The sequence below is a fragment of the Paenibacillus shenyangensis genome, from assembly GCF_000346635.1.
Classification (GTDB): Bacteria; Bacillota; Bacilli; order Paenibacillales; family Paenibacillaceae; genus Saccharibacillus; species Saccharibacillus dauci.
This window is the reverse complement of sequence record NZ_AOIG01000002.1, coordinates 1-115,343: the sequence shown is the minus strand read 5'-3', so window position 1 is coordinate 115,343 and position 115,343 is coordinate 1. Positions and strand designations below refer to the sequence as shown.

Below are 115,343 nucleotides of genomic sequence, written 5' to 3'. Positions count from 1 at the left end.
GTGTAGAGATGACCGTTGTCTGGACAGACGAGCGCTAAATCGATCAGCAGCTGATAATAAATTATATCGGTGTACAGTAGAGTGGTTTATTAAAGCTGGAACCGAATAGCATATGACGCGGAGACTTGAAGCAAGTAGAGTCTTCGCGTTTTTATAATTTAACGCAGAAAATAAAATGGTTTATATGGAAAAAAATATAAATTAAATTTTATCTATAAAATGCGCTTAACAACATATATTGGAGTTTTTATAAAAGGATAATTCGTTATTTTAATGTAAAAAGAGAAGCCTTAACTGTTAAAAAAGTATAGACTGATTCGTATAATGTGATAATATACAATTAAGTACTGAAATTTGACTTGCTTTTAATGATTACACTACAATGTGTAGTGTGAGGTGGCGTAGATTAAGATGAAAATACAAAATTTCAAAGTAGGTGCTACAGGGATGGATCGCTTTTTTGGTCCGCTGGAAGCACAGGTGATGAATGTACTGTGGGATATGGATCACCCTATGACGATCAGAGAAGTGCAGACTGCACTGAAGCCGGTCAAGCCGCTCAGTTTTAACACGGTGATGACGGTGATGAATCGTCTGGTGGACAAAGGCGCTCTGCTCAAAAAGAGCGAAGGCAGAAGCTTTCATTACATTCCGTCGGAAAGTCGTGCAGAATTCTTGAATCATCAATCCAGGGAATTAACTCATGAATTAATGGAAGAGTTCGGATCACTCGCTGTAAACCACATGGTGGACATACTTGAAGAGGTGGATCCTCAACTTATTCAAGCCTTGGAGGAAAAGATCAAACAATGGAAAAACAACGCGTAGAATGGTGGCATCGTCGTTCCGAAAGACTGCTGAAGACAGGGCTGTTTATTACTTTGTTTACGATAGGTCTGATGGTGATGTACGCGCTGCATGTCTTGTTCGGTTGGAATATTCCGTTTGACCTGCTGCGTATCTGTAATCAGTGGATGAAATCACATGGCTGGTTGTCGGTGAGTCATCTGCTGGAGACACTGGTTCTGTGTACATTTGTGTTATATGTCGGTTACGGACTGGATCAGTGGTATGGTTCATTCCGTGCCATGCAGCATTTCCGTCAGCTGGAGAACCATCGGTTATCTGCTAAGTATAATGAGCGTTACCGTCCGGATGGACGGAACATCTTTATGATTGTCTCCTGTGAACAGCCGCTGGCCTTAACAATTGGTATTATCAATCGCCGTATTGTGCTGTCCGAGGGACTGCTGGCCTTGCTCAATGAAGATGAGCGTCAGGCTGTACTGTATCATGAGCTGTTCCATTATCATCAGCGCGATCCGTTGACGACATTCCTGCTGCGGCAGTCAGCATGTGCGCTTTGGTTTTTACCGGTTGTCCGTACGCTGGCACTGCATTACAAGATCTCGCGCGAGATCCTGGCGGACAATTATGCGATTGAGCATCTGGGTACGCCTGTAGGGATCGGCGGTGCGCTACTCAAACTGGTGAAGCGTTCCCGTTCACGGATGGAGATGCCTGCCCGTATGATCTATTCTTCATTTGCCGATACATCGCTCAACTACCGTATACAACGGATTATCGATCCACAAAGCGGAGTATCGCCCCGGTTGCCATGGTGGTCGATCCTCGTCTCGCTACCTGTGCTGATTCTACTGAGTATTTTGTTACTATGGTCGCTGATTGAGTAATCTGGTCACCGGCAAATGCTGTAAATACAGTGTTTGCCGGTAAAGCGACTTTATTTTATAGCAAAGCACTACATTGTGTAGTGTGAAAATGATCAAGGAGGCGTTCAAATGAATATGACCAAAAGGAATGTAGAAGTGGGGATTCTGATTACGAGAGTATTAACAGGGTTGATTTTCCTGCTGCATGGCCTGTCCAAGTTTCAGGGAGGTATTGGCGGTACAATGGGATTTTTTCAGAGCATGGGATTACCAACATGGCTGGCTCCTGTCGTAGCCGTACTGGAGATTGCCGGTGGAATTGCACTGATCGTAGGCTTGTTCACACGTATTGCCGGAGTCCTCACAGCTTGCATTATCGTGGGTACACTTGTCACTGCGCACAAAGGGGATGCTTTCCTAATGGGAACAGAGTTCAATTATCTGCTGCTGATTACCAGTCTGCAAATGGCGATTAGTGGTAGTGCATTGTTGTCCCTGGATGGCATGTTATGGCGCAAAGAGCGCAGTCAAAATCGTCGGCTGGCCGAAAACTAATTATTAGTAAATTAGAAGCTTATTGCGAGATAAGACAGTTACAATCGAATACAAATACAAGCAAACAAAGGGAGGACACATTCATTGTGTCCTCTTTTTTGATATATATACGTCGTATGACAATGGGCTATAGATATCGTATAGCGGATACAAATAACTAAGTGTCGGAATGGTGCCGAAGATTCAACAAATTTCGATTCGTTTCGATAATCGTCTAAATAATTAACCTCAATTGGGCGATATATACAATATTATGGGTTATTGTCAGTTCTTCATGGTCAAACAGCACGATATATTACTACAGGAAAGAGTGTGAAATACATGAGTAAGAATAAGAGTAAATCCCGGCTGCGTTGGTCGATCCGTAATCAACTGATTGTGGCATTCGCGATTGTATTGCTTGCCCCGAGTTTGGTGATCAGTATCAGTATGTATAATAATGCCAAAACTCAGGTGGCAGGTCAGCTAACTACCAGTGCCAATGAAACGGTGAAAGCAGCGAATGATTTTATCAGCAGCTCGCTGGACGCCAAGTTCCATGATGCAGAAGTATTGTCGGGCTTATTTAACCGCTCCATGATTGATGGTCGTCTAAGTCCGCAAATTGTTCCACGATTAACACAGTATATCAAGCTTCATCCGGAAGCGATCGATGTATTTGTAGGTACGCCTGATGGTCTGATGGTCCGCGGTGTGCCCAAGGAAAATGAGAACGGATATGATCCACGCGAACGCGATTGGTACAAGCAAGCAATTGCTGCACCGGGAACAACCGTAATGACCTCTGTCGTGATCAACTCCAGCAATAAGCCGGTCGTTGTTATCGCACGTACACTGCCGGATAACTCGGGTGTACTGGGAATCTCACTGAATCTGGAAAGTATCGCTAAACAGGTTGATATCCAGGTCGGCCATGAAGGCTATGTTATTGTACTTGATAAAGATCAGAATTACGTAGTCAGCCGCAACGGCAAGCCGGGTGACAAAGCAACCGGTGATTATTTGTCTACGATGTATAGCCAGGATCACGGTGATATCCATTATACTTTTCAAGATCGTCCCAAGCAGATGGTATTCCTGACCAATCCGACCACAGGCTGGAAAATTGCCGGTACTATGTATACAAGTGAAGTGGATACAGCAGTAGCACCTGTTCGTAATCAAGCCATGATTACTGTTATTGTATCTATTCTTGTAGCGGCTGTTATTGTATTCTTCTGTATCCGCATGATTATGAATCCGATTCAGCGTCTGCGTCAGACAACTACATTAATCAGTGCAGGCGATTTGACCGTCGAGATTGATCAAAGTAAAAATGACGAAATCGGTGATCTGGCACGGGACTTTGCCGGTATGGTAAACAGTCTGCGCGAGATGATCGAGAATGTGAAAGATACTACCGATAATGTATCCTCGGCTTCGGAAGAGCTGGCAGCGGGTGCGGAAGAAACCAGCCGTTCGGTAGAGCATGTTACGATGGCAATCCAGGAAGTATCTACTGGCAGCGAACGCCAGGTAACCAGTGTCAACCAGGGAGCCGCGTCTATCGAGCGTATGTCCGAGCGGGTGGCGGAGATTTCGAATCATGTAAATGAAGTCAGCCAAACTCTGCAGGATGCTGCCGAAGCTGCTGTCAAAGGTAATGAGTCTGTCGTTGATGTAGTACAGAAAATCTATGAGATTCAGACGACGGTTGACACACTGAGTGATATTATTACCCAGATGAATAATCAGTCTTCGGAAATTGATAGTATCGTTGACTTGATCCGAAATATTGCCAAACAGACCAATCTACTCGCTCTCAATGCTTCGATCGAGGCGGCACGTGCAGGTGAACATGGCAAAGGGTTTGCTGTAGTCGCCGAGGAAGTCCGCAAACTGGCTTCTGAATCGGGTGATTCCGCTCAGCGTATCAGCGAGCTGATTTCCGGTATGCAGGGTGTAGTTACCCAGTCTCTGGATGTTATGGCACAAGCCAAGCATAACGTCGAAGGCGGTATTGTTGCTGTCGATACGTCCGGCCGTTCCTTCTCCCAAATCAATAGTTCGATCAAAGCGGTCTCCAGCAAAATGGATGATGTATCCGGTGCAACAGATCAGCTGAACAGTGAAGCAGATGCTGTCGTAGCTTCCATTGAAGAAATTGCCAGTATCTCGGATCAGTCGGCGAGCAATACAGAGACAATTTCTGCAGCTGCCCAGGAGCAGCTTGCTTCCATGGAGGAAGTATCGAGTGCAGCAACCGATCTGACACGTCTGGCAGAACAGCTGCAGCAGGTGGTTTCACGCTTCAAGCTGTAAACGATCCTTTTGCCAGCTGGAATATATAGCGAAGTTATTGTGTAACAGCTATATTTCTGCCAAAAGTCAATGAACGGGAACGAATACGCTCCTGCTTAGATCAATCCATTTTCTTATAATGAAATAAAGTAGGTCTGTTTAATCTTGCAGCCGCTGCTCCATATATGTATAGGGGCAGCGGCTTTTTTTGATCGCACAGGAATACTGTTCTTCGCCCAATCCGTGCATTACAATAGAGAATAGATAACTCATACTCGGCGACAAAGAGCGGTCGATACATCCGGTTAGGCCGTATTGACGCTTAGGGTCTCAAGGAGGAACAGAGATGATCACATTCTATCCGGCAAGCGAACGATTTCATTTTGACCGGGAGTGGCTTCGGGGAAGTCACAGCTTTTCCTTTGGTGAATATCAGGACCCTGATAATACGGGATTTGGTGTACTGCGTGTATTCAATGATGATACGATCGCACCAGGATACGGCTTTGGCGCACATCCGCACAGTGATATGGAGATTGTATCGATCGTACTGCAGGGACAGCTTCGCCACGAGGATAATATCGGCAATGTGGCGGTGAGTTCCTTTGGTGGTATCCAGCGCATGTCTGCAGGTACCGGTGTTATTCATACCGAGCATAATGCCTCCAACGAGACGGATTGCAATTTGCTGCAGCTGTGGTTTGAACCGGAAGCGCGTGGACTGGAACCATCCTATATGACCTCCTCTTATAATCCGGCTTCACTCAGCGGACGTCTGCTTCCGGTAGTCAGCCGGCAGGGGGGAGAGCATCAGGCGACCATCCATCAGGATCTGACTATTTATCTGAGCCGTCTTGAAAAAGGACAGCAGATCGAGTTCTTGCAGAAATCCGAGCGGCGCACCTATGTATTCGTCATTCATGGGGCACTGCGTCTCAACCAGGCAGATGTGCTCAGCCGCAGGGATGCAGCCCGGCTGGAGCAGGAAAACCGTCTGCAGCTGGAAGCCGAAGAGGCTGTATTTTTTATGCTGATCGACTTGCCCTGAGGAGGATAACCATGAGAGAGACTGTGATGGTCAAACATGCCGTTACCGGCCGCGAATGGCTCAACAATAACAAGCAACCGCTGGAATATGCATTTACTGATCTGCCAGGAGGACGATATCGGTTCGTATTTCATCAGCCACCGGAAGAGGTGGTTACCGAGATCCTGCGTTTCCAGAAAGAACTGAATCTGTTCCGATTCGAGATTCCGGAAGATGGACCGCAGGTGAAGCACTGGTATTATGTGAGTACCGATGGTGTCCATTATGATACCGATCAACAGGATCTGATTATTGAAGCAGATACAGTAATCCGCTATCTGCCTACGGATTACTGGGCCTGAGCCAAACAAATGCTTTGACTTTCTTCGAACATATGTGCTCTAATTAAATAGATACACTTTAGAGTACTGCAGGGAAGTTTGTTTATTTTATCAAAATATGACCAAATCACCTGCATTTTGTATAGGTGCTGCCTATATCCTGTATCTGGAAGCAGACACCACGTTCCTTTTCGAGATCATATCTGGCGGTTATTGTTACTACTTTAGAATGCTGTTTTCAGCGGCTATCCCTTATTCCTGCATGTAGATGCTGCCGATGTGCGGATAGCCATTTTAGTATAGGTCCGAGCCGGGAAGGAAAGCCGTTATACGGCCCTTTGCGCATCGGAGACAGAATGATTAATCCAGGCAATCAGCTTCATCAATAGACCCGAGCAGCGGTCACAGGAGGCAAGCGTATGAATTTAAAGGATGAACAGGTAATGCATGAGCAGTTTGGTGTTGGACAGGTAGTGGAGAATGATAACGAACGGATTACGGTAATGTTCTCGGAGGAAGTGGGACGCAAATCGTTTATGTTCCCGGACGCTTTTGGCAACCATCTGAAGATGAGCAAATCGGATATACAGGATACACTCTACAAAGCTTATGAAGCCAAGCGCAAGCAGCAGGCGGCAGACAAGCTCCAGCTGGATCAGGATCGTGCGGAAGAAGCTATCCGTGTAGCTGCCGAACAGGAGAAAAACCGCAAACCTGCCCGCAAAAAACCGACGGTACGCAAATAATCGTCCGGATTATATCGTTCATTTATCAACGGCCCATCAGTGATCTGATGAGGCCGTGTTTTATTTTATGATCCTGATTTGCTGTATGTACAAAAGATAAAAATTTAAATATTCTGTACTATTCCAAGAAAATACGGGTAAGGACATATCAGGGAGAAATGCCGGATTGACGGTATATCCTTTTTTCAAAATTAAATGCCAAAGGAGACTTGCCCGTATCATGAGTATATTAAGTGATGACAAATTAAAGGCCAGGCAGGCGATCCTGATCGGAGATTATGGAGAAGACGCACCTTATCATCCGCTGGATCAGGTGGAAAATCATATCCGCGATCTGATGCCGGCCGGATGGGAACTGCATACTTCGGATGATTATGACATGCTGGAGATGGAACGCCTCGAAGCTTATGATCTGTGTATCGTCTATACAGACGCTTTTAATAAAAAGATCAATCCCAGACATGCGGCCGGCATTATTACATACGTAGTGAATGGGGGCGGACTGCTCATACTCCACTGCGGTGTATCGCTGCAGGAAACACGCTACGAGCTCAAGCAGTTGATGGGTGCGCAGTACGGTGGTCATGAAGAATATGGAGCGCTGGAGATGCATATCGCCTCGCCGGGACACCCGATTATGAAAGGTATACATTCCTTTGTCATGGAAGAAGAACCGTATGAATTCACGCTGCTGCCAGGAGCAGAACGGACCATTCTGATGGAATATACGATGAATGGCGATACCTGGCCGGCTGCCTGGTGTTCCCATTATGGTATGGGACGCACCGTGTATTTGATGCCCGGACACCATGCAGCTTCTTTTGATTATCCGGAATACCGGACGATGATTGCACAGAGCATCTGCTGGGTAGCCGGATGTGACGAAGAGGGATAGAAGATTCCTGCCCATTCGCTGTATACCGGATTAGGCATATGGCTACCGAACCGTTATACTAGAGAGAGATGGACCCTGCATGGACATGTTGCCATGCGCCGGTGAGGATTGTAACACCGGAATATGCCAATATGCAGATGAGTAGTTGAGCCTTGACCGTACTTTACTATATGTTCAGGAGGAATAGAGATGAGCGATTTGTTCAAAAGAGCGTTATCCCTGGGACTGGGTGCTACTGTAGTCAGCAAGGAAAAGGTAGAAAAAGCAGTAAATGATCTGGTCAAACGCGGAGAATTGGCCCCATCCGAATCCCGTGCACTGGTAGATCGCCTGATGGACCGTGGTGCGGAAGAACAGAATCAGATGAAAGATTGGGTACGCGGCCAGATCCAAAAAGCACTGACTGAACTGGATATTCCGACCAAGGAAACCGTAGAACAATTACAGCAGCGGATTACTGTTCTGGAAAAGCGTCTGGCTGAGCAGGAACAGCAGCAGCCGCCATTGTTATAAGATGTCTCTGCATATCCGGCACGCCGGAAGGTACAGGGAAATCGCCATGGCGCTGATGCGTCATGGCTTTGGTTATATGGTTGAAGAGATGGGACTTCACCGTATGCTGGCGATTCCGCTGAAGCTGGCACGCCGTGATGTCCACGGCATTCGTACACTGGCAGAACGGATTCGTCTGGTATTGGAAGAACTGGGACCTACTTTTGTCAAACTGGGACAGCTCGCCAGTACCCGCTCCGATCTGCTGCCGGAAAATGTAATTAACGAACTGGTGAAATTGCAGGATCAGGTGCCTCCTTTTCCAGGCGAAGAAGCCCGTCAGATTATCGAATTGGAGCTGGGCACCAGTCTGGACGAGATGCTGGAGAGCTTCCAGGAACAGCCGGTAGCCGCCGCCTCGATCGGACAGGTGCATCTGGGCAAGCTGCATACCGGTGAATTGGTCGCGATCAAAGTGCAGCGTCCCGGTGTATCACGCGTTGTACAGCGTGACCTGGAGATTCTGCAGGATCTGATCTCGCTCGCCAAGCGTCACCTGGAATGGGTGGCTCAATATAATGTAGAAGAAATTATCGAAGAGTTCTCCAAATCCATGCGCGAAGAACTTGATTACAATATTGAAGGCCGGAATATGGAACGGATCGGTCAGAATTTTGAAAAGGACCGCTGGATTCATATTCCGAAAACCTACTGGAATTATACATCTGCCCGTGTGCTGACGATGGAGTTTGTCGATGGTATTCATATGGGCCGGCCGAATGAGATTGTGGAGCAAGGGCTCCAACTGCCCGACGTGGCTCAGCGTCTGGTCGATTCCATGCTGCAGCAGATCTTTATCGACGGATTCTTCCATGCCGATCCTCATCCGGGTAATCTGCTCGCCCTGCGTGACGGACGAATCGCCTATCTGGACTTTGGCATGATGGGCCGATTGAGCAGTGATACCAAAAATGGCATGGCCGGATTCGTAATTGCTCTGCTGCGCAAAAATACGGACAGTATGGTACGGGCAGTTATGCGACTGGGATTTGTTCCTGAGGATATTAATATGTCTGCGCTGCGCAATGAGCTGGAGCGGCTGCGGGAGAAATATTATGATCTGCCTTTTTCCCAGATTGATCTGGGTGAAGCACTGAATGAGATGTTCGCAATTATCCGTCAGTACAAGATTGATATCCCGACCGATCTGGCACTGCTTGGCAAAGCGCTAATTACGCTGGAAGGTGTGATTGAACGACTGGACCCTTCACTCAGTATCCTGAACATGGCCGAGCCGTTCGGTCGTCGTCTACTCAGTGAGCGCTACAGTCCGAGCAAGATTCGTCAGCGGATTACGGACGGAGCCTTTCAGGCAGTCGAGATTCTGACCGATCTACCGCGTCAGGCATCCGAGCTATCACGGGTGATTCGCTCCGGCAAGCTCAAGGTGGAAGTCAGTGTACCGGAACTGGGAGAACTGCTCCACAAAATGGATCAGATCAGTAACCGGCTGGCATTCAGTATCGTATTGCTGGCATTCAGTATTATTATGGTCGGCCTGATCATTGGTTCCTCCCTGCGGGACAACACACCGATTCTGTGGGGACTGCCGGTAGTAGAGATTGGTTTTGCCATAGCGACACTGATGGTGGTCTGGCTGCTGGTCGTTATTTTCAGGTCAGGGCGGTTCTAGCCGAACGATCTGTAGAAGCAGCAAGAGCATTCTGACTGTCAAATGAAGGCTGGGCAAAGTGAGAAGGCGGCAGATCGCTAGCAGTCTATTGCCATTCCGTATGTAATCCAGCCTTTACATGATTACGCTTTGTCCGAACGAGCAGTGAGCAGTTTGCTGCCTTTTCGGACAAGGCGTTTTTATTTTGCAGAAATGATTACGTTTACATATTTATTTATCCGGTAATATAGCAATTAATAGTAGAGAGATTGCTTAAAATTGGTTATAATGAAAATCTATCTCTGCCACGGACCCGGCTACCCTGCGAGAGGGGAGCTATTACAAATCAAACAAGCACTGTGCTTCATCTGGTCAGTATTGTCCGGAATTGTACCTATTCAACCGGATGGTTGTCACATGTCTGAAAGAGGATAATCATGAATTACAAGCAGCAATGGTTTGGTAATATCCGTCCTGATGTACTGGCGGGGATTACTGTAGCCCTGGCCCTTATACCGGAAGCGATTGGCTTCTCGATTATTGCAGGTGTCGACCCGATGGTCGGTCTTTACGCTTCTATTTGTATCGCTATTGTTATTTCGTTTGCAGGGGGGCGTCCGGGTATGATCTCGGCGGCTACCGGAGCGATTGCTGTGCTGGTCGGTACGCTAGTTGCCAAGCATGGTGTGGAATACTTATTTGCCGCAACGATTCTGGCCGGGATTTTCCAGATCATACTCGGCTGGCTCAAAATTGGGCGGTTTATTACCTTTATTCCGCAGTCGGTCATGACGGGGTTCGTTAATGCGCTGGCGATTGTGATCTTCTCGGCACAGTTGCCGCAGTTTGTCGGAGCGAACTGGCTGATGTATGCACTGGTCGCCTTAACACTGGCCATTATCTATATCCTGCCGCTGTTCACCAAGGCAGTACCGGCACCGCTGGTAGCAATTATTATCGTTTCTCTGCTGACCTACTTCCTGCATCTGGATGTACGTACAGTGGGCGATATGGGTGAACTGAGCAATCAGCTGCCATTTTTCCATCTGCCGGTTGTACCGCTGGGCTGGGATCTGTTTATTACGGTACTGCCGTATTCGATCTCGATTGCCTTTGTGGGTCTGCTGGAATCGCTGCTGACAGCAACGATTGTTGATGAGATGACCGAGACACGCAGCAACAAAAATCGCGAAGCCCAAGGTCAGGGACTCGCGAATATTGTAAGTGGATTTTTCGGAGGAATGGCAGGTTGTGCCATGATCGGTCAATCGGTTATTAACGTCAAATCCGGTGGACGCGGCAGATTGTCGACGTTTATCGCTGGAGCTTTTCTGCTCGTTCTGCTCGTGGTACTAGGCACAATCGTACGTGAAGTGCCGATGGCGGCGCTGGTCGGCGTGATGATCATGGTCTCGATCGGTACGTTCAGCTGGAATTCCCTGCTGACGATCCACAAGATTCCACTTGCCGAGGCCGTTATTATGGTCACGGTTGTAGTTATTGTGGTATTGACCGACAATCTGTCGATCGGGGTAGGTGTCGGTGTGGTGATGAGTGCGCTGCGGTTTGGCTGGAGAATGTCACAGCTCCATATTACCGAAGCCGGGGATTCTACGTCTGCTCACCGGGTCTATCAAGTACGCGGCCAAATGTTCTTCGGTACGATGAGCCAGTTCGTGGATCACTTCGTACCGACAGAAGATCCAGAGCAGATTACGATTGATTTTGCCGGGTCTCATATCTGGGACCATTCTGCTGTCATCGGCATCGGCAAGCTCAAGGAAAAGTACGAGCAGCTGGGCAAGCAGGTGCATATTCGTGGTCTGAATGAAGAAAGCCGCCAATTGTACGAAAAACTCGGCAGTTCCGCCGCTTCCGGGCATTGACGCGGCGGGAAATAAACGTTATATTGACGCTATAGCTGTCGTTAGAATGGTCGGGAATCTCAGACTGCAGCCTGTGTCAGGCTGCGGATGATCATAAAGGTGTCTGTCACGAACAGATACAGAAGCATCGGTATCACGCCGGTGCTTCTTTTTACGAGTGCTGCAAGAATAATATTATGAATAAGACAGGTGAAATCATTGACAAACTTTAACTCATTTGGCATTTCGTCAGCAGCGATTGAACTGCTGGCCGTTAACGGAATCACTCAGCCGACCGAAGTTCAGGAAGCTTCTATTCCTGCACTGATGAACGGAGAAGACGCAATTGTACAGGCGAAGACAGGTACTGGTAAGACACTGGCCTTTTTGCTGCCTATTTTTGAAAAGTTAAACCTGAATGTAACCGGCGCACCACAGGCGCTCGTTGTTGCACCTACACGCGAACTGGCTCTGCAGATTGCGACAGAAGCGCGCAAGCTGGCAGATGCTTACGAAGGCGTACGTATTCTTGCTGCCTATGGCGGTCAGGATGTAGAGCGTCAGCTGCGCAAGCTGGAAGGCGGCTGTCATCTGGTCGTTGGTACACCGGGACGACTGCTCGACCATATGGGTCGCGGCACGCTGGATATGACCAAGATCCGTACACTGGTACTGGATGAAGCCGATCAGATGCTGCATATGGGTTTCCTCAAGGAAGTGGAGCAGATCATTATGGCGACATCTCCATCCCGTCAGACCATGCTGTTCTCTGCAACCATGCCAGAGGGTATCCGTCGTCTGTCCGCCCAGTATATGCGCAAACCGCGTGATTTCCGTGTAGGTACCGAAGAAACGGTACCCCTCAAGCTGATTCGTCAGCTGGTTGTGGAATGTACACCGCGCGGCAAGCTGGCTGCACTGCGTGAATATATTGAACGGGAGCGTCCGTATCTGGCCGTTATTTTCTGCCGGACCAAGCGCCGTGCCGCTGCACTGAATGCAGAACTGCAGGAAATGGGCTACGCCTCGGATGAACTGCATGGCGATCTGTCCCAGAACAAGCGGGAGCAGGTTATGAAAGCATTCCGTGATGCCAAGCTGCAGCTGCTCGTTGCTACCGATGTCGCTGCGCGTGGTATCGACGTTGAGGGTATTACCCATGTATTCAACTATGATATCCCGCAGGATGTGGAATATTATATCCACCGTATCGGACGTACAGGCCGTGCCGGGGAAAAAGGCCGTGCGATTACATTCGTAACGCCACATGATCGTCAGGAACTGGAGCAGATCGAGCGCCAGACCGCTCAAAAACTGCCGCGCGAGATTTCCCAGACGTCTGCACAATCCGAAGATTCCGGCGAACTGCTGTCCAATGTTCGTCCCAAAGCCGAGCGTACAGGCGGTCGTACCGGCAAAAACAAACGCAGTGAAAATGGACGCCGTGAAGCACGCGGCAGCTATCGTGATGAGCCATCCGGTCGCTCCGGCGGCAGACGCGGCAGCGGTGGTGGACGTTCATCCGATCGCCCAGCTTCCAGTGCCGGCAGTAGCGCAGGTACAGGTACACGTTCCGGTGGCAAGAACAAGCGCAGTGAGAGTTCAGCTCGTCCGGCCAAAGCTGTCGGCATGAGCGGAGCGATGGCACGCCGTACCGATGAATCCGGTTCTTTCCGTCGTGATTCTTCGAAAACAACCAAAGGTTCCGGTAGCAGTGCCAGCGCAGGCGGTCGTACGCGTGAGTATGGCAAAGCCGGAGGCAAAGGTGGCAGCAGCGCATCTTCCCGCCAAGGAAGCGGATCGTCCTCCCGTCAGGGAAGCAGCCGTTCCAGTCAGTCCAGCCGCAATTCCGACAACAGAGGTCGCGGTGGCAAACGTTAATAATCTTGGATTCTGCCTGCATATTTCTGCAGGATAGTAGACAGATTCGGATTTGAATAAATACCAGGCAGCCCCTTGTCGATATAAGGGGCTGTTTGGATTGCCGGAAAAGAAAATAGACCTATGCAAATCTAGTGATTTGCATATCGTATACGCCGGATAGATCGGTTCAGTAGACAATCGACAAGTCGATTGGGACATATGTCCTTTTCATGAGATAGCCTGCTGTTCTTATAATAGACAAGGCGTAATAGATTGATATTGTTGGAGTAGATTGATGTTGTTGAAATTTGCACTAACGTAAACCAAAGAATTAATCATAATGCGGTTATTATACAGACATACAGGAGGAATTATAACAGCATGAAAGGAATACTATTCGCCCTGCTGGGCGGTGCATGTATTACATTACAGGGAGTAGCCAACAACCGGATTAGCCAGGATATTGGAACTTGGCAGGCAGCGACGATTACGCAGTTGACCGGATTTATCCTGGCAGCGCTGGTTCTGCTGATTGTTCGCGACGGCAGCTGGCAGGGATTCAAGCAGGTCAAACCGCTGTACTTGTTCGGCGGTGCGCTGGCTTCCATTATTATTTATAGTGAAGTCATGGCGATCCAGTATGTAGGAGTGACACTGACTGTATCCGCGCTGCTGATCGCCCAGCTGTGTGTAACATTTCTGATTGATCTAAGAGGCTGGTTCGGTGTCGTGCGGAAGAAGATGACCATGCCCCAATTTATCGGCATCTTAATGATGATCGGCGGCGTAATTATTCTCAAGCTATAAGGTATAAGGTATAAGGTAAAGGAATAGATAACATAATGAGCTGTCCCGCTCATACAAAACACAAGAAAGTATATTGAATAAACAAGGAGTGTACACACATGCTTTTAGGTATTTTGCTGGCTGTGGTAGCCGGCTCTCTGGTCAGTCTGCAGACGGTCTTCAATAATCAGGTGAATGCCCGTGCAGGGTCCTGGGCAACTACAACACTGGTGCTGGGAATGGGATTTATCGCTTCGCTGACAGCCAGTCTGATTTTCGAAGGCAAAGGAACGTTTTCACTTCAGCATATGCAGCTGTGGTATTGGGTTAGCGGTGCGATTGGCGTAGGTGTTGTCTTCTGTCTGGTACAAGGGATTCGCCTGCTGGGTCCGACCTTTTCCACATCGATCGTATTGATTGCCCAGCTGGCAACAGCGCTGCTGTTCGATTCGGCAGGATGGCTTGGACTGGAACAGATTCCACTGACTCCCGGCAAAATTATCGGAGTACTGGTTGTGGTAGCCGGTATTCTCGTCTTTAAATTTGGCGGCAGACGCAAAACAGTCGTGGAAGAATCGGCCAATCCATCCGTTTAACCAATCAAGGCAGTCCATTCATTACTTATAGAACAAACTCTATTTGTAGCACCTACTATAATTAAAGTATCCCGATAGGAAAGCATGATTCATCATGTTTTTATCCTCTGGTAAAAGTCTCTCGATCCACTTCGGTGTCGGGAGGCTTTTGTATTCGTACAGGGAGAGGATTTCCCTAAGAATGATCTATTGATTGCTTGCAGAAGAGCAGGCCTATCACGATGGGCTGATTCATTTGGAGGCAAATGAAGTGAAAAGAGATTATGAAGTTGCACAAGACAATGCTAAGCTTAACCATAGATATCATCTGAAATAGACAGGAGAACTGCGAATGAGTATAGAGCATATGGAGAAAATGGAAACCCTGCTGCCGGAATGGCTGGAGACGAGCCGACTGCGTACGGGACAGGGAGAGGTGGCTTCGTATATTCCTGAGCTGGCCAAGGCTGCTCGCGATACGCTGGGGGTATTCGTGGCTGATTCCCAGGGCAAGACGATTGCCGCGGGAGATTATGGAATCCCGTTTACCATGCAGAGTATTTCCAAAGTATTTACTTTGATTCTGGCCCTGATGGATCATGGGGAGGAAGCAGTCTTTTATAATGTAGGCAAAGAGCCGACCGGAGATGATTTTAACTCCATGATCAAGCTGGAGCTGGTGGAGCCGGGTATCCCGTTCAATCCACTGATCAATGCTGGAGCCATCACGGTATCTTCGCTGATTGCCGGTGACAGTCCGGAAGATAAATCCCAGCGTATTCTGGAATTTTTCCGTAAGCTCGCCGGTAATGACGGACTGGATTACAATATGGATGTCTACCATTCAGAGCTGGAGACGGGTGACCTCAATCGTTCGCTGGCTTATTTCCTTAAGCAGAATGGCGTGCTCAAAGATCCGGTAGAGGATGTGCTGTCTGTCTATTTCAAGCACTGCTCAATCGAAGTCAACTGTGCAGACCTGTCACGTATGGCGCTGGTACTTGCTTTTGACGGGGTAGACCCGTGCAATGGAGAGAAGCTGATTCCGCGCCGTTATGTGCAGATCGCCAAGACATTTATGGTGACTTGCGGTATGTATAATGCTTCCGGCGAATTCGCCATCGATGTAGGTATTCCGGCAAAAAGTGGCGTGTCCGGTGGTATTCTGGCTCTGGTACCCGGACAATATGGCATTGGCGTCGTAGGCCCTTCGCTGAACAGTAAAGGCAATAGCACCGCAGGTGTTCATCTGCTGGAGCGATTATCGAAAGAATTCAGCTGGAGCCTGTTCTAAGCAAGCAGTCCTATTCCGTCTGCGAACGGTATCTGCACAGAACCAACTCGCTACCCCTGTAGTTGGTTCTGTCAGGTCCATGCAGAACCTGCATCTTCATCCTATAGATAAAGCCGATTGTAAAAACCAATCAATATATCAATCCCAAAAGCATCGACATACAGCAAAATCAGCGCTATGGATATGAAAATCACCTATATCTTTATGAAAAGATACAATTCGTCCAATATAGACCAAAATAAATATAACGCTGGAGGCACATATGAGAAAAATAACTGGAGTTCTGATTGCAATGGTATGCTGCATGGCGCTACTTCCACATTCTTCACAAGCAGCAAGTCCGGTCACACTTGATATCAACAACCAATCTGTATCAAGTCATATTCAGCCTATTATTCAGAACAATACTACATATATCCCTATGCGTGCACTGGAACAAATCGATGGACTGCATATCCAGACCTGGTACAATAATACCAAAATCCTGACGATTCAAGATCGGGTGAGTCATAGCACACTAACGCTGCAGGTGAACCAGAAAACGGCTACCCGGAACCAGACGACGCTGACACTTGAACAGCCGGTGATCCTGGTGAATAATAGTCTGCTGGTTCCGATGCGCTTTGTTGCCGAGGCTTTCAGCTGTGATGTAGCATGGAACGCGAGTACACGTACCGTATATGTCGCCAGAGCAAGCTCTACCCAGCACAGTCAGCTTCAAAGTTCCAATCTCACCGAGGCACGAATTGCTGCACTTCATCTACCCATCATCTCTACCTTGCCGGATATCCAGGGTACAGAGAACAGTGTCGGTTCTATCAGTCTGTATTTCCCCAAGAATATGTCAAATGCATTTTTCATTGAAGGTGACGGCGTAATCAGCTATTACCGGATCACGGATAATTCAGCACAGCTTCAATGGCAAGCAGCCGTCAGTAAGAAAGCAACTGCCAATGCCCCTTTTTATATCAAAGGCATCATCAAGGAGAACGGTAAACGCCCGGTTATTCAGACAAACCTTATGTATTACTATTTGTCTACGCATGCAGGTCTCGCACAATATGGAGAAATCAGTACAAGCGGCAAGACCACAATATATGGAGAAAAAGACATGAAAAGTCTGGATGAGCTTTTCCCTATCGAACAGGAAACCAAATAAGTATAACCACGCTTCGATCTCCTACTTTATATTCCGCAAATGATGAGAATCTGCAGCACATGATATCTTTATCCATCTAAGCTAATTAAAGCAGCAAACGAACCTTACTACGTTCTATATCGCATCATCCCATATGGAATATTTCACTTCCACCGCCAAATTCCCTGAATTTCATGAGAATTTAGGCGGCTTTTTTTTGATATCGGTTGACAAGTGATAATGATTATCAGTATCTTTAAATAGATGAAATTATCATGAAGAATCTATACTTTTTCACAATCTAGCAGACAATCCACCATTTTTTATAATATAAAATCCATTACTGATGCAGAAAGAGGCTTGCTTATGACTCGCAGTACGTTTGTGAAAGGCCGGCAGACCTCGCCGAAAGAAGAAATCTGGTCGCGTCCTTATGCAGCGCTGCTGATTATCATTGGCGGGCTTGTGCTTTTATTGGCCGGACTGGCATTTTCAGTGGCAAAAGGCAGCAGACAGATTCCGCTGGATGTGGTCTGGCAGGCTATTGTAGCTTTTAACCCGGCCAATCAGGATCACCAGGTGATCTGGGAGCTTCGGCTTCCGCGGGCGATCGCTGGCGCACTGGTTGGTGCTGCTTTTGCAGTGGCCGGTGCGTTGATGCAGGGGATGACTCGCAATCCGCTGGCAGATCCGGGACTGCTCGGAGTCAATGCCGGTGCAGGCTTTATGCTGGCGCTGTGCTTTGCCTTTTTCCCGGGGATGAGCTTTAATCAGCTCATCATGTTTTCCTTTATCGGTGCTGCTGTCAGCGTAGTAATCGTCTACGGAATCGGTTCAATCGCCAAAGGCGGTCTGACACCGGTACGGCTCGCACTGGCCGGCTCTGCCGTAGCGGCGATGCTGGTTGCATTATCCGAAGGAATTGCACTGTATTTTCGGATATCGCAAGATCTGGCATTCTGGTATGCAGGCGGTGTGGCAGGAGTAACCTGGTCTCAGGTTGATATTTTGTGGCCATGGATCGCTGGTGCACTCATTGGGGCATTGTTGTTGTCCCGATCGATAACGATTCTCAGTCTGGGAGACGATGTTGCCTCTGGACTGGGACAGCGAACCGGTCTGGTACGTCTCGGTGCGGTACTGGTTGTCATGGTGCTTGCAGGCGCTTCGGTCTCCACCGTGGGCGCGATTGGATTCATCGGTCTGATGATTCCTCATGCAGCCCGTGCACTGGTCGGTGTTGATTACAAATGGGTTATTCCAACCTCTGCTATTCTGGGAGCGCTGCTGCTTGTTTTCGCCGATACTTTCGGACGGTTGCTGAATCCGCCGACCGAACAACCGGTGAGTGCGCTGATTGCCCTGATCGGGGTTCCTTACTTCTTCTATGTCATTCGGAAGAAAGTGGGGGATAACTTTTGAGTCCAGTTATTTTTAATCGTAAACGTACGGTGCGAACGACGATTACAATCGTTGCACTGCTCATTATTGCTTTTATTGTATTGCTACTCAGCATGAATACAGGTTTTACCAAAATGTCACCCACGGAAGTACTGCGTACGTTGTTTGGTGGTGGTACGCCGCGGGAGAATCTGATTCTGTTTGAATTCCGACTGCCACGTATTGTGATTGCACTGCTTGTTGGCACAGGGTTGGCGATTGCCGGTGCGATTCTGCAGGGGGTGTCCCGCAATGCACTGGCCGATCCCGGTATACTCGGCATTAACTCCGGTGCGGGACTGGCTGTCGTACTGTTCGTAGTTACGAATCCGATGCGTGAATCCGCATCGCCAATGTTTATGCCTTTGCTGGCACTGGTAGGCGGCTTTGCGGCTGCAGCGATTATTTATCTGATGGCTTACAAAAAGGATAAAGGCATCTCGTCTTCACGACTCGTCTTGTCCGGTATCGCGCTGGCGGCGGGGATCAATGCACTGATGATTGTGCTTACCCTGCAGATGGACCCGAATGAGTTTAACTTTATCGCGACCTGGCAGGCGGGCAGTATCTGGGGCAGCAGCTGGAAGTTCGTGATTGCACTGCTTCCATGGATTATCGTCCTGCTGCCGGCAGCTTTGTGGAAAGCAAGACAACTAAATGTATTTTCACTGGGCGACGATACAGCGACAGGGCTGGGCTCTTATCTGAACAAGCAGCGTCTGCTGCTGTTGATTATCGCGGTAGCACTGAGCGCTTCGTGTGTGGCAGTGAGTGGCGGGATCGGATTCATTGGCTTGCTGGGTCCGCATATTGCCCGTCGTCTGGTTGGTCCGCGATATGAACATGTGATTCCGGTATCGGCATTGATCGGCGCAGTATTGCTGCTGATCGCGGATATGGTCGGCCGGACACTGATGGAGAATGCCGAGATCCCGGCAGGCGTTATGGTTGCAATTATCGGTGGCCCTTATTTCCTTTATCTGCTGGCCCGTTCGAGAGCCTGAAATACGGTTCAAGCGAATTACGTCTTTTTTTGGAGAGTAAAAATCCATTGGATATATACCTCTGTCGTTGATAGCCGTCAATAAATGAATGATTATGCAATTCGTAAATGATGTCTGCCAGACAGAGTCATTGGCAGCAGCAATACGATTGCCGGGATTTGCCACTATTATATAAAGCAGCGCAGAATACGAATCTGCAGCTGACTGAAAGGGATGGATGAACTATGGTGCGTTTGATGACGTCGAAGCTGGACATTGCCTATGAGGACCGTCTGATTGTTGAGGATTTGAATATCCAGATTCCACAAGGCCAGATTACTGCGCTGGTCGGTGCGAATGGATCGGGGAAATCCACGATCCTGAAGACGATGGCACGTATTATGCAGCCCAAATCCGGTGCCGTGCTGCTCGACGGCAAATCAATCCATAAGCAGTCTACCCGTGAAGTCGCCAAGCAACTCGCTATTCTACCTCAGACGCCAACCGCTCCCGAAGGATTGACAGTAACGGAACTGGTCTCCTACGGCCGCTTCCCATACCAAAAAGGATTTGGCTCGATGAAAGCCGAAGACAAGGAAAAAATCGCCTGGGCGATAGAAGCAACGGGTATGATGGATTTCCATGATCGTCCGATTGACCAGCTCTCCGGTGGTCAGCGCCAGCGTGCATGGATTGCCATGTCCCTGGCACAGGATACGGAGATTCTGTTCCTCGATGAGCCAACGACCTATCTAGATATGGCGCATCAGCTGGAAGTACTGCAGCTACTGGAGAAGCTCAATGCGACATCCGGCCGCAGCATTATTATGGTTGTGCACGATCTGAATCATGCATCCCGTTATGCCCATCATATGATTGCTATCAAAAAGGGCAAAGCGATCGCTGAAGGTACGCCGGTTGAAGTCATGAACTGCGATGTGCTGCGTGATGTATTCGGGATTGAAGCCGATATTGTGGTTGATCCGCGCAGCGGCGTACCACTCTGTCTGCCATATGCGCTGGCAGGTAATGTACATGCCGCGGTTGCTGCCGAGCAGCAGGTACAGGAAGTACGTCAACACAGTCAGCTGCGTACCGCTGCTCAGAACTAATTCCTATATCCTATCTATCTGCAGCATGAAGTTCTTCCTTTCTTCATAACAAGAACACTCGAAAGCCGCCTCTACCGGAATCAGCCGGAGAAGCGGCTTTTTGTTATATATGAGACTATCGGGATATCGCTATAGTCATACATTCCTAGCGTCTTGCATTGAAATGCCTCTTGCCAAAAGTTAGTTACCAACAACCATTAATTACATTTACTTACAGCACATTCTACGAATAGGGTCAATATATCCCCTCACGAATAAAATGTGAAAAATTGAACAAAGTATGAACATTACCAAAACCTATTGTAATGTGATAAAAATCACAATATAATAAGACTACAAGGTGAAATGATTCACAAGCGGAAAAAATTCGTTGTCCACTTGGACAGATGGCCTGTGAATACATCATCTGATGTTGACCTTATCGTTTGATTTTCAGTTCACTTACTACCATGACATGACAGACACAAGCTTCATCAAATACAGATTTACTCAGGAGGAAACAATCATGAAAGTAGCTGTTATTGGATGTACTCACGCCGGAACTTCCGCTATTGTAAACACTGCTAAATTATACCCGGATGCACAGATTACCGTATACGAACGTAACGACAATATCTCGTTCCTGTCTTGCGGTATTGCACTCTATGTTGGTGGCGTAGTAGAGGATGCACAGGGATTGTTCTACTCTTCGCCACAGCAGCTGGCCGAGCTGGGTGTCACTACCAAGATGCTGCATGAAGTGACCTCCGTAAATACCGATGCCAAGACGCTGACTGCACGTGACCTGACTACAGGTATTGAATTGACTGACACCTATGACAAACTGATCGTGACTACAGGCTCTTGGCCGATCATTCCGAAGTTCGAAGGTATCGAACTGGATAATATCGTATTGTCCAAAAATTTTAACCATTCCAACACGATTATCGAAAAAGCCAAATCCGCCCGTAATATTGTAGTCGTTGGTGCCGGTTATATCGGTGTCGAGCTGGTCGAAGCATTCGAGATGAACGGCAAACAGGTGACCCTGATCGATGCCGAAGATCGCATTCTCAGCAAATACCTGGATCCTGAGTTTACTGCCCGTACCGAAGATCTGCTGACCAGCAAAGGAATCCAGCTGGCACTGGGTGAGAAAGTCGTGAAGTTCAATGGTGAAAATGGCAAAGTAAGCACCGTTGTTACTGATAAAGGCGAACACGCTGCCGATATGGTTATTCTCTGCATCGGCTTCCGTCCGCAAACTGAACTGCTGACCGGTCAGGTCGATATGCTGCCCAATGGTGCCATTATCGTCGACAAATACATGCAGACCAGCAAAAAAGACGTATTTGCCGCTGGTGACAGCTGTGCCGTCTTCTACAACCCGACCCGTCAACATGCCTATATCCCGCTGGCAACCAATGCCGTACGTATGGGTACGCTTGTAGCACGTAACCTGGTGACCCCAACCAATGAATATATGGGTACACAGGGTACATCGGGTATCAAGATTTATGAGCAGAATATTGCCGGTACCGGTATGACCGAGACTTCTGCCCGTCTGGCGGGTCTGGATGTGGAGACTTCCACCTTCCAGGATCACTATCGTCCAGAGTTCATGCCAACCCATGAGACAGTTACTCTAAAAGTAGTATATGAAAAAGACAGCCGTCGTATTCTGGGCGCACAGATTATGTCCGAAGCCGATCTGACCCAGTCGATCAATACCATCTCGGTATGTATCCAGACCGGTATGACCGTAGATCAGTTGGCATTCGTGGACTTCTTCTTCCAGCCGCATTACAACAAACCGTGGAACTACCTGAACAGTGTAGGTCTGCAGGCGCTGGCTCCGGTAGAAGCCAGACAGCCGGTTACGATCTAAGTCTGAAGGAACAGTATTCGGAATCTTCTTTAACTGATTATGTGAAATGCAACACAATCTTTCCCGGGTTATTCCGGCAGTATAGCAGAGCCTGTCAAACAGGGTTTCGAACTTTGAACATCCGGCTGCCAATCGGTATTTTATCGGGATGCAGTAGGTTCTGCTCTCTGCCGTTAACATATATTCATGGTCAAGCGTAACGGTTTATCACAAATGTCTTCCTTCTATTTGCCCGTATGGTTTTTATGCATACGGGCTTTTTTTATGGGTATCGTGACATTTGTTACTTTTTTCACAAAGTATATCCATTAAAATTGAAATATGAGAAATACACATAGAGGAGAGATCATATCATGGCTTATTACAAACCGCAGCAAATTGCTATGAATACGATAGAGACCGGTGTGACCAAAGCACGTTCCAGCTGGACCCAGATGCTGGTACTCGGATTTCTGGCAGGAGCATTTATTGCGATCGGATTTCTGCTGGATATTAGAGTTATTGCCAATACGCCGGAATCCTGGGGCAGTTTTGCCAACTTTATCGGGGCCTCGCTGTTCCCGGTTGGCCTGATACTGGTACTGGTTGCCGGAGGGGAACTGCTGACCGGTAATATGATGGCGGTACCGCTGGCTCGTATGGCCAAACGAATCTCCAGCATGGAGATGGTACGGAACCTGTTTGCGATCACGATCGCCAATCTGATGGGAGCGCTGTTTGTCGCTTATTTCTTCGGGCATATTGTGGGCATGACGGAGACCGGACCTTATTTAACCAAGACGGTAGAGATGGCCGGTCACAAGCTGGAAGGGGATTTCCTGCAAATGTTCCTGTCCGGTATTGGTTGTAACTGGCTCGTCGCTCTGGCCGTCTGGCTGTCTTACAGTGCAGATAGTATCAGTGGCAAAATTCTGGGTATCTGGTTCCCAACGATGGCTTTTGTTGCGATCGGCTTCCAGCACGTTGTTGCCAATATGTTCTTGATTCCGGCTGCGATTTTCGCAGGTTATTATTCCTGGGGACAATATCTGATGAACTTTGTGCCGGTCTGGCTCGGTAATTTGACAGGAGGGGCTCTATTCGTCGCTTGTGCCTATTTTGTAGCCTATGTACACAAGCCGCAGTCTCCGTCTTCAGTGCCTGCAGCAGGAACAGGTCCAGCAGTCGGTGGATATCAGTCATCCAGTGCTACAGCCAGTGCAGGGACGCCTGCAGCGATGGCTTTGCAGCATAGCGATCGGGTGTAAGACAACACTTGCTTCATGTTACCTCGTCAAATCGGTGATTATAATAAATATAAATCGCGGTAAGCATCATCTGAAGAGATGAATGCTTACCGCGATTTTATATTGTTAGATAGAGGTATACTTTCTAGTATTATAAGCTCCAATCAGACTGATCAACTGACTAGATTGATTGAAAAGCCGACCATTGGGTAATAGATACACTACATACGCCATTGAGGCTCAAGAGGTGTAATCATGAAAAATGTAGAAAAATTAGTAGAGCGACAGCAAGAGTTGGAGATGGAATTACAGCAGCTTCGCCTTGAACTGGGTGAATGTCAGCAAGCCAGAGCCGATGCGCAAAAGGTAGCTGAAGATAAATCCAATTTTATTGCCATGCTCAGTCATGAGATCCGGACACCGATGAATGGTATTCTGTCAATGGCTGAACTGTTGTACAAAACCGAACTGGATGAAGAGCAGAACAGCTATGTACAGATTCTGCAGACCAGCAGTAATTCTCTGATGGCTTTGGTAAATAACCTGCTCGATATCGGCAAGATGGAAGCCGGCAAAATGAAACTGAATAAAGATCCGTTTGACGTGATTAATACAATAGAGGATCTGACCTATGCACTCGCTCCCCGTGCTTTTGAAAAAGGAGTCGGTGTGCATCTGAATGTGCATTCGGATATCCCGTTGTTCGTGATTGGCGATGTGCTCAAGGTAAGGCAGATCATTATGAATTTACTGCAAAATGCTATTAAATTTACGAATACGGGGGATATTAAAGTCTCTCTTTTTATGCTGCCACCTATGGTAAAAGGCAAGCTTACTGTGAAAATTGCGATTGAAGATACCGGTATCGGGATGTCGACAGAGCAGCTGAAGCATATTTTCGAAGTATACAGCCAGCTTCACTCCGATCAGGAACATGTCTATGGAGGAACCGGTCTGGGCTTGTCGATCAGCAAGCATCTGGTAGAGCTGATGGGCGGCGAGATCCGGCTAGAAAGCATGCACGGCGTTGGGACAGAAGTCAGTGTTATTCTGGATTTTGAGGAGTATACGGATCTGCCATCGATTCCTTTTCAAGAGGATATTCTGCAGGGAATTCGTATTTTGCTGTTGGACAGCAATGCGGAAAGTGTTGGGATCATCTCTGATATGTTGACCGAATGGGGCGCCAAAGTCACTACTTCTTCCAGTATGGATGAACGCTTTTTTGACGAAATGTACCATCATGCCTATGATCTGACACTTGTGGATCTTACCATGATCGATCGGGAGCGCTGGCTTCAGGATCGGGCGAAGATTCAGAATCAATGCGTATTTCTGCTTGCCCCGCTTGGTGAGAAAGTCGAGGGTGACTTCCGGGATACTTTTGATACGATTATTACCAAGCCTGTCCGCAAAATTCATATTCTCAATAGCATACTGGCGTTGCAGCAAAGCCAGCGTTAGCGTATATACCAGGATGTCTTGTCGATATCCTGCAGCCAAAGCCGGATCCGATTATATTCGGCGATGCACAAAAAGGACTTTTCCTTATGGAAAGGTCCTTTTTGCGTACGCATTTATTCTGCTCTGAATCTGGCGATCGGTCTGCTTGTGAACAGTCTGTCTCCAGTCATACGTGAAGACGGATTAGACTTTGAAGCGCTCAATAGACGATTGCAGTTCAACCGCCAGACTGCTCAGATAGGCGGCAGAGCTGGTTACTTCCTGAACGGATGCCAGCTGCTCCTCGGTAGCTGCAGCGACGCTTTGGGACATGTCTTTGGAGTGGAGAGCGATTTCGGCAGATGTACCAACCGAAGCAAGCACTTCTTCCGAGCTGGCAGACATTTCTTCGGTGACTGCGGACACTTCATGCAGCTGAACCGACAGGTTACGGATGCTTTGCATTACACTGTCAAACACGGAGGAAACTTCGGCGATCGCTTCTTTGCCTTCCTGTGCCTGGGATTGGCTGACTTCGACATTTTGCAGAACATTCTGGGTCTCGGCCTGAATCTCGCTGATCAGTGAAGAGACATTTTGCGAGGACACCTGGGTTTGCACAGCAAGCTTTTTCACTTCAGCTGCGACTACAGCGAACCCTTTGCCTTCTTCGCCGGCACGAGCGGCTTCGATCGCTGCATTCAGGGAGAGCAGGCTGGTCTGATCGGCGATGTTTTTGATAGTGTTGGTAATTTCACCGATACTGGCTGACTTTTTGTTGAGAGATTGTACTACTACAGCGAGAGCGCCAATCGACTGATAGATTTGTTCCATTTGCTGATTGGATTTTTCCAGCTGCTTGTATCCACGGGTTACTTTTTCTTCGGAATCCTGTGACTCGGCAGCCAGCTCTGTTGCGGATTCGGCGATCCGCTGGATACCTGTATTCATTTCTTCCATGGTACGGTTCATCTCAATAGCACCCTGAGCCTGCTTTTCGGTGCCGTCACTAATATCCTGTACCTGGTTGGAGATATGCTCGGTGGCAGTGGCACTCTGTTCTGAACTGGCCAGCAGCTGCTCCGAACTGGCAGCCAGGGTGACCGCATTCCCACTGATTTGCTTCACCAGATCATTTAATGAACTGACCATACTGTCAAAGGATTGGGTCAGCTGACCAGTCTCATCGCGGTACGGATAATTGCCTTTGACCGTAAAATCGCCTTCAGCCGCTTTTTCCATCATCTGCTGCAGGGAACGAATCGGTACGGTGATCATGCGTGTGATGATATAGGAGAGCAGCAGCAGGATAATAGCAGCGGCGACAGCGCATACGATAGTTACAGTCTGGGCGAGCTGGCGAGCCTGCTCATTTTCTTCATTTTTCACTTTGGCTTCTGCTGTAGCGATATCGGCGAGCTGCGTATAATAATCTTCCAGTGTTTTCTTGAGCGGTTCGATTCGCTCTACATACATATTGTAAGCCTGGGCATTTTGATTTTGTGAAGTGAGATTTGTAATTTCGCCGAGTGTGCTGCGGATCTGCTTGCGAGTCTCGGTAATACCTACGAAGATTTGTTTTTCTTCAGCACTGAGAGGAAGCTCGGTATAACGGGTAAGAGAAGCACTGATCGTGGCGAACGTCTCTTCGTAATGCTTCTGCAAAGAGGTGTTGCGTGCAGGATCTTCATTCAGCATGAGCTGCAGTACATCACCCATATATCGGTTAAAGTTGGTCAGAATCTGATTGATGGAACTTACTTTATGGAGACTGTTGGTATACATACTGGCCGAGTTGGCAGCCATATTCTGTACCTGTATATAACCGACAGAACCAATAACAACGAGGAAAGCAAGTGCAGCTATATTGAGGACTAGCAGTTTGGAACGAAATTTGAGGTTACGAAGAATATTCATTGGGTACACTCCTTTGAGCGAGGGAGAATGGGGCAAAACGATAAGCAATGGCAGGGCGGCCAAACGACGTATTAAGCAAATCAAATGGTATGGTGATTCGTTTATATATAAGGAGAAAGAATAAAATGAATACTTGATAATACTATGTATCGGATCACGATATGAATTCGTTTAGATGATTTAATTACCGGAGATGTAATGGGGGATATACTATTTAGCGAGGCGTAGGAACCCATACCTGAAGAAGAGCGGGCGCTATAGTCAATCTGTATGATTACGCACCAAAAAGCAGCCCTCCGGCATCAAGACAGAAGGCTGCTTTTCGAAATAACAAGGAAGATAATTTGCTTTATGTATATCGGATGACAAATGAAATCCGCCATAGCGCGGTTCGGGGGAACGAAACCGTGATATGGCGGATTCCGGGAGTGGTCCATGATATGACAGAGGGTGAGAATGAAGGGGACATCACTCTCGCCAAATGCCGTTACTTATTGTTAAACGGGTCCACAGAACTTGAAACACCCGGCGAATAAATTTTTCGAAAAAATAATAAAAGCCTCTTTAGCCCTTGCAGCCCGGGAACATTCCGGTCGAAATAGCAATCCGGTTCCAGCTATTAATAATGTTGATTGCCATAATGATATCCATGTACTCTTTCTCGCTAAAATGCTTCAGCATACGGTCATGGACATCCTGCGGAACTCCCTTACGGGCTACCTCTGTCACAACTTCGGTCAGATGCAGTACTGCTTTCTCGGCTTCGGTGTAATAGGGAGTTTCTCTCCATACACTGAGCAGCGCGATTCGTTCCTCGGACTCGCCCATTTTGCGCAGATCGCGGGTATGCATATCCAGACAAAAGGCGCAGCCGTTAATTTGGGAAGCGCGAATTTTGATCAGCTCATAAAGGACAGGGTCAAGCTCCTGTTCTTTGATAAAAGTCTCCAATTGCATCATTTGTTTGTAGACGGCAGGGTGAACTTGATAATGATTTATACGGGTTTGCATAGTATTGCCTCCTTGGGGAATATGATTTGGAATGCCATAGACTGTTTTCTCCGTGAAAAGCAGCCTTCATCATATAAGACAAGACAGACAATCGATCTGTGACAAAAGAATGCAATAACCAGGGAAAATGAATTTAATAATTAAAAAAATCCGGGCTTATAATATTCTTCAGATTATTCCCCGGATTTTGTCAGGGTTCGATATCATATAAATATTCTGAATCTGTCCGCTGCTGTCCCACAGCAGGGCGCACAGATAAATGGTACGTCCATCACGCTGCAGTCTTAGCCCGGGTTCTCCATTGATTCGTACCAGTGACCACTCTCCATCCAGAGATCCCTTGCTGGCGATCCCATTGAAAAAGGCTGTGACACGGCTGCGAGTGAAGATTGGACGCAGTGCTGCACGTACTTTGCCGCCTCCATCAGTATACAGTCGTACATCCTCCTGAAGTCTATCCAGCAGAGGCTCCAGACGGCCTTCCCTGGCTGCAGCCAGAAAAGCACGCACAAAGGTCTCGCCCTGCTCACTGGCAATGGTAGAAGAGACGGAAGCTGGCTTCAGGCGGGCATGAATCCGGCTCAGGATTTTGCGGCAGGCCGCTTCGGATTTGTCTACATATTCGGATATTTCGCGATAATCATAACCAAGCGATTCACGAAGAACAAAGATAGCCCGCTCGACCGGAGACAGCTGCTCCAGCAGTACCATCACCGCATAGCTGAGTTCTTCCTGGCGCAGCAGAAGCTGTTCCGCACCGGAATTAGCAGCAGTAGACTGTGATGGATCAGCAGTAGGGAATACAGACGAGGTGCCAGAAGATACAGGCTCGAATGCCGCTTCAGCAGCACCGGAGCGCCGGGGAGAAGCGCTTTGTACCACAGGCTCCGGCAGCCAGGGGCCGGTATAGACTTCACGTTTTTTGCGTGCGGATTGCATTAGGTTGATGCTGCGATTGGTTACGGACCGAATCAGATAGGATTGCATATGATCGATATGTATCATTTCCTCCTGCCGTTGACTCCAATAGGCAAACAGATCATGGACGATATCTTCGGCATCAGTGATAGTTCCAGTCATCCGGTAAGCAACAGCCAACAGCTTGGAGTAATACGTGTTATAGATCTGATCCAACGAATACACGTTATTCGGTTGGGATGAATCCTGCGAAGGAGACTCGGATGTTTTCAAAAGGGAATTAGGTGAATCTTCGCCCTGTGAAGCGGCAGCGAATTGCGATAGAGATGATGCAGTACGGTTAGTGCGTAAGGGATCATACATAAGTCAGGACTCCTTTGTTAAGTGAGAATACTGCAACTGTTAGCAGAGTAAAGCATCAAAGGGATGGCTTGCCTACCAGCACAGAGTACAGCATACTAGGATGGAATGTCCAAAGTGGATAGACGGGTTATGGCTATGCTTGGAAGCATGAATCTATCACCGGCATTTCATACATATACCAGTCATACATCAGGGGTGAACTAGAACTATGCTGTCAGAAAAAGTAATCCATCACTGCAAGCAGCAGGGATGGTGGTTTGATGAGGTTACACAGGAATATACAGACGCGCTGCAGCAGATCGGAGTCGATCCGGAATCCGATTTTGCAAAGTTTTATTTGCATGCGGAAGATGGGCCGACATTTATGGGCAGAGATCATCTGCAGCTGTATCAGATCTGCTGGTTTGTCTTGAACAGTAACAGCTATACGATGAGTATACAGGGAATACACGACAGGTTAAAACTCCCTGAGGACTATATTCCACTGGACAGCTTTGAAGGGGAATACGGTTATTTCTACAATCGCAATACCGGGCAGGTACTGGGTCTTGGATTGGGTGAAGAATGGCAGCGTTTTATGGACGGTATCCTGCAACCGCAGTGGCCGGATTTTAATACGTTTATGGAGTGGTTCTGGGAACTGGAAGACAAGAAGAGTGGGGAAAGAAAGGAAATCTAATTATGCGCTGGCTTAAAACCTACCCGCGTGAAATACAGGTGTTCCTGTTTGCGAGTCTGATCCAGTCCGCAGGCGGGTCACTGATGTGGCCGCTGGTAACTTTGTTTGTGTATCAGGAGCTGGACCGCCCGATGCGGGATGCCGGCTTCGTTGTGCTGCTGCAATCGCTTGGAGGGATTGTCGGGCAGCTGCTCGGCGGAACGCTGTATCACCGTCTGGGTGTCAAAAAACTGATCGTCGGCTCGGTGCTCCTGAACGGACTGCTGCTGTTTATGCTGCCTTTGGTCAGCGATAACTGGCATTTATTTATGGGCACTATGGTACTGATTGGTTTGTTCAATTCCATGTCGATGCCGGCGATTCAGGCTTTTATCGGCTTCCGCTTTGCCGACCGCCGCGGAGAACTGTTTAATATCGTCTATGTAGCCAACAATATCGGGGTCGCTCTCGGCACCGCCCTTTGCGGTATATTGGCGGATATTTCATTTTATTTATCGTTTATCTTAAATGGTGTCAGCTGTGTGCTGTTTGCCGGATTCTTTTATGTATATCTGAACCGTATTGGTGAAGGGACAGAGGCTGGAGCACCTATCGATGAGAACAATCCGGGCCGTCCCAAAGCGGAAAAAGGCGAGAGTACAATCTGGCTGCTCGGGCAGGTGCGGGTGTATCTGTTCATGGGGATCGGTACGTTGTTCCTCTGGCTCGCCAATTCCATCTGGAACACCGGCGTATCCCCCTTTATCGTTAGCTCGGGGATGCTGATCAGCTATTACAGTCTGCTGTGGACGCTAAACGGAGTGCTGATCTTCGTCGGGCAGCCGGTAGTCAATCTGGTACGACGATTGGTGGCACAGACTTCCCAGGCGCAGCTAACGGCGAGTGCGGTCTTTTATCTGCTCGGGTATATGGTTATTCTCGGATTCCATAATTATCCGGCCTTTATCGCAGCGATGATACTGATTACATTTGGCGAGATGCTGATGTCACCGGCGATTCCTTCCTTTGTCTCGGAACGAACCGGAGCCTATGCCCCGTTTTATCTGGGGGTTGCTGGAGGTATCGGAGCGGTTGGCAGGGTCATTGGCCCTTATGTCATGGGAATCTTCTATGACCAGGGCGGACTGATTCCGGTGGGCTGGGTCGCTGTTATAGCTGGTGTATTATCGCTTGTGTTCTATATGGTGCACAGTGTTGCGCAGCGCGGTGTTATGCTGCGTCCGCGTGATCAGGCCTGATCGGATAAAATAAAAAATACTCCCGGGTAGGTAGTTGCATATTTCGCGTGGGGCGGATGCTATAATGAAGCAGAATAGACGCTGTCAGCATTATAACTTTTTTCGAAAAAAGGAGTATGCCGGATGAACATGCAATCTGCTGTTCCATTAACGATTCGTCTGTCCACCATGAAAGATGCCAGAGAGCTGATGATGCTCGACCAGCTCGTCTGGAATGAGCGGAATACGCCTTCGATTCTCTGCTGTTCTTCCCGCAGACAATATCTTCAATCCTCGCCGCCAGGCAGTCAACTGCTGGCTATTCAGCAGAATCAGATATGCGGTTATGTAGGCTTCGGGCATCCTCATCCGCTGGAAATCAGCCGTCATGTCTACGATATTCATATTGCAGTACACCCGCATTATCAGCGGCGAAATATCGGCACACAGCTGATGGATGCCCTGTGCATGCATGCTCATACCCAGCAGGTTCGCAAGCTTACGCTGCGTGTACTGTCCACCAATACAGAAGCCGTCCATTTCTACGACAAATACGGATTCGTCGAGAATGGACGGCTTCAGGAACAGTTTTATATGAATGGACAATATGTGGATGACATCTTTATGACTTACTGGTTATAGGGATGCTGGCCATAGACACTCTGGGTGATGATATCGGTCAGTTCCTCTTTTTGTGCCCGGTATGTATCCGGTGAAAGAGTTCCGTCAATCAGCCGCTGTGTAAGCAACTCGTTCATCTGTGCAACCTGCAGGTCAATAATGGCCTGTGGGTTTTTGTTATTCCGGCGGGCAGTCTCGGCCAGTGTACGGCCTTCATACAGTTCATCATAGACATCCTCATCTGAAGCAGCGCCAAGCGCACCGAGGAAAGGGTCCTGCTGTTCACGGGTTACGGAAGAAGAGGATGTTGTGGCAATCGCCTGCGCATTGGCTTGTTCCCCGAGTAACAGACTGCTGATCGCGATGCCGAGCAGCAGTGTGCTGATCATCGCTTTCCCTTTGCGGATACGGCGATAGGTGTTCGTGCTTTTCATATGGATACCTCACTTTTTTTCATGCTGTCTTGCTAATGTTACCTCCTCATCTTAACCTCCCCGGCTTAAAGGAAACTTAAAAGCATGTAAAGAATACCTAAAACCTGTTTATTCCGAGCAGCAGCAAGATGGATGATGCCGCAAATTAAGAATACTATTCCGAAATAGCTGATTGATGACAGATGATCCTGTTTCAAAGGGCAAGGTAACTATTAAGTAATACATACAAGCAATCTACCAAAAAATTCTAATTATAACTATAATAAAAGGAAGTCAGGCGTCTCTATTCGTTCCCATCCCCAAGCGAAATATCCGTACAGAAGTATCCAACCTTGATGTCACCGATTCTGATGAAATGAAATGGAGGCCATGATATGGAGCGTATGCGCAAATATCAGCTGTTATTCAAACGGCAGGTACAGGAACAGCTTCAGAAAATGCTGGCTCCGGATGCCCGGACACCGGAGAGTGAAGTGTACCGCATGATTCATTCGATTAAAGGTACGGCAGGAACAATCGGTCTGCCTGGATGGTATGCAGAGGCTATTCGTTTGTTGATGGGATTTGAAGAGGAAGGAGAACGCCTTTTTACGAGCAGGCAGCTGGCAGGTATGCTGGAACCATTGATGGAGCTTTCCCGGATGACCGAGCAGGAGCTGGCTGCAGCCAGTCTGCCAGAAGCGATGGAAGAGGATAGTGTATTACAGCGTAATGTAGCTGCTTCAGGCACGGTGCTGGTGCTGGATGATGATATTGGACTGCTGACCCTGCTCAAGGATGAGCTGGAAACACAGGGATTGATGGTACTGGCAACTCCCTATCCGGATAAGGCACTGCGATGGTTCTATGATATGCAGCCTGATTGTCTGGTGCTGGATCTGGTTCTTCCGGATTCGCATGGATTTCGCTTTTTGAATCAGATTCATGAATTGTGTGAACTGCATCTGATTCCGGTGATCATTATTAGTGCTCGCAGTGACAAGGCAACGCGGATGCGCGCTTATGAAGCGGGTGCAGATGAATTTATGGCCAAGCCGCTGGAACTGGATGAATTCTCACTGCGCGTCCGTAAGCTGGTCGCCCGCAAAAGGAGGTTAAACCGACTGCTGATGCTGGATGAGAATACAGGCGCTTATACAATGAACATTCTCAATCAGCAGCTACCCAGGTTTGCCGGGCAGCGGACCGGAGCCAATCTGATTGCCGTTCATTTGCAGGGACTCCGCGGTTATAATGAGCAGATGGGGTATGAAGCCGGAGATCGGCAGCTGCGCCGGTTCTCCGATTATATCCGGATGCAGCTCCGGGTAGAGGATATATGGGTACACGAGCGCTCCGGGCATTTCTATCTGCTGCAGCCGGAGTTTACGCGGGAACAGAGCTTTGCCTTTATGGATAACCTGCTGCATATCAGTGATATGAAAAGTATGCTGGAGGAATCGAAGCTGGAGATAAGATATGCTATTTTACCAGTACAGGGTGATCCCAATGATCCGGGACTTGTCAGCGAAGCACTGACCCGGATCACCCGGATGCTGACTATGACCGAAGAGTACAGTGCTGGTGAGAGTAGTATGACTGAATCATTAATAGCAGCCCAGCCAAGCAGTAGCCAGCTGCCTATACGGCTTGTAATTGTGGATGATGATCCATTAATTCGCAGCATTCTGGAACGTCAGCTGCGCGATATTGGCGGAGATCAGCCGCTTGAGCTGCGGACATATCCGGATGGTCTTGCTTTTATGGATGATCCATGGAACGAAGAGCCGGGGCGTTACCTGCTGATTCTGGATCGGATGATGCCGCGGATGAATGGAATGGAAGTGCTGGCACGGATTCGCTCCATGGCGCATTCCTCTTCGGTCTATACGGTGCTGATGCTGACGAGTATCGATAACGAACATGGAATAGCCGAAGCCATTCGGGTAGGAGCAGATGATTATATGACCAAGCCATTCAGTATAGTGGAGCTCGAAGCACGGGTTCGCCGTCTATTGAACAAGGTATACATGAACAAGTGAAATCTGTGTTGGCATGCCCTATGGATGTGCGCCAGAAATAGGAGCGGTTACCCAAATACCAAAACAGGCAGCAAAAATAGACCGGAGCGAAAGCCCGGTCTATTGGAGTTGATACCGAAAGATAACAGATATTTGAGAGATATTATATCAAAGGACAGCTGTCTAGCGCTTCAGCTTCCATTCCTGCTGCAGCATGCCATAGACGGCATGATCCACATAACCCGATGGCAGCAGTTCGGTCTCGCGTATAATGCCTTCGAGAATAAAGCCCAGACGTTCCGGGACAGCGCGGCTCCGCTTGTTGGCGGTGGCGCAGCGTACTTCGACCCGGTGCAGGTTCAGCTCCAGCAGTGCATAGTCAACCATTACACGCAGCGCGGAGGTCACCAGACCATGTCCCTGATAATTCTCGCCCAGCCAGTAGCCGATGCCGACTGTGCGGTGATTCCAGTTAATCTCGTGGAAGCCGATAATGCCAGCCAGCTGATCCTTGTACCAGATGCCAGCAGTGAAGCCGCCATTTTCCATCGATTGGGTCAGTGCAGCGCGAACGTAGTCTTCGCTCGCCTGAACCGATGTCGTCGCATCGACCCATGAGAGCCACTGGCGTAGATAGGAACGCGATTGGTCGATCAGCTGGTAAATATGTCGGGCATGGGCAGGCTCCAGCGGCCTCAGCTCCGTGTCATCATCCAATATATATGTAAACATGCGGGAAATTCCTCTCTTTCCTGAATAAAATATCGGCAGCATTCGCATCTAGCGTGGCCGGAGTGGAGAACGCTGTTCCAGCGCGTAGATGTCTTCTTCCAGTCCTGCCATACGCTCATTGACGAGTGTGCGGCAGTCCGATAAGGCCTGATTATACACATGGGGACCGGCAGATTTCAAAAAGAAATCCAGGACCGCATCAGCAGCGAGTTCACCGATACGTTCTCCCCGTTCCATTTCAAAAAACTGTTGGATATCTGCGATCAGCAGTTCGCGGGTGTCCCGTGGTAGTTTTAAAGGTTGCATAAACATCCTCCTACAGGCGATTTAACTTATATGCTACCGTATTCACTGCGTTCCGTCAAAGTCATTTAGCCGCAATTATAGCGTTTGCAGGCAGGACTGGAGTCGCTCCATGAAGGCGCTATCCTTGCCTAAGTTTTCAGAACCGTTATAATAGATTTATTCGCAACAGAAACTGAACGACGAAAGGTTGATAGGCGTGGAGAACCATAATTTGACTCCTTCTAATTTTATTAAGACCATCATTAACGAAGACCTGAAGTCCGGCAAGGTGAACAAAGTGGTCACCCGCTTCCCGCCGGAACCGAACGGTTATCTTCATATCGGACATGCCAAAGCGATCTGGGTCAACTTTGCATTGGCGGATGAATTCGGCGGCAAGACGCATCTGCGCTTTGACGATACGAACCCTGCCAAAGAAGACGAAGAATATGTACATTCTATTGAAGAAGACGTCAAATGGCTGGGTTATGAATGGGAAGGCAAGTACTTTGCTTCCGACTATTTTGACTTTATGTATGAAAAAGCAGAGCTGCTGATCAATAAAGAGCTCGCTTATGTAGATGATCAGTCTGCCGACGAGATTCGTGTGTCACGTGGAACATTGACTGAACCAGGTAAAGACAGTCCGTACCGTAACCGCAGTGTGGAAGAGAACCTGGAGCTGTTCCGCCAGATGCGTGACGGCAAGTTCGCCAACGGCGAAAAAGTGCTGCGTGCCAAGATCGATATGACATCGCCCAACATCAATATGCGGGATCCGGTTATCTACCGTATCGCTCATCTGGAGCATCACAACACAGGCGGCAAATGGTGCATCTATCCGATGTATACTTTTGCCCATCCACTGGAAGATGCGTACGAGAATATTACGCACTCCCTCTGTACAGTGGAGTTCGAGGATCAGCGTCCATTCTATGACTGGATTATTCGTGAATGTGAAGTGAATGCCGAGCCGCATCAATATGAATACGGCCGCCTGAATCTCGCTCAGACGCTGACCAGCAAGCGCAAGCTCAAGCTGCTCGTGGATGAGAAGATCGTCGATGGCTGGGATGATCCGCGTATGCCGACGATCTCTGGTATGCGTCGCCGCGGCTTTACACCGGAAGCTCTGCGCTCCTTTGTATACGAGACCGGCATTTCCAAAAGCCAGGGGATTGTAGATCTGCAAATGCTGGATCATTTTGTCCGTGAAGATCTCAAGCTGCGTGTGCCGCGTACGATGGGTGTACTGCGTCCGCTCAAAGTAGTAATCACCAACTATCCGGAAGGACAAGTGGAGATGCTGGATGCAGAGAATAACCCCGAGAACGAAGAGATGGGTATCCGTCAGATTCCATTTTCCCGTGAGATTTATATCGAGCAGGACGACTTTATGGAAGAGCCGCCAAGCAAATACCATCGTCTGTTCCCTGGTAATGAAGTGCGCCTGAAGCATGCGTACTTTATCAAATGTAACGACTTTATCAAAGACGAAGATGGCAATGTGGTAGAGATTCACTGTACCTACGATCCAGAGACCAAGAGCGGTACCGGTTTTACCGGCCGAAAAGTCAAAGGAACGATTCACTGGGTGGAGGCGACTCAGGCTGTACCTGCCGAATTCCGTCTGTATGAGCCGCTGATCAAAGCAGAAGAGGAAGAACTGGTAGAAGAAACAAGCGGCGGCAATGACGATATCCCGGAGAAAACATTCCTGGATTCGATCAATCCGAACTCGCTGGAAGTGGTACACGGATTCGTGGAGCCTGGACTCAAAAACTCCGAAGCGTATGACCGTTATCAATTTTTCCGCCATGGCTATTTCAGTGCCGATCCGAAATACACCATGCCTGGAGACCCGGTATTTAACCTGGTCGTATCCATGAAGAGCTCGTTCAAAATGCCAAAAGCCTGATCCAGGCAGAGCCTTTTATAAATGAATAAAGTAACATCAACGCAAAAAGCCGGACTGTACAAACAGTTCCGGCTTTTTTTGCTTGGGTTCGAGTATCCATAAGAAATATGAAGACGATCAATTCTATTTATACTCATCAATTCGATTCATCTGGTGGAAGATACAAGTTTGCGATTAGTGAGGAATTATAGAAATAGTCAATGAAAACGAATGTCTGCACACGAATTATCGAATTGGCTCGTATTAATCTTCATTCGGCAATTCGTATCCGGTACGGCGTACATTTATCCACATTATAATAAATCCTACCGCTCCGCTAAATGACAGCAGCATGCCTACCAGATACATTTGCTCGGAGCCAAAGTTCTGGAACAGCCATCCGCCGAGGAATCCGGCGATCACTCCGGCAAGTCCGCTCCAGGTCATCGTATAAATGGCCTGTCCGGAGCTGCGAAAACGATTGGGTACAAACATCATCGTCAGCTGGGTACCGACATAGAAGTAACCGCCAAACGTAACAGCATGCAGTAGCTGGATAAATACGACCTGCATTGGACTGACGGCTTCGGCCATCAGCAGCCAGCGCAGCGTGAACAGAATACTCACAATCGCCAGCCAGCCCAGCATAAAGGAAATGCGGCGCTTCAGAAACCGGTCAAACAGCAAAAACAATACCGCTTCAAAAATCGATGATGCGAACACGGCCCAGCCGACCATGCCTTTGCTGCCTCCCAGTTCAATCACATAGAGCGAGAGAAACGTACTATTCATCATATTGGGAATAGAGACGAGTACTCCGAGTACGATAAAGCCGACAAAGTAGCCGTTACCGCTGAACTGCCGCAGTGCACTCCAGCTCAGGGAAGCAGCTCCACCAGGCGAACGGGTCTGCGGAGGCATAATTAGCATCAATCCAATAGCCACAAGGAGCAGTACGGTAAACACAATGCCGATTTTGGACACACCAAGATGATCGATCACCGGGCCGGCAACTACAGCAGTGAGCGCCCAACCCAGTGAGCCGTACAACCGAAAACCGCCGAACTTATGCGGCGTACCATCGATATAATTGAGGATCAGCGTGCTGGTCTGTGCAAACATCGGTGTCTGGAAAAAGAAAAAACAGGCCATAACGATATATATCAGCGTGTAATTATGTACATGAAATACCATCTGTACAAGCAGCAGCGTACCGGTCATCATAATCAGCAGAATCAATCTTGTATTTTGCAGCCGATCGCTGTAGTATCCCCAGAATGGATTGGCAAACAGCGAAATAAAAGGACCAATCGCCATCAGCGCGCCAATCTGGCTCTGGCTCATACCTATATCCTGCAAATACAGCTGGAAGAAGCTTGTGAAAATAACCATCGTTCCATATATGAAAAAAGTATACCAACGAAGGGAGAAGAATGCAGGCGAAGACGAATGTGAACGCATGGAAGGCCAATCCTTTCCGAGAACTTTTAGTTCACTGTATCATTTGTTGAAAGGGGATACAAACCATTTTGGGTGAATTTCGGCTAACGATGGATTCGTGATTACTCTGCTGTCACCTTTTTGCAATAATCAACTTGGTACTATCGGATGTGAAAGGGTTGAATAGTGTGTTAACAGTATCAAAGTAAGAATGAAGTATACTGTTAGCAGGAAGACAACAAGGCAAATCAAGTTCAATCCAGAACCATCTATCAAGCTGAACAAGAGGAAGTGCGAACATGAACCGAAAAGAAAAAAAGTACAGCGATACCGCTGGCATTATTCTGGCTGGTGGACAGTCACGGCGTATGGGTACAGACAAAGCCCTGCTGAAGATCGGCAATAGCAGTGTAATCGAGCGGGTTGTATCGGCACTTCAGCCCTGTGTATCACAGCTCTGTCTGGCAGCAGCGACTGATCGCAGCTATGATTTTTTGCAGCTGCCGATCGCCGAGGATTCATTTCCCGGTCAGGGGCCATTATCCGGATTGTATGCAGGTATGAGCAGTCTGGATGCACAGTGGTATGTGCTCAGCGCCTGCGATCTGCCTTTTGCCAGTACACGGTTGCTGGAGATCATGCTGGAGCGTGTACACATAAGGGCTCAGGAGGACGAGCCGATACAGGCAATCCTACCGACGCATGAAGGCCGCCATCATCCCCTGTATGCAGTCTATCATCGCAGTGTCTATGCCTCGCTAGAGATTGCACTGCGCAGCGGACAGCTCAGAGTAATGGACTGGCTGCATCAACATACCGTCGCCGAACTGCCGCTTGCAGAGCTGCTGACAGAACGCAGTGAATCTCATGATGATCTGTCTCCCTGGTGTCTGCATAATATGAATGACCCTGCAGCCTATCAACTGGCACTGCAGCATATAGATAGCAATCATAATGTTCATTAATTGGTAAAGCATAGACAGATGAAAAGGCATGGTATGAACAGATGGAGCGGATCCGCCGATAAACATGACTATTTTATGAACGTATGGCGATTCGCCCCCTATTTATACCAAATTCGGGTACAATAAAAATAAGAAATACAATATTCAATTTTGACAGAATCTTATATATAAATGTAGACAGATGACGCTGACAAGTCGCTTATTACCGTAATTGGTTGCTCTGTTGCAAGCGCTGACATATCATAAGTGAATAATATCACAAGGAGTGTATTCTCATGACAGTAAAGATGGAAACATGCATGAAGACAGATTGGTTGTACAGCCGGGTCATGACCTACCGTTTGCTGAGCGAAATGCTGCAGCGGCGCCCTACGCTATCCAAGCTGATTGAATGGCGCAAGGAAGCCGGACGTATCCGGATTCTGTCCGGACAGAGCAATCCGCTGATTAGTATGCTTGAGAATATACCTCTGACCAATATTATTCAATATGCCTATGATGAGTGTGTGCAGTATGATCAACTGTTCACCGAACAGCGGCTACCGCATCATCCGCGCGCATCGGAATATCTGCTCAGTGCGCAGGAGCGCTGGAGCTATGAAGCTACGCTGAATTCCATTTATGCACGGGCAGGCATTGCTTTTAAAAAGATGGATCAGGAGACCGATGATCATATCGGCATTGAATTGGAATTTATGTCACTGCTCGCAGAACGCATGGCCGAGAACGAGGGCAATATACTGGAACAGCATACAGCGATTAAGGCACAGGCTGATTTCCTCGAAAATTATATGCTGCCCTGGGTACCGGCATTTTGCCACGAACTGGATGCCGCCGCAGATCATACACTGTACCAGACCTGGGCAGAGACCGTATCTGCTTATCTGAATGAAGATCTGCATAATCTGCGTGTATATGCTGCCGAGCAGCAGCTGTTCCGCTAATCGCTGTTATACCGATCGGACAGTCAATTCTTTTCATTTTATTCATAAAGCAGCCGAGTTATGCAGTACAAGACGGATAGACGCTTACAATATGATCTATTCTCTGTTATCTGAATATTTATATTTGCCAAAATCATCTTAAAAAGGCGTCAAACCGACAGGTACTGTCCAATGATAACTAAAGGGGGATACCGCCTTGCATACGTACCGATGCTTGAAGTCAAAAATTGTCGTCAAGTCACTCGAGCAGGTCAGGGAATTTCCATCGCTGGACTGGGCCCGGCAGTATGCACTTCGGGAACTGGTCCCTGATGAGATCAACTTTGTTATCCGGGATAATGATACCGGTGAGATTTTTATGGATGTCCGATTTGGTTCACATACAAATGTCCCCTGAGCCTCAGGCTTCAGGGGTTATTTGTATCCGTGTGCCGATGTGCTGCACATCATCCAGATCAATCATGCCGGCAGCAGGCTGCAGAGCGCAAGCACTGCCGCAGGAAGAACCAAGACGCAGCATATCGACAAAGGAACCGCCGCGGCTGGCAGCAGTCACCATTCCGGCAGCCATGGCATCTCCGCTGCCCAGTGCACTGATAATCTGCAATTCTGGAACCCGAATGCGGTAAAAACGACCGCTTTCCCGTTCGGCAGCCACAGCGCCATCTGCTCCCAGAGAGATCGTCGCCATCGAGCTGCCTTGATCCAGCATCGCGGTTAACGCCTGCCGTAGCTGTTCCGGCGAAGGAGGCAGTCCGCCTGTGACAATACCCGCCCAGTCGCAGGCTTCCTGAGCATTAGGCTTAATCAGATCGGGTGCTGCTGCAATACCATGGTGCAGAGCTGCACCGCTGCTGTCGAGAGCGGTACGTGCTCCGGAGTCACGGGCAATACCGATCAGCCGGGCATACAGATCCTCCGGACATCCCTGCGGGAGACTGCCGGAGAACAGTACCCAGTCCGATTGGGAGGCCAGTGTCTCGAGCGTACGTGACAGCTGCTCGATCTGTACGGAAGTTACCAGTGGGCCGGGCTCGATCAGCTCGGTCTGAGTCTGCTGCTGCTGTTCCAGAATCGTAATGGCCAGCCTTGTCTCGCCATCGGCTTCGGTGAACTGGCAGTCCACCTGTGCTCTTGCCAGCAGATGCTGCATTTTCTGCCCATTATAACCGGCAGTGAAACCGGCCGCAGTTACCGGCTCTCCGAGCTGGCGAATGACCCGGGCGGCATTGACGCCTTTGCCTCCCGGCAGTGTCAGTCCCGGTACGCGGTGTACGTGGTTCATTTGCAAAGAAGGGATCTGGTAAATGATATCCAGTGCTGCATTAAGAGTTACAGTCGTAATCATGAAGCCACCGCCTTTTACCGGAAATTCGCAGACCGGTCGCCGTGTCTGCTCAGGAGATCAGCTTCAGCCCTACAGCCGAGGTGATGATCATCGCGATAAACAGAATGCGCCAGCCGCTTTTGGCTTCATTATACATAAGCATGCCGACAATTGCTCCCCCGACCGTACCAATGCCTGTCCATACAGCATAAGCAGTACCCATGGCGATCCCGTTCATTGCATAGGTCAGGCAAGAAAAGCTGCCTGCAAATGCCAGTATCATCATCAGTACATTCAATACCGATTTCTGGCGTACCAGCCGGTTCATCGTAATAACACCGACGACTTCGAATCCTCCTGCAATCACAAGTGCGAGCCAGTACATTACGCTTCACCTGCCTTTGCCGGAGTCTTGCCTTCGTTATCGGTAACCAGCTTCAGCCCGATCACGCCTGCCATCAGCAGCAGAATCAGCAGCAGCTTGGTCCACTGGAACGGTTCCCCGAAGATCAGCATCTCGGCGGCTACCGTTCCTCCAGTGCCTATTCCGGTAAACACCGCATAGACCGTACCGACCGGCAGCCGGTTGGAAGCTTTGATAATCAGATAAAAGCTGAGTGCAATGCCTGCTGCTGTCAGCACCCATTCACCCGTTGTCTCGGCATGCTTGAGCCCGGATACCCATACCACTTCAATCAATCCGCCAATAAATACATATAACCAGTTGCGATTCATGGTGTTTCTCATCCCCTTTGTATTGCACATTCCATGTGTCTTTGTTATTTCCCATCCTGTTATTGCACTACTGCCTGAATACCGCGCCAGTACACTGGCCATGTAGAATTCAGCCGCTGCACCGAGCGATAGGACTGTCCATACAGCATTTCAATAATGATACCGTCTGTACAGGTCATATAAGCCTGTGCTGCCGTCTCTGCCGAAATACACAGCGACATTTCGCCCTGTTCGATACTATGACGAATCATCCGGGTCAGCCGGGATTCCAGTACATCGAGCAGATTATAGATCAGCGGAATCACAGCTTCCCGCAGATTCTCGGGAGAAAAATAAGCCATGCGAATAACGAATTTTACCGTATCATCGCTGCTGTACAATTCCTGCAAAAACGTAAGCGTACCACGAAGCTTTTGCTCCGGCGGCTGATCACGATGGGCGATCATATAACGCATCAGCTGGTGCTTCAGCGCTCGGGCGGCCCGGCTCAGCACCTGAAGGAACAGATCTTCCTTACTTTTGAAATGCGCGTAGATCGATGGCTTTTTGATACCAACCTCGGATGCCAACTTGGACAGGGAGGCACCTTCATACCCATCTCTTGCAAAATGGGACAATCCGGTATGCAGCAGCTGTGCCTTTACACTCACAAAATCACCTTCCTAACGGTCGTTAGTCAAAAGTATTTTGTCACATTATCAGCGGCATGTCAAATACGCCTGCTCCGGATAGGAACAGGCGTATTTGGCAATAATTTAAGTAGAAAGAAAGGAAAGAAATAGTCCTTATACTGTCTTGCGCGATATACAGCGTCTACACTTTTACAAATGAAATAGTAGAGTGAAGAATGAAAAGGTTTTATATTATCAGAACGTAACTATTAGAACGTAGTGAAGCCCAGAATCAGCTGCAGTCGGTAGGCGATATCCTTGATCCAGGTGCTGTCTTCCTGATAAGCGCTCATTGGCAGAGTATACTGTTCTCCTTTATTGGTCCAAAGCATGGTAAAGTAGTCATTTACTTCTTTCATCAGTGCGTTATCACCCGGAGCAGAGATCCACAGATCATTTTCCAGATTATAATCCTTGAGATTACGTGGGGTGAAATTGGATGACCCGCCGATAATCAGATCATTGCCTGAACCGCTGTCGATATACATCAGCTTGGTATGATATTGCTCTTCGGTCGTATTGTACCAGCGGACGCCGATTTTGCCACCGGTCTCGCTGTTAAGTTCGGCAGCGACCGGGCGATTGGGAATGCCGATTTTATCCTGGCCAAAAGCATTCTGGTTCGGATCGAGTACCAGCTGGATCTTCACGCCTCGTTTGGAGGCGTTCACTAGTTCGCTCGTTACCTGCTTGTCTGCCAGATAGAACATGCCCATCCACAGGGTATCTCCTTCACGGGTAGTCTGAATCGCTTCGAGCAGGCGATCATATACTTTGCCCTCGGTAATATAGCGGAGCTGAATATCTCCTTTGCCGGTTGTGGCGGGTGTGGAGGCATCCGGTCCGGTATTGCTGGCGGCATTGCTACTGGCAGCAGTTGGCTGCGCCTTATCTTCATATTCCGGCAATTTTACATCGCTGCCCGACAGATCGATGACTGCCTGCTCTGCCCGCAGCAGATCGGTTGTAATCGGACCCTGTACTTCAAAGGCAACATTGGAATGATATGCACTCGCATCATGAATATTACCGGTGGAGACAAGTGCACTATTCTCGGTAATAACCGCTTTGCGGTGATTGGCTTTGACGTTCATCAATTTGAGATACGAACGGAACGTCACATCAGGACCGGACGTTGCCATCGCATTGGGAATATGACCATTGCCTTCCTGACCAAACCACTGGAAAAAGGTGCGCCATACCGCCGAGTAGACTGGCGTGGAATCACGCAGCGGGTCCACATCGGTCATAATGACATCGATGCCGTTTTTCTTCATTTTTTCCAATAATGGATTGGGGCTGGAGTTATAATCCGTATTCACTTCGTCCGTAATAAATACAATTTGCAGATCGGGTACCTGCTGCTTGCGCTGAATCAGCTTGTTGGTGAGCTGTTCGCTGATCTGGGGATACTGTTGCCCTTTATGTACGTAATTGTTGAACAGAAACATATCGATTACGATGTAGCTTTTGGCTTCACCGATCATTTTGACGATACGGTCGTAGATTTGCCTTTTCTGGGTAAAGCTGTTTTTGGTACCAGGGGCAGCATAGGTCAGATCATAGTAGAGATTCACATGATCCACATTATAAAGCGGGCTTTCATAAGATACACCTGGGGGAAGCGGTTTTTGGGTCTGGTAGATCATGACTACGATCAGCCAGAGAATTAGCAATCCGAGCAAGGAGCGCAGGGAAATGACACGCCAGCTGGATCGAAGTTTGCCTCGTCCGGAAGAGTGGATCGGCGGAGTATGTTTGGAAAATGCTTTCATGCGCTATTAGAAGCTCCTTTCAGGATAGAAAACGGTCGAAAAATGAGTCGTGTCACGTATGTATCCATATAACAACAAAACATGCTTTTTGACGCATGGTAAATATATGCAAATCAACAGGTAATTAAAAAGAATAAAATTTAATTTTGTAAAATCTGTGACGTACGGTTGCAAACGGGGTATCGCACGTTTATATATAGGTAATAGGTATCTATTGTTGTTACACGTAATACCTGAATAACGCTATCACAGAGGAAAAAGGGGATGTAATGAAAGCAGTTCAATCTACCCGCAAAGCAGTTATTGTCGGAGCAGGTCCCGGAGGACTCGCAGCAGGTATGCTGCTGGCCAGTCACGGGTATGAGGTAGATGTGTATGAGAAGCAGGCTGTTGTAGGCGGGCGCTCTTCACGTTTGCACCTGGGGGAATACCAGTTTGACCGCGGGGCTACATTTTTGATGATGCCTCATCTGATCGAAGAATTATTTGAGATGTCCGGCCGTTCGCTGGATAACTATGTAGATATGCAGGAACTGACACCGCTATATAGCCTGCATTTTGGCGATATGGTATTCAAGCCTTCCCGGGATCGTGAGGACACGGCAGCACAGATTGCCCGTCTGTTCCCCGGTGATGAGCAGGGATATTACCGCTATCTGGAAGAAGAAGATGTAAAACTGGACAAAGTGATGCCTTTGCTGCGCCGTCCTTTTGCCGGTTTGGCTGATTATATGCGTGCAGATGTGATTCGTGCGCTGCCCAAGCTGCATTTGAATGACACGGTCTATGGACGTCTATCCCGCTATTTCAAGGATGAGCGGCTCAAGCAGGCATTTACCTTCCAATCCAAATATCTGGGAATGTCCGCATGGGAATGTCCGGGTACATTTACCATTCTGTCTTATCTGGAGCATCGTTATGGTCTTTTTCATCCCAAAGGCGGTTTGAACTCCGTATTTGAAGCGATGGCAAAGGTAATCTCTGAACATGGTGGACGCGTACATACTTCCAGAGGGGTACAACGTGTAATTACACAGGGACGCAAGGCTACCGGAGTAGTGCTGGATAATGAAGAGCAGGTGAATGCCGATCATGTAGTGATCAATGCCGATTTTGCTACAGCGATGAATCAGCTGTTCGAACCCGGTGTACTGCGTAAATATGCACCTGAGCAGCTCGCACAGAAAAAATATTCCTGTTCGGCTGCCATGCTCTATCTGGGTATCGATGGTGCAGTGGATCTGGAACACCATTCTGTACATTTCTCTGCCGATTATCATAAAAATGTCGACGAGATCACCAAGTTCAAAACGTTATCCGAAGATCCATCGATCTATGTACACAATCCTTCGGTACTGGATGATACACTGGCTCCGGCAGGCAAGTCGGCATTATACATTCTGATGCCTACTCCGAATCTGACCGGCGAGACCGACTGGGAAGCGAAGCGTGAGCAGGTCAAGGAACAGATGCTGAACCGTGCCGAACAGATTCCGCAGCTGCAGGGACTACGCGACCGGATCGAGGAGATGAGTTTCTTCACTCCGCTGGATTGGGAGCAGCAGCTGGATGTGTATCAGGGGGCTACTTTTAACCTGACTCATAATCTGGGACAAATGATGGCTTTCCGTCCGCATAACCAGTTTGAAGAAGTGGATGGTGTATGGCTGGTTGGCGGAGGCACACATCCGGGCAGTGGACTACCGACGATTTTTGAATCGGCGCGAATCAGCACATCGCTGATCTTCAAGCAGGATGGGGTTACACGTTCTACCAAAATGGATGCCGGATCGGTGCTGGCCGGGGCGGAACATTCATGAGCCGCCGCAAGAAAATCGCCATCGTCGGTGGTGGTATCGGCGGATTGACAGCAGCACTGTTACTCAGCCACCGCGATGTGGATGTAACGATATTTGAGCGAAGCGATCGACTCGGCGGACGAATTGCCTTTGAAGAAGAGGGTGATCAGCGTATCGATCAGGGACCTACAATTGTACTGCTACCGGAGATGCTATACAGCATTCTAGAAGAAGCAGGCATCAGCCGCGAACGGTTACCGCTAATCGAATGTGATCCGCTGTATCGGATTCATTATCCGGATGGCAAAGTGTTGACCAAGCATCGTCAGCCGGAACGTCAGGCAGAGGAAGTAGAGCGGGTATTTCCCGGAGAAGGCAAGAATTTTGAGCGGTTTATCCGTGAAATGAGTCCCCTTTTCCCGCGTGGACAGGCTTCTTTTTTGGAAAGGGACTTTCCAGCCTGGCAGCAATTTTTTAGCGGAAGCAATCTGTCGCTGATGCGCAGTCTGCGCGCTTATCGCAATCTGAGCAGTGCAGCCGGTATGTATTTTCGGCACCAACAGCTGCGTGAAGCGTATTCCCTACAGAGTCTGTATATTGGCGGGATTCCCGAGAAGACGCCGGGTTTGTATACGATGCTGCCTTATGCGGAACATGCTTTTGGCGTCTGGATGCTGAAGGGTGGATATGGCAGACTGCCGCAGATTCTCGGTGAAGAGTTGGCAGAGCGTGGTGTAACGGTCCACCTGAATTGCCCGGTAGACGAAATCGAAGTGCGCCATGGTGTCTGTCTGGGTGTACAGGCTAATGGAGAGAAGCAGGCATTTGATGCCGTGTTGTATAATGGAGACTTCCCTTATATTACTTCGCTGCTATCTAATAGCGAGCCGCCCATCAAGCCGCGACGTACACCCTATCAGCCGTCGACCGGATGTGTGCTGATCTATGCAGGTGCAAAGCGTCAATGGCCGGAGATGCTGACACATCAATTTTTCCTGCCGGATAGTCTGAACAATAGTCTACGTGAGACATTCCGGAAGCGCCAGCTGCCGCGTGATCCGTCCTTTTATGTATTCAATCCGGTAGCACTGGATAGCGAAGCGGCTCCTGCAGGTGAGAGTGTATTGTACTTTTTGATACCGGTGACGGATGAAGCGGGGATTGATTGGGAAAAGGATACCGACCGGCTTGTTCAGCAAGTGCTTGATTCTGCTGAAGAGAGAGGATTTACCGGACTGCGCGATTCCCTCAGATGGATGCGGGTACGCACACCTGCCGATGCACTGCGCAGCGGATTATATGGAGGCGGCAGTTTTGGTATTGCACCGATTCTTCGACAGTCCGGAGTATATCGTCCTCAGCCACGGCCGTTTCCCGGAATACGCCGATTATATGCAGCCGGAGCTTCTGTGCATCCTGGCGGCGGTGTACCGATTGTGATGCAGGGCGCAAGAATGGCTGTACAGCAAATTGTAAAGGAGTTGGGAATTTGAAATATGCAAGTGAAGCAGATCTGCAGAGCTGCGAGGAAATGATCCGTCATGGCTCGTCGTCGTTTTATTACGCTTTTAGCTGGCTGACCAGTCCCCAGAAGGAAGCGGTTCATGTCATCTATGCCTTTTGCCGGATGATTGATGACAGTGTGGATGAACCGGAACAATCCCTTTATACGATTCAGGAGCTGCAATCCCTGTTTGCCAATCTGGAACAGGCGGAAGGACACTTTATTTGGCCTTCTTTACGCTGGCTGTTTGAGGCATTTCCGTCTTTGTCACGGGCACCGTTTCAGCGGCAGATGGATGGGCAGACGTATGATCTGACGTTTACACGATATTCCACGATGCGCGAGCTGGAACATTATTGTTATCTGGTAGCGGGTACGGTGGGCGAGATGCTGCTGCCTGTACTAAAAGGAGAGCACAGCGAAGAGATTCGTCATTCCGGCATTGCGCTGGGCAAAGCGATGCAGATTGTAAATATTATGCGTGATATTGGCGAAGACGGCCGCAGAGGTCGCCGTTATATACCGCTGGAGCTACTAAGCAAGCATGGATATACCGAAGAGGAGCTGGAGAACGGTGTGATCGATGATCGTTTTCGTGCCCTGATGGATGAGCTGCGTCTGCTGGCGGAACAGTGGTTTGCGACAGGTCTTGGCGATTTGCAAGCCTATCCGGAACGAAGTGCCTTTACTGTAGAACTGGCAGCGATATTCTATGCAGGTATTATGGATGTGATTGTCGAGAATGAATATGATGTGTTTTCCCGGCGTGCCTATGTGGATGACACACGCAAGCGTGAGCTGCTGATCCAGGTGGCTATACGGCATGGCGTCGATCTGGAAATGCTGGAACGGCCTGCCGTCTCCTGATGGGCTGGCTATTCTGGATCTGGTATGCGATCGGCGCTACCCTGCTGTTAACGATTGATGTACCCAAGGCGCTGGACTTTTCCAATGGACTCTTTTTGGTGTTTTATGCGCTGTATGCTCTGTATCTGATGAAGCGCCAAGAGGTCTATTGGCAACTGTCCGACCAGTCAGTCAGTGGAGGCGTACATAAAAAATGGCTGCGTCTGCTGCTGCTGGCTCTTCTGATTTGGCTGGGGGGTATGTCTCTGGAATGGATCGGTGTACATACTGGCTGGCCGTTTGGAGAGTACGAATATACGCCGCTACTCGGCAGTCTGATTTTCGGAGTGCCATGGACTCTGGGTTTTGCCTGGATTGGTGTAGTAGCAGGCGGTGCATTGCTTAGCAGCGCAAGGATCGAGAGAGAGGGACAGGCACCTGCTGCAGTACGTACCTGGTCTGTACGTCTGCTGCGTGCAGTGAAAATCGGCGTCTGGATTATTATTCTGGATCTGGTGCTGGACCCGGTTGCCCATGCGCGAGGATTCTGGCACTGGGGCGGAACAGGTGGATTTTACGGAGTGCCATGGAGCAATTTTGTCGCGTGGTTTGTAGTAGGAGGGGTGCTTTCATTTACGCTGCCGACCTTATTTATCACTCGCAAGGTACACCGGCATGCGACATTCCTGTACCAGGGCATGCTGCTGCTGTTTGGCTTGCTGGCCTGGAAAGCAGGCATCGAGGGCTCCATGTTGGCGGCTGTCCTTGGGATTCTGCTCGCAGAAGGGAGCTACCGATATGATAACCGCTCATAAATCGCTCTGGTTTGACCGGATTTTTATCCGGTATAACGAATGGTATCTGCTGCGCCGGAATTTTCATTCCTTTACCTTATCCGGAGAGCTGGACAGTATACCTGCGAATCAGCCGGCCGTATACATTATGAATCATAGCTCCTGGTGGGATGGACTGCTGATCTATCATGCATTTCGCCATGCGTCGGCAGGTGATCATTATGTCATGATGGAGGAGCGTCAGCTGAGACGATATACTTTTTTTGGTAAGCTGGGTGCTTTTTCTATTGATAAAAGCAGTCCAGGGGATATCCGGTTGTCCCTGCGTTATGCCGCAGAGCTGTTGAATCAGGGCAAACGGGTATGGATGTTTCCGCAGGGAGAGATGCGTCATCTGGAAGAGCGGCCGCTGACTTTTCGGCCGGGAATTGGACTTCTACTACGGCAGACTGCTGGTTCCGTGCCGGTGATTCCGGTGACATTATATTACGGGTTGTACCAGCATGCCCGGCTGCAGGCTTCGCTACATATCGGTGCTCCTGTCTACGAGGACTGGAGCAGATTATCTGCCCGCGCCTGTGCCAGCCAGCTGGAGGCACTAATCACCAGCCAGCTGGATCAGCAGCGTGCCATATCGCTGACGAACGATGGAGAACTGCCCGGAGCCAGAGATCTGATCCGGCGCAGAAGCTCTACGGATGACAAGTACGACCACTATCGCAGAATCAGGAAAAGGTGAACCTATGGAGCTTATGCTGCAGGCAATAACGCTCTGGCTGATAATACAGCTGCTGTTCACCATCTGGAATCTTCGGCAGATGCCGAAACTGGGCAGCGGATTGCATTCATACGGATGGGAAAAGCAGTATGATTACAGCCAGCAGAACAGTAATATCGCTCACACTCATACATACAGCGATACCGGTACAGATTCTTCTCGTGCGGCATCTTCTTCCGCGAAGAGCATTAACTCTTCATCCGAAGAAAAGCCACTGCTGTCTGTACTCATACCTGTGCGCAACGAAGAGGTTAATATACGCGAATGCCTGGAATCGGTGCTGGCGTGCCGGACGGATAGCATCGAACTAGAAGTGCTCGTGATCAACGATCATTCCGAGGATGGAACCGCTGAAGAAGTGCGCCATGTGATAGAGCAGGATTCTCGTGTGCAGCTGTACGAAGGACAGCCGTTGCCGAAAGGGTGGATGGGCAAGTCTTATGCCTGTCACCAGCTGTCTCAGAAGGCGCAGGGAGAATGGTGGCTGTTTGTCGATGCGGACGTAAGGCTGGGACTGGAAGCGCTGGAGGTGGCAATGATTACTGCACGCTCCCAGCAGACCGGTATGATTAGCGGCTTTCCGCGAATGGAGACAGGTACCTGGCTGGAGCGTCTGGTTGTGCCCATGATGGCTTTTGTTATAGGGTATCATCTGCCGATCATGATGGTGCGGCGCAGCCCCCGTCCTTTTTATCTGGCGGTGACCGGAGCCTGGATGATGATTCACCGGAACAGCTATATACGCTGCGGGGGTCACAAACATATTTTCAATCATATTGTCGAAGACATGGAATTGGCCAAAGCTGTCAAAAAAGCCGGTGATCCGGTGACACTGGCTGATGTGCAGCGGCATACATCGGCGCGGATGTATCGTAATGCCGCCCAGGTATGGGAAGGCTACAAAAAGAACATGTTTGCCGGTACCGGCCGCAATCCGCTGCTTGTACTGTGCATTACGGTGCTGTATACATTGCTGTTTCTCTGGCCGGTCATCATGCTGGTCTATGGTCTGGTTACGATACAGCCGGATGTGATCGGTTGGTCAGCTGCAGCTATCGTTATCGGTATGCTGAGCAAAGGAATTATTGATCATCACAGCGGCAAGCCATTCTGGATGGGAGTGCTGCTGCCAGCCAGTGCGCTCTGTATGATCCTTATTTTGCTGGATTCGTGGCTTGCCGGGATCAGAGGCAAAGGTTACAGCTGGAAAGGCAGGACGTACGGATGAATAGTAATTCACATTCTGGCAGCCGCAAAATAATTATTATCGGCGCCGGCTTTGGCGGATTGTCATGTGCGATTACACTGGCAGCCAGAGGATATGAAGTAACGATACTGGAGAAGCAGTCTGTCGTAGGCGGCAAGCTGCAGCCGGTAGAGCGGTCAGGATATCATTTTGACCGCGGGCCGAGCACGATTACGATGCCGCATGTATTTCGCAGTGTGTTCGAATATGCGGGACGATCGATGGAAGATTATGTAGAACTGTATGAGCTGGAGCCGCGTACACGTAATATTTTTGAAGATGGTTCTATAGTGGATCTGAGCCGGGATGCATCGTATACCACCCAGCAGATTGCTGCCTACAGTCCAGAAGATGCGATGAACTATCCACGTTTTCTGCAGGAATCCGAAGCGCTGTATAGAGAAGCGGATGCACAGTTTTTGAATACGCTGCTGCTGTCATGGAAAGACAAGATCAAGCCTTCCATGGGCAAAAGTCTGCTGCGTGTTCGTCCGCTTACCACCTTGCAAACCCTGCTGCGCAAGTATTTTCGTCATCCCAATACGCTGTTGCTGCTGGGACGATATGCGACATATGTAGGGGCTTCACCGTATCAGGCACCTTCTATTTTTGCGATGCTCGCTCATGTAGAAGCGAATCAGGGAGTATACGGGGTACGCGGTGGAACCCACCAGATTATCCGCGGGATGGAGAAGCTGGCGTTGGAGCTTGGCGTACAGATCGTTACCGGTACAGAGGTCAATCGCATCATTACGGCTTCCGGCCGGGTAACCGGAGTAGACACGAACCACGGTACCTGGCAGGCACCGCTGGTGATTGTAAATGGAGATGTGCTCAGTGCCAGCCAGATGCTGCTGTCTGAACAGCAGCGTCCTTCTCTTGGGAATCGGCGGATTGATGCGTATGAGCCTTCCCTATCGGGATTTGTGACACTGGCAGGCGTACAGCAGCAGTATGATCAGTTGCTGCATCATACCGTATTTTTCCCCGAGCAGTATGAACCGGAATTTCAATCGATTTTTGGACAAAAGCAGCCGCCCCGGCAGCCTACGCTCTATATTTGCCATTCGGGCTACTCCGAGCCGGAGCTTGCGCCCAAGGGAGGCAGTAATTTGTTCATTCTGGCAAACGCGCCCTATGTATCGAAGGAGTGGAACTGGCAGGAGCAGAGTCAGCAGTATGGTCAGCAGATCGGCAGTATGCTCGAAGGCTACGGGTTAAAGGGAATTCGCCAGGGACCCGTCTGGGAACATTATACGCCCGAGGATATCCAGCGGGATACTTACGCCCATCGTGGTGCGATATACGGTATATCCTCCAATGGTCCGCGACAGACCTTTTTCCGACCGGGTAACCGAAGCCCGGATGTGCAGGGATTATGGTACGTAGGCGGTACCACGCATCCTGGCGGAGGCACACCGATAGTAACATTATCCGGGCAGCTGGTAGGACGGCATATTGCGGATATGTTATAGCCGATGAGTTATTAATCGGGGAGAGGCGACAGGCTGTGGCTGACAGGCGGGAGTAGAGATATTGATTTTCTACCTAGTTTCTATGTTGCTTGTGCGAGGTATCTTTTATATTGTACATCGGTCGCGTTCGATATGCTGCTTATCGGGTATAGCCGATATACTGCTCATCGGTTGTACCCGATATACTACTCATCGGTCGTACCCGATATACTACTCATCGGACATACCCGATATACTACTCATCGGACATACCCGATATACTACTCATCGGACATACCCGATATACTACTCATCGGGTATAAACAATCTTGTTTGGATTACTTTGGATTGCTGGTATATTTAAGTAACGGGCTTGCAGGATAAGCCAAATGAATACAAGGAAGTGACCGGCAATGTGCAGACAGCCTGTAAGTATAGGGTTGTAGCAAAGCCGGTTTCAGGGAGGAGGGGCTCATGAATCAGGAGAACCCTATAGCAGGAAATATTTCGGATCGAAAAAGTGCGCATGTGCGGCTCTGTCTGGAGGAAGATGTTGCAGGAGCAGGAATTACTTCGGGAATGGAGCAGTATCGGTTTCGGCATCAGGCACTGCCGGAGATCGATTTTGGCAGTATCGATCTTGGTACATCATTTTTGAATATTCCGATGTCTGCGCCGCTGTTGATCAGCTCTATGACAGGCGGTAGTGAGGCGACCGGACAGATTAACCGGCGTCTGGCCCAGGCTGCAGAGAGTCGCGGCTGGGCGATGGGACTCGGCTCGGTACGGGCAGCCATTGAACAGGATGAGCTGGCCAGTACATTCAACGTACGTCAGGAAGCGCCGACGATACCGGTAATTGCCAATCTGGGAGCTGTGCAGTTGAATTACGGATTCGGTATCGAGCAATGCAGACGTGCTGTGGAACTGGCAGAAGCGAGTGCGCTGGTACTGCATCTGAACAGTCTGCAGGAGGTTTTTCAACCGGAGGGTAATGTGAACTTTGCGGGGCTGTTATCCCGGATCGAACAGGTAGCCCGGCAGCTGGAAGTTCCGGTTGGTATCAAGGAAGTTGGCTGGGGCATTGATGGCAGTACGGCACGCCGTCTGACGGATGCTGGCGCAGCCTTTATCGATGTGGCAGGTGCAGGCGGAACGTCATGGAGCCAGGTGGAGAAATTCCGCAGCAGTGATGCGGTACGCCGCGATGCAGCGGAAGCTTTTGCCGGATGGGGTACACCAACGGCTGAATGTATACGCGATGTACGTGCAGAGCTGCCGAAGATTCCGCTGATCGGTAGCGGAGGACTTAGTCACGGCGTCGATGCTGCCAAAGCGATTGCGCTGGGTGCGGATCTGGCAGGATTTGGCCGCTCTCTGCTGGGCGCAGCAGTAGAATCGGTCGAAGCACTGGAGCTGGTATTACAGCGTGTAGAATTCGAATTGTCGGCTGCCATGTTTGGCGTAGGGGCTGCCAGTATAGATGAATTGCAGCAGACAGATCGTCTGTATCGACGCGAATAGCATCTTCCTATAATCGTGTAAGCCCGGAATCCTATCCGGGCTTTTTGCTATGCGCTATTGGTTGGTATGCAGTCTGTAGTTAGACGAAGTCTGTTATGAATAATGTTTTGAAATTAAGAAAGTTTCTGAAACACTCTACAAAAGTCGCACTCTGCGGACGATATTAAATAGGTAATTCGTACTATTATATCATGTTCATAAATGCAGGGAGGAAAGAGAAATTGAAGAAGCTTCAGCAAATCAGACTGGGTTTGCGTCCCAAATTATATCTTATTATTCTGCTGCCACTATTTATTATTGGATCGCTGACCATGTGGACAACGCAGCGTCTGATACAGGAGTCCGCGCTATCTACACTTCAGCACAGCAATGAGACGCTGGCGACTCATACAGCAGCACAGCTGAATACGGAGGATATCCGTAAATTATATACGTACAGTGAACCCGAACAAAGCCAGGAATACAAAGACTTGAGGACCCAGATCAATAATCTGCGTCTGCAGTCCGGCGCGCTCTATGTTTATCTGTTCAATTATGCCGATAATAAATGGTTTTATACGGTGGATGGAGCGAGTTGGGACGACGAAGGCTACAGTGCCTACAATGATGACATGAGTTTTAACACAGATGCGAGTGCCAGACTGACTGCAGGTCAGAGTGTAACGACTGATGTAGTATCCGATCCGGAATGGGGAGATTTATTCTCTACTTTTACTCCAATCAAGGACAAGAGCGGTCAGATCGTAGGCTATCTGGGTATCGATATCTCTGCCAAAACAGTCAATACGGTGTATGAACAAACGCTAACTCAGGCTTACAAACTGGTTATTCCGATTTTTGCCGGAGTGGTACTTCTTGCAGCTCTATGCGCCATGCTGTTTATCCGTCGTACGTTGAATCAGGTAGGCGAGATCAAGCATAGTATGGAGAAAGTGACTGCAGGAGATTTGACGGTAGGCTCACAACGTATTACCGGTGACCAGCTGGGCGAGATCAGTGATCTGAACAATGCCATGATCCAACATATTACCGAGATGATTACCAGTATTCAGTCGGGTTCCGGTACGCTGCAGGATTCCTCGCAGTATATTGCCGAAGTCGCCCAAGGCACGCTTCGCCAGACGGAGGAATTGTCACGGGCTATTCAGGAGATTGCGCTTGGTTCTACACAGCAGTCGGAGCAGACTGAACAATCGGTACAGCAGTCGACCCAGCTGGGGCGTATTATCGATGAGATTGGCAGCTATGTCAGCCAGTTCAGTACGACAGCCGAACAGCTGTCCAGCGTAAGCAGCAAAGTCAGACATGAACATGAACAATTGCTGGAACAGGGAAAAGAAAACGTAGAGCGTGTACGTCAGATCCAGCAGCAGTCTGAAATATTGGCAGAACAGTCGCGCGAAGCTTCCAGCATCAGTGGACAGGTGCAGAGTATCGTCAAGCAGACACAGATTCTGGCTCTTAACGCCTCAATAGAAGCTTCCCGCGCCGGTGAAGCAGGCAAAGGATTCTCGGTTGTAGCCAGCGAGATGCGTAATCTGGCACAGCAGTCCGAACAGTCGATCGGAGAGATCGATAACATGCTGCGTCAGTTTGTTGAGCAGATCGGCCGGATCAACGTACAGTTTGAAGCCAATATGGAATCGGCGAACCGCCAGGAAGTGCAGATTGAAGAATGTATGGAATCCTTTGAACAGGTGAGTCAGGTATCCGGTGAGGTGCATCAGCTGGCGCTGGATCTGTCGCAAAAAACCGACAGTATGCAGCACATCCGCCATGAAGTGGAAGAGCATCTGGGCTATATTGCTTCCGCAACCGAAGAGACCTCTGCCATGACCGAGGAAGTGGCTGCCAGCGCCCTGGAACAGCAAAAGTCCGTTTCGGAACTGTCCGAGATATCCGGCAGCCTGAAGACCCTTGCTCACGAACTCAAAGGGCAATCGGATAAATTTATCGTATAGTTCGTTTGCCACGCCTTGGGTTCTCATATATAATAGTGTGGAAATTCAGATCGAACGCTTACCAATTCAACTAATAGGAGTTGTCATATAAATGGCTTTGAAAGCTGGTATTGTTGGGCTTCCTAACGTCGGGAAATCCACACTTTTTAATGCAATCACCCAGGCGGGTGCCGAATCCGCCAACTATCCGTTCTGTACCATTGATCCTAACGTCGGTATCGTCGAAGTACCGGATGAGCGTCTGGACAAACTGACCGAACTGGTTGAACCGAAAAAAACCGTCCCTACTGCATTCGAATTTGTTGATATCGCCGGTCTGGTACGCGGCGCGAGCAAAGGCGAAGGACTGGGTAACAAATTCCTCGCCCATATCCGTGAAGTCGATGCAATCGTACACGTGGTACGTTGTTTTGAAGATGAGAACATCACCCACGTAGATGGCAAAATCGATCCGATCAGCGATATCCAGACCATTAATCTGGAGCTGGTACTGGCCGATCTGGACAGTGTCGAGAAGCGTATTGACCGTTCCAAAAAGAACATGAAGGGCGGCAACAAACAATACGCCCAGGAAGTCGAAGTACTGGAACGCATCAAAGAAGCCCTGTATAACGATATGCCTGTCCGCAGTGTAGAGCTGAGTGATGAAGAGCGTCTGATCGTTCGCGATCTGCATCTGCTGACCATGAAGCCTGTACTGTATGCAGCGAATGTGAGTGAAGACGGCGTAACCGAAGCCGATACCAACCCGTACGTGCTGAAAGTCAAAGAATTCGCCGAAGCCGAAAATGCGGTTGTCGTGCCAATCAGTGCCAAGATCGAAGCGGATATTTCCGAAATGGAAGAAGAAGACAAAGCGATGTTCCTCGAAGAACTGGGTCTGTCCGAATCCGGCCTGAACCGTCTGATCAAAGCAGCGTATCGTCTGCTTGGTCTGTATACGTACTTTACAGCCGGCGTACAGGAAGTACGCGCCTGGACAATCCGCAAAGGCACCAAAGCTCCTGGAGCAGCCGGTGTGATTCATACCGACTTTGAGCGTGGATTTATCCGTGCCGAAGTGGTTAGCTACGAGGATCTGGTGAATGCCGGTTCCATGAACGGCGCCAAAGAGCGCGGTCAGCTGCGCCTGGAAGGTAAAGAGTATGTCGTGCAGGATGGCGACGTAATGCACTTCCGTTTCAACGTATAAAATAACGAAGATCCACAGGATCTTGCCTGTACACAAGCCTTATTCCATCAGCTCGATCGTATACACATCGTATACGGTCTGCGGATCGGAATAAGGCTTTTTTGCATTCTTTTTCATAACAATATAGATAAAATAAAACAGGTAAGAAAAGAGTATATAGAGCCAATCGTACCGTCATTCGTAACCAGATTCGTAATCAGAAAGCCACTTTTAACTGATTAACAGCAGGCAATCGGCATAACCGTGTATGTGTCAGCAAAAAAAGAACGATCTGCCATTTGACAGACCGTTCGCGGATTATTGATTACTGCTTTAGCGATCAGACCAAGCAGTATACAAGATTATACTTAACGATTAACGTTGACCATGCCGGCTTCCGGATAACGCTCACCAACAGCTGCCCCTTTGGGTGCGATAGCATCAATCCGCTGCAGTTCTTCCTGGGTAAAGGAAATATCCAGTGCGCCTACATTTTCCAGCAGGTATTTGGTCTTTTTGGTACCTGGGATAGGAGCGATATCTTCTCCTTGGGCTAGCAGCCAGGCCAGTGCCAGCTGGGAAGGCGGGCAGTTTTTCTCTGCAGCAATCTCGCGAATCCGGGCGACCAGATCGAGGTTTTTCTGGAAATTCTCGCCCTGGAAGCGTGGCGAATAACGGCGATAGTCACCTTCTTCCAGATCGTCAAAAGACTTTATCTGACCGGTCAGGAACCCGCGGCCGAGTGGACTGTAAGGTACAAATCCGATACCAAGCTCACGGCACAGCGGTAATATCTCATCCTCTACATCCCGGCTCCATAGAGAATATTCAGTCTGCAGAGCCGAGATCGGGAATACATCATGCGCCCGGCGCATCGTGGCAGCCGATGCTTCGGACAGTCCCAGATAGCGCACTTTGCCCTCGCGTACCAGTTCAGCCATCGCACCAACCGTTTCCTCGATCGGCGCATCGGGATCGACCCGGTGCTGATAATACAAATCAATCGTATCGACACCCAGCCGCTTCAGACTTTTCTCGCATGCTTCGCGTACATATTCAGGGCGTCCGCTAATTCCCAGATAAGAGCCGTCTTCGCCGCGCACATTACCGAACTTCGTGGCGATAATCACATCCTGGCGATGCTGACGGATAAAAGGGCCAATAAACTCTTCATTATGCCCATTCCCGTACATATCAGCCGTATCATAAAAAGTAATACCATTCTCAAAAGCCACTTCCAGGGTGCGCAGTGATTCCTGCTCATCCCTTCCTGAATAAAATTCGGACATTCCCATACAGCCCAGACCGAGTGCCGATACAACAAGTCCCTGCTTGCCAATGTGTCGTTGAGTCATGGTCATGATTTGCCTCCTTGAGATTCAGATGATTGGGTATTACGATTAATCTTTTTTTGTTCAATCGGCCGTAATCATTGTATTTCATGACAAGCTGCATCAGAGGTGTTTATGCCGATATGTTCATTATAGATACTCTGCGCCGCAATAGCCAAATTCAGACATATATGTACTGGAATTTGTATTTAAAAAAATGGATAAAACGGGATATTAAAGATAGGAAAGTGGATATTTCTATGCTATAATCAAGAGTCGTAACCCTGTATTTGACGCATACTAACAGCTGTATCCCGTACATCTGTGATGCGGTTGGAAGCAGGGTATTCCTTTTATAGTCATGTCATTTTGATCTGAAGCACTGCTGTAATGACTGTTTCAATAGATCCAGTGAACGCCATACAGCATGTTTTTTTGAATGTTATAAATAACTATTGAATATATGAAGAGGTGGTTTTCCGTGTTAGATCGTTTACAGGCATTAGCGGACCGCTATGAGAAATTGAGCGAGTTGTTGTGTGATCCGGACGTGGCAAGTGATTCCAAGCGTCTGCGTGATTATTCCAAGGAACAGTCGGATCTGCAGCCGACATTTGAAGCATATACCGAATATCGCCGGGTAACGGAAGAGCTGGATGCAGCCAAGCAGCTGCAAAGCGAGAAGCTCGACGACGAGATGCGTGAGATGGTCAAGATGGAGATTGATGAATTGTCTGCCCGCAAGGACGAACTGGAAGAGCAGATTCATATTCTATTAATGCCCAAAGATCCAAATGACGACAAAAATGTTATTGTGGAGATTCGTGGTGCGGCAGGTGGAGACGAGGCGGCTTTGTTCGCAGCGGATCTGTACCGCATGTATACCCGCTTTGCAGATACACAGGGCTGGCGCGTAGAAGTACTCGATACCAACGTCAGCGATCTGGGCGGTTTCAAGGAAGTGACTTTCTTAATCAATGGACGCGGTGCCTACAGCAAACTCAAATTTGAGAGCGGTGCACACCGTGTACAGCGTATTCCTTCGACGGAATCAGGCGGCCGTATTCATACCTCTACCTCGACGGTAGCCGTTATGCCTGAAGCGGAAGAACTGGATATTGCGATCCATGACCGTGATATCCGTGTCGATACATTCTGTTCCAGCGGCGCGGGCGGTCAGTCCGTTAATACGACCAAATCGGCTGTACGGGTTACCCACATGCCGACCGGTATCGTAGCGACCTGTCAGGATGGTAAATCCCAGAACTCCAACAAGGAAAAGGCACTTCAGGTTCTGCGCGCCCGTATCTCCGATATGATGCGTCAGGAAGAAGAAGCCAAATACGCCGGCGAACGTAAAAGCAAAGTAGGTACGGGAGATCGCAGTGAACGTATCCGTACGTATAATTTTCCACAAAGTCGTGTAACCGACCACCGGATCGGATTGACACTTCACAAGCTGGATCAGGTCATGAACGGCGAGATTGAAGAAATCGTATCTGCGCTGACACTGGCTGAACAAGCTGATCTGATGGCCAAAGAGGCGTAATCGATTGACACAGGATCAACAGCTGTTCGTAATGCAGTCGCAGCAAAGTATAAGAGAAGCCTATGTTGAGGCTTCTTCTTTTTTAAGACAGCAGCAGGTGATGGAGCCGGAATCCAATACCAAGCTGCTGCTGGAATGGGTGCTGGATCTGTCGGGAGCTGCTTATTATATGGCACTGCCCGATCCGTTTCCGTCAGACAAGCGCGAAGCCTGGGAGAGTGTGGTTAATCGCAAAGCCCAGGGAGAGCCGGCGCAGTATATTATCGGTGAACAGGAATTTTACGGAGAATTGTTCCACGTGAATCCTTCGGTATTGATACCAAGGCCGGAAACAGAGCTGCTGGTGGAAGCCGTAGTGAAGTATGGTCAGAGCCTTCCTGCACGCGAGGATGGACTTCCGCGAATCTGCGTGGATATCGGTACAGGCAGCGGAGCAATCGCGCTGACGATTGCCCGTCTTTGTCCGCAGTGGCAGGTAGTAGCCAGCGATATTTCGCCGGATGCCCTGCAGGTGGCCCAGCATAACAGCAGACAGCAGGGGATAGAGATTGGCTGGCAGCAGGGTAATCTGCTGGAGCCATTTACCGGCAGTCGTGTAGATATTCTGGTCTCCAATCCTCCCTATATTCCGGATGAAGATATCGTCGGGCTGCAGCCGGAGGTACGGGAGCATGAGCCGCTGACTGCACTGGCAGGCGGACCGGATGGTCTCGGTCCTTACCGGATCATGATCGACCAGCTGAATCTGCTCGCGAGTATGCCGGAGCTGATTGCTTTTGAGCTTGGACAGGGACAGGCTCCGGATGTTGCGGAGATGGTTCGCGCAGCAGGCTACGGACAAATTCATATTATCAAGGACCTTGCCGGTATTGAACGTCATGTAATTGGAATCCTAATCTGAAGCAGTACAGGTTGAATGCGAAAAGGAGACAGGCATGATCACAAAGCTGAAGCGGATCGATTGGACATTGTTTACGATTTTACTGATCATGATGGCGATAAGTCTGGTGGTCATTTACAGCGCAACCCATAGCAGCTCACGTTTTGGAGGCTCCACTTCCAAAATGGCTTTTTACTATCTGGCTGGATTTATGGTCTTTTTTGTAGCGGCATTTGTGGATTATCGCTTGTGGATCAAGTATGCCAAGTATATTTACATTGGTGGTATTGCCCTACTGCTGCTCGTTATGATTATTGGACAGACGCTGAATAATGCACAGGGATGGCTAAGTATAGGTGGATTGAGTTTGCAGCCGGCCGAGTTATTCAAATTGGTACTGATTATTTCTCTTTCGACGATGCTCGCAGCCAAGAAAAAGATCAAACTGTTATTCTGGCGGGACATAACACCGCTGCTTGCCGTGACCTTTGTTCCTTTTGCCCTTGTTATGGTGCAGAATGATCTGGGGAATGCGCTGAGTTATTTGATTATTATGGTAGCTCTATTATGGATCGGTAATATCAAATATACACAGGCGATTATTTTTACAACGATTGCTGTTGCGATGGTAGTAGTGGGTATTCGCAGCTATGTAGCTTACCATGATCAGATCAAGACGTATCTGAATGATATCAAGCGTGACCACTGGATGGAGCGGATCGATCCATGGCTGATGCCGGATGAAGCTACGGCCAAGGCGATTTATCATACCCGTAATGCCAAGCTCGCGATCGCATCGGGAGGACTCAGTGGCGAAGGCTTTATGAAAGGCAGCTCGGTGCAGGCAGAACGTGTACCTTTGACGTATTCGGATTCCATCTTTGTGGTAGTAGCCGAAGAGTTCGGATTTGTCGGGGCAGCTGTACTACTTTTGCTGTATTTTACCCTGATTCATCGGTTGGTGCTGGTGTCTCTGGAATGCCGGGAACGAGCCGGGCCTTATCTTATTATTGGTATAGTGGCGATGCTGCTCTATCAGATATTTGAAAATATCGGCATGTTTATCGGTCTGATGCCACTGACCGGGATTACGCTGCCGTTTATCAGCTTTGGCGGTACTTCACTGGTTATGAATATGGCCTGTATGGGCCTGGTCATGAGTATTCGTATTCATAATCAGCTGGATACGGAAGAGGTTTCAATGGAAGCAGGAAGTCGTTATACACTGAATTAAATGGAGTACATAGAGTACTCACAGACAGTGCAGCATATGAATAGGTTTGGGACATGCAGATGCCCCGGATTTAGGAATGCTCACCAGAATGTCAGCACTTCATCGCAGATGACGTCAGGTCATAGGAGGAGAACCGGGAGTTTGTCATCGGGTCTCCTTTTCTGCATGAATCGGGAGAATATACAGGATAGATATGGAATGGTATAGAAGACAGGGAGGCAGTACATGATGAACGATTGGACGGAAAAAGGGTATTCTCCATCTTCTGCAGATCAGCCGGTGCAAATCTGGGATGCGCAGCAGATAGAGAAGGCTGAACATGATATTGCAGAGGCTGGCGAGATTCTGAGACAAGGCGGAATTGTCGCTTTTCCTACAGAAACAGTATATGGATTGGGTGCAGATGCAGGGAATTCAGCAGCAGTAGAAGCTGTATTCGCTGCCAAAGGAAGACCTTCCGACAATCCGCTCATCGTGCATATTTCGCAGCTGGAACAGCTGGAGCATCTGGTTACGGATATCCAACCGGTGGAGCGCAGGTTGATGGAGCATTTCTGGCCGGGACCGTTAACCCTTGTGATGCCGGTGAAGCCGGGAGCGGTATCTCCCTATGTAACAGCCGGGCTGGATACGGTAGGAGTACGGATGCCGGATCATCCAGTGGCACTGCGTCTGATTACAGCGGCAGGCTGCCCGCTGGCTGCTCCAAGTGCCAACCGTTCGGGCCGTCCCAGCCCCACGACTGCAGAACATGTAGCAGAAGATCTGTCTTCCCGTATTCAGGGAATTGTCGATGGAGGCAGTGCCGGAGTAGGGGTCGAATCTACTGTTATTCAGGTGCAGGAGGATGGAACAGTTATGATTCTGAGACCGGGCGGCATTACGGAAGATCAGCTGCTTACGGTAGCACCAGCTGTCATGATCGATCCGGGTCTGTCCGGTGTATCGGCCGATACAACGCCACGCGCGCCGGGTATGAAGTATGCGCATTATGCCCCGCGCGGCAGTATGACTATCGTACATGGGGAAGATTCTGCAGCTGTGCGTCATTATATCAATGAGCAACTGTATCAGGCAGAGCAACGAGGGGAACGGACAGGTGTTTTGCTGTTCGATGAAGACCATGTTGATTATGGATCGGCGCTTCACTTATCGCTGGGCAGCCGGTCTACACCAGAGGTGGCGGCCAATCGGCTCTATGCCTGTTTGCGTACACTGGATGCTCACGGAATCACCTTTATTCTGGCTACAGGCTGTAGTGAGAACGGTGTGGGCATGGCAGTGATGAATCGTCTGTCCAAAGCAGCCGGCGGCCGGATTATATATATTTGATTGGTTTTTACAGCATAACCTGCCGGTTCGGATGAATGATGGAATGTCTTTTGCTATAATAAAAGTTAAGCATTACAATGATCTGAATCCATTGAACGGAGGTGCATGGTATGCATCGTATTTTATTTGTATGTACAGGCAATACCTGCCGCAGTCCCATGGCAGAGGCATTTATGCGAAAGCTGGCACAGCAGCGCGGAATACCGGTTGAGGTACGTTCGGCAGGCGTAGCGGCGGTGGATGGCATGTCCGTATCCCATCATGCCGAAGCTGTACTGAAAGATCACCAAATTCATGATCGTCTGACTTCATCTTCTCTGACCCGTGATACGATCGCATGGGCAGATCTTGTACTGACGCTGACCGGCAGTCATAAAAAACATGTGCTGAGTCGTTTTCCAATGGCGGCAGGCAAAGTATATACACTCAAAGAATATGTGGAAAATGATACTCGTGTACTGTCTGATCTGGAAGAACTGGATAGTCTTCATGCTTCACTGGAAATACGCCGTGCGCTGGGAGAAGAAGTGGATTCTGCCGAGTACGAGCGTCTGATCGAGATTCAGCAGCGTATTCCCGGATTTGATATTGTAGATCCATTTGGTGGCAGCAGAGATGATTACGAAGTAGCGGCAGCTGATATCCGTGCTGCACTCGACAAGCTGCTGGACAAGCTGGAAGCTTATCGACCACGGGAATCCTGATAATTTAATTTTATCGCAGGAACGTGTTGATTTTATAAAAAACATGTCTTATGATGTAAGCACAAGACAGACCCGGTGTAACTGGCGACAAGAGTGGAACCTGACCACGATGGAGCACTGGGATATACGGCCGGTCGCCTGGGCAAAGAGCAGATACAGCATGCATACGCATGTGTATCATGCTCTTTTTTTGGTCTTAAGGAGTCTGACCGTGATATTCATACATAAAAGAACGGCTGGACAGCCTATAGCAAGGAGCATACAATTGTCCGGTTGTGCCTATTTTGTAAGGAATGTCGCCGCAGCTCTCCTGCCTGCGCTATAATAATGATGCAAAGTGCAGCTGAATCATGTCGGTGCTGACGAACATTGTGATAATGGCACAAAGGAGGCAGGAGAACACTAATGGCTGATCAGGAAAAGATAGCATCTATTCGCCAGGATGCTGCAGCGATTACCCGTGAATTAGCGGAAGCAGCAAATCTGGGACCCCACCATCTGCTGGTAATTGGCGCAAGCACAAGCGAGATTGCCGGACAGCATATCGGTACATCCGGAACACTGGATATCGCAGAAGCACTGGTGGAAGGTATAAGGGAAGTACAGGCGGAAATAGGATTTCAATTGGCTTTTCAGTGCTGTGAGCATCTGAATCGTGCACTGGTGGTTGAGCGTTCCACGCTGGAACGATACAACTGGACAGAGGTGGCGGCTGTACCTATTCCAAGAGCCGGCGGCTCGATGGCGGCTTATGTGTATCAGACGATGACAGACCCGTGCCTGGCCGAGACAGTAGAAGCCCATGCAGGAATAGATATTGGCGAGACGCTGATTGGCATGCATATGCGGCGTGTAGCGGTTCCTTACCGCCCGGCAATCCGTTATATCGGTGAAGCCCGCGTCAATGCAGCCCGCAGTCGTCCCAAACTGATCGGTGGAGAACGTGCTGTATATGCTCCTCTCCCACAGGCAGATGGCGGGACATGCGACTGATTAACAGAAGATTAACAACAATAGTGTTTACACGCAGCCTGTCTGCGATTAGCTTGAATAAATAATGACCTACAGGGGGAAATGACGAATGATGGAGCAATTGAGAAACAGTGATCCGGCAGTACTTGAGGCAATGGGATTGGAACTGAAGCGTCAGCGCACCAATATCGAACTGATCGCCTCCGAGAATATCGTAAGTGAAGCGGTTATGGAAGCGATGGGATCCGTACTGACTAACAAGTACGCCGAAGGTTATCCGGGCAAACGCTACTATGGTGGCTGTGAGCATGTGGATATCGTCGAGAATATTGCCCGCGACCGTGCCAAGGAACTGTTTGGTGCCGAGCATGTCAACGTACAGCCGCACTCCGGTGCACAGGCCAATATGGCGGTATATCTGGCAGCACTGAAGCCCGGTGATACTGTTCTGGGCATGAATCTCGCTCATGGCGGACATCTGACACACGGCAGTCCTGTCAATGCATCCGGATTGCTGTATAATTTCGTCGCTTACGGCGTACGCGAAGACAACTTTCTGATCGATTATGATGAAGTGCGCAAAACAGCATTCAAGCATCGTCCCCGTCTGATTGTGGCTGGTGCAAGTGCCTATCCGCGTACGATCGATTTTGAAGCACTCGCTTCTATCGCCAATGATGTAGGTGCATTGTTCATGGTCGATATGGCTCATATTGCCGGTCTCGTGGCAGCAGGTGAACACCCAAGTCCGGTGCCGCATGCCCATTTCGTAACAACAACCACCCACAAAACACTGCGCGGACCACGCGGCGGTATGATCATCTGTCGTCAGCCATGGGCAGCAGCGATAGACAAAGCGGTATTCCCGGGTTCCCAGGGCGGTCCGCTGATGCATGTCATTGCTTCCAAAGCGGTAGCTTTTGGCGAAGCACTCCAGCCTTCGTTCAAAACCTATGCACAGAATGTAGTCAAAAATGCCAAAGTACTCGCGCAGACGCTGGTGGATGAAGGATTGACGATCGTATCCGGCGGTACGGACAACCATCTGATGCTAGTGGATACACGCAATATCAACATCACCGGTAAAGAAGCGGAGCATGTACTCGATGCAGTAGGTATCACTACCAACAAAAATGCAATTCCTTTCGATCCAACCAGCCCGTTTGTAACAAGCGGTATTCGTCTGGGCACACCTGCAGCAACATCACGTGGTATGGACGAAGCGGCCATGGAACAGATAGGCAAAATCATCGCCATGACTCTCAAGGCTCCAAAAGACGAAGCAGTACTGGCGCAGGCAAGCAAGCTGGTCGCCGAATTGACAGATCGCTTCCCACTGTATGAGCAGGTTAAATACTAAGAATACTTTTTAAATTCAACAGAATTAGTACCTTTCTTAGAGATATCTTTATCATAATAAAAGTGTTTAATCATTGTTGATATGTAATTATATTCTTATAAAAAAATAAACGAATGCAGGATATGAACCAAGCCTGTTATTCGGCAGAATGATGCAAACCGGCGAGGGAGGTTCCCTTTGCCGGTTTTTGCATACTTTTCCAGTAAATTTTTTTGAAAAAATTAAAATAATTTACCCCATTCAAGCCATTTACCTTTATAATAATAAGGACTGGGTGAAAACAGGATGATTCCGCTTATATTTGGAAATTGTAAGCGTTATACTACAGGATTCGAGAATTGCGTGAAATCAGTAGAGTTGCGGATGAAATTGCCCGGAGGTAATGATATAATAGACAAGATTTACGGGAAAAAGCATTTTTCCCCGTCCTTACCCTTATGACAGGTCATGTGACTACATATGGATACGCAGGACTTACTTATTGTTATTATTGAACATACCGGAGGGACAAACCATGGCAAAACTGGTGATATGCGATCACCCTTTAATTCAACACAAACTCACGTTCATTCGTGACGTTAACACCAATACCAAAGAATTCCGCGAACTCGTTGATGAAGTGGCTACCTTGATGGCTTACGAGATTACACGTGATATTCCGCTGGAATCCATTCCTGTGGAGACGCCTGTTGTTAAGACAGAAGGCAAAGTAATCTCCGGACGTATGCTCGGATTGATTCCGATTCTGCGTGCAGGTCTGGGTATGCTCGATGGCGTCCTGAAGCTGCTTCCTGCAGCCAAGGTAGGTCATGTCGGATTGTTCCGTGATCCGGATACCATGCAGCCAGTAGAATATTATGTAAAGCTTCCGACAGATGTACAGGAGCGCGAACTGATCGTAATCGATCCGATGCTGGCTACAGGCGGTTCGGCGATTGCAGCGATTGATGTACTCAAAAAACGCGGCTGCACCCAGATCAAAATGATGAATCTGATTGCTGCTCCTGAGGGTGTAAAAGCTGTACACGATGTGCATCCCGACGTTGATATTTATGTCGCGGCACTGGATGATCATCTGAATGATCACGGCTATATTGTCCCTGGTCTCGGCGATGCCGGTGACCGTCTGTACGGAACTAAGTAAAGCGAGGTATGACCACAATTATGAAAAAGATCAAAGTAATGACTATTTTTGGCGTGCGTCCGGAAGCGATCAAAATGGCTCCACTCATCCTGGAGCTTCAGCAGCATCCTGAACATATCGAATCCGTTGTCTGCGTTACCGCCCAGCATCGTCAAATGCTGGATCAGGTTCTGGAAGTATTCAATATTACTCCGGATTATGATCTGGACGTAATGAAAGACCGCCAGACGCTGAATGAGATTTCGATTCGCGTTCTGGGAGGACTGGAGCCTGTACTGCGTGAAGCCAAGCCCGATATCGTGCTGGTACACGGTGACACACTGACTACATTCCTCGCGAGCTATGCCGCATTCATGCAGCAGATCAGTGTAGGGCATGTAGAAGCAGGTCTTCGTACATGGAACAAAATGTCTCCATATCCAGAAGAGATGAACCGTCAGCTGACCGGCGTTCTGGCCGATCTTCATTTTTCGCCGACGGAATGGTCTGCAGGCAATCTGTACAAAGAAAATAAGCTTGCGTCAAGCGTGTATATCACAGGCAATACCGTTACGGATGTGTTTCAATATACAGTACAGCCTGATTATCACCATCCCGTTCTGGAATGGGCAGCAGGCAAGCGGCTTATATTGATGACTGCACACCGCCGTGAATCCCAGGGCGAGCCGCATCGCAATATTTTCCGGGCAGTCAAGCGCATTGCTGACGAGTTCGAAGATATCGCGATCGTTTATCCGGTTCACCCGAGTCCGGCCGTCAAGGAACCGGCTCACGAGATTCTGGGCAATCATCCCCGTATTCAGCTGATCGACCCGCTGGATGTAGTGGATCTGCACAATTTCTATCCGCATACCCACCTGATTCTGACAGATTCCGGCGGTTTGCAGGAAGAAGCTCCTTCATTCGGAGTACCTGTTCTCGTACTGCGTGATACAACAGAGCGTCCGGAAGGAATCGAAGCCGGCACACTGGAACTGGTAGGTACGGATGAAGAGAAGATCTACGAACGTGCACAGGCGCTGCTGACGGATCAGGAACTGTATGATTCCATGAGCAAAGCAGCTAATCCGTACGGAGATGGTCAGGCATCCAAGCGGATTGTCAACGCAATTTTGCATCATTACGGCGTTTTGGAAGAGCGTCCTGAAGAATTTCACACAACGTTCAAAAAAGGGCCTACAGCAGTCTTGTGAAATGACGGATTACAGTATACAGTTGTACTGTAAGGTAGGTGTGATAAACCGCACAGCTATGAGGTTCTTTTGTTAGAACTTCGCGTTAATGCGATGAAGCGGATGGTTTGACAAAGACTTTGCCAATTCAGTACAATGAACTGGGATTCTGAGGGTGAACATACTATGACACAGGAACCGCAAAGCAATAAACCTGATTCATCGCCGTGGAAGGCTGTCGGTCTTGTCAGTGCAATCGGGGTAGATCTTGCCCTGTGTACGCTAGCCGGATTCTGGTTTGGTTCCTGGTTGGATGGAATGTGGAATCATTCGGGACTTGGCATCGGTCTGGGAGTGCTGGCGGGGCTGGTTGCAGGTATGGTCAGTATCGTCATCATTATCCGGAAAATAACGGGGGAAAGAAATGATTGAAATACCAGGTTACATATATTGGCTGACCCGGACCACCTTTATTTTTTGGGCCATTTGTCTGCTCGTAGTTGCGCTTTTACCGGATTATCGTCCTATTGCCTTTGGATTGATTGCAGGTTCTGCAGTCAGTTACGTGAACACCAAGTATCTGGCTCGCAAAGTACGTCTGATTACGGATGCAGCAGCAAACGGAGAAAAGAAAAAGAGGGGACTTGGGTTCTCTCAACGTGCAGCCGTGTCGGTGGCGGCTGTGATCCTTGCTGTGAAATTTCCACAATGGTTTGAAATGTACGCTCTGGCAGGAAGCCTCGTATTTGCGCCGTTCGCGCTAATCGTTATCGGTTTTATTCTTTCTCGCCATGAAGAGCGTAACTCCGCTAATGAAAGGGGTGAGAAAAATGCATGAATCACCGATTATAAACGTGGGGTTTGACATCGATTTATCGGTTGTGATTATGCTGATTGTAACTTGTGCCATCGTCTTCATTTTGGCCAAACTGTCAATCCGTAATCTCTCCGTCGACAATCCAAGCAAGCTGCAGAACTTTATGGAATGGGTCGTTGAATTCGTTCAGGGACTGATTACCAGCACGATGGATTACAAAAAAGGAAGACCTTTCCTTTCACTCGGTATTACGCTGATTATGTTTATCTTCGTCGGCAATATGCTGGGACTGCCATTCGGTCTGGTATTCGATTATACCAATGCAGCAAGTGCGACATTCTTTGGACATCCTTTGACTCCGGTTGTAGAAGGTCTGGCGAATGGAAGCCATGGTGTGGAAATCGCTTGGTGGAAATCACCAACTGCTGATGCGGCTGCGGCAATGGGACTGGCGCTGATCGTGTTCGTACTCGTTCACTATCTGGGTATCGTCAGAAATCCGAAGCACTATTTTGCTCATTATTTCAAACCGTTCTTCTTCTTCTTCCCTATCAATGTCATCGAGCAGTTGTCCAAACTGCTGACGCATGGTATGCGTCTATTCGGTAACATTTTTGCGGGTGAGGTACTGATTGCTGTCCTGCTCAAAATGTCTGCTGTCTGGTACGGCGCTATCGCGTCGGTTATTGGTCTGGTTGTATGGCAGGGTTTCAGTATATTCGTTGGTACGATCCAAGCCTTTGTATTTACAATTCTGGCTATGGTGTACATATCACAGTCGCTTGAGACGGATGAAGATCATTAAATCTTTATCGGCAACAACAGGCTGATTTGAATAGCCTGCGTTCTGTTCGGAGGCAATCGGTTTCAAGGTTCGGAAGTAGGTTACCCTTCATACCGGGCTCAATATACATTCAATTACTTATATATCTCTAAGGAGGATTTTTTCACATGGGAGCATTAGCATTTATCGCAGCGGCAATCGCTGTAGGTTTGGGCGCATTGGGCGCAGGTATTGGTAACGGTCTGATCGTAAGTAAAACAGTTGAGGGTGTTGCTCGCCAACCGGAAGCAAAATCCACACTGCAAACGCTTATGTTTATCGGTGTAGGTCTGGTAGAGGCACTGCCTATCATCGGTGTCGTACTGGCATTCATTTTCTACTCTCAAGCATAAGAAATATACAAATCACTTGGCGGGGAAGGCCACAGCCATCCGCGCCTTCTTTTTAGCGTACAGGATGTAACGGATGATTATTGAAGCAGAAGTTAGGGAAGGAGTGAGCTGAATTGCATTTCGTATGGAGCAGTTTTGTATTTACTATTATTGCGTTTTTGATCCTATACTGGTTGTTGAACCGCTACGCGTTCGGTCCGTTGTTTTCGATCATGGAAAAACGTCGTGAGCTGATCAAGCAGCAAATGGATGAAGCAGCTCAGACACGCCAGCAGGCGACTCAATATGTAGAAGAACAAAAAGCAGCTTTGCAACAGGCTCGTAAAGATGCTCAGGATATTATCGAGCAGGCTCGCCAGACGAGCAACAGCCAGACAGAACAGCTGCTTAATCAAGCCAAAGAAGAATCCATGCGTCTCAAAGATGAGGCTGCACGTGATATCGAGAACGAGAAGAACAAAGCCGTGGCTGCACTACGCAGTGAAATCGGTGCTGTCTCTGTACAAATTGCTTCTAAAGTGCTGCAAAAAGAAGTCGATGCCAATGCGCAGGAACAACTGGTGGATAACTACCTGAAAGACGTAGGGATCAGACAATGAGCCGGGACTCGGTAGTATCTTCCCGCTACGCCAGAGCACTTTTTGAAGCAGCGTCCGATCAGGGACGAGTAGAAGAGACAGGACAGGAACTGAAAGCGGTCGTTGAGGCTTTTGAAATGGACAGCGAGATGCGCAACTTTATCGCTACGCCGAATATATCGCTGACGGATAAGGAAAATGTACTGAAAAATGTACTTTCCGGCAAAGTATCCGACATCTTGCTAAGCACTATTCTGCTGCTGATTGAACGGGGCAGACAGGACGTATTCAGCGAATTGCTGACCAGCTACACAGCAATTGTCAGCCGTACATTGAATGTAGCGGATGCTGTAGTCTATACTCCTTATCCGCTGAATGAACAGGAACAGGCCGAAGTGGCTGCCACTTTTGGACAGATATCAGGCAAGCGCCTGAAGGTTGTGAATGTTATTGACGAGAAGCTGATCGGCGGACTCAAAGTCGTGATCGGTGATACTCTGTATGACGGAAGCATTTCGGGCAAGCTTGAACGTTTGGAAAAGTCTTTTCAAAGACAAGCATAAGAGACAGGAGGGACTGACTTGAGTATCAGACCTGAAGAAATCAGTACATTGATTAAAAGTCAAATCGAGCAATACAAAAACGATATTGAAGTCGTTGAAGTCGGTACCGTTATTCAGGTAAGCGACGGTATTGCCCGTATATATGGTTTGCAAAACGTTATGGCCGGCGAATTGCTTGAGTTCTCCAATGGGGTAATGGGTATGGCTCAGAACCTGGAAGCCAACAATGTCGGTGCAATTATCCTGGGTGAATACACGAATATTCGTGAAGGCGATCAGGTAAAACGTACTGGCCGCATCATGCAGGTTCCTGTAGGTGAAGCGATGCTGGGTCGCGTTGTTAATGCACTGGGTCAACCGGTGGATGGCAAAGGACCAATCGCTGCTACAGAATACCGTCCAATCGAAAGTGCTGCACCTGGTGTTATCGACCGTAAATCGGTTCATGAGCCAATGCAGACAGGTATCAAAGCGATCGACGCTATGGTTCCAATCGGTCGTGGACAACGGGAATTGATCATCGGTGACCGCCAGACTGGTAAAACAGCTATCGCAATCGATGCCATCATTAACCAAAAAGGTCAAGGCGTAAAATGTATTTATGTAGCAATCGGACAAAAGCAATCCACAGTAGCACAGGTTGTTGAGACACTGCGTCGTCATGGTGCACTGGATTACACGATTGTTGTTACAGCATCTGCTTCCGAGCCTTCTCCGCTGCTGTATATCGCTCCATACGCAGGTTGCGCAATGGGCGAATACTTTATGTACAAAGGCGAACATGCTCTGATCATCTATGATGATCTGTCCAAACAGGCTGCAGCATATCGCGAACTTTCCTTGCTGCTTCGCCGTCCACCGGGTCGTGAGGCATTCCCTGGTGACGTCTTCTACCTGCATTCCCGTTTGCTGGAACGTGCAGCCAAACTGAGTGATGCAAGAGGCGGCGGTTCCCTGACAGCTCTGCCATTTATCGAGACTCAGGCATCCGACGTATCCGCTTATATCCCAACCAACGTAATTTCGATTACTGACGGTCAGATCTTCCTGGAGTCCGAACTGTTCTATGCAGGTCAGCGTCCAGCGATCAACGTTGGTATCTCGGTATCCCGTGTAGGTGGTTCCGCACAGATCAAAGCGATGAAAAAAGTAGCAGGTACACTGCGTCTGGATCTGGCTCAATATCGTGAGCTCCAGGCATTTGCCCAGTTCGGTTCCGATCTGGATAAATCGACTCTTTCCCGTCTGAACCGTGGTGCGCGCATGATGGAAATCCTGAAACAGGGTGTTAACCAGCCGCTGCTTGTTGAACAACAGGTAGTGAGTCTGTATACTGCTGTCAAAGGTCATCTGGATGATATTCCGGTCAACGATGTACGTCGTTTTGAATCGGAATTCCTCGCATTCATGGCCAGCAACCACAATGCTGTTCTGCAGTCGATCCGTGACACCAAGGATATTACGGCAGATAACGAAAAAGCACTGGTTGATGCGATCAATGCATTCAAAAAAGGCTTCGCTACGAGCTAAGTTTTGACCGTTAATACGGACATATAAATAATTGTTTTCCTCTATAAGATCGATTGCTGTTCAGGAGGACGCCACACGGCACGATTCATGAACAGTGATGGAATCTGCAGGTCCGGTGGATATTCGTATTCACCGGTTGTCCTGCTCCAAATCTCATACTTTGAAGTGGATTCAAGGTCAAGGTGGTGAAATCATATGGCTAAAGGTATGCGTGAGATTAAACGACAGATCAAGAGTGTACAGAACACCCGTCAGATTACTAAAGCGATGGAGATGGTTGCTGCCTCCAAGCTGCGCAAAGCCCAGGAGAAAGCCCAGGCGGCGCGTCCGTATTCCGACAAGCTGCGTGAAGTGGTAGCGAGTATCGCTTCCGGCACCAAAGGGATACATCATCCGATGTTGGACACTCGTCCTGTCAAAAGAGTGGCGTATCTGGTCGTTACTTCCGACCGTGGACTCGCTGGCGGTTACAATGCCAACGTACTTCGTCACGTTTCTGCTGAAATACGCAAACGTCATACGTCGGCAGACCAGTATGAATTATTTGTAATTGGTCGTAAAGGACGCGACTACTTCCGTCGTCGCAGCATGCCAATCACAGAAGTGGTAGCTGAACTGTCCGATTTCCCGACCTATGCGGATATCAAGACACTCGCACAGGCTGCTGTACAGGGATATGAAGAAGGACGCTATGATGAGCTTCACTTATGTTATAACCAGTTCGTGAACCCGTTAACTCAGATTCCGACGCTGACACGTCTGCTGCCAATGGACGCTTTGGAGACTGCCGATCAGGATAGTGTCAAAGCCAGCTATGAATACGAGCCTTCCGCTGAGGATGTACTCGCCGTTCTGCTGCCAAGATATGCACAGACGCTCATCTACAATGCTCTTCTTGAGGGCAAGGCAAGTGAGCAGGGCGCACGGATGACAGCAATGGGTAGTGCGACCAAAAACGCTTCCCAGCTTATTGGTGATCTCAAACTGGTCTACAACCGTGCACGTCAGGCTGCCATTACGCAGGAAATTACGGAAATCGTAGCCGGCGCCAGCGCACAAAACTGATCGGTCTACACATAAAGAACGGTTATGAACGGCAAGATGGCAATCACATAAACCAATTGTTTTATACAGCAAGTCAGTAGGAGGGAAAACGATAATGAACAAAGGACGTGTAGTAAGTATCACGGGTCCGGTTGTAGACGTTGAGTTTGAACGTGGTCAACTTCCGGAAATTCTGCATGCGCTCAAAGTCGAGAGTACACTGGATAATGGTACGGTTATCGACCTGACGCTTGAAGTATCCAATCACCTGGGCGATAATCTGGTCCGTTGTATTGCGATGTCTTCCACAGATGGTCTGGTTCGCGGTCTGGATGTAATCAATCTGGGCGGTCCAATCTCTGTACCTGTAGGTAATGTTACTTTGGGTCGTGTATTTAACGTACTCGGTAACCCAATCGACGAAGCGGGCGATGTTGTCGCTGAAGTCAAAAACCCGATTCACCGTGAAGCGCCTAAATTTGACGAATTGTCCACACAGGCAGAAATGCTGGAAACCGGGATCAAGGTTATCGACCTTCTCGCTCCTTATGCCAAAGGTGGTAAAATCGGTCTGTTCGGTGGTGCCGGTGTAGGTAAAACCGTAACAATCCAGGAATTGATCAATAACATCGCCCAGGAGCATGGCGGTATCTCCGTATTCTCCGGTGTTGGCGAGCGTACTCGTGAAGGTAATGACCTGTATCACGAGATGAGAGATTCCGGCGTTATCAACAAAACAGCTATGGTATTCGGACAAATGAATGAACCACCGGGCGCACGTCTGCGTGTTGCACTGACAGGTTTGACAATGGCCGAGTATTTCCGTGATGTAGAAGGTAAAGACGTACTTCTGTTCATCGATAATATCTTCCGCTTTACTCAAGCGGGTTCTGAAGTATCCGCGCTGCTCGGACGTATGCCGTCTGCGGTAGGTTACCAGCCAACCCTGGCTACCGAGATGGGTCAGCTGCAGGAACGTATTACTTCCACCAAAAAAGGATCGGTTACATCCATCCAGGCGATTTATGTACCTGCGGATGACTATACGGATCCAGCGCCAGCAACGACGTTTGCCCACTTGGATGCAACGACGAACCTGGAGCGTAAAATCTCCGAGATGGGTATCTTCCCTGCGGTAGATCCACTGGCTTCAAGCTCCCGTATCCTGAGTCCTGAAGTTGTAGGCGAAGAGCATTACAACGTAGCACAGGGCGTACAGCGCATTCTGGCTCGTTATCAGGAACTGCAGGATATCATCGCCATCCTGGGTATGGACGAGCTGAGCGAGGAAGACAAGCTGACAGTATCACGTGCACGTAAGATCCAGCGCTTCCTGTCCCAGCCTTTCCACGTTGCAGAGCAATTTACCGGTATCAAAGGATGTTATGTACCTGTAAAAGAAACAGTGCGCAGCTTTAAAGAAATTCTGGATGGTAAGCATGATGATCTTCCGGAAGCAGCATTCCTCTTTGTAGGCACAATTGAAGAGGCAGTGGAAAAAGCGAAAACACTGTAAGCAGATGCCTGCAAAACGTGAGGAGGGATGAAAGTGAGCACGTTTTTACTGGAGATCGTTACACCTGAACGTCTGGTGTTTTCCGAACAGGTCGACCGACTGAAAGCGACCGGAATTGATGGAGAGCTGGGTATTCTGGCTGGTCATATTCCGATGGTTACACCTCTCAAAGTCGCTCCATTGGCTTTCCAGGCTGGCAAGCAGCGTACAACATATGCTATCCAGGGCGGATTCCTCGAAGTTCGCGCGGATAAAGTTGTTGTACTGGCAGACAGTGCCGAGAAAGCAAGCGATATTGACGTGGACCGTGCACGCGCTGCCAAAGAGCGTGCCGAGCGTCGCCTGAACAACCGTTCACAGGATCACACTGATTTCCGCCGTGCAGAGCTTGCTCTGCAGCGGGCGATGAACCGGATCAAGGTATCATCATCAGGTGAAAATAGATAAACGTATGCAGCCGGTCCGTGCAAAACGGTCCGGCTCTTTGCGTTATACCACTTATTCCGATTGACTAACCATGACTACCAGCGAAACCTGAATGTTGTACCCAGAAAGGGATAACAGATACGAAAAACAATAAAAATAATTGCTTTTCGAGAGGCATGTCAGGTATTTCGACCTATATAAATAGATCGCCTAATGCTGTAAATTTATGCATGTTATGAGAAAAAAACGGCCTCAATGCTGGTTATTTTCTGTAAATACACGATTATGTCAATAAAACGGTGATTTTTGTAAATTTGGGACTAGATTCTTTGGGTAAGGGCAAGTATTATAGAATAGTCCGTATTAAGGCTGATTGCTAAGTAATTTTTGTAAGGAGGGCAAGAGCTGAAATGAATACAGTAGATGCGGGAGCCGCTGTCGGCGCAAACGGTTTGCTATCCATCTTCATCTCGCTTCTTTGCATCGGTCTTTCATTTTGGGCACTGCAAAATCTAAAGCTAGACCTGCTGATTCGTTATCCCAAGAGTGCTGCCGGTAAGTTGCTTCAATTACTGCTGGCCATTGTGCTTGGGCATTTCGTATCTGCCTTTTTGCTCGATTATATCCAGTGGACACAGTCTCTGCGATTTATGTTTTGAATGTAAAGAGGATGGTTATAAGTGTTTTAGACTTATTTCATGGTTTACGCATTGGATGATGCGACTTCAACAGCGCAACATTGTACCTCTCTATGTTGAGACGACCGCAGGATAATCAACTATTATACCAAATATTAAAAATCAAAATTTATGCAATAGGGCATTATAATACCGAGCGAATAGATAATATACGAATGGCATTGCATCAAGACAGACTTGTCTCCGCCAGCCAGTTATACTATTGATTCCTCCTTTATTATGCCGGATAAGCAAAATGACGCGCGGAGGGAACCCTAATGAGCAAATTTATCGTCCGCGGTGGCAAGCGATTGACAGGAAATGTCAAAGTTAGCGGAGCAAAAAATTCTGTTCTTCCAATTATTGCTGCCTCACTACTGGGAGAAAACGGTGTAAGTATTATTCATGACGCACCTTCCCTAGACGATGTAATGACGATTAACAAAGTATTGGAATCGCTTGGAGCGGTGGTTACATACCAGGATGAGACGATTCATGTGAACGCACAGGAATTGTCCTCATGCGAAGCGCCTTATGAATGGGTAAGCAAAATGCGTGCCTCTTTTCTGGTGATGGGTCCACTTTTGACTCGTATGGGTCATACCCGCATTTCTCTGCCTGGCGGCTGCGCAATTGGCACACGTCCAATTGATCAGCATCTCAAAGGTTTTGAAGCGATGGGAGCAGAGATTAATCTTGGACAAGGCTACATTGAAGCCAAATGCGAAGGTAGACTTCGTGGTACCAAGATTTATCTGGACGTAGCGAGTGTTGGCGCAACCGAGAATATCATGATGGCTGCGACACTTGCAGAAGGTATTACTACAATTGAAAATGCCGCAAAAGAGCCTGAGATTGTGGATCTGGCGAACTTCCTGAATGGAATGGGAGCCAAAGTCCGCGGTGCCGGTACTGGTGTTATTCGCATTGAAGGTGTAGAGAAGCTTCAGGGAACCGAGCACACCGTTATTCCGGACCGTATTGAAGCAGGTACGTATATGGTAGCAGCTGCTATTACTGGCGGTAATGTATACGTTGAAGGTGCGATTGCTGATCACCTGGGTCCTGTTATTGCGAAAATGGAAGAAATGGGCGTAGAGATTATTCCTGATGAGAATGGGGTTCAGGTCATTGCCGACCGTCCTCTGCGCGCAGTAGACGTCAAAACATTGCCTTATCCGGGCTTCCCAACGGATATGCAAGCTCAGATGATGGCATTGATGCTTGCTTCTGAAGGTACAAGCATTATTACTGAAACGGTATTTGAAAACCGCTTCATGCATGTAGACGAGTTCAATCTGATGAACGCTGGTATTCGTATCGAAGGCAGAACATCGATCGTAACCGGAGATGCAAGTCTCGTAGGCGCCAAAGTGTGTGCTACCGACCTGCGTGCCGGTGCAGCGTTAATCTGTGCAGGTCTTATTGCTGACGGTACGACCGAAGTAGGCGGTACTCATCATATCGATCGTGGTTATGTGAATCTGGCGGAGAAATTGTCCGGTCTGGGCGCTAATATCTGGCGTCTGGAAGATACGGATACCCAAACGGCTGCTGCCGAGCAGGAACAGACCGTATCTTTTGGTGACAAAGCCAAACAAGCGGATGCTGCTATGCTGAATGTACAGCCTACAGGCGTTTAATTGATCTGAAAATCAACCTGCACAGCCGCTTATTCAGGCTGGTTGTACAGGTTAAATACAATAGACAAAGAGCCAGGCCTTCCGAGGTCTGGCTTTTTGTTTGGTTACATGACTGTCATATTCGCCAAATAACGAACAATAGCGTTGAATACACCCCGTAAGTATGCTAATTTTAATAAAGATTGACCGTGATAAGAGTTTGACGATCTGAGCATTTGGACGAAATGCGAATTCTACTATAGATAGTAACGTTCCCGGGATGCAGACAGCTGTATTGGTGAATTCGCCCAGACGGTGTGGTGATAAGAGACTCTTTTACCGGAAATACAACTTTTGGAGGCTCTTGACATGTTTAGCAAGGATATCGGAATTGATCTGGGTACGGCGAACGTACTGATTCATGTAAAAGGAAGAGGTGTCGTGCTCAACGAACCTTCCGTAGTAACACTTGAGACAGATACCAAGCGCGTTCTCGCGGTTGGTGAAGAAGCACGTCGTATGATTGGACGTACCCCTGAGAATATTGTGGCCATTCGTCCACTGCGTGATGGAGTTATTGCCGATTTTGAAGTGACCGAGCTAATGCTCAAATATTTTATAAACAAAGTAGGCGTGCGTAACTGGTACAGCCATCCGCGCATTCTGATTTGTGCCCCAACCAATATTACGTCCGTCGAACAAAAATCAATCCGTGAAGCTGCTGAGCGCAGTGGAGCCAAAGAGGTATTTTTGGAAGCAGAGCCCAAGGCAGCCGCAATCGGCGCCGGCATGAATATCTATGAGCCAAGTGGTAACATGGTTATTGATATTGGTGGCGGTACCAGTGATATTGCTGTACTGTCTCTTGGTGATATTGTAACTTCCTCTTCTCTGAAAGTAGCGGGAGACAAATTCGATGACGCGATTATGCGCCATATCAAAAATGAATATAAATTGCTGATCGGTGAACGTACGGCAGAAGATATCAAAATTAATATTGCAACGGTACGTCCGGGTGGTATACAGCGTGAGATGGACATTCGCGGCCGGGATATGGTGACAGGTCTGCCGAAGACCGTTACGATTACAGCAAATGAAGTACAGGCTGCTCTGTCCGATACGATTCTCTCGATCGTAGCATCCGCCAAAGTTGTTCTGGAACAGACTCCACCGGAATTGTCTGCCGATATTATCGATCGCGGCGTTATTTTGACAGGCGGCGGTGCACTGCTGGATGGTCTGGAAGAACTGCTGTCCCAGGAACTTCATGTTCCTGTACTCGTAGCTGAAGATCCTATGCACTGTGTAGTCAAAGGAACTGGAATTATGTTAAATAATTTGGATAAAGTCTCTAAAAAAAAGTTCTGACCAAGCCGATATAAAACATATAATGCATAAATGACGGTGTTTTTATCCATAGAGTTAGACTTTGGCTAGATTCAGAACGTGAGAGGAGTATCCGGAAATGTTAAGAGGTCTTTATACTGCTGCTTCTGGTATGATTACTCAACAGCGTCGCCATGATACGGTGACTCAGAATATCGCAAATATCAATACCCCCGGCTACAAACAGGTAGAAAGCATAGAGCGATCTTTCCCGGAAATGCTGATTTCCTTGACCGACGGGGACCAGGGCGCAACGAATCGTAACATTGGCCGTCTAAATACAGGCGTGCTGGCCGAAGAGAGTATCTCCATGAACGTACAGGGTGATGTTCGCCAGACCAATTCACTGGACGACTTTGCTCTGGTATCGGAGATTAATCTGGCAGATCCGGCCACCGGACAAAATATTCCTTTCGATGCTTCCGGTAAATATGTAGCAGACAATGGTACAGTAACCTATCGTCCACAGGCGTTCTTTGCAGTTACCGGCAAGGACGGCGAGACAGGCTACACGCGTGACGGTAACTTCCAACTGAACGGCGCAGGCAATCTGCTCACTTCTACAGGCAATCAGGTGTTGGGAGCCAATGGTAACCCGGTTACACTACAGGGTTCCATGGAAGACTACAATGTGGATTCCCGCGGTGTTATTACAGCGAGAGACACAGGCGGTGAAGTAGGACGTATCGGTATTACAGTCGTTACACAGCCGGGTCAGATGTCCCGCAGCGGAGATGGATTGTTCCGTATTGCTAATGCCAATACAGCAGGAGCAAGAGCGCTCGAAGCAGGCGACAATGTGGAATTGCGTCAAGGTTATCTGGAAGGTTCCACAGTAGATGCGGCAGCTTCCATGGTAGATCTGACTGCAGCAATGCGCGCTTATGAAGCCAACCAAAAAGTAGTACAATTCTACGACAAGAGTCTTGAGAAAACCGTCAACGAAATCGGACGTGTATAATAGAGCAAAACAGATGGCAAGCAAAGGAGGCAAATAATGAATAACTCCATGATCAGCGCAATGGTGGCAATGAGCGGTATCCAGCAAAAGTTGGGTGTAGTATCGGATAATATCGCAAATGCCGATACAGTAGGCTACAAAGGCAAGCAGGCGACGTTTGAGGATGTATTTACTACAGTCAAACAGCAGCCGGGTGCTGCCTCACAGCTGCCGGGTCGTGTGACCGCTCCGGGTTATAATGTTGGATTCGGTGCCCGTATGGGTGACGTAACCATGGATATGACCCAGGGTGCGCTGAAGAATACCCAGAATCCGACAGACCTGGCTATCCAGGGAGACGGTATGTTTGCAGTAAGCGTAGACGGACAACAGGGCTGGACACGTGAAGGATCATTTCATTATGTTCCTGTAGCCAATGATCCCAAAAGTGCTTATATGGCAACAGAGCAGGGATATCTGCTGCTGGGAGACAATGGACAGCCGGTAAAAGTACCTGCCAAAACCCAGATTGATATCGATGCCAAAGGGGTTATCCGTTCTACTGACGGTACAGGCAAAGTGACTGTTGTAGGTAGTCGTACCGTTGATCCTGCAACCGGCAAAGAGACAATTAAACCACAACGTATTCAGGTTGACCGGATTACCCATCCTGAAGGTCTGCAACAGATGGATGGCAACTTGTTCGTATTGCCTGCCAACCAGAATCGTGCCAGTGTAATCGGCCCGATGTCTGCAGCTACCGAAGTTCGTCAGGGCTTTCTGGAAGCATCCAATGTGGATTTGAGTACAGAAATGACTGAAATGATGACAGTACAGCGCGCTTATCAGCTGGCAGCGCGTGCCCTTTCGTCCAGTGACCAAATGATGAACCTGACCAATACGCTCCGTGGCTAGTCGTCGCTCCGCTATTCAGGAAGCAGCTAAGACTCAAAAAGCAGCTCCAAACAAGAAGCTAACCCGAAGACCGGCTGCTCCTGAACCAAAAGAACGGGAGAAGAAGCCAGCCCCTTCTTCCCGTTCAGCGGGAACCCAGACTATGCGTGTTATGCTGACAATTGTCGGCTTTGTTGTAGCGATCCTGCTGGGCATGATCGTAGGCTATGCTGTTCTGGGGCATAAAAGTATTGCGGATATATTGTATCCGGAGACCTGGGCCCATATTTTCCAGCTTGTCTTTGCACCCTAAAAGAATAATCGATGTTTTACACAACCAACTCCTGCTTCGGCAGGAGTTTTATTTTTTATGCCGAAACCGTTATAATGATGTGGATGCTTAAAATGGCTGAAAATTGCTTACATATGATATGAGAGTATAAATGGATATATCATACTGACGGCAAATGAAATATGCCCAAAGATATATTCCATTATATGGATTGAGAATCTATAATGATGGAAAATGAGAGGAGACTGTCTATGTACAATGTACAAGAAATTCAGGAAATCATTCCGCACCGCCCTCCGTTTCTGCTGGTAGATCGCCTTTTGGAACTGGAAGAAGGCAAGCGGGCTGTAGGAATCAAGAACGTTACAATCAACGAGCCTTTCTTTGTTGGTCATTTTCCGGGATATCCGGTAATGCCTGGAGTACTGATCGTTGAAGCACTGGCTCAGGTAGGTGCAGCTGCTATTCTCAAAGTAGAGGCAAATCGCAGCAAACTGGCGATGTTTGCCGGTATCGACAATGTACGCTTCCGGGGTCAGGTAGTTCCTGGAGATACACTTCGATTGGAAGTGGAGATCACCCGTATGAAGGCTTCAATTGGCAAGGGACGTGCCGTAGCTACCGTAGACGGTAATGTAGTCGTTGAAGGCGAGATTATGTTTGCCCTCACTGCGCGGGATAATGCCTGAACAGTGGAATAAATAAAAGAATATTGGATTTGGGAAAATACATTCGAGTGGAGAAAGGAAGGATATAATGACAAACCTTAGTGAACAGGCACAACGCAATTTGGATCAATGGCTGAATGATACGACAATCGATGCGAAAACCAAAGAGGAACTGCAAAGCTTAGATGGACAGGTACAGGAACTGGAAGATCGTTTTTACCGTGATCTGGAATTCGGTACAGGTGGTCTGCGCGGCGTGATCGGAGCAGGCAGCAACCGTATGAACTCCTACACTGTAGGCAGAGCGACGCAGGGACTGGCGGAATACATTCTGTCTGTACATAAAGGAACGGAAAAGCCTTCCGTTGTTATTGCCCATGATTCCCGTCATTTCTCTCCCGAGTTTTCTCTGGAAGCTGCACTTGTACTGGCAGGTAACGGCATCGTAACCAAGCTGTTCCCGTCACTGCGTGCAACTCCGGAATTGTCTTTTGCTGTGCGCCATCTGAACGCTACAGCAGGTATCGTCATTACAGCGAGCCACAACCCACCGGAATATAATGGCTACAAAGTATACAATGCCAGCGGCGGCCAGCTTGTTCCGCATGAAGCAGAGCAGGTTATCAGCAACATTCGCGAGATTGCTTCATTTGCCGAGATCAAGCGTCTTAACCGTGAAGAAGCAGAAAGTCAGGGCATGCTCGTATGGCTGGGCAGTGAAGAGGATGAAGCTTTCCTCGATACGGTAACATCCATCAGCGTGAATCGTGAACTGCTGCAGGGTGAAGCCGGCAAAAACCTGAATATCGTCTATACACCTCTGCATGGTACAGGTTATCGTCCGGTACGTGAAGGTTTGCAGCGTCTGGGCTTTACCAATGTCTCTATTGTAGAGCAGCAGCAGGAGCCGGATGGCAACTTCAGCACAGTGAAATCTCCGAACCCGGAAGAGCGCGAAGCTTTTACCCTCGCTATTGAACTGGGTGAAAAAGTCGGCGCGGATATTCTGATTGGTACCGATCCGGATAGTGACCGTATGGGTGCAGTAGTCAAAGATCCATCCGGCAAATACTTTGTACTAACAGGTAACCAATCCGGTGCGATCATGATCCATTACTATCTGAGCCAACTGCAGGAGCAGGGCAAACTGCCTTCTAACGGTGCAGTGGTCAAAACGATCGTAACCAGTGAAATGGGTGCAGCTATTGCCGAACATTATGGTGCAACTGTCTATAACACACTGACCGGTTTCAAATATATCGGCGAGAAAATGAACCAGTTCGAAGAAACAGGCGAGCATACTTTCCTGTTTGGCTATGAAGAAAGCTACGGCTATCTGGCGGGCAACTATGCGCGCGATAAAGATGCAGTAGTTGCAGCACTGCTGATCAGTGAAGCTGCTGCCTACTACAAACAGCAAGGCAAAACACTGTATGATGTACTGCAGGAGTTGTATGAGCAGTTTGGATATTTCCAGGAGAGTCTGGAATCCCGCACACTCAAAGGCAAAGACGGCGTTGCCCAGATCCAGGGCATCATGGAGAGCTGGCGTACAGACAGTCCTTCCGAGATCAATGGAGTTCAGGTTGCAGAAGCACTCGACTATTCCAAAGGTCTGAACGGACTGCCAAAAGAAAATGTGTTGAAGTTTATGCTGGCTGACGGCTCCTGGTTCTGCCTGCGTCCATCCGGCACAGAGCCTAAAATCAAAGTGTACTTTGCAGTACGTGGAGACTCACAGGCGGATTCCGAAGCACGCATGAATACACTCAAGCAGGCAGTAATGAGCCGCGTTGACGGATAATAGCCGGAATTAATTGATTTTGCGTGGTATTCTTGTTTGAAATGGCATTTTTCTATGAATTTATAGTAGGACTTGCTTGTCGTACAGTATATAATAAAGCAGATGAATGAAGGGGTTCCGCTGCCAGGTCCTATCTGAGCAGCGGAACCATTCGTTATGTTTGGCCCCTGACTGTCAGCAGTACAGAGACGAATATAACGATCTTATTAAGGAGGTACTTTAGTGGTTCAGAAATGGCAGCGTTGGAACAACGCTTCTGCAAAATGGTTATGGATACTTGTTATTCTCGGTATGGTGGCTTCCTTGCCGATTGCCTATAATCGTATTCAGACAGAAGCAACGTCCAAAAATGTGGAATTTGTATTTAATTATCGTAATCTGATTACTATTGCGTCGTATCAGCCTCATCCCCAGGATTATATCCAACAACAATTACAGCGGCTCAAAGATGCAGGGGTTGGGTCTGCAGCTGTATACCAGAGCAGTTTGAGTGAACTGCAAACCTCACAACGAATTCATGTGTATAGTTCTGCGGATGTGGCTAATTTCCAAAATCAGGTGATTCCACTCAACGAAAATTTTACATATGTCCAGTTCACCAGCGAAGAGAACGCGCAGATGTTGAAGCCTGTTCTTGAGCGCGTGTTCGGTTCATTGGGTATTTCGGTTTCTCCATGGTCGTATCAGAAACTGCCGGGTGTAGTCATTCAAGCATCGCCGGATGATGCAGGTCTCAAGCCGCTTGATCCGGATCCGGTCACAATGAAAACATTGCATGATATGGGCTTCCAGATTGTACCGCGTCTGAATGATGCTTTGCCGTACAGCCAGGCAATGCTGAGCGGACTGCTGGATCAGTTTACCGCTTATGGCGTGAAGACTATTCTGTTCGATGGTAGTTCCGTTACAGGTTTTAATGATGATATTGAGAAAAAGAGCATTACTGCATTTGCGCAATTGCTTAAGGAACATCATATCGCGATTGCAGCGATAGAGAACCTCAAAGCTCCTCAGGATGGATTTAGCAAATTGGCATATTTAAATGACTACAATGTAGTGCGTCTGTACTCGCTTAGCGAGGGAGATTCCCAGCTGGATCCGATTACAGTAGCTGACCGTTTTGTTCTGGCCAGTAAAGACCGTAATATCCGCATGATGTATCTGAATCTGGCAGTATCGCGTGATACAACCAAAGCCAAGATGACAGATTCGATTGATAATGTAATTAACAGTCTCCAGGGTGGAGGCAATGCCATACATGATATTCAGAAAAATGGATTCACGATTGGTCCTGCAGTTGCGCGTGATGTCCATACGTTTGCCATGGAGCGCTACGTCAAGCTGCTTGTACTGATTGGAGCTATCGCAGCTATTTCGCTGCTGGTGTACTACTTTGTACGTCGTTTGACGCTGATTGCTTTTGTACTGGGATTGATTGGTAGTGCCGGTTTGATCCTGATTCACAAAGCACTTCTGCTCGAGCAGGGAATTGCCTTGCTGGCAGCGATCAGTATTCCTACTATTGCGATGATCTATGCCGTACGTAAAGTAGACCGCATGTATGAATCAAGACAGACTTTATCTACAGGCAAGCGTGTGATCCAGGCAGTAGTATTATTCATTATTACTTCTCTGTGGTCATTGACCGGAGCCTTGTTCATTATTGGGCTGCTCGATGATATCACCTATCAGCTGGTTATTAATCAATTCCGTGGTGTCAGTCTGCTGCATTTTGCACCGATTGCACTGACAGCCATCTATATTGCTTTTTATCGTGGTAAAGAAGGATTTGGCTTTGCCGGCCTTCGTAAACTGCTGAAATCACCAGTCACGCTGACATGGATCATCGTACTGGGAGTGGTGTTTGTAGTAGGTCGTTATTATCTGGAGCGTACAGGTAATGCCGGAACCGTATCCCCACTGGAAATGCAGTTCCGTAATGCACTGGAAGGACTGTTCAATGTTCGTCCACGTAACAAGGAATTCCTGATGGCACATCCACTGTTTATTGCTGGTGTGTTTATCGCAGCCAAGTATCGTCATGCCATTTACATTCTGATCATTGCTTCGATCGGTCAGCTGTCGATGGTAGACACATTTGCCCATATTCATTCACCGGTACTGATTTCCCTGTCCCGTGGTCTGCTGGGAATGGGTCTTGGACTGGTTCTGGGACTCGTGGCAATCGTTATCTGGCAAATCATTGAAAGGTGTTGGAAAAAATGGCTTCCGTCTCTGTTCAAATCGTAATCTCGGGCTATTACGGCTTCCGTAACAGCGGTGACGAGGCGGTCCTGAAATCCATACTGAATTCACTGGCAGCACAGGAAAAAGAGCAGGGCATCCGGATCGTACCGGTTGTCCTGTCCAATGATCCAGAGTGGACATCGCGCATGTACGGCGTTCGCTCGGTACAACGGATGAAGCTGGGTGAGATTCGCCAGCTGCTCAAGGAAAGTGATGGACTGATCAGTGGCGGAGGCAGCTTACTGCAGGATTCCACTGGATTGCTCACCATCCCGTACTATCTGGGCATTGTCCATATCGCCCAATGGGTGCGCAAACCGGTATTCATTTATGCACAAGGTGTAGGTCCGGTACAACGGCCATTCTTTTTCAAGTGGATTCGTAATGTATTTCGCAAAAGTGCCTATATCTCTGTCCGCGATCAGGAGTCAGCTGCACTGCTGGGCCGGATGGGAATCGATTCTTCTTCCGTCGAAGTTGTAGCTGATCCAGTGATGGGGCTTCCTTTGCCGGATGGTACTTCTGCTACTTCATCAACTTCCAGTCATGGAACAGCTCATCAGGCGACAGAGACAGCATCATATTCGGCAGCAGATTCGATTCCGGTGATTGGCATATCCGTTCGATTCTGGGACAAACAACGCCGTGAACTGGATGGGATTGCCGAGGGACTGAAGCTTCTAAGCTCGCAGCGATCGGTTCATCTGCGTTTCCTGCCTTTTCATTTACCTGATGATGAGCAGGCTTCCCGTTATGTTATTGATAAAATTGGAGACATTAGCAGAAATGGTAGTATAATCAGTACAGCTGATCAGGTTACCGACCCACAGCAGATGCTGGCCGAAGTCAGCCGCTGTAATATATTACTCGGCATGAGACTGCATAGTCTGATCTATGCAGCTTCACAGTCGGTTCCGCTGATGGGCATTTCCTATGATCCCAAAATTGATCAGTTCCTGAACCGGATGCAGATCAAGCCAACCGGTACCAGTTCGGTAACCGAGCCTGCACGTCTGGTGGAGGATGCAGTATACCTGCTGGACCATGGGCAGGAATGGAAGAATAACAAACTGCCTCTTATCCAGGCATTACAACAGGATGCTGCCAGACCGGCTCATTTTATAGCTCAATATTTTCTGGCAAAAAGGTGATAACTAATGAATCAATTCCAAACAATTCCGACTGTGCCAATCTACGGTCTGAATGTATCCAAACTGAATATGAATGATACGGTAAGCTACCTCGAATCCATTGTAGGTACAGGCAAGCCTCACCAGATTATTACAGCCAATCCGATTATGATCATGACAGCACTGGAACAGCCGCAGTATATGCATATTATGAAAAATGCTGAACTGCTCGTTCCTGATGGAGCCGGATTGGTATGGGCCGCTTCTACTTGCGGTCATCCGGTAGCCGAGCGTGTCACCGGATTCGATCTGCTGCATCGATTACTGGATGTAGGTCAGAAGCATAGCTGGAAAGTCTATATGCTGGGCTCGACACCTGAAGTGATTCAGGCTGCAGCCGCCAGGTTACAAAGTTTATATCCCGGTATTGTGATTGCCGGATACAGAGACGGATTTTTCGGACCGGACCAGGATGCAGAAGTCATCGCCGGTATTCGTGAAGCAGCACCGGATCTGCTTTTTGTAGCAAGGGGTGCAGATACACAGGAACCATGGATTGGCCGGTATAAGCAGGAACTGGGTGTACCGATTATGATGGGTGTGGGCGGCAGCTTCGATATCATTTCAGGCAAAACGAAACGTGCTCCAATGGCGTTTCAGAAATTGCGGATGGAATGGTTTTATCGCCTCATGAAAGAGCCTTATCGTTATAAACGGATGCTTGTTCTTCCCAAATTTGCTCTAAAAGTACTTAAAGACAAGGAAAGCGTGGTAAAAGCTCAGTAATCCCTTGAATTTTCTATGCATTTTTGTCCTAAAGTTCTTAAAAAAAGCTTGGTGTTTAGATTCGGACGGAGTATAATTGGCTCCGTGAGATAAATTGGGGGTCGAAAAGCAAAATGTTAACTATTTGTATTATCGGGTTTGTCCTGGCGCTTGCCTTAGCGTTGGCACTCACACCACTCGTCAAAAAGTTTGCAATTCGAATCGGGGCAGTAGATGTTCCCAATGCCCGTAAGGTGCATACACGAATTATGCCGCGGCTTGGCGGACTTGGGATTTTCCTGGCGTTTACGATTGCATTTGTTGCAGTCCTGCCATTTTTGCCTTTTGATCTTCCTGCACGCGATGCAAACTTTATGAAGGCATTCTTTACAGCCGGTTCTATCATTGTACTGATTGGGGTACTGGATGACCGTTTTGAATTATCTGCCAAAGTTAAATTACTAGGACAAATCATTGCTGCATGTGCAGTAGTATTCGGATACGGTATCAAAGTCGATTTTCTGGATATTCCTTTCCAGGATAATTATTTCTCACTCGAAAACTGGATTTCTATTCCGCTTACGATCTTCTGGATCGTTGGGGTAACCAATGCGATTAATCTGATTGACGGACTCGATGGTCTGGCAGCCGGTGTATCGGCAATTGCGATCGGTAGTATTTTCACAATGTCGCTGATCATGGGGAATTATCCGGTTGCGCTGCTTTGTGTACTGTTGCTGGGTGCTATTATCGGATTCCTGTACTTCAATTTCCATCCGGCCAAGATTTTTATGGGGGATACCGGTTCGTTATTCCTCGGATTTAGTCTGGCTATGCTGTCCTTGCTTGGTTTCAAACAGATCGCGGTTGTATCATTCATTACACCGTTGATTATTATCGGAGTTCCATTGTCCGATACATTCTTTGCGATCATTCGCCGCTGGGTACATAAAAAGCCGATCTTCGCTCCGGATAAAGGACATCTTCACCATTGTCTGCGCGAGTTGGGGCTCAGCCATCGTCAAACGGTGTTAATGATTTATGGTATTGCTGCATTCTTTGGAGTTCTGGCTATTATTCAATCATCGGCTGCGTTGAACGAAGCCAACTGGGTTACCTTTGCTGTGATATGTATTATGATGTTTGTGATGCAGATTGGTGCCGAATTGATTGGACTTGTAGGCAAAACAAGACGTCCATTGCTTAGCTTGCTGGCGCGATTGCGGGTCAAACCTGATCCGACAAGAGGCAGCAAATCATAAGTAAACAGTCATGGATATAATCGGGCAATATAGGTTTATCTTTCTGTAAAATTAGCTGTTTCGCTTATAGATTTTGGTCGGTTTATCGAGTTTCTTCTATATAATATATATAAGGAATTCAGCCCATCGAACAGCTACCTTTTATGATGAACAAGATGCGGTTATTGAAGATAATGTAGGACAATTAAATAGTAGAATAAAAAAGCTCTCTTCCTTTGGAAGGGAGCTTTTTTATGGAATTTCCTGTTTTTATTAAAATATAGGGTACATCTGCCGATAAAATAGGTAGACAGGTTAAGCCCGCCATAAAGAGTTGGAGCGGTGACCGGAATAAAAGGAGGAACATTATTTTGAAGAAAATACTATCGATGCTTATGGCGGTAGTCTTGTTGGTCGGTATTTTGCCGCAGGGGATTGGTGGAAATACGGCCCAGGCAGCGAGCTTCTTTATTTTCCCGAACGAGAGTTATGACGCAAACTCACCACATGTGGTCGGAGATAATCGTGTTACGATTAACGGTACATTTAACGGTGTGAATGCCAGTACCATTAAGTATAGAGTAGTACGTGTATACAAAAGTGGAACAAGTTTTGTGGAAGATGCTTCTAATGAAAATAAAGGATTAACCAATTACACAATTGATAATTCCAAGATGACTGTAACAGATATTCCACTATACTCAGGTTTGAATAAAGTTGAGTTCTCAGCCAGTCCAGCTGGTGGTGGTAATGCCGTTAACGAAGCAATCTATTTTGATTATCATGATGGTCCAACTGTATATAATCTATCCGCTACATTGGATGGAGATACAGTAGCATTGAATGAAAATGTTCCTGCAGTTCTCAAAGCATCCCAAAGTGGAGTTAGCTTTGGACAAGATAAAGCGAGTATTGCCTTATCTGGTTCTGCGCCAAATGCCAAGCAGGTTATTGTATCTGTAAATGGTGGAGCAAGCAGAACGGCCAATGTATCAAGCACAAATAGCTATCAGTTTACGGTAGCACCGCTTACTCTGGTTAGCGGCAAGAACACATTGGAAATTCAAGTGATCAATGGAACCCAAAAATTGGTTACTTATCGTGAAGTTACTTTCTTTAATGGTAAAACTACTTTTTATGACACTTATGCTGTAAAAGGAACAACTACTTCAGCAGATCTGTCGACATATCCAGATGTAAGTGTAGCTCCTGACGCAGATAAAAAAGGCACTGTAGATATTACAGGTAAAGTAGTTATTCCTTTAACAACTGCAGGTGAACCTGTTCTTACTGATTATATTGAATATACTCTAGCTAATGGAGTAACCAAAACCGGAACCATTACACCTGAGAAAATTGCAGCAGAAAGTACTTCGGCTTATATGACTATGAAGTATACCATTTCTGGTGTATCAGGTATTGAATATGGCAAACGTGTAGATGTAACGATCAAGCTAAAAGGTGGTACAGCTTCTACAAGTAGTCTCGGATTCACGTTACGCGATAGCTCTGCTCCTTATATTACCAAAGTAAATTACCTACCAGGTTATTCTGCTTCTACTTCTGCTTCTCAAGCAGCAGGATTGAGCAGTTCCGCTCTGGATGGTGCCAGTATTTTCTCTTTGCCAACAGCAGTAGAATTATTAGTTGCAAATGGTGATGGTAGTACTACAATTACGACAACAGCCAAAGATGGCAGTGGTAAAGATGTTGCAGTTACACTTACTCCAATAAGTTCTCAGAGTGCAGGCACTAATGTGCAAAAAATTCTATATAAATTGAGTGGAGTATCCGTAAATGGAACAACTACATTGTCATTCACAGCAACAAAAGGAACAGCAACGAGTACAGCTGTAACAGCAACAGTTAACTTCTTGTATGGACCTTATGTTAGCTATACCAAAGCTTATGATAGTCAGGTAGTACAGTATGGTCAAAATGATACAGATGTAGCGAAAAGTGTAGTAGAAAGCGCATTGGATTCATTCAAAGGTCAAATTGTGAACGTGGCAAATGAGTCTGATATTGTATATAGCGGAGCAGGACAGACTGTTTTCTTCTATATCAACAATACACTGGTACCTTTGAAACAAGATACAGATAAGTTTCACTTTACAGTAGTCGATAGTGCTGCTGCTTATAAAGCAATGTTCTCAGGAGAGAATACAGTTAAATTTGTACTGAGTTCTTCAAAAACATCTTATGAAAATACAATCAAAGTAAATCTGGTTCCAACTGATATTCCAGTTATTCCTGTAGATAGTAACTTGGGGATCTTCCCATTCAAGTATGTAGGCGGAAGTGATACACCACCAAAAGTAAAAGATACTGAAAACTTCCCTATGAATGGAACTAACTATACAACAAAAGAAAAAGCTTTTAATTTGTATGGAACATTTGATTTCCTTGATCTAGGTAAAGACAAAACGGCAGTAGAAGCCAACTTGAGCAAAGTGGCAACCAAAACGAATTACAAGTTGCAGGTTGTTGACTCAGAAGGAAACACTTGGAATTGGAACTTGTCAAATTCATTCACAAGCATGAAAAATGGCGAAGCGACAGGAGAAGTGTTTAACTCTTCAGGTACTACGGTAGATCGATTGACAGTATATTATGATTATGACAAACAGTCATTCGCATTCATCTTGAGAAATCAAGCTATGCTCGATAGTCCTATTGTATACAGCTTTACAGTGTATAACGCTGGTGACGGTGGACCAACAGCTACCGCAACGGTTGAAGTTGATCCTTTAACAGGCACTTACAATATCGTGCGTCCGTTGACTGCTCAAAAAGTAACAAATAGCAACTTTATTGATGTAATTATTGACTCTAAGAATGCTACAGCAGTAACTATCAATAAAATTAAGGCGGAGAAAAGTTCCTTCGATATGAATGGCGATGGTAAGAATGAATTCGACAATGCATATCGTGTAACTGTCAAAGATCTTAAAGCCAATAAAGAGACAAAAATCCCAGTTGTTGTAACGATTGGCGATCAGACTTTCAAGGATACGGTAGTAGTTAAATATGTGCCTACGAATATTCCAGGTGCACAATTTATGCAGACCATGAAGAATTCAGTTAAAGTATTTGAAGGAAACTTGGCATTGAAGTTCCCGTCAGGTACCAGCTTGGTTCGCCGTGATACAAACACTGCGGAAAAGCTGAAAACAGAAGTATTTACTGATCATAATCTGCTGTTTGCCATTGCGAACAGTACAGATGGTGTTACTGATCGATATAACTTTGAAGATGCTAGACCTGGTGTAGAGCAGCAGTACACAATTGGACGGCAATACTTTGTAAATAACTTCAATTCTCATTTTGTTAAAGCAAGTGATGTTTACTGGATTGATCCAGGTATTGCAGATGATATTTCTACATCTAACAAGTTTGACCCAATCAAAGATGGTCAAAACCCATACCAACCAGTAACTTTCCCTAGTGATCCTATTGCACCTAGTTTCTACAATCGTGATCCAGATAATGAACTGGTTCCTTCAAAACGTGGAACAATGACATTATCTTATCTTTCAGATATGGCTGAAGATGCAGGTAAACTGGTTACAGTATTCTACTTTGATCCTGAATTGAAGCAATGGGATAATGTAGGTGGGGTGGTTAACGCTTCTAAACGTACTGTTACTGTACCATTTGACCGTTTTGGATATTATGTAGTAGCCAAGCTTAGTTACTCTTATACCGATATCGTTCAACACAGCTATGCACGTAACTATATGGAGACTTTGTTTGCCAAAGGGATTATGAATGCTACAGATCCGGATACTGCATTTGGAGCTAATCAGTATATTACACGTGGAGAGTTTGTACGTTCCATTGTAAAATCTTTGCAGATTCCATTGAATTATCAAGGTACAAAGCATTTCATTGATTTGAACACAAACCTGAGCTCCATTACTCAAAATGCACTTTATGATTTCCGTTATATTGAGACAGCCGCTCGCGCAGGTTTTGTTCGTGGTACCGATCCACAGGTGTTCAGCCCTGGTGACAATATCACACGTCAAGATACTGCTGTCATCATTGCAAGTGCAACCAACCTCAAATTAGAGACAGATATGGACAAAATCAATAAAGGTCTGGTTAAATACTTCAAAGACTTTAACTCTATTGATCGCTATGCTCGTGCTTCGGTACTGGCTGTAGCGAAAAAAGGTTATATTACAGGTTCGGCTATTGATCCAACCGATCTGACTAAAGGCTACACTTACGATCCAACAGCCAAAATGCTTCGCTCCGATACAGATGTTATTCTGGCAAGAGTAATGATTGGACAAAAGCTGCTGCCTAAGATGTAAATGAATCAATTTAATAGGTCATGAATGCAAAGAGAGCGCCTGATTTATCAGGTGCTCTCTTTCTTTATAAATCCTCAAAGTCATGTAAAAGATGAAAAGGAGCTAAATACATATAGGTCTAATTTTAGTGAAGAGAAAGCGATAGAAAATAAATATTGAATCATAATCTCATTAAAGTTAATGATTTAGAATGAAAAATGGAAAATTAAGATATTAAAATGTTAAGCCTAATATATGCTATAGTTATAGGGTTTCTGGTGAATTTCTTTGATCTTTAGCTGCTTGTTTTCGCAACAGGTTCAACAGAGTTCTAAAATAAAATCAAAAAAACTAAAAATTCTTTTGCAACAACTGCAACCTTTTCGCAACCCTCTGCGTCTATAGTTTTGGAAGCAGCAAATGATTCAATGAAATAACTGCTCCAGCCTGTTTAAACAGTATCTTAGCTGTTTAGTACTACTATAGTTACCAAAAAGTAGTACAGTCAGGATAGACGAATTGGTGTTTCTGCTAAAAGTGTAGTAAAATTAACAAGGTTGAGCCAAAAATAGAATTTGATTAAAAAATCGAAACTTTTTTTGGAAGAACCGCAACTTTTAGAAAAAACATGCGTCTATGTATATGAACCTGATGAAACAACAGCAAACACATGCTGGCAGGTTGTTGAATAAACACGAACCCAAATGGAACTATTCAACAATCTCAATGTGAAAAAATGTCTTTACGGCATCATTGACGCAATGTATAATACTTTTGGACACTGCGGTTTTCGATTGACGAATGTTCCGGTTACGATTTTCTGTGATTTTGTCACAGATATCATCATACAAAAACAGGATTTGCTTAAACTCGGAAAGGGGGTGTAACGACTGATGAGTGACAAAATCCATAACAAACAAAAAAACAAAAAAAACGTTTATGATATTCAAGGAGGAGAACAAAAGGTTATGAAAAAGTCTACTAAAAAAGTTATTAACGTAGCAGCAAGCGCAGCATTGCTGGCGGGCGTTGCTCCAGTTGCAGGTGTTATCGCTCCAACAGCAGCACATGCATCCGGTAGTTTCACAGTAATCAACGTTCCAACACTGAGCTCTTCTACTGGTGGAACTAACGTGGATCTGGGCCGTGTTAACATTAACATCGACCAATACACACTGACTTCTGCAACTGGTACTACTTACCTGACAGCAACTCTGCCAACTGGTTTCGAGTTCAACAGCAATGCATTCACTTCTAATACTGCTAACGGTACTGGAACTCGTGTATGGATGGCTGATGCTAACGATCAAAACGTTACTGTTGCTGCAACAGCTCTGAGCAAAACAAGCGCACGTATTGCTATCACTGGTGCAAATGCAAATGATGATGTTACAATCGGTTTGGCACTGGAAGGCATCCGTTCTACTGGTCCTAACAGCGGCGACGTTAACGTGAGCTTCACAGCTGCTCCAAATAGCGGTCTGCCAACTGGTAACGTAAAAGTTGCTAACGTAGTATCTTCCGGTCAAATCGCTCTGGAAGCACGCGATACTCAATCCAGCAGTGACAACTTTACTTTCTCGCTGCGTTTGACAGAATCTGTTTCCAGATCTCTGAAAACTGGTAACGCTGTTAAAATTAAACTGCCAGCTGGTTTCGAGTGGGATGCAGTAGGAGCTTTCACTCCTCTGTATGGTGATCTTTCTTCTTCCGATATCACTACTTCTGTAGATGGCGACACTCTGAACATCTCTGCTAAAAACACTGATACTATGTCTTCCACAGCTTCTTCCTTCGACCTGGCTCTGGCATATCATGTTGATGATGAAGATAAAGCTAAAGAAGGCGATGTAACTGCTACAGTTAGCGGTAACTCTTCTGCAAACGTATCTTCCCTGGTTGTTGGTACTTATGGCGAGTATGGTGGCGGCGTAACTGTTGCTTCCCCAACTACAGTAGTAGCTGGTCAAGATGAGCAACAAATCGGTGATGTAGTAGTTAAAGAAGCTGTAGCAGGATCTTTCATCGAAGGCCGTACAGTAACTCTGCAACTGCCTGAGGGCGCTCGTTGGCAGTCCGTTTACGAAGATGGTGAAGGTACTACTGGTACTACTGGTTCCGTTGACACTGCAAACGGTCTGGTAGCTCCAAACATCACTTACACTGGTACTGATGGTCGTACCCTGAAAATGACTTTCCCTACTAAAAACACTTCTAACAACGCTGGTTCTATCACGTTGAAAGACGTTGAAATCGCTGTTCAACCAGGATTCACTGGTGACCTGAACGCGACTGTAGCTGGTAGCCAAGGTCTGACTGGTACAGTGAAACTGGCAACTGCAGTTTCTTCCGTATCTCTGTCCGCTACTAACGCAACTTACAACATCGCTATCGGTACAGATAACGCTGCAATCGGCGATCTGACACTGAAAGAAGGCGCTGCTGGTGCCCTGACTGACGATGATAACGGTCTGGTTGAAATCCTTCTGCCAGCTGGTGTAACATTCGGATCTACTCCGACTGTATCTGTAACTTCTGGTGACCTGCGTATCCGTAACGTATCCGTAGACACTTACAACAACAGCGGTACTCAAGGCGTTCTGCGTTTCTACGTAGATAGCGAAAGTACTACTGCAAGTACTATTTCGATCAATGGTGTAAACCTGCGTATCGACCGTACTGTACCACAAGGTGAAATCATCGCTAAAGTACAAGGTGATGCAGCAGCTAACACTGCTTACCACGGTGCTGGTGACGTAACTGATGTATGGCATGACAGCTACCGTTATGCAGCTCAAGCAGCAATCGCTTCTATTGGTACAGCTCCTGCTGACCAAACTGACAATGCTGTAACTGCAATCTACACAATCGGAAGCACTGCTTACAGCGTAAACGGTACTACTCGTACTGCTGAAGTTGCTCCTTATGTAGAAAACGGCCGCACTTACTTGCCAGTTCGTTACGTAGCTGAAGCTCTGGGTGTATCCCAAGCTAACATCCTGTTTGACAAAGCAACTTCTATGGTTACTTTGATCAAAGGCGACCGCGTAGTTCAGCTGAAACTGAAAACTAATCAACTGACTATCAACGGTTCCACAATCAACATGGACGTTAAAGCTGTAACTAAAGCTAACCGTACTGTACTGCCAATCGCATGGGTTGGTAAAGCACTGGATGCAACTGTACAATACGATGCAGCTGCTAAAACTGTAACAGTAACTAGCAAATAATATCACTGATATTATTGCTACAAAATAGAAGGTAGTCATACCTTCACTGAGACACCTCGGAGTAGGCAACTGCTCCGGGGTGTTTTTTATTTATTTATATGTTTTCGCTAAATAGATAGGTAAATAAATTGATATTAGATTATAAGTGAAATAACTTAGTTGGATAATGGAAGAATATATTAGTAAATAATATTTATACTTTTTACTTTATTGGAGGAAAAAATGAAAAAACATTCAACTTGGTTATTGGCAGCAGGAACTGTAGTTATTGGAATATGGGCAGGTAGCTCCTTAACAACAGTTACAAGTGCAAGTAGTCAATTAGGGTCTGCAGATGATCCTGTAGTGACGAAGAGTTATGTAGATCAGCAAATTCAAAAAGCATTAGGTGGAACAATTAGCAGTACGGACTCCAAAACAAATACCAATACTTCTAAAAACACACTTCCATCCAACTCGTCAACTTCCAATACATCCAGCAGTTCTGCTGATAAAACCGCAACCAATAATACACCAGCTGTACCAACAACGGGAAATGCAAGTTCTTCTTTAAATGGTACAGGTTCTTCTACAAGTTCTAATGTAAGTATTGTAGAATTACGTCCAGGTAAAAAATTAATTGCTGAAGCCGGAACTCAAATGATTGTAAGAACAGGTAAAGCCAAAGTATATAGTGATGGAGCAAATGGACTTATTGATATCACGGTAGGCAATGAGCTTGGTAGTGCTCAGGCAGCACCAAACAATCATCTTCTATTATTCCCAAGAGAAGGACGAGGGGTAGAAGTAGATTCCAGTCTGCGTTATAATGCGACAATCATGGTGATCGGTAATTATAAAGTATTATAGAATGATTTATTCATAGTCTTGTAGCAAGCTATCCATGTATTGAATAAAGCTTGAGATCTTCCGTTCATTTTATATTATATTGTTTCTCCTGTAGCTTATTGATTTTACTAATGATATAAATAGCACTGTTATACTTTTATGTATTTTCTGTTTACAGAACTCAATATGCTAGGATTATATATAGCTATCAAGCAAATTCGATAATTAATTTAGCCAACAATGATCCAACTTTATAAATAAAATAGGTTCTCTTTAGCAAATAATCGTATCTTTATTCTCCTCTTGATTAGGGTGTGAAATTAATAGTATTTCTCGATAAAGTCTTGTAAATAATAAGTTTGACACCAGGTATCAAATACGTTATTATGACTTCTGAGGCTTGTAAAGCAACCTTTTCCTTATGGAAAGGGTTCATTTTTTGTGTAGACACTCTTTATATGCACACTGAGGTCTTTTGCACAACGCTCACACCTTATTATCCATATGGGAGGTTGGAAACTGTTGTCCAATATTAAAAAACATCTATTTACATCAGAGTCTGTAACTGAGGGACATCCAGATAAGATTTGTGACCAAATTTCTGATGCTGTACTGGACGCTTTTTTGACAAACGACCCGAATGCACGTGTTGCATGTGAAGTGTCTGTAGCTACAGGCCTGGTACTTGTCATTGGTGAAATTAGCACAAACTCGGAATATGTGGATATTCCATCTATCGTGAGAAATACCGTCAAAGAAATTGGCTACACTCGTGCCAAATACGGCTTTGATTACAATACATGTGCAGTACTGACTTCCCTGAACGAGCAATCTGCCGATATCGCCCAAGGCGTAAATGCAGCTCTGGAGACTCGTGATCCGGAACAAATGGAAAAAGAAACCGAGAATATCGGTGCAGGTGACCAAGGTCTGATGTTCGGCTTTGCCGCTAACGAGACTCCTGAACTGATGCCTCTTCCAATTGCTTTGTCCCACCGTATTGCACGTCGCTTGTCTGAAGTGCGTAAAGACGGTACACTGGACTACTTGCGTCCTGATGGTAAAACACAGGTAACTGTAGAGTACGAGAATGGTAAACCGGTACGTGTAGATACAATCGTTGTATCCACTCAGCATGCGGAAGAAGTAACATTGGAACAAATTCAAAAAGATATTCGTGAGCATGTTATTCTGCCGGTTGTTCCTGCAGAACTGCTGGATGATGAAACCAAATACTTTATCAACCCTACAGGCCGTTTTGTTATTGGTGGTCCTCAAGGTGATGCTGGTCTGACAGGCCGTAAAATCATTGTAGATACTTATGGTGGTTATGCACGTCATGGCGGCGGAGCATTCTCCGGTAAGGATCCTACAAAAGTAGACCGTTCTGCTGCTTATGCTGCGCGTTATGTAGCTAAAAACCTGGTTGCTGCAGGTCTGGCTGACAAATGTGAAATTCAACTAGCCTATGCAATTGGTGTAGCTAATCCGGTATCCATTAACGTGGATACGTACGGTACAGGCAAAATTGACGAAGACAAACTGGTAGAATTGGTACGCGATAACTTCGATCTGCGTCCAACTGGCATTATTCGTATGCTGGATCTGCGTCGTCCAATCTATCGTCAAACTGCAGCGTATGGTCACTTTGGCCGTACAGATGTAGATCTTCCTTGGGAACGTGTAGACAAAGCAGAACTGCTGAAATCCCAAGCGGGTCTGTAATACAATTCATACTTGTGATAACTGTATGTACAGGTAAAGGTATCAATTATAAATAATGAAATGTATGTAAGCCGTCCGGTCAAACTGCCGGGCGGCTTTTTATTGTATGGGCAAGATTCTGTTATTTATTTATAATAAATAGGTCTAGATTGTGAATTCCATTATTGTACTATATGAATCTTCAGATTAGGGTTTAAACTATTTCATAATAAAGATGACAATATTTCAATAAAGTAATGATTGTTCCGTAACTTTTTACCCTTTTTGTAGTCTAACTCATATAAGGATAACTTTGCCGCTTAGCGGTTTGTTAATCATGATGCGTGTTACTGCAGTGCATGAATAGATATCCCGGTCGAAGATACAGATAGATTAAGAAAAGTACAATGGAATTTCAAGGAATAGGAGCGTTCAATATTATGAATGGCAAAACAAAAACGATGCGTAAATGGATCGTAATCACGATTGCTGGCACTTTATGGATTCAACCTGTGCTGGAGATCAGTGTGCCGGCAACATCATGGTTTTCGGTACATCGTGCCGAAGCAGCTTCAACAACCAAAACCAATGAAAGTACTATTACTTCAGGAGCACAATTGCTGGAGTATCGTTATAACACGACTCGATCTGGCAAGTCTGCTACTGTACTGGCTGACGTTGTCAAAGTCGATTTGCAAAATCCATATGTTAATCTAAATGTAATGACTGGACAAGGTGGTAAAATTACGACCCGGCAGTCTGTAGAAGGCATGGCCAAAGAGACTAAAGCGGTTGCTGGTGTTAATGGAGACTATTTTAATACGAGTGCTGAAGGAGTACCGATGGGTGCCCAGGCGTCTGATGGTGTATTGATGTCCAGTCCATCCGAGCTCTCCGGGATGTATGCATTTGGTGTAACCAAAAGCGGAACACCAATGATTGAACAGTTTACATTTGAAGGTAAAGTAACTGCAGAAGATGGTTCTACCTTTGATCTGGCTGGTATTAATCAGGCTTCGTATATGACCGAACCGGATAAAACATTCAGTCACACCAATAAAATGTATATTTATACGGATGCCTGGAAAGCCGTAGAGCGTCCGGCTAATAGTTCGACTACCCCTACGGAGGTTCTGGTGCAGGACGGTGTTATTACCCAGATTTCTCTGAACAAAGGAATTAAACAAACGGTCCCTGCAGGCGCTTATATTTTAAGAGCTCATGGAACAGCAGCTAAATATATTCAGCAGCACATGCAGGTAGGACAAAAAGTCTCTACCGACTATGCGCTAAAAGTTCGCTCTACCGGTAAAACAGTAGATCCTGCCGATTTGAAAATGATGATCGGCGGCCATACGATCCTGGTGGACCAGGGGAATACAACTTCCTTTTCTCGTAATGTGAATGCATTGGGTGGTAATCGTGCACGTACTGCAGTAGGATATTCCCAGAATGGACGTTATGCCTACATCATTGCCGTACAGGATAATAACAACAGTGCAGGGATGTCGCTGTACGAGCTACAGTCCTTTATGGTGTCTATTGGAGTATGGAAAGGCATTAACCTCGATGGCGGCGGCTCTACGACGCTTGTAACGCGCCCACTGGGGGAGAAGCAGGCTGAACTTACCTTTGAGACTGAGTATGGTGGTACGACCCAGCGCAGCGTGGTGAACGGTCTGGGCGTATATACTACTGCTCCTCAGGGAAGTGTAAAAGGCTTCAATATCAGTGGTCCGAAACAGCTGCTGCTTGGTCAGACTGCCAAATACACAGCCAATGGATATGATACGTATTACAATCCGATCGATAATGAAAATATTAAGCCTACCTGGAAAGCAGGCAGCAGCAATATTAAATGGACAGGCAGTGAGTTCAAAGCGACTTCTTCGGGAACAGCTAAAGTCATTGCAACAAGTAATGGTATTAGTACCAGCATGAATGTGGATATCGTAGGAGCTGATGCTATTCAGAGTCTCTCACCGGCAAGTACTACCGCTACACTGAAAGCAGGCACAACTATTGTGGTTCCTGTAACAGCCAAGCTGAAAAATGGTTCCAGTATGACGATCTCCCCTGAGACATTGAAATGGGAATTTGTTGGCTTCAAGGGAACAGTCAAAGATGATCAGCTAACAATTAACTCTGTGGATAGTGGTACTACAGTGGGCTACGCTATTGCCCGTTATGATGGCTTCAGTACAATGATGGTATTAACAACCGGTGGCGGTTCAACCACCACATGGGAAGATTTTGAAGGTGCCGATACGACGGTAAGCTTCCTGGGTAACCCAAGTTCTGTCACAGGTACAGCAGCGATTACACAGGGTGCAGAGGATCATTCCAACTCCAAAGTGCTGCAGCTGACTTATGATATGACAAATGGAACCGGCAAAAAGTACGCCTATGCCCAGCTGAGTGGCAAAACGCTGAATGCAGGTACAAAAGCAATGGCAGTCGATGTATATGGCGATCAAAGCTTTAACTGGTTACGTGCTGAAGCAACAGATGCCAGCGGTAAAACTGTCTATATTGATCTGGCGAAAAGCGTAAACTGGAAAGGCTGGAAAACACTCAATGTGGATCTGTCCTCACTGGGAATCAGTTATCCGGCCAAACTTAAACGCATTTATCTTGTTAATGTAGAAGAGGGTCAGGATGAACGTGCTGCAACCGGAAGCATCCAGATCGATAATATTAAGCTGACCGGTGCTGCCCAGGCAGCCAGCTTTACCAATCCTACCGGAACACTGGCAATGACGGTAGGCAAGAAAACAGCAACGCTGAATGGTCAATCCCAGTCTATCGATGCTGCTCCAATGCTTCGAAATAATGCTACCTATATTCCGGTAAAATATATCATTGATGCTTTTGGCGGACAGGCGAGTTGGGATCAGAAGAATCAACGAGTGACCATTCTTCGCTCCGGTGCATTGATGGATCTAACCGTTGGTAACAAGCAATATGTAACCAATGGCAAGCTTCAGAACTCGAGTGTAGCGCCTTTAGTAGTATCTGGCAGGGCTTTAGTCCCGCTTCGTCTGGTATCTGAAGAGCTTGGTCTTTCTGTAAAATGGGATCAAAAAACCAAGACGATTACTGTCCAATCATGATAAGTTATAATATGATATAAAAGTATCATATAATTGACTTACAGAAATGGAGAAGATCAAGTGGAGTTCCACGCTGATGCGATAGATCACGTCATTAAGAACGCAACAAGTGTAATGGAAAACAGCAAATATCAGATCTTCGAGATTCTGGATACTTCTCGAAGAGAACTGCTTTCTCTCAATACCGAGCTGGAGCTTGTATTGAGAGAGACAGCAGAGACGATTGAGAAGGTAGATCAGCTCGAAGTCGGTTATCGCAGTTCCCGAATCAGACTCACTGAGGTAAGTCGTGACTTTGTGCGGTATAATGAAGAGGATATCAAGCAGGCCTATGAGAAGGCGACTCAGCTACAGCTTGATCTGATGATATACCGGGAAAAGGAAATGTATCTCAAAGCCAGACGGGATGATTTGCAAAAGAGGGTTAAAAATGTGGAAAGCTCCATTGAGCGAGCCGAGACGATCGGTTCACAGATGGGTGTCGTACTGGAATATCTGTCAGGAGAGCTTAATCAAGTGACCCGAATTCTGGAATCTGCCAAAAACCGTCAGCTCATCGGTTTGAAGATCATTTTGGCTCAGGAAGATGAACGCAAAAGAATTTCCCGGGAAATCCATGATGGGCCTGCACAACTGCTTGCCAATCTAGTTCTTAGGACGGAAATTTTGGAAAGAATGATCGCCAAGCAGGAATATCAGATGGTTAAGGACGAAATAGTAGATTTGAAAGCACAAGTGCGTTCAAGCTTACAAGAGATGAGAAAAGTAATATTTAATCTAAGACCGATGGCACTGGATGATCTGGGCCTCATTCCTACCTTGCGAAAATATGTGCAGGATTTTGAAGAAAAAACTCGAATCCGTTCCATCTTTGAAACAAGAGGTAAGGAATATCGGCTTACTTCAGCCATGGAGGCTGCTATCTACCGGCTGGTTCAGGAGGCGCTGACGAACGCTTCCAAACATGCCGAGCCTACTTATGTAACTGTTATTATTACATTCCAGGCTCAGATCGTGAAGCTGACTGTTGAAGACAACGGCAAAGGCTTCAATCTGGAGAAAGTAGAGCAGCGCACCAAGGACCATAATAACTTTGGATTAATTGGTATGCGTGAGCGGGTTGAATTACTGGACGGCAGAATGGAAATTGAATCTGCCGAAAATCAAGGAACCAAAATTGTAATTCATATTCCGACGAACGTGGAAAAGTGAAAGGGGCAACAGAATGGAAAACCATGATTACGGCTCTAAAAAAATTAAAATACTGCTAGCCGATGATCATCAACTGTTTCGCGAAGGACTGAAGAGAATCCTTAATATGGAGGATGATCTTGAAGTTATTGGCGAATGTGGAGATGGCATTCAAGTGCTGGAATTCTGTAACCATACTCCACCAGAGGTTGTATTGATGGATATCAATATGCCAATTGAGAACGGAGTAGAGGCTACAGAGAAATTACGTGAGCTTTTCCCGGATATCAAGGTTATCATTCTCTCCATTCATGATGACGAGAGCTATGTCTTCGAGACATTGCGTAAAGGAGCATCCGGTTATCTGCTGAAAGATATGGAAGCCGAGTCTCTGGTGAATGCTATTCGTTCTGTAGTGGAAGGACACGCTTATATCCATCCCAAAGTAACGGGTAAACTGATCCAGCAGCTGCGCCGCATGACATATGTTAATGAAACCGGTACACTCGCAGACAATAATAACAATGGCGAGACCGGCGTGAAGTTTGTTGCTGGTGATGACAATCCATTGACCAGACGTGAAGCGGAAGTACTGCGTCTGATGGCAGAAGGCAAGAGTAATAAAATGATTGGTGAATATCTGTTTATCAGTGAGAAAACAGTTAAAAACCATGTCAGCAGCATTCTGCAGAAGATGGAAGTAGACGATCGTACACAAGCCGTTATCAACTCCATCAAACATGGCTGGGTTACTCTGTAATCCATTTGTTGAATCATCTAATATAATAGATGTAATAAAGTGAAGCACACTTTCCTACAAGGGAAAGTGTGCTTTTTTTCGTTTTAGCACAGTTTGAACAGAAAGAAGTTATACCTATAGAGAAGAGGAGCTAAATATGCAGGTGGCTTTGTATACTATCAAGCATGCCCGGGAGTGGTCCATTCATATATCACTGGATCTCCGGGTAGATCTGATCTGGTGGACAGCGTTGGCAAAGCGAGAACAGCGCAGTGAGCAGATCTGGCTGATAAGCACAGGTATTCCTTTGGGATGGGCACTGCAGTGCTGTTCGTATCTAATGACATTGGATCGGACTTCCATGCAGCAGAATACCTGGGGAGATTATATTCATAGAGCATTAATGGATGTTTATCATAACAGTCTAGTATCTGGCAAAAGTAATTCAGATCAGAATCATCAGAGTACACGCGGCACATGGGATCTATTATGGGATGTGTACAACAGTTGGACAGCAGCAGGTTATTATATTTTAAGCAGCTGGGAAGAAAATCAACTGCCAGGTGATCCCGGCTCATCATTATGGAAAAGGCAGCTTAGCCGTGAAGCAGCTTATATCAGTAAAGCACTCAGCGGACGTTCCCTGCTTTGGAATGAGTGTATTGCTATGATGCAAGATTCAGATTACGTAGAACATAACTTGAAAAGCTCGCTTCAGCTCGCTTATCTCAATCAGCAGATTTCATTATTATCAGCAGTGTACAGACCAGCTCGTCCAAAGCCCAAACGCCCCCTGCCGTTTCGAACAGCTGCCTCGCGTGCTGCTGAAGTCAGGTGTCGCCGCTGCGGAAGTCATCATATTCGATATACTTCATGTGCCAGCTGTGGCTCCGCTGCCTGTGGTTACTGTGAAGATTGTCTGACACTTGGACGAAGCCGGGAATGTGGGCTGCTGCTGCAGGGGAATTTCTCGGATCCATACGATATACAGCCTGTACAAGTCCATGCTAATGAATTGCCGACAGCTTCGAATACTTTGCGCAGGGGATCTGACTCTTCTTATATAAAGGCTTATAATCCAGAAGTCATCCGGCAGCGCTGGGGGTTGAGTCCGGCACAGACAGCAGCTGCCTATCAAGCATTATTATTTCTAGGCAGATCAGTTCCTGCAGCATGTAATCAAAACACTACCATTACTCGTAAACTATCAGCTGCCAGAAATATAGCTTCCTCATTAAACAAAGAACGTTTCTTATTGTGGGCGGTGACGGGTGCAGGCAAGACAGAGATGGTGTTTCCGTTACTGGAACATGCTATTCGTACAGGCGGCAGGGCAGTAATTGCAACCCCACGCCGGGATGTAGTGCTCGAGTTGGCTCCACGTCTCGCCAAAGCTTTTCCCGATATAGACATAGCTGTACTCTACGGAGGAAGTGAAGACCGCTGGCGTACGGCTTCATTGACTATCTCGACTACTCATCAGCTTATGCGTTTTCACGAAGCTTTTGAACTGGTGATTATTGATGAGATAGATGCTTTTCCTTATCATAACAATCCGATGCTGAGCTATGCAGCGAATCAGGCATGCCGGCCAAATGGCAAGTTCATTTACTTATCCGCTACTCCATCTGCCGATCTACAGCAGGAGATCAAGCGAGGCACACTCGCTCATGCCAAAGTTCCGGTCCGTTATCATCGTCATCCGCTGCCTGTACCAAAGCATCTCAAGGTACCTTCATTATCACGCTGTATAACAAACAAGCACCTTCCTAATTCTCTGCAAAGCCAAATACACCAGTCGATCAACAGGGGGGCACAAATTTTTCTGTTTGTTCCGCGTATTGCCTGGATCGAAGCGACCATTGAACTGATCCGCAAATACTTTCCTCATATACATATTGAAGGAACATCTTCACAAGATCATGATCGTGCGGAAAAGGTCAGTCTTTTTCGGCAGCAACAAATTCGTCTATTGGTTACAACGACTATTTTGGAACGCGGGGTAACCATTCCGAAGAGTGATGTATATATTATGGATGCAAACGACAAGCTGTATGATTCAGCTGCGTTAATTCAGATGGCTGGAAGGGCAGGGCGTTCTATGAATGATCCGGCCGGAGGTGTGTTTTTTGCTTCAAGGGATTGGACGCTGGAGCAAAAAAGAGCTGTAAACCAAATCAAGCAGATGAACCGAACTGCCAGACGACAGGGATATCTGCAATAAACAAAACAACTCTATGTACTATTCCTATTATATATAGGAACCAATTGAAATAGAGCAAATAATATCAACCAAAGGAGCTTAACATGCTTACTCGTCAGCTAGTTGGATTATGGGAGGGAATATTATCCTATCTGCATCCTCATCATGCTCATTGCATTGTCTGTAATCGTCCTGCAGCTGCAAATAGCAGAATCCCGGGTTTGTGCAGTCGCTGCACTGCATACATTCCATGGATTCGCCAGCCAGTATGCAGAGTATGTGGTCGCTCGATAGATTGTCCGGATTGTCGACGATCTACCTTTGCAGGACGTCAATTCACATTCAATCGCAGTGCAGTAGAGTACGATACAGAGATGAGATCATGGCTGGCCTCCTATAAATATAATGGAAATGAAGGTTATTCAGCAGTGATTGGAGGTATATTAAAAGAGGGATATTACCGTATGCAGCAGGAGATGAGTTCATTTTACCGGGAAATGTGGTCACCAGATATTATTACATGGGTCCCTGCCAGTCCGGATCGGCTGGTTAGTCGTGGATTTGATCAGGCAAGAGTGATGGCGGACGAATTGTCAGGAGTCATACAGGTGCCGTCTATTCCACTGCTGATGCGTAACCGGCATACCGTCAAACAAAGCACACAAAGCCGTCGGGGCAGGATGCAAAATGTAGAAGGCGTATTCTCCTATCAGTCTCAGGCAACAGATTGGTTACTGCACATTGCACATACAAAGAATAATAGGCCATCCAAGAACTATTTCCCTTTATCCAAAAGAATGGATAGTCGAGACACTTGTATTCGTATTCTGCTGATTGATGATATCTATACCACAGGCAGTACCATTAACAGCTGTGCAGAAGCACTGCAACAAGCTGCTGCACGATGCAATATAAAAACAGAAGTGTTTTCTCTAACATGGGCACGTTCCTGATCAGTCACGTTTCTGTTTAAAATAGGAAGCAAATTGAGAATAAGAAAATAGGGCTATATGTATCTGGCTATATGAGCTTGTTAAGAAAAAAAGAAGAGAAAGTGTTATAATGACTATTTATTTAGATATGGTACCTAATAAAAAAGCCTCCATCTTACGATATAAGTATAGACAACATTTTAATTGTTATGCTCAATCCTATAGATGTAATGAATTTCAGGAGGCGAATATAAATGAACTTAGCAAACTGCCCGCAATGCGGTAAATTATACGTGGCGAATCTTAGAGGAATGTGTGGAAACTGTATCAAGGATATCGATCAGCAATATGAGAGATGTAATCAGTATCTGCGTGAGAACAGAGGAACAACAATCACTGAATTGTCCGAAGCTGTAGACGTATCTATCAAGCAAATCTCCACCTTTATTCGTGAAGGACGTATCTCTATTGCCAATGCACCGAATATGGGCTATGCCTGTGAAGTGTGTGGAACACCGATTCGTGAGAACAACATGTGCGAACCATGCCGTACCCGCCTAACCAAGGATATCCGTAATGCTTATCAAGAAGATGAAGCTCCCAAAGATTCCAAGGCTACTAGTCAAGGTGCCTATCGAATTGTCGACAAATACCGCAATAACTAGGAAGTGTTCCTATTCCTAGTCAAATAACGACATTTCCTAGTACTATAAGAGGGTTAAAACTTGCATAGCTACGCAGGTTTAGGACTTAAGCAATGAAAAAAATTACTACGTAATTAACCACTTTAAGACTATAAAATTTGTAGTTAAACTGGTCGATAATCTTAGTAAGAACAATCGGTTGCCTTATGATACCAGGAAATGAAGCAAGTTGGATATCACCCAAGATTCCTGGTATCCTCTGAAGGACTTCCTATTTTGAAAAGACGGTCCCTCTTGCAGATCCAATTAACGGTAAGAATTAGGAACTCTTTCTCAAATTTACTAAGGAGTGTGTATAAAACCATGAAAATTAACGATACTCAACGTGTAAACGCAATTAACCCATACCAAAGAAATGTAGAAGCTAAATCCGTCACTAACGAGAAAAAAGCAGGCCGTAAAGACGAAGTGTCCATCTCGCCGGAAGCTATGGAAATGCTGCAAGCCAATGCAACTCAAGCATCTGCTAACGCAGAACGTGCACAAAAAATCCAAAGTCTGAAAGAGCAAGTAGCTGCAGGCACTTACAAAGTAGACGCTGGTGCCCTTGCTGACAAACTACTTCCTTTCTTAAAGGGAACGGGGAATTAAACCATGTCTTTAGACAACCTTGTCGATGTGCTGAATAAGCTGGATGTATATCATCAGCAAATGATCGAGCTAGGTGAAAGCAAGAAAAACAGTATTGTTGCTAATGATATAGATGTCATGATTCGTGTAATGAATCAGGAATCCAAGCTGATCAAACTGATCGAGCAAACCGAGCAAGAACGTATGCAGGCTTCCTATGATTTTCTGAAAGAGCGCGGAATCAAATCGCAATTGAATCTTACGCTGACTGAACTGGCACGTCTCGTGTTCGATGTGGAAGATAAAAAAAGATTATTAGGCGTTCAGTCTAAACTTAAATCCACATTAGACCGATTAAAAGAATTAAACGATCTAAATCAGCAGCTGATTCAACAGTCTTTGGATTTCATTGAATTCTCGCTGGATGTAATAGTTGATAAGCCTGAGCAGGATATGGTGTATCAACATCCGGCAGCAGCCCAGTATGGTGCAGGGCAGCGCAGAGGACTGTTCGACACGCGCGGATAATTATAGGGGGTTAACCAGTGACATCTACATTCCATTCGATTGAAACGGCAAAACGGAGTGTCATTACGCAATCGACGGCACTCAATACCACAGGCCATAACATAGCGAACGCAAATACAGAAGGTTACTCACGGCAAACTGTAAAAATGTCAGCTACCCGTCCAATCGAAGCTCCTGGATTCTCTCATTCCACAGGCGCAGGACAAATTGGTACCGGTGTAGAAGCAACACAGGTTGTTCGTGTTAGAGAATTATTCTTGGATGGCCAGTTCCGTCAGGAAAATGCGACGCTGAATAGCTGGACCACACGGGCAGATTCTTTAAGTAAAATCGAAGAGATTTTTCAGGACCCTTCTGAAACTGGCTTTAGTGCCGTACTTAAGAACTTTTGGGATTCCTGGTCTGACCTCAGTAAAGATCCAGACAGCCTTACAGCTCGCAGCGTAGTCAAAGAGAACGCCCTCGCTTTAACCGATTCCATGAATCAGATCAGCAAGCAATTAACAGACTATGCTTCTGATTTGACTGCCAATGTTACCAATACAGCTTCTGAAGTGCAAGGATATGTCAACTCCATCGCCAACTTAAACCAGTCTATTGTCAAAGTAGAAGCACTCGGTGATGATGCCAACGATCTTCGAGATCAACGGGATCTGTTCGTTGATAAGCTGTCCGCTCTCGTCAATATCAATGTAACCGATACAGCTCAAGGCTATAACGTAAGTATGGGTGGACAGAACCTTGTACAGGGATATACGCCTACTACGGTAGACGCTGCTTTTTTAAATAATGCATATGAAGGCGGGACGCTAACAGGCGGCGAAGTGCACGGTATGATCCTGTCCCGTGACACTTATGTAGCCAGTTATACCAATCAGCTGAATCAACTGGCCAATACTATTGCAAATGGCGAAGTGCAGGTGACTTTCCCTAAAGGCTCCGTGATGCCGGAAGGAACGGTAGCACAGGTTGTAAATTCAGATGGTACCAAAACAGAGAAAACCTATACAGGTGCTAACCGTACACTGACTTCAGATACTAATATTATTGTCAAAGGTATTAATGGACTTCAGCAGATGGGTTATTCCATGGATACAGATGCTAATGGAGCAGCCAAAACAGGAGTTCCGTTCTTTACATCATCCGACAATGGTACGTTGACTGCAGGTAGCATTACAGTAAATCCGGATATCGTGAATAACCTGAATGCGATTGCCACATCGATGCGTGTAGATGCCAATGGCAAAGTGATCAAAGGCAACAATGATATGGCTCTGATCACTTCCGAATTAACTGGTGCCAAATTTAGCAATGCAGATGGAACACAGTCTGCAACCATTAATTCATTTTACAGTACAATGGTAGGCCAACTCGGTGTTCAGGCTCAGGAAGCCAATCGTCAAACAGACAACTCCACTACAATAGTGACCCAGATTGACTCTCGCAGACAATCGGTAAGCGGCGTTTCTATCGATGAAGAAATGAGTGACTTGCTCAAATTCCAACATGCTTACAGCGCAGCAGCACGTTTCATGACCACTTATGATCAACTGCTGGATAAGCTCATTAACTCCACTGGCTTGGTTGGAAGATAATAACGGATAAAGGAGATTATTGAGATGCTTAGAGTAACCAATGGAATGAAGAACAATCAGCTGCTCATGAACCTGAACCGGAACGCACGAGCAATGCAGAACACACAGGAACAAATGTCGACGGGGATGAAGATCAACCGCCCTTCGGATGATCCAGTAGGTATCACGTATTCCCTTCGCTATCGTGCCGATGTAGCTTCGGCCCAGCAGTATCAGAAGAATGTGGACAGTTCTATTTCCTGGCTGGAGTACAACGATACGGTACTGACCCAGACCAATGATGTTATGCAGAAATTGCGTGAACTTACTGTACAGGGAGCTAACGATACCAATCCACAATCTGCCCTGGATAGTATTAATAGCGAAGTTTCCCAGTTGAAAGAGCAATTTATCGATATTGCCAACAGTCAGTTGAATGGTAAATATATTTTCAATGGACAGAATTATAACGAAAAGCCGTACCAGTTCCCTACAGGAGCAGATGGAACGCAGGATATTACTAACGGAGCTACAGTACAGACAGACACAGGAACTGTGAATTACATGGTAGGTGATAATATTAAGCTGCCTATTAATACAACAGGGAATGAAGTGTTTGGACAGACTGGGGAAACAGATAATATTTTTAATTTATTGAATAATATTTCAGCTGCATTGAAAAGTGGAGATACCAAAGAATTGACAAAGCAGCTGGCTAATATTGATTCACGTGTGGAAAAGGTGTTGACGGCGCAGTCGCAAGTAGGAGCTAAAACCAACCGTGTAGAACTGATGCAAGCAAGGCTCGGAGATATGGAAACCAATTTGACTGCTTTACAGTCCAAAGTAGAAGATGCAGACTATGCGCAATTATTGGTGAAATCTCAAACACAGGAAAATATCTATACAGCTTCCTTGTCAGCAGGTGCCAAAATCATCTCTACAACGCTGGTTGATTTCCTGAGATAATTTCAAAAAGTTAAGGGGGCTATACCATGACCTCCATGCCAATTGTACAAATCAGACAGACACCAGGGCGAATCGGAATCGAGACGACCCCTGGTTCTTTCTCCATTCGTCAGCCCAAAGCAGATCTCCAGATTACTACCCAAAAAGCCGATCTGGAGATTCAACAGCCCAAACCCGAACTGACCATTGATCAGAGCCGGGCATTGGCTGCTTATGATGGAGGAAGTCATCTAGAAATGACGAAGAGGCTGTATTCCAATGTACAGCAGCTGTTCCTGCAGGGATTAAGTCAGCGAATGAAAGATGGCGAGCGTATGCGTGAATTTTATAAACCAGGTAATACTTTGGGAGATATTATGAAGTCACGTTCTCAGAATACTCCTGGGTTTATAGAATACAGGGGAGCTGCTTCATCTGATAACGTGGATATCCAGGTGGAACGTAGAGATCCTATCATCGAAGTAACAACGCATAAGCCGGATATTCAGGTCCAGATTAATCGTCCGGAGATTGAATATACCAGAGGTAATGTGAATATCTATATGCAGCAGTACCCATCCGTGCAATTTATCCCACCGGAAATAGACACCACCATGTAAAAGTCATAGATGGCGATTGTTCGCTATCTGTGGCTTTTTCAGTTATATTAAAAATATATACTGGCCATTACGCTGGAAAAGGAGAATATAACGTGATCATAAACACATTAACCTGGGGAAACATTGATGTTGCTGAAGAAAACATGTATCAATTCGAAAATGGTATTCCTGGTTTTGAAGAGGAAAAGACTTTTGCCTGGATCGATGTAGAGAATAGCCCATTTAGTTATCTTCAGTCTGTGCAGGAGCCAGGGCTGTCTTTTCTACTCGTGGATCCGTTCTCTATTTACAACGATTATGAATTTGAAATCAAGGAAGAAGATTATCCTGAATTGACCAGCGAACAGGCAGTACGCGTAGCTTGCATGGTTACACTGAATGATCCAATGGATAAATCTACACTTAATCTTTTAGCACCTATAGTATGTAATACAGATACACGTCAGGCTGCACAAATCGTGCTGCATCAATCATCGTATCATACGAAACATCCTCTACAACCATCTGAACAGAAGGAAGGTGTTTAATCATGCTGGTACTAGCACGTAAAAAGGGAGAAAAGATTGTTATTCAGAATGACATCGAAGTAACTGTGCTTAGTGTTGATGGAGACACAGTGAAACTTGGTATTTCTGCACCTTCACATATTGAAATCTATCGTCATGAAATTTATGCTGCTATTCAAGAAAGTAATAAAGCCTCTGCAGCGCCTCAGTTGACCCAAGTAAATGCTCTTTTGGAGCAATTTAATAAATCACCAAAATAATCTATCTTTTTTATGAATATGCTATTAACAAACTTGGAATAGGGCCGATATATATATTAGGCGCTAAGAAGCTGGCAAAAGCAAATTAAACTGCTGGTCTTGGTGAATAAAAACCAT

At 47.1% G+C, this 115,343-nt stretch carries 102 protein-coding genes and 1 riboswitch (1 of these 103 running past the window's edge); of the genes, 89 read left to right on the top strand and 13 right to left on the bottom strand.

Going from position 1 to position 115,343, the window contains the following annotated elements; genetic code table 11:
• The 23 genes from H065_RS0100525 to H065_RS24840 form a co-directional block, all read left to right on the top strand.
• Positions 1-38, top strand: partial view of a hypothetical protein gene (locus H065_RS0100525; protein ID WP_017811041.1) — the 3' portion only. The gene continues 400 nt to the left of window position 1, outside the view; 38 of the gene's 438 nt are visible here — the last part of the coding sequence; the start codon falls outside the window, past its left edge; its stop codon occupies positions 36-38.
• A 373-nt stretch (positions 39-411) separates the two neighbouring features.
• A complete protein-coding gene (locus H065_RS0100520; protein ID WP_017811040.1) occupies positions 412-828 on the top strand; it encodes a BlaI/MecI/CopY family transcriptional regulator in 417 nt (138 codons plus the stop codon).
• Entirely contained in the window at positions 810-1,694 is an 885-nt protein-coding gene (locus tag H065_RS24845; protein ID WP_017811039.1) for a M56 family metallopeptidase, read from the top strand. Before H065_RS0100520 ends, H065_RS24845 begins: the two co-directional genes overlap by 19 nt.
• 108 nt (positions 1,695-1,802) lie before the next feature.
• Complete coding sequence (locus H065_RS0100510; protein ID WP_017811038.1) at positions 1,803-2,228, top strand: DoxX family protein; 426 nt, start codon at positions 1,803-1,805, stop codon at positions 2,226-2,228.
• 321 nt (positions 2,229-2,549) lie between these two features.
• The gene (locus tag H065_RS0100505) at positions 2,550-4,529 is read left to right on the top strand and encodes a methyl-accepting chemotaxis protein (protein ID WP_017811037.1); all 1,980 of its coding nucleotides are present in this window, start codon (positions 2,550-2,552) and stop codon (positions 4,527-4,529) included.
• 325 nt (positions 4,530-4,854) lie between these two features.
• Positions 4,855-5,556, top strand: coding sequence for a pirin family protein (locus tag H065_RS0100500; protein WP_017811036.1), 702 nt, complete (start codon positions 4,855-4,857; stop codon positions 5,554-5,556).
• Between the two features lie 11 nt (positions 5,557-5,567).
• Positions 5,568-5,897 (top strand): hypothetical protein, encoded by a 330-nt coding sequence (locus H065_RS0100495; protein ID WP_017811035.1) that lies wholly within the window; start codon positions 5,568-5,570, stop codon positions 5,895-5,897.
• Between the two features lie 398 nt (positions 5,898-6,295).
• The gene (locus H065_RS0100490; protein ID WP_017811034.1) at positions 6,296-6,622 is read left to right on the top strand and encodes a hypothetical protein; all 327 of its coding nucleotides are present in this window, start codon (positions 6,296-6,298) and stop codon (positions 6,620-6,622) included.
• A gap of 220 nt (positions 6,623-6,842) precedes the next feature.
• Entirely contained in the window at positions 6,843-7,517 is a 675-nt protein-coding gene (locus tag H065_RS0100485) for a ThuA domain-containing protein (RefSeq protein ID WP_017811033.1), read from the top strand.
• Between the two features lie 189 nt (positions 7,518-7,706).
• Positions 7,707-8,030 carry a phasin family protein gene (locus H065_RS0100480; RefSeq protein WP_017811032.1) on the top strand — a complete coding sequence of 108 codons (324 nt, stop codon included), beginning with the start codon at positions 7,707-7,709 and terminating at the stop codon, positions 8,028-8,030.
• A gap of 1 nt (position 8,031) precedes the next feature.
• Positions 8,032-9,702, top strand: a complete 1,671-nt coding sequence (locus tag H065_RS0100475; RefSeq protein ID WP_026135952.1) for an ABC1 kinase family protein — start codon at positions 8,032-8,034, stop codon at positions 9,700-9,702.
• A 416-nt stretch (positions 9,703-10,118) separates the two neighbouring features.
• Positions 10,119-11,567, top strand: a complete 1,449-nt coding sequence (locus tag H065_RS0100470) for a SulP family inorganic anion transporter (protein WP_017811030.1) — start codon at positions 10,119-10,121, stop codon at positions 11,565-11,567.
• A 189-nt stretch (positions 11,568-11,756) separates the two neighbouring features.
• A complete protein-coding gene (locus H065_RS0100465) occupies positions 11,757-13,427 on the top strand; it encodes a DEAD/DEAH box helicase (protein ID WP_238557853.1) in 1,671 nt (556 codons plus the stop codon).
• A gap of 363 nt (positions 13,428-13,790) precedes the next feature.
• Positions 13,791-14,216, top strand: a complete 426-nt coding sequence (locus H065_RS0100460) for a DMT family transporter (protein WP_017811028.1) — start codon at positions 13,791-13,793, stop codon at positions 14,214-14,216.
• Positions 14,217-14,314: 98 nt separating this feature from the next.
• Entirely contained in the window at positions 14,315-14,791 is a 477-nt protein-coding gene (locus H065_RS0100455) for a DMT family transporter (RefSeq protein ID WP_017811027.1), read from the top strand.
• 331 nt (positions 14,792-15,122) lie between these two features.
• Positions 15,123-16,064: a glutaminase A gene (gene glsA / locus H065_RS0100450; protein WP_017811026.1), complete on the top strand. Its 942-nt coding sequence runs from the start codon at positions 15,123-15,125 to the stop codon at positions 16,062-16,064.
• A 262-nt stretch (positions 16,065-16,326) separates the two neighbouring features.
• Positions 16,327-17,223 (top strand): copper amine oxidase N-terminal domain-containing protein, encoded by an 897-nt coding sequence (locus tag H065_RS0100445; RefSeq protein WP_017811025.1) that lies wholly within the window; start codon positions 16,327-16,329, stop codon positions 17,221-17,223.
• A gap of 345 nt (positions 17,224-17,568) precedes the next feature.
• The gene (locus H065_RS0100440; RefSeq protein WP_017811024.1) at positions 17,569-18,624 is read left to right on the top strand and encodes a FecCD family ABC transporter permease; all 1,056 of its coding nucleotides are present in this window, start codon (positions 17,569-17,571) and stop codon (positions 18,622-18,624) included.
• Complete coding sequence (locus H065_RS0100435) at positions 18,621-19,646, top strand: FecCD family ABC transporter permease (RefSeq protein ID WP_017811023.1); 1,026 nt, start codon at positions 18,621-18,623, stop codon at positions 19,644-19,646. The genes H065_RS0100440 and H065_RS0100435 overlap by 4 nt, the downstream gene beginning before the upstream one ends.
• A gap of 224 nt (positions 19,647-19,870) precedes the next feature.
• Complete coding sequence (locus H065_RS0100430) at positions 19,871-20,737, top strand: ABC transporter ATP-binding protein (protein ID WP_017811022.1); 867 nt, start codon at positions 19,871-19,873, stop codon at positions 20,735-20,737.
• A gap of 505 nt (positions 20,738-21,242) precedes the next feature.
• Positions 21,243-22,604, top strand: a complete 1,362-nt coding sequence (locus H065_RS0100425) for an FAD-dependent oxidoreductase (protein WP_017811021.1) — start codon at positions 21,243-21,245, stop codon at positions 22,602-22,604.
• A gap of 353 nt (positions 22,605-22,957) precedes the next feature.
• Positions 22,958-23,851, top strand: coding sequence for a formate/nitrite transporter family protein (locus H065_RS0100420; protein ID WP_017811020.1), 894 nt, complete (start codon positions 22,958-22,960; stop codon positions 23,849-23,851).
• Positions 23,852-24,085: 234 nt separating this feature from the next.
• Positions 24,086-25,294, top strand: a complete 1,209-nt coding sequence (locus tag H065_RS24840; RefSeq protein ID WP_017811019.1) for an ATP-binding protein — start codon at positions 24,086-24,088, stop codon at positions 25,292-25,294.
• Positions 25,295-25,477: 183 nt separating this feature from the next.
• Here H065_RS24840 and H065_RS0100410 read toward each other — a convergent pair whose 3' ends face one another.
• From H065_RS0100410 to H065_RS24835, 3 genes are all read right to left on the bottom strand, one after another.
• Positions 25,478-27,190 (bottom strand): methyl-accepting chemotaxis protein, encoded by a 1,713-nt coding sequence (locus tag H065_RS0100410; RefSeq protein WP_017811018.1) that lies wholly within the window; start codon positions 27,188-27,190, stop codon positions 25,478-25,480.
• Between the two features lie 564 nt (positions 27,191-27,754).
• Positions 27,755-28,201: a carboxymuconolactone decarboxylase family protein gene (locus tag H065_RS0100405; protein WP_017811017.1), complete on the bottom strand. Its 447-nt coding sequence runs from the start codon at positions 28,199-28,201 to the stop codon at positions 27,755-27,757.
• Positions 28,202-28,369: 168 nt separating this feature from the next.
• Positions 28,370-29,482: a sigma-70 family RNA polymerase sigma factor gene (locus H065_RS24835; RefSeq protein ID WP_017811016.1), complete on the bottom strand. Its 1,113-nt coding sequence runs from the start codon at positions 29,480-29,482 to the stop codon at positions 28,370-28,372.
• Between the two features lie 208 nt (positions 29,483-29,690).
• Here H065_RS24835 and H065_RS0100395 point away from each other — a divergent pair, with 208 nt between their 5' ends.
• The 3 genes from H065_RS0100395 (at position 29,691) to H065_RS0100385 (ending at position 32,020) form a co-directional block, all read left to right on the top strand.
• Positions 29,691-30,161: a hypothetical protein gene (locus H065_RS0100395; protein WP_017811015.1), complete on the top strand. Its 471-nt coding sequence runs from the start codon at positions 29,691-29,693 to the stop codon at positions 30,159-30,161.
• Positions 30,162-30,163: 2 nt separating this feature from the next.
• Positions 30,164-31,399, top strand: a complete 1,236-nt coding sequence (locus tag H065_RS0100390; RefSeq protein ID WP_017811014.1) for an MFS transporter — start codon at positions 30,164-30,166, stop codon at positions 31,397-31,399.
• Positions 31,400-31,528: 129 nt separating this feature from the next.
• Entirely contained in the window at positions 31,529-32,020 is a 492-nt protein-coding gene (locus H065_RS0100385; protein WP_026135949.1) for a GNAT family N-acetyltransferase, read from the top strand.
• On the opposite strand, the gene H065_RS0100380 is transcribed toward H065_RS0100385, so the two are convergent.
• Positions 32,008-32,433, bottom strand: coding sequence for a hypothetical protein (locus H065_RS0100380; protein WP_017811012.1), 426 nt, complete (start codon positions 32,431-32,433; stop codon positions 32,008-32,010). The genes H065_RS0100385 and H065_RS0100380 overlap by 13 nt on opposite strands.
• Positions 32,434-32,807: 374 nt before the next feature.
• Between H065_RS0100380 and H065_RS0100375 the strand changes: the two genes are divergently transcribed.
• Positions 32,808-34,454, top strand: coding sequence for a response regulator (locus tag H065_RS0100375; protein ID WP_017811011.1), 1,647 nt, complete (start codon positions 32,808-32,810; stop codon positions 34,452-34,454).
• Between the two features lie 162 nt (positions 34,455-34,616).
• Here H065_RS0100375 and H065_RS0100370 read toward each other — a convergent pair whose 3' ends face one another.
• Together H065_RS0100370 and H065_RS0100365 are read right to left on the bottom strand one after the other, a co-directional pair.
• Positions 34,617-35,165 (bottom strand): GNAT family N-acetyltransferase, encoded by a 549-nt coding sequence (locus H065_RS0100370; protein ID WP_017811010.1) that lies wholly within the window; start codon positions 35,163-35,165, stop codon positions 34,617-34,619.
• A gap of 48 nt (positions 35,166-35,213) precedes the next feature.
• Positions 35,214-35,471 carry a DUF2164 domain-containing protein gene (locus tag H065_RS0100365; protein ID WP_017811009.1) on the bottom strand — a complete coding sequence of 86 codons (258 nt, stop codon included), beginning with the start codon at positions 35,469-35,471 and terminating at the stop codon, positions 35,214-35,216.
• A 187-nt stretch (positions 35,472-35,658) separates the two neighbouring features.
• On the opposite strand from H065_RS0100365, the gene H065_RS0100360 reads away from it, so the two are divergent.
• On the top strand, positions 35,659-37,368 hold the full coding sequence (locus tag H065_RS0100360) for a glutamine--tRNA ligase/YqeY domain fusion protein (protein WP_026135948.1): 1,710 nt from the start codon (positions 35,659-35,661) through the stop codon (positions 37,366-37,368).
• Between the two features lie 243 nt (positions 37,369-37,611).
• On the opposite strand, the gene H065_RS0100355 is transcribed toward H065_RS0100360, so the two are convergent.
• Entirely contained in the window at positions 37,612-38,808 is a 1,197-nt protein-coding gene (locus H065_RS0100355) for an MFS transporter (RefSeq protein ID WP_017811007.1), read from the bottom strand.
• 278 nt (positions 38,809-39,086) lie between these two features.
• Between H065_RS0100355 and mobA the strand changes: the two genes are divergently transcribed.
• From mobA to H065_RS0100340, 3 genes are all read left to right on the top strand, one after another.
• Positions 39,087-39,752 (top strand): molybdenum cofactor guanylyltransferase, encoded by a 666-nt coding sequence (mobA, locus tag H065_RS24830; RefSeq protein WP_017811006.1) that lies wholly within the window; start codon positions 39,087-39,089, stop codon positions 39,750-39,752.
• A 275-nt stretch (positions 39,753-40,027) separates the two neighbouring features.
• Positions 40,028-40,696, top strand: a complete 669-nt coding sequence (locus H065_RS0100345; protein ID WP_017811005.1) for a TorD/DmsD family molecular chaperone — start codon at positions 40,028-40,030, stop codon at positions 40,694-40,696.
• 214 nt (positions 40,697-40,910) lie between these two features.
• Positions 40,911-41,093: a hypothetical protein gene (locus H065_RS0100340; RefSeq protein WP_238557852.1), complete on the top strand. Its 183-nt coding sequence runs from the start codon at positions 40,911-40,913 to the stop codon at positions 41,091-41,093.
• Positions 41,094-41,096: 3 nt separating this feature from the next.
• Here H065_RS0100340 and H065_RS0100335 read toward each other — a convergent pair whose 3' ends face one another.
• The 5 genes from H065_RS0100335 to H065_RS0100315 all read right to left on the bottom strand — a co-directional run bounded on the left by H065_RS0100335 (position 41,097) and on the right by H065_RS0100315 (position 45,204).
• Positions 41,097-42,044 (bottom strand): 1-phosphofructokinase family hexose kinase, encoded by a 948-nt coding sequence (locus H065_RS0100335; protein WP_017811003.1) that lies wholly within the window; start codon positions 42,042-42,044, stop codon positions 41,097-41,099.
• Between the two features lie 49 nt (positions 42,045-42,093).
• Positions 42,094-42,408 carry a DMT family transporter gene (locus H065_RS0100330; RefSeq protein WP_017811002.1) on the bottom strand — a complete coding sequence of 105 codons (315 nt, stop codon included), beginning with the start codon at positions 42,406-42,408 and terminating at the stop codon, positions 42,094-42,096.
• Complete coding sequence (locus tag H065_RS0100325; protein ID WP_017811001.1) at positions 42,408-42,758, bottom strand: DMT family transporter; 351 nt, start codon at positions 42,756-42,758, stop codon at positions 42,408-42,410. Before H065_RS0100325 ends, H065_RS0100330 begins: the two co-directional genes overlap by 1 nt.
• Before the next feature lie 59 nt (positions 42,759-42,817).
• The gene (locus H065_RS0100320; RefSeq protein ID WP_017811000.1) at positions 42,818-43,408 is read right to left on the bottom strand and encodes a TetR/AcrR family transcriptional regulator; all 591 of its coding nucleotides are present in this window, start codon (positions 43,406-43,408) and stop codon (positions 42,818-42,820) included.
• Between the two features lie 230 nt (positions 43,409-43,638).
• Entirely contained in the window at positions 43,639-45,204 is a 1,566-nt protein-coding gene (locus H065_RS0100315; protein WP_017810999.1) for a phospholipase D family protein, read from the bottom strand.
• Positions 45,205-45,473: 269 nt separating this feature from the next.
• On the opposite strand from H065_RS0100315, the gene H065_RS0100310 reads away from it, so the two are divergent.
• From H065_RS0100310 to ychF, 10 genes are all read left to right on the top strand, one after another.
• Positions 45,474-47,024 carry a phytoene desaturase family protein gene (locus H065_RS0100310; protein ID WP_017810998.1) on the top strand — a complete coding sequence of 517 codons (1,551 nt, stop codon included), beginning with the start codon at positions 45,474-45,476 and terminating at the stop codon, positions 47,022-47,024.
• Entirely contained in the window at positions 47,021-48,496 is a 1,476-nt protein-coding gene (locus H065_RS0100305) for a phytoene desaturase family protein (protein ID WP_017810997.1), read from the top strand. The genes H065_RS0100310 and H065_RS0100305 overlap by 4 nt, the downstream gene beginning before the upstream one ends.
• Positions 48,493-49,374 carry a phytoene/squalene synthase family protein gene (locus H065_RS0100300; RefSeq protein WP_017810996.1) on the top strand — a complete coding sequence of 294 codons (882 nt, stop codon included), beginning with the start codon at positions 48,493-48,495 and terminating at the stop codon, positions 49,372-49,374. Before H065_RS0100305 ends, H065_RS0100300 begins: the two co-directional genes overlap by 4 nt.
• Positions 49,374-50,168, top strand: a complete 795-nt coding sequence (locus tag H065_RS0100295; protein ID WP_017810995.1) for a carotenoid biosynthesis protein — start codon at positions 49,374-49,376, stop codon at positions 50,166-50,168. The genes H065_RS0100300 and H065_RS0100295 overlap by 1 nt, the downstream gene beginning before the upstream one ends.
• On the top strand, positions 50,152-50,886 hold the full coding sequence (locus H065_RS0100290) for a lysophospholipid acyltransferase family protein (RefSeq protein ID WP_017810994.1): 735 nt from the start codon (positions 50,152-50,154) through the stop codon (positions 50,884-50,886). Before H065_RS0100295 ends, H065_RS0100290 begins: the two co-directional genes overlap by 17 nt.
• Entirely contained in the window at positions 50,846-52,153 is a 1,308-nt protein-coding gene (locus H065_RS0100285) for a glycosyltransferase family 2 protein (protein WP_081604014.1), read from the top strand. The genes H065_RS0100290 and H065_RS0100285 overlap by 41 nt, the downstream gene beginning before the upstream one ends.
• A complete protein-coding gene (locus tag H065_RS0100280; RefSeq protein ID WP_017810993.1) occupies positions 52,150-53,646 on the top strand; it encodes a phytoene desaturase family protein in 1,497 nt (498 codons plus the stop codon). The genes H065_RS0100285 and H065_RS0100280 overlap by 4 nt, the downstream gene beginning before the upstream one ends.
• 453 nt (positions 53,647-54,099) lie before the next feature.
• The gene (gene fni / locus H065_RS0100275) at positions 54,100-55,149 is read left to right on the top strand and encodes a type 2 isopentenyl-diphosphate Delta-isomerase (protein WP_017810992.1); all 1,050 of its coding nucleotides are present in this window, start codon (positions 54,100-54,102) and stop codon (positions 55,147-55,149) included.
• Between the two features lie 221 nt (positions 55,150-55,370).
• Entirely contained in the window at positions 55,371-57,110 is a 1,740-nt protein-coding gene (locus H065_RS0100270; protein WP_017810991.1) for a methyl-accepting chemotaxis protein, read from the top strand.
• A gap of 91 nt (positions 57,111-57,201) precedes the next feature.
• Positions 57,202-58,302 carry a redox-regulated ATPase YchF gene (gene ychF / locus H065_RS0100265; RefSeq protein ID WP_017810990.1) on the top strand — a complete coding sequence of 367 codons (1,101 nt, stop codon included), beginning with the start codon at positions 57,202-57,204 and terminating at the stop codon, positions 58,300-58,302.
• Between the two features lie 347 nt (positions 58,303-58,649).
• On the opposite strand, the gene H065_RS0100260 is transcribed toward ychF, so the two are convergent.
• Entirely contained in the window at positions 58,650-59,636 is a 987-nt protein-coding gene (locus H065_RS0100260) for an aldo/keto reductase (protein ID WP_026135945.1), read from the bottom strand.
• 457 nt (positions 59,637-60,093) lie between these two features.
• On the opposite strand from H065_RS0100260, the gene prfA reads away from it, so the two are divergent.
• The 48 genes from prfA (at position 60,094) to csrA (ending at position 115,226) form a co-directional block, all read left to right on the top strand.
• Entirely contained in the window at positions 60,094-61,161 is a 1,068-nt protein-coding gene (gene prfA, locus H065_RS0100255; protein WP_017810987.1) for a peptide chain release factor 1, read from the top strand.
• A 4-nt stretch (positions 61,162-61,165) separates the two neighbouring features.
• Complete coding sequence (gene prmC, locus H065_RS0100250) at positions 61,166-62,062, top strand: peptide chain release factor N(5)-glutamine methyltransferase (protein WP_017810986.1); 897 nt, start codon at positions 61,166-61,168, stop codon at positions 62,060-62,062.
• Between the two features lie 34 nt (positions 62,063-62,096).
• A complete protein-coding gene (locus H065_RS0100245; protein WP_017810985.1) occupies positions 62,097-63,275 on the top strand; it encodes an FtsW/RodA/SpoVE family cell cycle protein in 1,179 nt (392 codons plus the stop codon).
• A gap of 225 nt (positions 63,276-63,500) precedes the next feature.
• Complete coding sequence (locus H065_RS0100240) at positions 63,501-64,607, top strand: L-threonylcarbamoyladenylate synthase (RefSeq protein WP_017810984.1); 1,107 nt, start codon at positions 63,501-63,503, stop codon at positions 64,605-64,607.
• A gap of 110 nt (positions 64,608-64,717) precedes the next feature.
• Positions 64,718-65,311, top strand: coding sequence for a low molecular weight protein arginine phosphatase (locus H065_RS0100235; RefSeq protein WP_017810983.1), 594 nt, complete (start codon positions 64,718-64,720; stop codon positions 65,309-65,311).
• Positions 65,312-65,378: 67 nt separating this feature from the next.
• Positions 65,379-65,462, top strand: a riboswitch (ZMP/ZTP riboswitch).
• Positions 65,463-65,716: 254 nt separating this feature from the next.
• Complete coding sequence (locus tag H065_RS0100230; RefSeq protein WP_017810982.1) at positions 65,717-66,304, top strand: TIGR01440 family protein; 588 nt, start codon at positions 65,717-65,719, stop codon at positions 66,302-66,304.
• Positions 66,305-66,392: 88 nt separating this feature from the next.
• Positions 66,393-67,643: a serine hydroxymethyltransferase gene (gene glyA / locus H065_RS0100225; RefSeq protein ID WP_017810981.1), complete on the top strand. Its 1,251-nt coding sequence runs from the start codon at positions 66,393-66,395 to the stop codon at positions 67,641-67,643.
• A gap of 514 nt (positions 67,644-68,157) precedes the next feature.
• Positions 68,158-68,787: a uracil phosphoribosyltransferase gene (gene upp, locus H065_RS0100220; RefSeq protein WP_017810980.1), complete on the top strand. Its 630-nt coding sequence runs from the start codon at positions 68,158-68,160 to the stop codon at positions 68,785-68,787.
• Between the two features lie 20 nt (positions 68,788-68,807).
• Entirely contained in the window at positions 68,808-69,980 is a 1,173-nt protein-coding gene (wecB, locus tag H065_RS0100215) for a non-hydrolyzing UDP-N-acetylglucosamine 2-epimerase (protein WP_017810979.1), read from the top strand.
• A gap of 135 nt (positions 69,981-70,115) precedes the next feature.
• The gene (locus H065_RS0100210) at positions 70,116-70,391 is read left to right on the top strand and encodes an AtpZ/AtpI family protein (RefSeq protein WP_152425760.1); all 276 of its coding nucleotides are present in this window, start codon (positions 70,116-70,118) and stop codon (positions 70,389-70,391) included.
• Positions 70,384-70,797, top strand: a complete 414-nt coding sequence (locus H065_RS24825) for an ATP synthase subunit I (RefSeq protein WP_017810977.1) — start codon at positions 70,384-70,386, stop codon at positions 70,795-70,797. The genes H065_RS0100210 and H065_RS24825 overlap by 8 nt, the downstream gene beginning before the upstream one ends.
• Positions 70,790-71,581, top strand: coding sequence for a F0F1 ATP synthase subunit A (gene atpB, locus H065_RS0100200; RefSeq protein WP_017810976.1), 792 nt, complete (start codon positions 70,790-70,792; stop codon positions 71,579-71,581). The genes H065_RS24825 and atpB overlap by 8 nt, the downstream gene beginning before the upstream one ends.
• Before the next feature lie 146 nt (positions 71,582-71,727).
• A complete protein-coding gene (gene atpE / locus H065_RS0100195; RefSeq protein ID WP_017810975.1) occupies positions 71,728-71,952 on the top strand; it encodes a F0F1 ATP synthase subunit C in 225 nt (74 codons plus the stop codon).
• A gap of 113 nt (positions 71,953-72,065) precedes the next feature.
• Positions 72,066-72,551: a F0F1 ATP synthase subunit B gene (atpF, locus tag H065_RS0100190; protein WP_017810974.1), complete on the top strand. Its 486-nt coding sequence runs from the start codon at positions 72,066-72,068 to the stop codon at positions 72,549-72,551.
• Positions 72,548-73,093 carry a F0F1 ATP synthase subunit delta gene (locus tag H065_RS0100185; protein ID WP_017810973.1) on the top strand — a complete coding sequence of 182 codons (546 nt, stop codon included), beginning with the start codon at positions 72,548-72,550 and terminating at the stop codon, positions 73,091-73,093. The genes atpF and H065_RS0100185 overlap by 4 nt, the downstream gene beginning before the upstream one ends.
• 18 nt (positions 73,094-73,111) lie before the next feature.
• Entirely contained in the window at positions 73,112-74,623 is a 1,512-nt protein-coding gene (atpA, locus tag H065_RS0100180; protein ID WP_017810972.1) for a F0F1 ATP synthase subunit alpha, read from the top strand.
• Positions 74,624-74,818: 195 nt separating this feature from the next.
• Positions 74,819-75,688, top strand: a complete 870-nt coding sequence (atpG, locus tag H065_RS0100175; RefSeq protein ID WP_017810971.1) for an ATP synthase F1 subunit gamma — start codon at positions 74,819-74,821, stop codon at positions 75,686-75,688.
• Between the two features lie 94 nt (positions 75,689-75,782).
• Positions 75,783-77,183: a F0F1 ATP synthase subunit beta gene (gene atpD / locus H065_RS0100170; protein ID WP_017810970.1), complete on the top strand. Its 1,401-nt coding sequence runs from the start codon at positions 75,783-75,785 to the stop codon at positions 77,181-77,183.
• Positions 77,184-77,216: 33 nt separating this feature from the next.
• A complete protein-coding gene (locus tag H065_RS0100165; protein ID WP_017810969.1) occupies positions 77,217-77,630 on the top strand; it encodes a F0F1 ATP synthase subunit epsilon in 414 nt (137 codons plus the stop codon).
• A 389-nt stretch (positions 77,631-78,019) separates the two neighbouring features.
• On the top strand, positions 78,020-78,268 hold the full coding sequence (locus H065_RS0100160) for a DUF1146 family protein (RefSeq protein WP_017810968.1): 249 nt from the start codon (positions 78,020-78,022) through the stop codon (positions 78,266-78,268).
• A gap of 296 nt (positions 78,269-78,564) precedes the next feature.
• Positions 78,565-79,929 (top strand): UDP-N-acetylglucosamine 1-carboxyvinyltransferase, encoded by a 1,365-nt coding sequence (gene murA / locus H065_RS0100155; protein WP_017810967.1) that lies wholly within the window; start codon positions 78,565-78,567, stop codon positions 79,927-79,929.
• A gap of 348 nt (positions 79,930-80,277) precedes the next feature.
• Positions 80,278-81,276, top strand: a complete 999-nt coding sequence (gene mreB, locus H065_RS0100150; protein ID WP_017810966.1) for a rod shape-determining protein MreB — start codon at positions 80,278-80,280, stop codon at positions 81,274-81,276.
• A 97-nt stretch (positions 81,277-81,373) separates the two neighbouring features.
• Positions 81,374-82,255 carry a flagellar hook-basal body protein gene (locus tag H065_RS0100145; RefSeq protein WP_017810965.1) on the top strand — a complete coding sequence of 294 codons (882 nt, stop codon included), beginning with the start codon at positions 81,374-81,376 and terminating at the stop codon, positions 82,253-82,255.
• A 36-nt stretch (positions 82,256-82,291) separates the two neighbouring features.
• On the top strand, positions 82,292-83,149 hold the full coding sequence (locus H065_RS0100140; protein WP_017810964.1) for a flagellar hook-basal body protein: 858 nt from the start codon (positions 82,292-82,294) through the stop codon (positions 83,147-83,149).
• The gene (locus H065_RS27620; RefSeq protein ID WP_152425759.1) at positions 83,142-83,441 is read left to right on the top strand and encodes a DNA-directed RNA polymerase subunit beta; all 300 of its coding nucleotides are present in this window, start codon (positions 83,142-83,144) and stop codon (positions 83,439-83,441) included. Before H065_RS0100140 ends, H065_RS27620 begins: the two co-directional genes overlap by 8 nt.
• Positions 83,442-83,671: 230 nt before the next feature.
• The gene (gene fabZ / locus H065_RS0100130) at positions 83,672-84,109 is read left to right on the top strand and encodes a 3-hydroxyacyl-ACP dehydratase FabZ (protein WP_017810962.1); all 438 of its coding nucleotides are present in this window, start codon (positions 83,672-83,674) and stop codon (positions 84,107-84,109) included.
• Between the two features lie 67 nt (positions 84,110-84,176).
• Positions 84,177-85,892: a phospho-sugar mutase gene (locus H065_RS0100125; RefSeq protein ID WP_017810961.1), complete on the top strand. Its 1,716-nt coding sequence runs from the start codon at positions 84,177-84,179 to the stop codon at positions 85,890-85,892.
• A gap of 222 nt (positions 85,893-86,114) precedes the next feature.
• Positions 86,115-88,142 (top strand): DUF5693 family protein, encoded by a 2,028-nt coding sequence (locus H065_RS0100120; RefSeq protein ID WP_017810960.1) that lies wholly within the window; start codon positions 86,115-86,117, stop codon positions 88,140-88,142.
• Positions 88,115-89,290, top strand: a complete 1,176-nt coding sequence (gene csaB / locus H065_RS0100115; RefSeq protein WP_017810959.1) for a polysaccharide pyruvyl transferase CsaB — start codon at positions 88,115-88,117, stop codon at positions 89,288-89,290. Before H065_RS0100120 ends, csaB begins: the two co-directional genes overlap by 28 nt.
• 6 nt (positions 89,291-89,296) lie before the next feature.
• Positions 89,297-90,055, top strand: coding sequence for a WecB/TagA/CpsF family glycosyltransferase (locus H065_RS0100110; RefSeq protein ID WP_017810958.1), 759 nt, complete (start codon positions 89,297-89,299; stop codon positions 90,053-90,055).
• A 113-nt stretch (positions 90,056-90,168) separates the two neighbouring features.
• Entirely contained in the window at positions 90,169-91,296 is a 1,128-nt protein-coding gene (locus H065_RS0100105; RefSeq protein ID WP_026135943.1) for an MraY family glycosyltransferase, read from the top strand.
• Between the two features lie 350 nt (positions 91,297-91,646).
• Complete coding sequence (locus tag H065_RS0100100; protein ID WP_017810956.1) at positions 91,647-95,597, top strand: S-layer homology domain-containing protein; 3,951 nt, start codon at positions 91,647-91,649, stop codon at positions 95,595-95,597.
• Between the two features lie 872 nt (positions 95,598-96,469).
• Positions 96,470-98,806 carry a stalk domain-containing protein gene (locus tag H065_RS0100095; protein WP_017810955.1) on the top strand — a complete coding sequence of 779 codons (2,337 nt, stop codon included), beginning with the start codon at positions 96,470-96,472 and terminating at the stop codon, positions 98,804-98,806.
• A 222-nt stretch (positions 98,807-99,028) separates the two neighbouring features.
• Positions 99,029-99,655 (top strand): hypothetical protein, encoded by a 627-nt coding sequence (locus H065_RS0100090; protein WP_017810954.1) that lies wholly within the window; start codon positions 99,029-99,031, stop codon positions 99,653-99,655.
• A gap of 483 nt (positions 99,656-100,138) precedes the next feature.
• Complete coding sequence (metK, locus tag H065_RS0100085) at positions 100,139-101,359, top strand: methionine adenosyltransferase (RefSeq protein WP_193746749.1); 1,221 nt, start codon at positions 100,139-100,141, stop codon at positions 101,357-101,359.
• A 419-nt stretch (positions 101,360-101,778) separates the two neighbouring features.
• Positions 101,779-104,451 (top strand): stalk domain-containing protein, encoded by a 2,673-nt coding sequence (locus H065_RS0100080; protein WP_017810952.1) that lies wholly within the window; start codon positions 101,779-101,781, stop codon positions 104,449-104,451.
• Positions 104,452-104,511: 60 nt separating this feature from the next.
• Positions 104,512-105,663, top strand: a complete 1,152-nt coding sequence (locus H065_RS0100075) for a sensor histidine kinase (RefSeq protein ID WP_017810951.1) — start codon at positions 104,512-104,514, stop codon at positions 105,661-105,663.
• Between the two features lie 13 nt (positions 105,664-105,676).
• Complete coding sequence (locus H065_RS0100070) at positions 105,677-106,402, top strand: response regulator (RefSeq protein WP_017810950.1); 726 nt, start codon at positions 105,677-105,679, stop codon at positions 106,400-106,402.
• A 136-nt stretch (positions 106,403-106,538) separates the two neighbouring features.
• Positions 106,539-108,605, top strand: a complete 2,067-nt coding sequence (locus H065_RS0100065; RefSeq protein ID WP_017810949.1) for an ATP-dependent helicase ComFA — start codon at positions 106,539-106,541, stop codon at positions 108,603-108,605.
• Between the two features lie 83 nt (positions 108,606-108,688).
• Positions 108,689-109,537: a ComFC family protein gene (locus tag H065_RS0100060; protein ID WP_152425758.1), complete on the top strand. Its 849-nt coding sequence runs from the start codon at positions 108,689-108,691 to the stop codon at positions 109,535-109,537.
• A gap of 233 nt (positions 109,538-109,770) precedes the next feature.
• A complete protein-coding gene (locus H065_RS0100055; RefSeq protein ID WP_017810946.1) occupies positions 109,771-110,181 on the top strand; it encodes a TIGR03826 family flagellar region protein in 411 nt (136 codons plus the stop codon).
• 342 nt (positions 110,182-110,523) lie between these two features.
• Positions 110,524-110,811 carry a flagellar biosynthesis anti-sigma factor FlgM gene (gene flgM, locus H065_RS0100045; protein WP_017810944.1) on the top strand — a complete coding sequence of 96 codons (288 nt, stop codon included), beginning with the start codon at positions 110,524-110,526 and terminating at the stop codon, positions 110,809-110,811.
• Positions 110,812-110,814: 3 nt separating this feature from the next.
• Entirely contained in the window at positions 110,815-111,318 is a 504-nt protein-coding gene (locus H065_RS0100040) for a flagellar protein FlgN (protein WP_017810943.1), read from the top strand.
• Between the two features lie 17 nt (positions 111,319-111,335).
• Positions 111,336-112,913 carry a flagellar hook-associated protein FlgK gene (gene flgK, locus H065_RS0100035; RefSeq protein WP_017810942.1) on the top strand — a complete coding sequence of 526 codons (1,578 nt, stop codon included), beginning with the start codon at positions 111,336-111,338 and terminating at the stop codon, positions 112,911-112,913.
• A 24-nt stretch (positions 112,914-112,937) separates the two neighbouring features.
• On the top strand, positions 112,938-113,861 hold the full coding sequence (flgL, locus tag H065_RS0100030; RefSeq protein ID WP_017810941.1) for a flagellar hook-associated protein FlgL: 924 nt from the start codon (positions 112,938-112,940) through the stop codon (positions 113,859-113,861).
• Positions 113,862-113,887: 26 nt separating this feature from the next.
• Entirely contained in the window at positions 113,888-114,460 is a 573-nt protein-coding gene (locus H065_RS0100025) for a DUF6470 family protein (protein ID WP_017810940.1), read from the top strand.
• Between the two features lie 92 nt (positions 114,461-114,552).
• Positions 114,553-114,987, top strand: a complete 435-nt coding sequence (locus tag H065_RS0100020; RefSeq protein ID WP_017810939.1) for a flagellar assembly protein FliW — start codon at positions 114,553-114,555, stop codon at positions 114,985-114,987.
• A gap of 2 nt (positions 114,988-114,989) precedes the next feature.
• Positions 114,990-115,226: a carbon storage regulator CsrA gene (gene csrA / locus H065_RS0100015; protein ID WP_017810938.1), complete on the top strand. Its 237-nt coding sequence runs from the start codon at positions 114,990-114,992 to the stop codon at positions 115,224-115,226.
• Positions 115,227-115,343: the final 117 nt, after the last annotated feature.

Coding starts and splice junctions, on each gene's coding strand:
- H065_RS0100260 (WP_026135945.1), bottom strand. CDS start 59,636: ATGACTCAACGACACATTGGCAAGCAGGGACTTGTTGTATCGGCACTC.
- H065_RS0100105 (WP_026135943.1), top strand. CDS start 90,169: ATGTTAACTATTTGTATTATCGGGTTTGTCCTGGCGCTTGCCTTAGCG.
- H065_RS0100370 (WP_017811010.1), bottom strand. CDS start 35,165: ATGTTTACATATATATTGGATGATGACACGGAGCTGAGGCCGCTGGAG.
- H065_RS0100355 (WP_017811007.1), bottom strand. CDS start 38,808: ATGCGTTCACATTCGTCTTCGCCTGCATTCTTCTCCCTTCGTTGGTAT.
- atpD (WP_017810970.1), top strand. CDS start 75,783: ATGAACAAAGGACGTGTAGTAAGTATCACGGGTCCGGTTGTAGACGTT.
- flgL (WP_017810941.1), top strand. CDS start 112,938: ATGCTTAGAGTAACCAATGGAATGAAGAACAATCAGCTGCTCATGAAC.
- H065_RS0100385 (WP_026135949.1), top strand. CDS start 31,529: ATGCAATCTGCTGTTCCATTAACGATTCGTCTGTCCACCATGAAAGAT.
- metK (WP_193746749.1), top strand. CDS start 100,139: ATGGGAGGTTGGAAACTGTTGTCCAATATTAAAAAACATCTATTTACA.
- H065_RS0100395 (WP_017811015.1), top strand. CDS start 29,691: ATGCTGTCAGAAAAAGTAATCCATCACTGCAAGCAGCAGGGATGGTGG.
- H065_RS0100390 (WP_017811014.1), top strand. CDS start 30,164: ATGCGCTGGCTTAAAACCTACCCGCGTGAAATACAGGTGTTCCTGTTT.
- fabZ (WP_017810962.1), top strand. CDS start 83,672: ATGTACAATGTACAAGAAATTCAGGAAATCATTCCGCACCGCCCTCCG.
- H065_RS0100420 (WP_017811020.1), top strand. CDS start 22,958: ATGGCTTATTACAAACCGCAGCAAATTGCTATGAATACGATAGAGACC.
- H065_RS0100445 (WP_017811025.1), top strand. CDS start 16,327: ATGAGAAAAATAACTGGAGTTCTGATTGCAATGGTATGCTGCATGGCG.
- H065_RS0100460 (WP_017811028.1), top strand. CDS start 13,791: ATGAAAGGAATACTATTCGCCCTGCTGGGCGGTGCATGTATTACATTA.
- H065_RS0100025 (WP_017810940.1), top strand. CDS start 113,888: ATGACCTCCATGCCAATTGTACAAATCAGACAGACACCAGGGCGAATC.
- H065_RS0100230 (WP_017810982.1), top strand. CDS start 65,717: ATGGCTGATCAGGAAAAGATAGCATCTATTCGCCAGGATGCTGCAGCG.
- H065_RS0100470 (WP_017811030.1), top strand. CDS start 10,119: ATGAATTACAAGCAGCAATGGTTTGGTAATATCCGTCCTGATGTACTG.
- H065_RS0100290 (WP_017810994.1), top strand. CDS start 50,152: ATGATAACCGCTCATAAATCGCTCTGGTTTGACCGGATTTTTATCCGG.
- H065_RS0100095 (WP_017810955.1), top strand. CDS start 96,470: ATGAGTGACAAAATCCATAACAAACAAAAAAACAAAAAAAACGTTTAT.
- H065_RS0100495 (WP_017811035.1), top strand. CDS start 5,568: ATGAGAGAGACTGTGATGGTCAAACATGCCGTTACCGGCCGCGAATGG.
- glyA (WP_017810981.1), top strand. CDS start 66,393: ATGATGGAGCAATTGAGAAACAGTGATCCGGCAGTACTTGAGGCAATG.
- csrA (WP_017810938.1), top strand. CDS start 114,990: ATGCTGGTACTAGCACGTAAAAAGGGAGAAAAGATTGTTATTCAGAAT.
- H065_RS0100125 (WP_017810961.1), top strand. CDS start 84,177: ATGACAAACCTTAGTGAACAGGCACAACGCAATTTGGATCAATGGCTG.
- H065_RS0100070 (WP_017810950.1), top strand. CDS start 105,677: ATGGAAAACCATGATTACGGCTCTAAAAAAATTAAAATACTGCTAGCC.
- H065_RS0100080 (WP_017810952.1), top strand. CDS start 101,779: ATGAATGGCAAAACAAAAACGATGCGTAAATGGATCGTAATCACGATT.
- H065_RS0100330 (WP_017811002.1), bottom strand. CDS start 42,408: ATGTACTGGCTCGCACTTGTGATTGCAGGAGGATTCGAAGTCGTCGGT.
- H065_RS0100160 (WP_017810968.1), top strand. CDS start 78,020: ATGAATACAGTAGATGCGGGAGCCGCTGTCGGCGCAAACGGTTTGCTA.
- upp (WP_017810980.1), top strand. CDS start 68,158: ATGGCAAAACTGGTGATATGCGATCACCCTTTAATTCAACACAAACTC.
- atpB (WP_017810976.1), top strand. CDS start 70,790: ATGCATGAATCACCGATTATAAACGTGGGGTTTGACATCGATTTATCG.
- H065_RS0100325 (WP_017811001.1), bottom strand. CDS start 42,758: ATGAATCGCAACTGGTTATATGTATTTATTGGCGGATTGATTGAAGTG.
- H065_RS24825 (WP_017810977.1), top strand. CDS start 70,384: ATGATTGAAATACCAGGTTACATATATTGGCTGACCCGGACCACCTTT.
- fni (WP_017810992.1), top strand. CDS start 54,100: ATGAATCAGGAGAACCCTATAGCAGGAAATATTTCGGATCGAAAAAGT.
- H065_RS0100280 (WP_017810993.1), top strand. CDS start 52,150: ATGAATAGTAATTCACATTCTGGCAGCCGCAAAATAATTATTATCGGC.
- H065_RS0100475 (WP_026135952.1), top strand. CDS start 8,032: ATGTCTCTGCATATCCGGCACGCCGGAAGGTACAGGGAAATCGCCATG.
- H065_RS0100425 (WP_017811021.1), top strand. CDS start 21,243: ATGAAAGTAGCTGTTATTGGATGTACTCACGCCGGAACTTCCGCTATT.
- H065_RS0100245 (WP_017810985.1), top strand. CDS start 62,097: ATGATCACAAAGCTGAAGCGGATCGATTGGACATTGTTTACGATTTTA.
- murA (WP_017810967.1), top strand. CDS start 78,565: ATGAGCAAATTTATCGTCCGCGGTGGCAAGCGATTGACAGGAAATGTC.
- H065_RS0100090 (WP_017810954.1), top strand. CDS start 99,029: ATGAAAAAACATTCAACTTGGTTATTGGCAGCAGGAACTGTAGTTATT.
- H065_RS0100380 (WP_017811012.1), bottom strand. CDS start 32,433: ATGAAAAGCACGAACACCTATCGCCGTATCCGCAAAGGGAAAGCGATG.
- H065_RS24835 (WP_017811016.1), bottom strand. CDS start 29,482: ATGTATGATCCCTTACGCACTAACCGTACTGCATCATCTCTATCGCAA.
- glsA (WP_017811026.1), top strand. CDS start 15,123: ATGAGTATAGAGCATATGGAGAAAATGGAAACCCTGCTGCCGGAATGG.
- H065_RS0100040 (WP_017810943.1), top strand. CDS start 110,815: ATGTCTTTAGACAACCTTGTCGATGTGCTGAATAAGCTGGATGTATAT.
- csaB (WP_017810959.1), top strand. CDS start 88,115: ATGGCTTCCGTCTCTGTTCAAATCGTAATCTCGGGCTATTACGGCTTC.
- H065_RS0100405 (WP_017811017.1), bottom strand. CDS start 28,201: ATGCAAACCCGTATAAATCATTATCAAGTTCACCCTGCCGTCTACAAA.
- H065_RS0100510 (WP_017811038.1), top strand. CDS start 1,803: ATGAATATGACCAAAAGGAATGTAGAAGTGGGGATTCTGATTACGAGA.
- H065_RS0100145 (WP_017810965.1), top strand. CDS start 81,374: ATGTTAAGAGGTCTTTATACTGCTGCTTCTGGTATGATTACTCAACAG.
- H065_RS0100295 (WP_017810995.1), top strand. CDS start 49,374: ATGGGCTGGCTATTCTGGATCTGGTATGCGATCGGCGCTACCCTGCTG.
- H065_RS0100315 (WP_017810999.1), bottom strand. CDS start 45,204: ATGAAAGCATTTTCCAAACATACTCCGCCGATCCACTCTTCCGGACGA.
- H065_RS0100305 (WP_017810997.1), top strand. CDS start 47,021: ATGAGCCGCCGCAAGAAAATCGCCATCGTCGGTGGTGGTATCGGCGGA.
- H065_RS0100485 (WP_017811033.1), top strand. CDS start 6,843: ATGAGTATATTAAGTGATGACAAATTAAAGGCCAGGCAGGCGATCCTG.
- H065_RS0100520 (WP_017811040.1), top strand. CDS start 412: ATGAAAATACAAAATTTCAAAGTAGGTGCTACAGGGATGGATCGCTTT.
- H065_RS0100455 (WP_017811027.1), top strand. CDS start 14,315: ATGCTTTTAGGTATTTTGCTGGCTGTGGTAGCCGGCTCTCTGGTCAGT.
- H065_RS0100365 (WP_017811009.1), bottom strand. CDS start 35,471: ATGCAACCTTTAAAACTACCACGGGACACCCGCGAACTGCTGATCGCA.
- atpE (WP_017810975.1), top strand. CDS start 71,728: ATGGGAGCATTAGCATTTATCGCAGCGGCAATCGCTGTAGGTTTGGGC.
- H065_RS0100185 (WP_017810973.1), top strand. CDS start 72,548: ATGAGCCGGGACTCGGTAGTATCTTCCCGCTACGCCAGAGCACTTTTT.
- H065_RS0100285 (WP_081604014.1), top strand. CDS start 50,846: ATGACAAGTACGACCACTATCGCAGAATCAGGAAAAGGTGAACCTATG.
- H065_RS0100505 (WP_017811037.1), top strand. CDS start 2,550: ATGAGTAAGAATAAGAGTAAATCCCGGCTGCGTTGGTCGATCCGTAAT.
- H065_RS0100410 (WP_017811018.1), bottom strand. CDS start 27,190: ATGAATATTCTTCGTAACCTCAAATTTCGTTCCAAACTGCTAGTCCTC.
- H065_RS0100490 (WP_017811034.1), top strand. CDS start 6,296: ATGAATTTAAAGGATGAACAGGTAATGCATGAGCAGTTTGGTGTTGGA.
- H065_RS0100440 (WP_017811024.1), top strand. CDS start 17,569: ATGACTCGCAGTACGTTTGTGAAAGGCCGGCAGACCTCGCCGAAAGAA.
- H065_RS24845 (WP_017811039.1), top strand. CDS start 810: ATGGAAAAACAACGCGTAGAATGGTGGCATCGTCGTTCCGAAAGACTG.
- H065_RS0100065 (WP_017810949.1), top strand. CDS start 106,539: ATGCAGGTGGCTTTGTATACTATCAAGCATGCCCGGGAGTGGTCCATT.
- mobA (WP_017811006.1), top strand. CDS start 39,087: ATGAACCGAAAAGAAAAAAAGTACAGCGATACCGCTGGCATTATTCTG.
- H065_RS0100375 (WP_017811011.1), top strand. CDS start 32,808: ATGGAGCGTATGCGCAAATATCAGCTGTTATTCAAACGGCAGGTACAG.
- atpG (WP_017810971.1), top strand. CDS start 74,819: ATGGCTAAAGGTATGCGTGAGATTAAACGACAGATCAAGAGTGTACAG.
- H065_RS0100310 (WP_017810998.1), top strand. CDS start 45,474: ATGAAAGCAGTTCAATCTACCCGCAAAGCAGTTATTGTCGGAGCAGGT.
- H065_RS0100235 (WP_017810983.1), top strand. CDS start 64,718: ATGCATCGTATTTTATTTGTATGTACAGGCAATACCTGCCGCAGTCCC.
- H065_RS0100430 (WP_017811022.1), top strand. CDS start 19,871: ATGGTGCGTTTGATGACGTCGAAGCTGGACATTGCCTATGAGGACCGT.
- H065_RS0100210 (WP_152425760.1), top strand. CDS start 70,116: ATGAACTGGGATTCTGAGGGTGAACATACTATGACACAGGAACCGCAA.
- H065_RS0100335 (WP_017811003.1), bottom strand. CDS start 42,044: ATGATTACGACTGTAACTCTTAATGCAGCACTGGATATCATTTACCAG.
- H065_RS0100240 (WP_017810984.1), top strand. CDS start 63,501: ATGATGAACGATTGGACGGAAAAAGGGTATTCTCCATCTTCTGCAGAT.
- mreB (WP_017810966.1), top strand. CDS start 80,278: ATGTTTAGCAAGGATATCGGAATTGATCTGGGTACGGCGAACGTACTG.
- ychF (WP_017810990.1), top strand. CDS start 57,202: ATGGCTTTGAAAGCTGGTATTGTTGGGCTTCCTAACGTCGGGAAATCC.
- H065_RS0100110 (WP_017810958.1), top strand. CDS start 89,297: ATGAATCAATTCCAAACAATTCCGACTGTGCCAATCTACGGTCTGAAT.
- H065_RS0100480 (WP_017811032.1), top strand. CDS start 7,707: ATGAGCGATTTGTTCAAAAGAGCGTTATCCCTGGGACTGGGTGCTACT.
- wecB (WP_017810979.1), top strand. CDS start 68,808: ATGAAAAAGATCAAAGTAATGACTATTTTTGGCGTGCGTCCGGAAGCG.
- H065_RS0100060 (WP_152425758.1), top strand. CDS start 108,689: ATGCTTACTCGTCAGCTAGTTGGATTATGGGAGGGAATATTATCCTAT.
- H065_RS0100500 (WP_017811036.1), top strand. CDS start 4,855: ATGATCACATTCTATCCGGCAAGCGAACGATTTCATTTTGACCGGGAG.
- H065_RS0100055 (WP_017810946.1), top strand. CDS start 109,771: ATGAACTTAGCAAACTGCCCGCAATGCGGTAAATTATACGTGGCGAAT.
- flgM (WP_017810944.1), top strand. CDS start 110,524: ATGAAAATTAACGATACTCAACGTGTAAACGCAATTAACCCATACCAA.
- H065_RS24840 (WP_017811019.1), top strand. CDS start 24,086: ATGAAAAATGTAGAAAAATTAGTAGAGCGACAGCAAGAGTTGGAGATG.
- H065_RS0100140 (WP_017810964.1), top strand. CDS start 82,292: ATGAATAACTCCATGATCAGCGCAATGGTGGCAATGAGCGGTATCCAG.
- H065_RS0100345 (WP_017811005.1), top strand. CDS start 40,028: ATGACAGTAAAGATGGAAACATGCATGAAGACAGATTGGTTGTACAGC.